Origin of the sequence: uncultured Methanobrevibacter sp., from assembly GCF_902769175.1 — an archaeon.
Taxonomy (GTDB): Archaea; Methanobacteriota; Methanobacteria; order Methanobacteriales; family Methanobacteriaceae; genus Methanobrevibacter.
In genome coordinates this window covers 1-81,109 of sequence record NZ_CACXNW010000009.1, presented here as the reverse complement: position 1 = coordinate 81,109, position 81,109 = coordinate 1, and the positions used below count along the sequence as shown (strand labels likewise).

Annotated in this window: 54 protein-coding genes and 4 pseudogenes; 23 read left to right on the top strand and 35 right to left on the bottom strand. The window is 31.3% G+C overall.

Annotated elements, in window-relative coordinates; translation table 11 throughout:
• Positions 1-158: 158 nt before the first annotated feature.
• The 9 genes from sstT (QZV12_RS04470) to priS all read right to left on the bottom strand — a co-directional run bounded on the left by sstT (QZV12_RS04470) (position 159) and on the right by priS (position 8,848).
• A complete protein-coding gene (gene sstT / locus QZV12_RS04470) occupies positions 159-1,415 on the bottom strand; it encodes a serine/threonine transporter SstT (RefSeq protein ID WP_295617845.1) in 1,257 nt (418 codons plus the stop codon).
• 155 nt (positions 1,416-1,570) lie between these two features.
• Positions 1,571-2,818, bottom strand: a complete 1,248-nt coding sequence (gene sstT, locus QZV12_RS04465) for a serine/threonine transporter SstT (RefSeq protein ID WP_295617841.1) — start codon at positions 2,816-2,818, stop codon at positions 1,571-1,573.
• 234 nt (positions 2,819-3,052) lie between these two features.
• A complete protein-coding gene (locus tag QZV12_RS04460) occupies positions 3,053-4,132 on the bottom strand; it encodes an ARPP-1 family domain-containing protein (RefSeq protein WP_295617838.1) in 1,080 nt (359 codons plus the stop codon).
• 142 nt (positions 4,133-4,274) lie between these two features.
• Positions 4,275-4,625, bottom strand: coding sequence for a hypothetical protein (locus tag QZV12_RS04455; RefSeq protein ID WP_295617835.1), 351 nt, complete (start codon positions 4,623-4,625; stop codon positions 4,275-4,277).
• A gap of 3 nt (positions 4,626-4,628) precedes the next feature.
• The gene (locus tag QZV12_RS04450) at positions 4,629-4,772 is read right to left on the bottom strand and encodes a hypothetical protein (RefSeq protein ID WP_295617832.1); all 144 of its coding nucleotides are present in this window, start codon (positions 4,770-4,772) and stop codon (positions 4,629-4,631) included.
• 210 nt (positions 4,773-4,982) lie between these two features.
• Positions 4,983-5,357 carry a hypothetical protein gene (locus QZV12_RS04445; RefSeq protein ID WP_295617829.1) on the bottom strand — a complete coding sequence of 125 codons (375 nt, stop codon included), beginning with the start codon at positions 5,355-5,357 and terminating at the stop codon, positions 4,983-4,985.
• Positions 5,299-5,721: a hypothetical protein gene (locus tag QZV12_RS04440; RefSeq protein ID WP_295617826.1), complete on the bottom strand. Its 423-nt coding sequence runs from the start codon at positions 5,719-5,721 to the stop codon at positions 5,299-5,301. Before QZV12_RS04440 ends, QZV12_RS04445 begins: the two co-directional genes overlap by 59 nt.
• A gap of 1,555 nt (positions 5,722-7,276) precedes the next feature.
• Positions 7,277-7,699: a hypothetical protein gene (locus QZV12_RS04435; RefSeq protein ID WP_295617823.1), complete on the bottom strand. Its 423-nt coding sequence runs from the start codon at positions 7,697-7,699 to the stop codon at positions 7,277-7,279.
• A 156-nt stretch (positions 7,700-7,855) separates the two neighbouring features.
• The gene (gene priS / locus QZV12_RS04430) at positions 7,856-8,848 is read right to left on the bottom strand and encodes a DNA primase catalytic subunit PriS (RefSeq protein WP_295617820.1); all 993 of its coding nucleotides are present in this window, start codon (positions 8,846-8,848) and stop codon (positions 7,856-7,858) included.
• Between the two features lie 185 nt (positions 8,849-9,033).
• Between priS and QZV12_RS04425 the strand changes: the two genes are divergently transcribed.
• On the top strand, positions 9,034-9,525 hold the full coding sequence (locus tag QZV12_RS04425; protein WP_295617817.1) for a hypothetical protein: 492 nt from the start codon (positions 9,034-9,036) through the stop codon (positions 9,523-9,525).
• A 117-nt stretch (positions 9,526-9,642) separates the two neighbouring features.
• Here the strand turns inward: QZV12_RS04425 and priL are convergent, their stop codons facing one another.
• On the bottom strand, positions 9,643-11,004 hold the full coding sequence (gene priL / locus QZV12_RS04420) for a DNA primase large subunit PriL (RefSeq protein ID WP_295617814.1): 1,362 nt from the start codon (positions 11,002-11,004) through the stop codon (positions 9,643-9,645).
• Between the two features lie 376 nt (positions 11,005-11,380).
• On the opposite strand from priL, the gene QZV12_RS04415 reads away from it, so the two are divergent.
• Together QZV12_RS04415 and QZV12_RS04410 are read left to right on the top strand one after the other, a co-directional pair.
• A complete protein-coding gene (locus QZV12_RS04415) occupies positions 11,381-11,761 on the top strand; it encodes a hypothetical protein (RefSeq protein WP_295617811.1) in 381 nt (126 codons plus the stop codon).
• 60 nt (positions 11,762-11,821) lie between these two features.
• A complete protein-coding gene (locus QZV12_RS04410; protein ID WP_295617808.1) occupies positions 11,822-12,325 on the top strand; it encodes a hypothetical protein in 504 nt (167 codons plus the stop codon).
• 275 nt (positions 12,326-12,600) lie between these two features.
• Here the strand turns inward: QZV12_RS04410 and QZV12_RS04405 are convergent, their stop codons facing one another.
• The 12 genes and pseudogenes from QZV12_RS04405 to QZV12_RS04350 all read right to left on the bottom strand — a co-directional run bounded on the left by QZV12_RS04405 (position 12,601) and on the right by QZV12_RS04350 (position 44,423).
• Positions 12,601-13,626, bottom strand: a complete 1,026-nt coding sequence (locus QZV12_RS04405) for a multidrug transporter (protein WP_295617805.1) — start codon at positions 13,624-13,626, stop codon at positions 12,601-12,603.
• Positions 13,627-14,429: 803 nt separating this feature from the next.
• Positions 14,430-17,786 (bottom strand): Ig-like domain-containing protein, encoded by a 3,357-nt coding sequence (locus QZV12_RS04400; RefSeq protein ID WP_295617801.1) that lies wholly within the window; start codon positions 17,784-17,786, stop codon positions 14,430-14,432.
• On the bottom strand, positions 17,783-31,432 hold the full coding sequence (locus QZV12_RS04395) for an Ig-like domain repeat protein (RefSeq protein ID WP_295617798.1): 13,650 nt from the start codon (positions 31,430-31,432) through the stop codon (positions 17,783-17,785). The genes QZV12_RS04400 and QZV12_RS04395 overlap by 4 nt, the downstream gene beginning before the upstream one ends.
• 2,081 nt (positions 31,433-33,513) lie before the next feature.
• The gene (locus QZV12_RS04390) at positions 33,514-34,191 is read right to left on the bottom strand and encodes a hypothetical protein (RefSeq protein WP_295617795.1); all 678 of its coding nucleotides are present in this window, start codon (positions 34,189-34,191) and stop codon (positions 33,514-33,516) included.
• Positions 34,192-34,252: 61 nt separating this feature from the next.
• Positions 34,253-35,836 carry a DUF530 domain-containing protein gene (locus QZV12_RS04385; RefSeq protein ID WP_295617792.1) on the bottom strand — a complete coding sequence of 528 codons (1,584 nt, stop codon included), beginning with the start codon at positions 35,834-35,836 and terminating at the stop codon, positions 34,253-34,255.
• Between the two features lie 348 nt (positions 35,837-36,184).
• Positions 36,185-38,234: pseudogene (gene metG, locus QZV12_RS04380) on the bottom strand (methionine--tRNA ligase).
• 323 nt (positions 38,235-38,557) lie between these two features.
• Positions 38,558-39,502, bottom strand: a complete 945-nt coding sequence (locus tag QZV12_RS04375; RefSeq protein WP_295617789.1) for a hypothetical protein — start codon at positions 39,500-39,502, stop codon at positions 38,558-38,560.
• Positions 39,503-39,903: 401 nt separating this feature from the next.
• A complete protein-coding gene (locus QZV12_RS04370) occupies positions 39,904-41,244 on the bottom strand; it encodes an FAD-dependent oxidoreductase (protein ID WP_295617786.1) in 1,341 nt (446 codons plus the stop codon).
• A gap of 486 nt (positions 41,245-41,730) precedes the next feature.
• A complete protein-coding gene (locus QZV12_RS04365) occupies positions 41,731-41,961 on the bottom strand; it encodes a hypothetical protein (protein WP_295617782.1) in 231 nt (76 codons plus the stop codon).
• Between the two features lie 39 nt (positions 41,962-42,000).
• On the bottom strand, positions 42,001-42,669 hold the full coding sequence (gene rpiA, locus QZV12_RS04360; protein ID WP_295617779.1) for a ribose-5-phosphate isomerase RpiA: 669 nt from the start codon (positions 42,667-42,669) through the stop codon (positions 42,001-42,003).
• A gap of 78 nt (positions 42,670-42,747) precedes the next feature.
• Positions 42,748-43,188, bottom strand: a complete 441-nt coding sequence (locus QZV12_RS04355; RefSeq protein ID WP_295617776.1) for a UPF0179 family protein — start codon at positions 43,186-43,188, stop codon at positions 42,748-42,750.
• 191 nt (positions 43,189-43,379) lie between these two features.
• The gene (locus tag QZV12_RS04350; protein ID WP_295617773.1) at positions 43,380-44,423 is read right to left on the bottom strand and encodes an NAD(P)-dependent glycerol-1-phosphate dehydrogenase; all 1,044 of its coding nucleotides are present in this window, start codon (positions 44,421-44,423) and stop codon (positions 43,380-43,382) included.
• Between the two features lie 464 nt (positions 44,424-44,887).
• Between QZV12_RS04350 and proS the strand changes: the two genes are divergently transcribed.
• From proS to thiD, 3 genes are all read left to right on the top strand, one after another.
• Positions 44,888-46,294, top strand: coding sequence for a proline--tRNA ligase (gene proS, locus QZV12_RS04345; RefSeq protein WP_295617771.1), 1,407 nt, complete (start codon positions 44,888-44,890; stop codon positions 46,292-46,294).
• Between the two features lie 150 nt (positions 46,295-46,444).
• Positions 46,445-47,152: a 2-phospho-L-lactate guanylyltransferase gene (cofC, locus tag QZV12_RS04340; RefSeq protein WP_295617768.1), complete on the top strand. Its 708-nt coding sequence runs from the start codon at positions 46,445-46,447 to the stop codon at positions 47,150-47,152.
• Positions 47,153-47,240: 88 nt separating this feature from the next.
• On the top strand, positions 47,241-48,032 hold the full coding sequence (thiD, locus tag QZV12_RS04335; RefSeq protein WP_295617765.1) for a bifunctional hydroxymethylpyrimidine kinase/phosphomethylpyrimidine kinase: 792 nt from the start codon (positions 47,241-47,243) through the stop codon (positions 48,030-48,032).
• A 272-nt stretch (positions 48,033-48,304) separates the two neighbouring features.
• On the opposite strand, the gene QZV12_RS04330 is transcribed toward thiD, so the two are convergent.
• The 4 genes from QZV12_RS04330 to QZV12_RS04315 form a co-directional block, all read right to left on the bottom strand.
• A complete protein-coding gene (locus QZV12_RS04330) occupies positions 48,305-49,057 on the bottom strand; it encodes an ABC transporter ATP-binding protein (protein WP_295617762.1) in 753 nt (250 codons plus the stop codon).
• 95 nt (positions 49,058-49,152) lie between these two features.
• Complete coding sequence (locus tag QZV12_RS04325; RefSeq protein ID WP_295617759.1) at positions 49,153-49,896, bottom strand: ABC transporter permease; 744 nt, start codon at positions 49,894-49,896, stop codon at positions 49,153-49,155.
• A gap of 431 nt (positions 49,897-50,327) precedes the next feature.
• Complete coding sequence (locus QZV12_RS04320; RefSeq protein WP_295617756.1) at positions 50,328-51,269, bottom strand: ABC transporter substrate-binding protein; 942 nt, start codon at positions 51,267-51,269, stop codon at positions 50,328-50,330.
• Positions 51,270-51,968: 699 nt separating this feature from the next.
• Positions 51,969-52,352, bottom strand: a complete 384-nt coding sequence (locus QZV12_RS04315) for a transposase (RefSeq protein WP_295617754.1) — start codon at positions 52,350-52,352, stop codon at positions 51,969-51,971.
• 218 nt (positions 52,353-52,570) lie between these two features.
• Between QZV12_RS04315 and QZV12_RS04310 the strand changes: the two genes are divergently transcribed.
• The 5 genes and pseudogenes from QZV12_RS04310 (at position 52,571) to QZV12_RS04290 (ending at position 56,319) form a co-directional block, all read left to right on the top strand.
• Positions 52,571-53,755 carry a coenzyme F420-0:L-glutamate ligase gene (locus QZV12_RS04310; RefSeq protein ID WP_295617751.1) on the top strand — a complete coding sequence of 395 codons (1,185 nt, stop codon included), beginning with the start codon at positions 52,571-52,573 and terminating at the stop codon, positions 53,753-53,755.
• 631 nt (positions 53,756-54,386) lie between these two features.
• Positions 54,387-55,319 (top strand): annotated as a pseudogene (gene pyk / locus QZV12_RS04305) (pyruvate kinase); the annotation flags it as partial.
• A gap of 39 nt (positions 55,320-55,358) precedes the next feature.
• Positions 55,359-55,769 carry a pyruvate kinase alpha/beta domain-containing protein gene (locus QZV12_RS04300; protein WP_295617848.1) on the top strand — a complete coding sequence of 137 codons (411 nt, stop codon included), beginning with the start codon at positions 55,359-55,361 and terminating at the stop codon, positions 55,767-55,769.
• Positions 55,770-55,904: 135 nt separating this feature from the next.
• A complete protein-coding gene (locus QZV12_RS04295) occupies positions 55,905-56,120 on the top strand; it encodes a hypothetical protein (protein WP_295617748.1) in 216 nt (71 codons plus the stop codon).
• A complete protein-coding gene (locus QZV12_RS04290) occupies positions 56,101-56,319 on the top strand; it encodes a hypothetical protein (protein ID WP_295617745.1) in 219 nt (72 codons plus the stop codon). Before QZV12_RS04295 ends, QZV12_RS04290 begins: the two co-directional genes overlap by 20 nt.
• Positions 56,320-56,580: 261 nt before the next feature.
• On the opposite strand, the gene QZV12_RS04285 is transcribed toward QZV12_RS04290, so the two are convergent.
• The 6 genes from QZV12_RS04285 to QZV12_RS04260 form a co-directional block, all read right to left on the bottom strand.
• The gene (locus tag QZV12_RS04285; RefSeq protein ID WP_295617742.1) at positions 56,581-57,600 is read right to left on the bottom strand and encodes an adenylosuccinate synthetase; all 1,020 of its coding nucleotides are present in this window, start codon (positions 57,598-57,600) and stop codon (positions 56,581-56,583) included.
• A 489-nt stretch (positions 57,601-58,089) separates the two neighbouring features.
• The gene (locus QZV12_RS04280) at positions 58,090-58,632 is read right to left on the bottom strand and encodes a hypothetical protein (protein WP_295617739.1); all 543 of its coding nucleotides are present in this window, start codon (positions 58,630-58,632) and stop codon (positions 58,090-58,092) included.
• Between the two features lie 94 nt (positions 58,633-58,726).
• Complete coding sequence (locus QZV12_RS04275; RefSeq protein ID WP_295617736.1) at positions 58,727-59,413, bottom strand: hypothetical protein; 687 nt, start codon at positions 59,411-59,413, stop codon at positions 58,727-58,729.
• Positions 59,414-59,592: 179 nt separating this feature from the next.
• Positions 59,593-60,213 (bottom strand): DUF6891 domain-containing protein, encoded by a 621-nt coding sequence (locus QZV12_RS04270; protein ID WP_295617733.1) that lies wholly within the window; start codon positions 60,211-60,213, stop codon positions 59,593-59,595.
• A gap of 113 nt (positions 60,214-60,326) precedes the next feature.
• A complete protein-coding gene (locus QZV12_RS04265; RefSeq protein ID WP_295617730.1) occupies positions 60,327-61,007 on the bottom strand; it encodes a DUF6882 domain-containing protein in 681 nt (226 codons plus the stop codon).
• A gap of 97 nt (positions 61,008-61,104) precedes the next feature.
• Positions 61,105-62,337 (bottom strand): LL-diaminopimelate aminotransferase, encoded by a 1,233-nt coding sequence (locus QZV12_RS04260; protein ID WP_295617727.1) that lies wholly within the window; start codon positions 62,335-62,337, stop codon positions 61,105-61,107.
• Between the two features lie 523 nt (positions 62,338-62,860).
• On the opposite strand from QZV12_RS04260, the gene QZV12_RS04255 reads away from it, so the two are divergent.
• The 4 genes from QZV12_RS04255 (at position 62,861) to QZV12_RS04240 (ending at position 71,434) form a co-directional block, all read left to right on the top strand.
• Positions 62,861-65,161 (top strand): hypothetical protein, encoded by a 2,301-nt coding sequence (locus QZV12_RS04255; protein ID WP_295617724.1) that lies wholly within the window; start codon positions 62,861-62,863, stop codon positions 65,159-65,161.
• Positions 65,162-66,350: 1,189 nt separating this feature from the next.
• Positions 66,351-66,956: a CPBP family intramembrane glutamic endopeptidase gene (locus tag QZV12_RS04250; RefSeq protein ID WP_295617721.1), complete on the top strand. Its 606-nt coding sequence runs from the start codon at positions 66,351-66,353 to the stop codon at positions 66,954-66,956.
• Between the two features lie 653 nt (positions 66,957-67,609).
• On the top strand, positions 67,610-71,263 hold the full coding sequence (locus QZV12_RS04245; RefSeq protein ID WP_295617718.1) for a hypothetical protein: 3,654 nt from the start codon (positions 67,610-67,612) through the stop codon (positions 71,261-71,263).
• 12 nt (positions 71,264-71,275) lie between these two features.
• Complete coding sequence (locus QZV12_RS04240; protein ID WP_295617715.1) at positions 71,276-71,434, top strand: Ig-like domain repeat protein; 159 nt, start codon at positions 71,276-71,278, stop codon at positions 71,432-71,434.
• A gap of 455 nt (positions 71,435-71,889) precedes the next feature.
• Here the strand turns inward: QZV12_RS04240 and QZV12_RS04235 are convergent, their stop codons facing one another.
• Positions 71,890-73,560, bottom strand: a complete 1,671-nt coding sequence (locus tag QZV12_RS04235) for a glutamate--tRNA ligase (protein ID WP_295617712.1) — start codon at positions 73,558-73,560, stop codon at positions 71,890-71,892.
• Positions 73,561-75,242: 1,682 nt separating this feature from the next.
• Here QZV12_RS04235 and QZV12_RS04230 point away from each other — a divergent pair.
• The 5 genes from QZV12_RS04230 to QZV12_RS04210 are packed head-to-tail and all read left to right on the top strand — an operon-like array spanning position 75,243 to position 79,722.
• The gene (locus tag QZV12_RS04230) at positions 75,243-76,166 is read left to right on the top strand and encodes a hypothetical protein (RefSeq protein WP_295617709.1); all 924 of its coding nucleotides are present in this window, start codon (positions 75,243-75,245) and stop codon (positions 76,164-76,166) included.
• Positions 76,127-76,726 carry a hypothetical protein gene (locus tag QZV12_RS04225; protein WP_295617706.1) on the top strand — a complete coding sequence of 200 codons (600 nt, stop codon included), beginning with the start codon at positions 76,127-76,129 and terminating at the stop codon, positions 76,724-76,726. The genes QZV12_RS04230 and QZV12_RS04225 overlap by 40 nt, the downstream gene beginning before the upstream one ends.
• Positions 76,648-76,923 (top strand): hypothetical protein, encoded by a 276-nt coding sequence (locus QZV12_RS04220; protein WP_295617703.1) that lies wholly within the window; start codon positions 76,648-76,650, stop codon positions 76,921-76,923. The genes QZV12_RS04225 and QZV12_RS04220 overlap by 79 nt, the downstream gene beginning before the upstream one ends.
• Positions 76,899-79,622: an Ig-like domain-containing protein gene (locus QZV12_RS04215; RefSeq protein ID WP_295617700.1), complete on the top strand. Its 2,724-nt coding sequence runs from the start codon at positions 76,899-76,901 to the stop codon at positions 79,620-79,622. The genes QZV12_RS04220 and QZV12_RS04215 overlap by 25 nt, the downstream gene beginning before the upstream one ends.
• Positions 79,588-79,722, top strand: a complete 135-nt coding sequence (locus tag QZV12_RS04210) for a hypothetical protein (RefSeq protein WP_295617697.1) — start codon at positions 79,588-79,590, stop codon at positions 79,720-79,722. Before QZV12_RS04215 ends, QZV12_RS04210 begins: the two co-directional genes overlap by 35 nt.
• Here QZV12_RS04210 and QZV12_RS04205 read toward each other — a convergent pair.
• Entirely contained in the window at positions 79,678-79,857 is a 180-nt protein-coding gene (locus QZV12_RS04205) for a hypothetical protein (RefSeq protein WP_295617694.1), read from the bottom strand. The genes QZV12_RS04210 and QZV12_RS04205 overlap by 45 nt on opposite strands.
• Between QZV12_RS04205 and QZV12_RS13660 the strand changes: the two are divergent.
• Positions 79,769-79,984: pseudogene (locus QZV12_RS13660) on the top strand (hypothetical protein); the annotation flags it as partial. The gene QZV12_RS04205 and the pseudogene QZV12_RS13660 sit on opposite strands and share 89 nt — an antisense overlap.
• Positions 79,985-80,035: 51 nt before the next feature.
• Here QZV12_RS13660 and QZV12_RS04200 read toward each other — a convergent pair.
• Entirely contained in the window at positions 80,036-80,209 is a 174-nt protein-coding gene (locus QZV12_RS04200) for a hypothetical protein (RefSeq protein WP_295617691.1), read from the bottom strand.
• On the opposite strand from QZV12_RS04200, the pseudogene QZV12_RS13785 reads away from it, so the two are divergent.
• Positions 80,132-80,326, top strand: a pseudogene (locus tag QZV12_RS13785) (hypothetical protein); the annotation flags it as partial. The gene QZV12_RS04200 and the pseudogene QZV12_RS13785 overlap by 78 nt on opposite strands.
• Positions 80,327-80,464: 138 nt before the next feature.
• Entirely contained in the window at positions 80,465-81,040 is a 576-nt protein-coding gene (locus QZV12_RS04195; RefSeq protein WP_295617687.1) for a hypothetical protein, read from the top strand.
• Positions 81,041-81,109 lie beyond the last annotated feature (69 nt).

Here is an 81,109-nt window from a genome sequence, read left to right as displayed (position 1 = left end):
TTTCTATAATAATAGATTGTACTTCATTGTATATAAATTTAAAGGAAAATAAGTTAAGAAAAAAAGTGACTGATGGTCATAATCGTGACACACCCTCAAGAATAAAAAAATAACTAAAACTAAGAGAGGTATGAGAAAATTGAAAAAAGGATTGAACTTTATTGGTCATCCTTTTCTTTTGCAAATTCTCCTAAATAATTAACTGGCTTGCCTTTTTTTGCTCTGTCTGAATATTCAACAGTTGCTGCAAATAAAGGGTCACCACTTGAGTTAAGAGCTGTTTCAAATGAGTCTTGAATCACTCCAATAATGAACCCTATTGAAATTGCCTGCATTGAAATGTCTGAAGGTATTCCAAATAATGAGCATGCCATCGGAATAAGCAATAGAGAACCTCCAACTACACCAGAAGCTCCAAAAGCAGCAAAAGATGATATGATAGACAATACAATAGTTGAAGGTACATCTACAGGAATGCCTAATGTATGACAAACAGCTAAAGTCATAACAGTAATGGTGATTGCTGCTCCTCCAGTATTAATTGTAGCACCTAAAGGAATGCTTATTGAATATAGATCCTCATCAAGGCCAAGCTTTTCACAAAGCATCATATTGATTGGAATGTTTGCAGCAGAACTTCTTGTAAAGAATGCAGTTATACCACTTTCCTTAAGACAGATAAATATAAGGGGGAAAGGATTCCTTTTTAACATAGACCCTACGATAATCGGATAAACGACAAATTCAACAATAAGCATTGATCCGACAAGCAATAAGATCAATTCCCCATATTGGACAAAAATGCTTAAACCATTTTGAGAAAGTGCAGTGAATACAAGGGACATGATACCAATCGGTGCAAATTGAATAAATATCTTTACAACCATTGTTAATACATCTGCAAAGTCGGAAATGACTGTTTTTGTATTATCGCTTCCAACTTCCTTAAGACATATTCCAAATACAAAAGCCCAAAAGAGAATTCCTAAATAATTACCTTCTGACAATGAGTATAATGGATTTAGGAAGATATTCAACAAAAGATTTGAAAGAATTTGGTTCAATCCACCAGGTGCAGATACTGAACTGGCATTAGTAAGTGTAATGCTGATAGGGAATATGAAACTAACTACCACAGCAGTTACAGCAGCTATGAAAGTATCTAAAAAGTATAATAGAATTATTTTTCTAAATCTGCTTCCAACTCCTTCGTTTGCTTTTGACAAAGCAGAACTGACCAATAGAAATACAAGAAGTGGTGCAACAGATTTTAAAGCTGTTACAAAGAATTCCCCTGGAAGTCCAATGGTAGTAACTTTAGGAAAAGCGATTCCTAAAATCACACCAATAATTAGGCCAATGACAATCTTTAATATTAAACTAGATTCCGTCCATTTTTTAACAATATTAATCATAAAGTACCTCTCCAATCAATTAATAACATTGATTTTATTTTTCTTAAGAAATCCTCTAAATTTATTTATCCTTAGCATAATCACCTAAAAAATCATTAGCAATTAAATTCATTTTTCCTTAGCATAATCACCTAAAAAATCATTAGCAATTAAATTCATTTTTCCTTAGCATAATCACCTAAAAAATTCATTGGCTTACCATCTTTTGCTCTTTCATAATACTCTGATGTTGCAGTGAATAAAGCATCGGAACTTGAGTTTAAGGCAGTTTCTGCAGAGTCTTGAATTACACCAATGATAAATCCTATCGCAACAGCTTGCATTGAAATATCTGAAGGTATTCCAAATAAAGAGCATGCAAGGGGAATGAGCAATAAAGATCCTCCTGCAACTCCAGAAGTACCACAGGCAGTTATAGTGGAAATAGTGCATAATAAAAGTGCTGTAGGTAAATCCACAACTATTCCTAATGTATGGCATACAGCTAAAGTCATAACTGTAATTGTTACAGCAGCACCTGCAGTGTTTATTGTAGCACCTAAAGGAATGCTGATTGAATAAAAGTCTTCATCAAGACCAAGCTTTTTGCAAACCATAAGGTTAACTGGAATATTTGCAGCAGAACTTCTTGTAAAAAATGCAGTGATTCCACTTTCCCTTAAGCAAGTGATTACAAGAGGATATGGGTTATGTCTTAAAACAGCAGCTATGAGGATTGGATTTCCTATAAAGGCAACAACAGCAATACATCCTACAAGCAACAATATTAATTCACTGTATTGAACAAAAATAATCAAACCGCTTTGAGAAACTGCAGAAAATACAAGAGACATAATACCAATTGGTGCAAATTGAATTATTCCACCTACAACCATGCTTATTGCATCTGCAAGGTCACCAAGGACATTTTTTGTAGTTTCACTTCCAACTTTCCTTAAGCAAATACCAATCATAATTGCCCAAAATAGGATTCCTAAAAAATCACCTTGAGCTAATGCATATAATGGATTTTCGAAAATCTTAAGCAACATATTAACTATTATTTCATTAAATCCTGAAGGGACAGCCGCATGGCTAATATTCTTAAGCTGAACGCTTAGTGGGAATAAAAAACTTGCGGTTACTGCAACTATGGAAGACAATAATGTGGACCCCATATATAAAATAATCACAGTTTGAAATCTGTTTCCAATTCCATCATTTGCATCAAATAAGGCAAAGGAAACCAAAACAAAAACAAGAAGAGGTGCGATGGCTTTTAAAGAGCTTACAAAGGCTTCACCAATAATGGATATTGCAGTGAACTGAGGTACAGTAAGACCTAAAATAACTCCAATAATAAAACCAACAATTATTTTTAATATTAGGCTAGTTTCAGTCCATTTTTTTACAATATTCACCATCAAATACCCCTCTAATTATAGTATTCCAACAAAATCTCCATATAATAAACAATATATAATTAATATGTTTTTTTAAATTATATAAAATTATTGAAAAAATAGTAAAATAGAACAAAAAAATTAAAGAAAAAATAGAATTAAAAAATAAAAAAAATAACAGAATAAAACAAATAAAATTAAAGAAAAAAAGAATTGAAATATAAAAAATAATAGAAAAAAGAAATTTTCAATTATTTAGAAATTATCCACAAAGTCACTGAAAGAGCCATATCTTCTGGATCTACGACGATTTACTTTTGGATTTGAAGTATTGAAATAGTTGAGATGAACCAAATTTCTACCGTCCATCAATACAGAACCAGTTCCATACCTATTTGCAAAATTCATGTGTCTGCCTATTCCTTCATCTTTAGAGTTTCTGAATCTAGAATAACTGATTTCTCTTAAAAACGCTTCAATTTCATAAAAGCTAATATCAGAACAATAAGAAGAATAGTTTTTGGTTATTGCTTCCATAATATAGCTTCTAAAGATTTTTTCATGATATTCCTGATAAATTGAAGGATTGTGGAATAACTCTAAACCTTTGATTTCACCATTGATTATGAATATTGCACCGCATTGACCAAATTCCAATTTAAAGTTTTTTAAATATTCATTGTGTCTTGACCTGTGATTTTCAAAGTTATCATGCAAAGCGCTTGTTCTAGATCTAAAAGAAGTTCTGTCTTCAAGATTGCTTATTGAATTCCAAACTGTAGATTGACAATTCTTCTCTTCAAATAAATCATTAGACTTGGCTAGTCTTGTAGAAAAATCTGCTGCAAAATCGGAAGATTCAAAATGATTGTCTGGTTGATTGTTTTCAAATTCCCTTAATTCCTCAAAATTATCTTCTGAAGAATTTGAAAAATTTACCCTATTTAGGTATTCATCTCTGCCATAATGATTTCTTCTGGATCTTCCATAATGCCATCTTCCTTGCTCAGTGCAGCTGACTGATACTCGCAAGGTGGTTTTTGGAGGAATTATTAAAGACCGGTTCATAATACGGTTTTGTTTAGCACCAACAATTTCATCCCCATCAATTAAGACTAATGGGATATTTGCATTGTTTCTTGCTAAAACAGTTCCGACAGTTGATACTTCACATTCAGTGATTTCAACGAAGCCTGCACTTATTCCTCTTTTAAGAGTCAAATAGTCATTATTTGAAGAGGAATTTATTTTAACAGGAATTACCTCCATATTCCTATATTTTTGAGCATTCAATAACTCTAAAGACACATTTGTGCCATCAATTTCAACGTTCATATTATATCACCCCAATTTTTAAGAATTTTATTGAAAAAGAAAAAAAAAAAACAAAAAAGCAAACAATGATTTAAACCAGCATCTTTCAAATCAAATCTGATGATTGAAAATCATCATCCCCTTAATTTTATAGCTGACAATATCATAAATCATCATCTGCTTCCTTAATTTTATAGCTGACAATATCATAAAATGGAATCTTTGCTACAATATCATTGTTATCATATAAAAGAACTAATGTAGCGCCATCGACTTCCTCAACATCAATTTTAGAAACTGGCTGAAAATTAATGCCGTCTACTTCAACGCAGCTGCCTTCTTTTATGCATTCGTTTTTGACTTCATCTGCAAAGTTTCCACTAACGATACCATCCAAATAATCAAGAATATCATCAAAGCAAAGAATGGAAGGATTTTCATCACCATATTTCTTTTCATACTCTTCATTATCATCCAAATATAATCTGGATAATTTAGCGTATTTTGCAATCATGTATTAGCAAAAGTCATCTTCAAATGTAAGCTCTTCCAATTTTGCAAACTCATCAAAGCATTTATCGCCTTTGAGATATTCTTCCTTAACTTCTGAAACCTTATTCTTAATAGATAAAGCTTCTTTTCTATTAGTTATTTTAGCCAAGATATCACCTTTTTCTTAAAGAAATTAAAAAAAATTAATTAAATTTGAAAATCATACAAAAGAAAAATTCTTCATATAACTAATTTGATCATAAGAAAAAATAAATTTTCTTTAATAAATTTATAAGGATAAAGAAAAAAATTAATTTTCTTTAGTAAATTTATAAGGATAAAGAAAAAAATAAATTTTCTTTATAAATTTAGAAAAGAATTAATCAAGTTTTTCTTTCCAACTATTATTTTTCACAAGACCAAGTTTTTGTTCCTTACAGAACATTGTAGCTAGTTGATCTACTGAATCATACAGGTCCCCAATCCCTTGGGAAGTTTTGCTGTAATTGGCAACATGACTTCTATTGATTCCAATTTTTGAAGCTTCAGCATATGAGTCAATGTCAGCTCCAATGAAAATGAATTCAAAACCACTGTTTTCAACCATATCTTTTATTTGACCTCTGGAGAATTCCCTGGAAGCATTTTCCAATCCATCAGTGTTAATAATGAACATTCCCTTATTTACTTTCCTATCAAAGGAAGTTACAGTTTTTCCAATTGCATCCAATAAGGCAGTAGAGCCTCTGACCATAGTAATCTTCAGAAGTTAATGGCTTTACTTCGTCAATAGGTTTTCTACTGTATAAGACTTCATAATTACTATCAAAAAGAACAGTGGTGACTTTAATGTTGTGGTTTTTAGCCATTTGTTTTTCTATGAATGCATTGAATCCGTTGATGGTGTCTGTTTCAGATCCGTACATGCTTCCAGAGCGGTCTAAAATAAAGAATATGTCAGCTTCCTCATTTTCAAACCTAAGGTTTTCAAGTTTTTCATTTCCAAAATCATTTACAACGGTTTTGTTTTCGCTTTCCATATCATTTTCCCCCTTTACTTCAGTGTTTTCAATTTTTTCTTCATTTTCGATTTCAATTTTAATAGAATCGTCTTTCATATACACCCTCCTTTACATAAAATTTTATGACATTGGAATATCAATCAATGAGTGATGATCCAAATATCATTCAGGAATTAGAAATTATTAAGCAGCTATAATTTAAAGTGGTGATGTATGGTATTTTTAATTTTAAAATTGCTGCTTAAATTGATCCACCCCCTAAATCAATTTTTTCTAATTCCTATTAATACATTGAACTTCGTAGTATATAAATGTTTAGTTCTAAATTTTAATGACACATCATAAAATTTTAGAACATATACATTTTTCACAATGACTACCCATACGTATTAGATAATCACAGAAAAATATCACTACCCCATCCATAAATAATGTACAAGAGAAATACAAAGATCATATAAATTCAAAGCAAATATTGATAAATGCTTTAAATTTAAAATAAACATAATTTTTATATTTTAATTGTAATTCTCTAATAATATTTTTGATTTAATAGCATATAAAGGTTTGTAATTGCTTATTTTTTAATTTAAAATAATTTATTTGATATTTTCACTATATATGAAAACTATAGAAATATCAAATTTTAAATATGTACCTTTTATTTAATTAAATTTATAACTAATTATATTAAAATTATATGAATAACATATAATTTAATTAATCGTTTTTTCAATTTAATTGATTTGTATATATAGTTGACATATCGATTAAAACTAATTTTGTTTCATCATATAAAAATGAAATTGCAAAATTCAATCAAAAGCATTAAAATTTAAAATAAATTAATTTAAATCTAATATAGAATAAAATAATAAAATATAGAAATTTATATGAAAAATAAAGAAAAATCAACAAAAAAAGAAATTTTCTTAAAAATTTAAAAAAATAAATAAAATAATTAATAAAATTTAAAAGGGCTTTTGATGTAATAATGTTAAAACATCATTACAACAAAAGTTTTCCGATAGCTAATATGCTATTCAATTACAATTCATCCCTTTACATCACCCATTGTACATATGTAACCAAGTTTTAAATTTTCATTTAAGACTTATTTTATAGTTTAGTAATAATTATATATAAAGTTTTCTATATGATTTATTACAAATAATAGTAAATTTAAAAATAAAAAATATTAAAAATAAATCACATTAATTAAATATAAGTAAAAATAATAAATAATAGAATTATTAATAAAATAATGATTATATATTAATTAATAGTAAAAATAATTTAAATTATTTAGTAAAATAAAAAATTAATAATTATAAATAAATATTACATTATAAAAATAGCATCTTGAAAAATATTACAATAAATCTCTTAATAAAATACGGAATTATTGAATGAAAAAAATCTAATTAAAAATACGAAAGAATAAAAAAAGTTAAAAATAGCCATGAAATAAAATTTTCTAAAATAAAAAAAAAAAGTATTAAAATAAAATAAAGAAAATTTTCTAAAATAAAAAAAAAAAGTATTAAAATAAAATAAAGAAAATTATTAAATTAAAAAAAGTATTAAAATAAAAATAAAATTATAAAATAAATTTCTAAAAAAAATAAATAAAATAGCCAAATTAATAAATTTAAGCTATCTTTTCAATTTTTATAACACCATCGTTTTCTGTGTAATAAATGATATAAGTTCCTGGTTCCATTCCTTGATATTGACCAGTTTGATTACCTGTAATGATTATAGATTGCTTATGTAAAACATCCCCAGTATCTGCAACAGCAGGATTGGATCCATTCATATCTGCAGTAGCATTAGCAGTGACATTAGCAAGAGTCTCATTTAAAGCAGTCACATTTGAAACAGTCTCATTAATGGTATTATTTATTTGTGTTTCTACAGTGCTTTGTGAAACATTTAAAGAAGTATTTTCTGTAGCATTTCCTTGTACATCATTAGCAATACCATTTGTAGGAACGAAATGCAAAGCAACAAAACCAACTAAAATAATAGCAAGTAATGCTATAAGTAAACCGATAATAACTTTCTTATCCATATTTTACCTCCTTAACAAATTTTAGAATATATTTTTATTAATAATAGTTATACTGATATGAATATTTAAATATTTCTTTAAAAAATAGTTTTATCATTTCTTGAATATAAAAAAAAAAAAAAAAAAAAAAAAAAAAAAAAAAAAAAAAAAAAAAAATTACTCATCAGCAACTTCTTCATCTTTTCTTTCATAAACGAACTTAGGTACAGCATATTTAAAAGGATCAAAAGTTTCAGGATTTTTAACTTCCACACATTTCATGCTCACTTTTGAGTGAAGAGAGCTTGGAAGCCTTAATATTCTCTTTAAATCTATAGTTACCTTTGCATCTAAAGTGGCTAAATTAACTCTTGCCATTGCATTAACCAAATCCTTATATCTTCTTGGACCGATATTCTGTTTAAATGAACCCCAATCATCTTCATAAAGGTAATCCCTATGCTTTATCAAATCCTTTAGGAGACGATCATTGATTCCATCCAGCTTTTCATCCCCCTTCAAATGAAGAATGTTATACTTTACCTTTTCTGTAAAGACAGCAGGATAAGCTATTGGAATGGAAAAGTGCTCAAAATTATAAGGCTTTCCCCCAGGAACCATATTTGGATATTGTGACTTTGGAACATCAGCACCAGCTACATACTTCAATACCTCACCTCTTAAGTCGCTGTTTGCCTCCATCATTATAGGATCCAATATTCGAATATGGAATCCCCTACCTGAATAAATCAAATGAATATTCTTAAGGCCTAAATCCCCTTTTAATGTATCCAACATCATATTCACTCTTTCAAGAGCTTCTCCAAGGCATATTTCACAAACACCATCACAGTTGCAGGAGCGTATAGGCAAGTCCTTTGCATCAATATCAAAAATGAATTCTGCCTTTTCCCATCCTCCACGCTTTCTAGGATTTGCATAAAATGCTACAGAAATATATGCTGCAAATGGAGTCTTGGTTCTCAAGAATTTCTTAAGTGGGTCTGTACCGAAAAAAACCTTATACCTATCATTAGGTCCTTGACCGAAATGATCAAAACCAAATTCCCTTTTAGTGATTCCATCTGAGATAAAGTCAGGTATGTCCTTTGGAGACCATTCCTCCCTGTAATATCTCCGCCTTTCCTTAATGCTTGATGGACCAAACATAAAATCACCAAAAATATGCAATGCAAAAGAATTTTTTAAAAAATTATTTGATAATAAAGTTTTTTATAAGTTTAAATAAATAGTATTATAATAATATAAGTAAAAATATTTATGATTTATGTAATACTTAAAACTTATTATAATCAAAAAAACAGCAAAATTAAAAATAAAAAAGAGGGTAAAAGATGCTAAGTGAAGAAGAACTTAGAAGACTGATTGAGAGCTTGACAATAAGGGAAATCATAGAGCCTGCATTAGATAATTGGAGCCCCTACGAATCAACTGGAAAAACAGTCATTGACTTAAAGACAGGAAAAGTTCAAGGAATCAGTTTAAAATATAATGAATTGATTGAAATCAGACATGATGATGAGCACATTGAACTTTATAGAATTGAATCTGAAGAGGACCTATTTGATGAGGAAGAACTATTAGATGAAGAGGAATATGAAAAATTTCTTAATTTCAAATTAAAAAAAGAAGAGGAAGATGAGCATTACGACGATTATGACCCTAAACTATTGGAAGAATTCTGTGAAATAGAATCAATTGACAAAAAGGAAAGGCAAATAAAAATTTTAATTGATAGCTATGAAGAATATCATTTCAACAACTATCAGGACTTTGAACATGCCATAATCTTAAAATACTATGATGAGGATGATTATACCTACTGAATCTGAATCATAAGTTAAAAAATGATTTAAATAAAAATTATTATAATAATAATTCTAAAAAAATCAAAAAAAAGATAAAAAAAAGTATAAAAATAAAAAATTTAAAGACTAAAGAACTTATTGATTGGAAGAGGATTCTTCTATAGAATCATTATTTAACTCACCATTCTTACTCATTATCCATTTTTTCCTTGAATAATAGCTTAATGGATTATTGATTTTTGCACAATCCTTATTTTCCTTACAAAGTTGAGGCAAATGCATTTTTATCTTTTCACAACTCATAGGAGTGTACCATTTGGTTTCTCCCTCATTTTCAAGACTTACCTCTTCATGCATACCGAATCCAAGTTTTGAAATGATGTTTATCTTTTCTTGAGGCTGATCTTCAAATAGAGGAGGAGTACAATTGTCTGCAGCCTCAAAAATAAGAGGCAAAATCTCATTTAAGGTTATGTTTAAATTAGTGTCAATATCTGAAACCTTTACAGTCCTATCTGAGCCAAAAATACCTGGATATAGTCTTGCATAAGATACAAAAGATGTTAATAATAGCACAATAGCATCATTCCTACCACCAGATGAAACACCTGCAACAGTATTTGCTATGCATGGAGGAAATGCTTCCCTAATAAGCTTTCCAATTTCCATATTTCCATAGGAACCACCACTTGCATAATATGTGCTATACTCAGATAATGTTTCATCAATAGCTTCATCAAGCATTTCACCTAATTCCACAATGGAAGGATGCATTTCTACAATAGCCAACTTATCCTGAATGGATTTAATGTAATCTTCAGTCTTTTGCATCAGCAGTTTAGTTAAGATAAGCTCTCTTAAATTGTCTCCGATTAAGATGTCATAAACTCTTTCTGGAACCCTGCCACTAAACTTATCGCCGAATGAGTAGACAAACTCTTCCTTATCCAATACTATTTCACCATTCTGCAATACCAAATCAGTTAATGATAGCTTTTTAGTGGCTACCAAGTCTTTTAGGAATGACCATTCAATGCCATCTTGAATAAGAAAATCATTCAATATTTCATCTACAATCTCCTTTTTCTCACTGAGTTGCATCTTAATTAATCTGTCTTCAATCATCAATCCTTGAGATTCAACAAAAAGCTTAACCTCACGAGAGCCTGGCCTAAATTTGCTTGCAATAGCTTGAGCCAATATATGATAGGCTATAGTATCAAATTCAACAATTCTCTCATTGAAAAAGTAGTTATAATCATTTGGATTGAACTCCTTATTATTCTTACGTTCAATATACCATTTAATTCTGTTAATGGCCAAATCAACAAGAGTATCAGGAACAACCTCTTGATTGGAAATAGTCTGGCGATTTGTATGAATAACAATATCCATTAAGGCATCATTATGGTTGAATATTTCCTCAAGACCTCCTAATCCCCTAACAATATTTCGTCCTTCCTCTGATAAGGGATTTATATATGAAACTAAAGCCATCGTATTCCTCTAAACTCTTTTTAAAAAAATTAAAACAAAATGAATTAAAACAGATTCATTCATTGAATCTTATTATATAATAGTATAATTCAATACTTTAAATAATTTTTTATAATTGGTTATCAAGAATTTTTAAAGATAAAAAATAGTTAAATGATAATTAAATAATTATGACTTAATAAAATTATAAAAAAACTGTTAAATTATATTTAAATTAAGAAATAACAATTAAACGAAGAAATTTACTTTAAATATTACCAAATAATTAAATACTATTAAAATAAAAAGAATATCTATGGATTCAAAAGGAATAATAAACATTGAACTTTTATTTTGCACATTAATTATAATTTTATTGCTTATTATAATTTTTCCAATGATAAACCAAAATATTAATTCAAATCTAGAAATTGATGAGGATAGCCAAGGAAGATTTTTATTAGGCCATATCTCAAATTCAATTAATGAAGTGAATTCAAAAGAAAATGGATTCAATAAACAGATTCAAATGCCTGAATCAATCAATGGAAATTATTACTCGATTCTTGTAAAAAGCAATGAATTGATTATTGAATTTAACGGCAAAAAAGGAAAATCCAATATAAATCCAATAAAGATTGTAGATGCAAATAATAAAACCATAGAAAATGTGCAATTATTCAATGGAAGATCATACCTAATTAAAAAAACATTGATAAACGATAATAAAACCCATACAATTAATCAAAGCCCAATTGAAATAAGGCAGATAGAATGAGAATAGCTGAAAACTTCCAAATAAACAAAATATGGATAAATGAAATTGAAAAGGGATATTATGAAAATAGACAATAAAGGACAAATGACAGTAGAATTGATATTATTAATCAGTTTTACACTAATTGCAACAGTAATATTAGCCAATGCAATAATAGACAGCAGTGAATTGAGCATAGCAATGGCTTCAGCAAGAAATGGAGCATATGAAGGAATATCTTCAAGCGGATTGGCAATTTATCCAAAGCAATCCTATGACAATTATTCAAGTGATTATAAAAAACAATCTCTAATGAAAACAAAAAACATCAAGATCATTAAAATTACTGAGTCAATGAAAGGAAAAGACAGTTTCAATCGAACTAGAATCCAATTAAAGGTTTATGCTTCATCTCCAAATATAAAAACAAAGGAAGAAAAGGAATCAATAGGAGACAGAATTAATTATAATGTTAGAAAAAGCATAACCAATTCATTTAAAACTGAAAATATTACAAATAAACTCTTTAATCCTGCCTTTTCAAACAAATATAGTTTTACAACTGCAAATGTAGATTGGATTTAAACAATCTTTTTGAGCCTTCGGTTTAAAAATATTGACCAAAATATTTTCAATGTTTAATTTTTTATAATAAATGACAGATACTTCTAAATTACCTAAGTTTAAAAATAAAATAAAAACTAAAAATCTTTGAAAGAATTAAAAAAAAGATTACAAAATAGCTGAAAAAAATAGTTAAAAATATTTAAAAATAGTTAAAAATAGTTAAAAATAGTATAAAATACTTAAAAATAGTAAAAAATAGTAAAAAAAGTAAAAAAAGATTAAAAGAAAAAAATTTAGCCTAAATAATAGAAATAATCCTTTAAATGTATGAATTGGGCAAATGTTTGGTTATGGGTTACAGATGGCATAAGCAATGCAACAATTATTCCAAGTATTCCAAATATGATGCCTATTCCCCAAATCATCCTTACAGCGGTTTTTTCATCAACAGGCTTTCTTAAAACAAATCTGATTAAGGATTTAAATCCTTGTTCAGGCCTTACTAATTTTCCATCCTCATTAAGTTGAGTAGGCTTGTGCTGTTGTCTTTCCATAACACCTGCACTATAAAACTTAAGTGCAGCATCAATGATATTAGGAAGAAGAACAATAAATGCAATCAATTTAACCCTACCGATAAATGCAATAGCTGCAATGGTTGCTCCTATGATAAGGGTACCTGTATCTCCTGGAAAAACCTTTGCAGGGCACTTATTATAATATAGGAAAGCAATCAATGTTCCTAACATGCTCATGATTATAATAACTACATCGTATTTACCAAGAATAATACATGCAATTGTAAGGGAAGTCATGGAAATAACTCCAAGACCTGATTCAATACCATTTAAACCTGCAAGCATATTGGTTAAATTGGAACAGATGGAAACTGCTATTGGAATTAAGATCATATATAAGAGGCCAACATTAGGAGGTGCAAACCACCATAATGGAATACCTGCAAGGAAAAGCAGGAATAATTTTTCTTTAGATGAGAGAATAATTAAGTCATCTACCATACCAATCATTCCAACAAGAAGAACTACAAGAAGAACAACGGTTAGCTGGAATGTTAATGTTGGGAAAAGTATGGTTCCAACAAAAATACCTATAAAAAATCCAAATATAATTCCCATACCACCCATTTCGGCTACAATAGGGCGAGAAGATTTGTGAATATCCTTTCCTATAATTTCAGCCTGCTCAAGCTTTCGAATAAGCCAAGGCATAACTAAACGAGTACTGATAAATGAAACTATCCCACAAATTAATGCAATTACAACAAGGGGCATTGTAGGAATTGAAATTAAACTTGACATTTTAACACCAAAAATTATTAATCTATTTTTATTAATTAATTTAGTTTATATTATTTATATTAAATAAACTTTTTATAAAATCTGCCATTTTAACTGCAATTAAGATTAAAACTGAAATAAAAAAATTATAAGAAAAGCAAATAAACACATATGAAAATTTAAAAAATTTAATGAAAATCATAAAAGACTATATGAAAAATAATATAAAATATGTGAAAATTATGTGAAAATTATATGAAAATTCTTATATTAAAATAATATAAAATATGTGAAAATTATATGAAAATTATATGAAACTTATAAAAAAATACTATGCTATGTAGATGAGAAATATTATAAAAATACAATTGCTATTGTAAGTTAATTATATTAAATAAATAGTAAATTAAAATAGGTTAAAATATAATAAGTATTAAAAATATTAATCAATATTTTAATAATTCCAATATGAATTTTTTGTTAAAAATTCATGATAAAAACTATGATATTTTGATTGGTTTTTTCAATCAAAATATATTTATAAAAATTTATTTCTAAAAAAATTAAAAATTTCTAAAAGGGAATATTGGAAAAAAATATTTTATTAAAAATGATTGAAATAAATTATAAAAATTATGAAACCAATTATGTTGATAAAATGAAAATAAAAATGAAAAAATTAGTGAAAAACATTAAAAATAGAATAAAAATATAGAAATAAGAATTTTAAAAAAATAAAATAGAATAATGAAAAAATAAACTAAGAATATTAAAAAAATAAAATAAGATTTTAAAAAAAAAATTTTAAAAAAAAAATAAGAAGATTAGGAATCATCCTCATCTTCATCTTCATCATATTTTCTTTTTAATGGTATGAAACCTAATAATGCAAAGACCATCAATAGGATTGCAATTGGATTACCAGTGGCTTTGCTTTCTAAATCAATGCCATTTCCATTTGCATGAGCTTTCTGTTTAGATGGGCTGGTTTGGTTTTCACCAATTACATCAAGATCTCCGCCATCAACATCAGCAGATTCATACTTATCGTCACCACTATAATGAACCTTAATATGATGTTTGCCTGCTTTCAATCCAGGGATTGTAAATACAGCTTTACCATCTTTTACAGGAGCAGTGTACTTCTTGCCATCAATTTCTACAGTGACATTTCCTGTTGCATCTTTAGGAACAGTAACTGTTACTTTTCCATCTTGTCCTTCCTTGATTGTAGGTGCAATAACATTTACATCTGGCTTTACCTTAGATACAGTGAATTTTCCAGTTGATTCACTTGGCAAGTACTTATCGTCACCACTGTATTTGGCTTTTACAGTGTAATTGCCTGCTTTCAAGCCAGGAACAGTGAATACAGCCTTACCATCTTTTACAGGAGCAGTGTACTTCTTGCCTCCAACATCAATGGTTACAGTTCCGGTAGCATCCTTAGGAACAGTGACAGTTATCTTCTCATCATCTCCAACTTTAATGTCTTTAGGAGTGACCTTTGTAGATGAATTATGCTTAATTACATTGAATGTAGTACTGTCTGAACTGTTTGTGTAATTATGGCTTCCAGGATATACTGCTTCAACTGTATGTTCTCCTGCTTTCAAGCCAGGAACAATCAATTTGCCTTTTCCATCAATAAGCTCAACAGTGTATTCCTTGCCATCAACAGTAACGGTTATATTTGCATTGATCTTTTCAGTTCCTCTATCATGAGTGACTTCCACATCAATCACTGCATCCTCTCCAACTTTAATATCCTCAACAGATACATTGGTTGTGGTGTTAGCAGGAATTACATGGAATACATCATCGTCATCAGCTTCATTGTGATTCTTATCACCGTTATAATGTACGCTAGCAGGATATGTTCCAACAGCCAAGTTTTCTAAATCCCATTGAGCATTGCCGGAGTAAGCGTTAAGTCCGCTTGCAAATACAATATGAGCATATCCGTTTTCAAGAGGCAATGTAACCTCTTCACCATTTACATAGATGGTTACAGTACCTGGAGCATTACAGGTTACGGTAAGCTCTTCAATATCTCCATAGATAATGTCATAAACATGAATCTCAACTGTTGCATTGGCTTTAGCCACTTCAAATTTACCATCAGTGCTATTTGGCATATAGTTATTGTCTCCAGAGTAATCAACATGAACTGTGTAATTATCTGCATCCAAATCAGAAATGACAAGTTCAGCAGTGCCATCGCTAATAGGAACAGTCACATTCTTAACTACATTGCCATCCTTATCCTTAACAGTTATTGTTACATTGCCTGTAGCATCTTCCGGAACAGAGACAGTAATTGTCTCATCATCACCATAAGTGACATTTTGAGTCTCTAATTCCACTGGAGTGTCTATTTTTCCAACTGTGAAACTGCTTGTTCCAGTTGCTGGATCATAGTTAGCATCACCAGAGTAATCTACAGTAACGTCATAATCACCGGCAGGCAAGTCATTCACATCAACTGAAGCTTTGCCCTCATTAATAGGCACATCAGTGAATGTTCTGTTATTTCCATCATTATCTGTTACAGTAATATTTACTGTACCGGTAGCATCATCTGGAACAGTTACTTCAATAGTTTCAGTGTCATGATAATCAATATCCCTTGCATCTACATCAACAGTAGGATCAATCTTATTAACAGTGAATGAACCTGTTCCTGTAGCAGGAACATAATTCTTATCACCAGAGTATTTGACTGTTACATCATAATTTCCAGCAGGAAGATCATCAACAGGAATGCTTACAGTTCCATCCTCACCAACAGGAACATCATTAAATGTCTTGGAAACGCCATTATCACCAACAACAGTAACATTAACAGTACCTGTAGCATCTTCTGGAAGAGTGACATTTATAGTTTCAGTGTCATGATAATCAATATCTGCAGTATCTACATCAACATCAGGGACGATTTTTCCAACTGAGAATTGACTGGTTCCTTCAGCATCAGTGTAATTCTCATCTCCAGAGTATTTTACAGTAACATCATAAGTGCCAACTGGCAGGTCTTCTATAGGGATGCTTACTGTGCCGTCTTCGCCAACAGGAACATCATTAAATGTCTTGGTAACGCCATTATCACCAACAACAGTAACATTAACAGTGCCTGTAGGAGTGACCCCTCCTTCAACACCAGTAATTCCTATTTCAATTTTCTCAGTTTCACCATAATCAATGTTAGAGGTATTGATTTCCATAGCCGGTTTTGCTTTAGATACTGTGAAATTATCTTCAGCTTCACTGCCAATATGGTTGTCATCACCGCTGTATACCACTTTTACAGTGTGATTTCCAGCAGATAAGCCAGGGACATTCAACACAGCACGTCCACCAGTATCAGTTTGAGTTAATTCAACAGTCTCTTCTCCATCAATGAAGACAGTTACAGTACCAGTAACGTTCTTGCCATCAACAATAGCTGTAATTTGCTCATCATCACCATAGGTGATATTAGTGCCAACAGCATAAGCATTAGGCTTAGCCTTATCCACATTAAATGTGCTGGATGCATTTTCAGCATTGTAATTATTATCACCACTATAAGCCACATTTACTTCATAATTGCCAGCAGGCAAGTTTTCCAATGGAATGCTTACAGTTCCATCCTCACCAACAGGAACATCAATGAATGTTTCGCTTACACCGTTATCGCCGGTTACAGTAACATTAACAGTACTTGTAGCATCTTCAGGAAGAGTGATTTCTATAGTTTCATCATCTCCATAGCTAATGTCTTCAGTATCTACATCAAGGATAGAGTCAATCTTATCAACAGTGAATGAACCTGATCCGGTAGTTGGACTATAGTTATCATCACCGGAGTAATCTACAGTTACATCATAATCACCAGCAGGCAAGTCTTCAACAGGGATTCTTACAGTACCGTCTTCACCAACAGGAACATCATTAAATGTCTTGGTAATGCCATTATCACCTGTTACAGTTACATTCACAGTACCTGTAGCATCTTCAGGAAGAGCAATCTCAATATTTTCTGTATCGTGATAATCAATGTCAGTGACGTTAATATCCATAGAAGGTTTATCTTGGCTTACAGTGAAGTTATCTTCAGCTTCACTTACATTATGGTTGTCATCACCGTTGTAAATCACTTTAACAGTATGATTTCCTGCAGATAAACCAGGAACATTCAATACAGCACGTCCGCCTCTTCTCCATCAATGAAGACAGTTACAGTACCAGTAACGTTCTTGCCATCAACAATAGCTGTAATTTGCTCATCATCACCATAGGTGATATTAGTGCCGATTGCATAAACAGTTGGCTTAGCCTTATCTACAGTGAATTCGGCATTTGCAGAGGTAGCATTGTAATTGTCATCACCGCTATAGGAAACTTCAACTTCATAATCCCCAGCAAGAAGGCCAGGAACATTAAATGTTGTTGAACCATCTTTAAGTTCTTGTGGACCGTATTCAGTTCCATTTACTTTAATGGTTATGCTTCCGGTAGCGTTATTGTCTCCAATAGAAACTGTAATGGTTTCATTATCACCATAAGTGATATTGGTTGGAGTTACATTAATGTCTGTAATATTAGCCTTATCTACATGGAATAAGGCAGATGCTTCACTATCATTGTAATTAGGATCATCATGATAGTTGGCAGTTACATTATACTCGCCAACAACAAGGCCAGGAACAGTGAAGGTAGCCTTGCCATCACCATCAACAGACTCAGTCAACTCAACATCAGTGCCATTGATTGTAATGGTAACTTTACCAGTAGCATTATTTGCATCAACTGTAACAACTATTGTCTCATCATCAAGATAAGTGATATTTGTAGGAACTACAGTCATATCAGTAACATTAGCCTTGGAAACTGTGAATAATGCACTATTCTCACTATCATTGTAATTAGCATCATCACTATACTTGGCAGTTACATTATAATCGCCGACAACAAGGCCTGGAACAGTGAAAGTGACTGTGTTAGATCCCTCTTCTGTAATATTTTTGCTTAATTCAATATCAGTGCCATTAATGCTTATTGTAACTTTTCCTGTAGCATTTTCAACAGGAACAGTAACAGTAATGGTCTCATCATCACCATAAGTTATGTCAACTGGAACCTCATCTACACTTGATGCAGCTGGACTAACTGTAAAGATTGCACTTGCATCATAATCATTGTAATTTGCATCATCAGTGTATTCAACAGTTACATTATAATCTCCAACAACAAGGCCTGGAACAGTGAATGTAACAGTTTGACTACCTTCTTCAGTGATGTTTTTGCTTAATTCCACATCTGTGCCATTAATCTTAATGGTAACCTTACCGGTTGCATTAGGAACATCCAAAGTAACTGTTATAGTCTCATCATCAAGATAAGTTATGTTTGTTGGAATAACAACAAGTCCTTCAGTATCAGGAACATCAGGAATATTAGCCTTATCAACATGGAACAAGGCAGATGCTTCACTGTCATTGTAATTAGGATCATTGCTGTATTCAACAGTTACATTATACTCTCCAACAGCTAATCCTTCAATGCTTATAGCATATGACGGATTGTCTCCACTGACAGTTCTTTCATCCACTACAGTTCCATTTAGTTTTACAACTACAGTACCGCTTGCATTGGCAATAGGTACAGTTACAGTGATTGTTTCATCATCAAGATAAGTTATATTGACTGGTTCAACTGTTACAGTTGAATTTGCAGGATTTACTAGAAATGGAGCGCTGGTCTCAGCATCTTCATAATTTGCATCAGAATCATATTTCACTTCTACAGTGTAATCTCCTACAGCAAGTCCTGGAACAGTGAATGTTACAGATTGTGAGCCTTCTTCGGTAATGTTCTTGCTTACAACTACAGAATCATCAAGAACAACCACATTTCCATCCTTATCCTTAAGGGTTATAGTCACTCTTCCAGTTGCATTGTTTACTCCAACACTTACCACAATGGTTTCATTGTCAAGATAAGTGATATTGCTTGGAACAACTATCAATGAGGATTCATTTTCAGGACCAACTGGAATGGTAGCTTTAGTTACATTAAACTCAATATGTGCTATGGAATTATTGTAGTTAACATCATCGAAGTATTCTACATCAATAGTGTGAGTTCCTACATCTAAACCTTCTAATTCAAGTTTTACTGGAGTGTTACTGTCTATTGGCAAGACATCATATAATTTTCCATCAACTTTAATTATTACCCTACCAGTTGCATTATAATTAGGTATGGTAATGTTTGCATACTCTATTTCACCATAGATGATGTCTTCTGCATCAACAGTGACATTTGATGCTACCTTATCAACTCTAAATGGAGCTGAAGCACTTTGGCTTGTGTAATTTGCATCTCCAGAGTAGTTGGCTTCAACTGTGTAATGGCCTACAACAAGACCAGTGACATTGAATTTTGCCTGTCCATTTTCATCCAATTCAACAGTATCTGTGTAATCGCCAATGGTTATGCTTACACTGCCAGTGGCATTTGCATCTCCAACAGTGACTACAATTATTTCATCTTCAGTGTATGTTATATTTTGAGCTTCAACAGTTATTTGGCTTGGAGCAGCCTTAATCACTTCGAATAATGCAGAAGCTTCACTGTCGTTATAGTTTCTGTCATCAGTGTATTTTACAGTGACATTGTAGGTTCCAACAGCAAGTCCGCTTACATTAGTCAATACAATTGTGTCTCCATCTTCTGCAGTTAAATGCTTGATGAATTCATAGTCAGTGCCATTGATTGTAAGGGTAATTGTACCTGTGTGGTTTCTGATTGGAACAGTGACAGTGATTGTTTCATTATTGCCATAGACAACAGTTGGAGCAGGAACTACTGTAACAGTTGAATTAGCTTTAGATACTGTGAAGCTGGTTGTAATTCCTTCTTTAGGATTATAATTAGAATCTCCACTATAATTTGCTACAACAGCATAATCATTTACCTCCAAGTCTTTGACAGTAAATGAAACTTTGCCATTTTCCAAATCTTTGGTTTCAATTTCCTCACCATTTATAGTGATTGTCACTTTACCTGTGATGTTGTTTTCACTGAATTCAAGTGTGATTGTTTCATCTTCACCATAAGTGATGTTTACTGCAGTGATATTATTGTCTGATGTTTCATTAAAGTCAGCAACATCTGCTTTAATCACATTAAATCCACTATTTCCAGTGCTATTTAAGTAATTCCTATCACTATGGTATCTTGCTTCAACTAGATAATCATCAGCAGCAGACAAGCCTTCAACATTGAATACTGCTTTTCCATCAGAGCCAATAGCTTTGGTTTCCACTTCTCTGCCATTGATATAAATAGTTACACTGCCAGTTAGGTTAAACTTATCTGCTATTGTGTTGTCAACAAATACAGTGATGTTTTCAATTTCACCATAAGTGATGTTAATAGGCTCTACACTAACTACAGTTGGAGCTTGTTTGACTTCAAAGGTTGCATTTGCATCTACACTATCATCATTTGCAGTGAATACTGCTCTAACTGTGTAATTAGCCACTTCTAAGTTTTCAATTGGGCTTAAAGTGATTTTATCCTTATCAATCACTTCAGCATTGTAGATTTCAGTATTATTCAAGTAGACAACAAGGTTTCCATTAAGAACTTCACCAAGATCAATTTCAATGTTTTCGCTTTCAATGTGATAAGTGATATTTTGAACATTAACCTGCATGTTTTCCGGAAGGGCATTATCTACATTAAAGTCTTTTGCATCACTATTGTCATTGTAGTTTCTATCATCATGATAAACAGCTGTTACATTATGTTTGCCTACAGCTAATCCTTCAACATCAAAGTGTAAAATACCGTTTTCATCAATCTCAGAAATGTCTTTTGTTTGATTTTCAACTCCATCAATGTAAATGGTTACCTTACCGCTTAAGTTGTATTTTGCAACAACATCACTTGCTTCGCCATCAATTAAAACACCAGTAACAGTTACATTGATTTTCTCAGTTTCTTTGTAAATGATATCTATAGGATCAACTTCTACAGTTACATTAGCCTTATCTACCTTAAATCCTGTAGTCAATCCATCTTCAATAGATATTGGGTTATAATTGGAATCACCAGAGTAGTTAGCAACTACAGTGTAATCATTTGCCTCTAAATGAGCTATTGTAAAGACTGCTTTGCCATTGTCCAATGGCTTTGTGTCTGTGTAATCACCAATAGTGATGGTCACATTTCCAGTGATGTTTGTTTCATTCAAGACTACAGTTATGGTCTCATCATCACCATAGGTGATATTGATTGCACTGATGTTTCTGTTTTCCTCTTTCACATCAGCTTTAGTTACATTGAATAATGCATTGCTATTGCTGTCATTATAGTTTTGAGTGCTAGACTCATATTTAGCTGTTACATTGTACTCGCCAACCACCAATCCACTTATATTGAAGCTTGCTTTTCCTTCAGAGTCTAAGCGTTTAGTCAATTCTATATCAGTGCCGTTAATTGTGATTGTTACAAATCCGGCAGGAATTGCAGCTCCTTCAATGCCAGTGACAGTTATATTGATGATTTCATCATTTCCATAAGGAATATTGTTAGCTTCAATATTCACTGTAGTGTTTGCTGGGTCTACATGGAATGGAGCATTTGCAACTACAGATTCATAATTGCTGTCACCAGAGTAGTTTGCAAAGACAATGTAGTTTTCATTTGCATTTAACAGGTCATCTCCAGTTTCTTTAGGTATGTTGAAGATAATTTCACTGATTCCATCAGTGATTTCCTTAGTGTCAGTGTAAGTGCCTACAGTAATACTTACAGTTCCAGTAGCTCCATCAGGTACAGTTACAGTAATGTTTTCAATTTGGCCATAGCTAATGTTGGTTGGCACTACTGTAATTTCATTGGAAGCCTTAGTCACTTCAAATTCACCTGTGATGGTTAGAGGATTATAATTGCTGTCTCCACTGTAGACAACAGTCACATTATGCTTAGGATCAGCTAAAGGTTTGATTACAATGTATTCTAAATCATCACCAATTGTAATGGTGTCAACAATTACACCGTCAACAATTACTTCAATGGTTCCAGTAGGACTTAATCCACCTTCAACACCAGTGATGCTGACAGTGATATTCTCATCTTCACCATAAGTTATGTCAGGACTGTTTTCAGTTAAAGTTGGGTCTCCTTTGCGAACTTCAAAGTCAGCAGTGTATTCGCTGTCCTTATAGTTGTGGTCATTGATGTATTCAGCTTTTACAGTGTAATTGCCTGGAAGCAATCCTTCAAAGGAGTAGACGATTCCTTCAGTTGCATTAAACTCATCGATTTCCAAAGTTCTGATAATCTGTGTGCTGTCTGATTTATTGGTAATTGTAATGATTAGTTTTCCACTTGCATTATAGTCTGGAAGGCTTACATTGATATTTTCCACTTGAGTATAATCTATATCTTCTGGAATAGCCTTAATGTGAGAATCAATTTTAGTTACTTCAAATACTATAGATATATCCTTGCTTACATAGTCTACACCATAGAAATAATCGGCAGTGATATTATAAGTACCTACTTCAAAATTGCTAACATTAAATCTTACTCTTCCGTATTGCAACATTTTAGAGTCATATACAATCATTGAATCATTGATGATTAAATGAATCCAACCAGGTATTGCAGGAGATACTGTTACTACCACATCTGCAACATTCAAGTATTCTCCACCTGGAGCACTAATACTTAATTCGAAATCTCCAAATGGCTCTACAGCAAATTGGAAAGTTCCAGTACTGCCAATATGTTTGTCATCTCCAGAGTAAACTGCAGTGACATTGTATGAATAGACATCGAAGATTTCTCCATCAATATTCCATTCGATAACATTGCTGTCTCCAATTTCAAATACTTTAATAATGTTTACATCACCAAAATCATCATAAACATATAAAGTAAGAGTGCCTGTAACATCAGTTTCATTTATGGTTATTGTAAGGTTTTCTATAGAACCATAAGTGATTGGAGTTTGGCCAGTGACAATTGTTGTAGTGTTTTTCTTAGTTACATTATAAGCTGCAGAAGCCATTGTAGCATTATAATTGCTATCTCCATTATAGAAGACAACTACAGAAATGTCAGTTCCTTCCACTTCATTTTCAAGGCTTAAGCTTGCTTGACCGCCATTAAGGACTTTAGTTTCATTTAATGATTTGACTAATATGCTTAGATTTCCAGTTGGTATTTCAAGACCATCTAATCCTATTACAGTAATGTTTATGACTTCATCATCACCAACAAATATAGTATTAACCTCTATCTCAATGCTTGGGACAAGCTTATCAACAGCAAATTCACCTATAATAGTTACAGGGTCATAATTGCTGTCTCCACTATAGATAAGAGTTATATTATGCTTAGAATCTGCAAGAGGTTTGGAAATTGTAAATGTCAAGTCATCAGTGCCTATTGTTTTTACACCAATGGATACACCATCAACTAATACATCAATGGTTCCTGAAGCATCTGTTGGAACAGTTACAGTAATTGTTTCATCATTTCCATATGTGATATCAGGGCTGTCTTCACTGATTTCAGGAACAGACTTTCTGACTTCAAAGTCATATGCATCTTCACTATTCTCATAGTTATGGTCATCAGTGAATTCCACTTTTACAGTGTAATTGCCTGCTTCTAATCCTTCAAAGGAGTAAACAATTCCTTCAGTAGTGACAAATTCATCAATATCTTGAGTCTTAATTGTTTCGCCACTTGTTTTATTAATAATGCTTATGACAATTTTACCGCTAGCATTGACATCAGCTAAGCTGACTGTGATGTTTTCAGTTTGCCTGTAATCAATATCCTCAGCAATTACTTCAATATGTGAAGGTGCTTTAGTTACATTGAATAAGTCATCTCCAGTGTTTCCAGCCTTATAATTGGAATCTCCATTATAGATTGCAGTTACATTATAGTCATTATGGACTTCAAGGCCAGTAATATTAAAGATTGCCTTACCTCCAGAGACTTCCTTAGTTTCAATTTCATTTCCATCAATGCTGATGGTTACAGTGCCTTCTGCATCTTCTGGAACAGTTACAATAATAATCTCATCATCACCATAGAGAGTGTCATTAGCTTCTACAGTGATTTCATATTCCTCATTTTGTTCTACAACGATTAATGTGATTTGAGAAGTGCTGTTGTTATACTTATCATTTCCAGAGTAAACAGCAGTTACATCATAAGTGCCAACAGGCAATACTAAACCATTGATATCCCAGTTGACTTTACCTTCATCAGTTTCAGCAAGAGTGAATACCTTTGTAATATTATTAAATCCATCTGCAGTGCTGTTAATGTATAAGGTTATAGTGCCTGTAGCATCAGTGAAATTAACGGTTATGTTAAGATCTTCAAGAGTTCCATATTTGATTGGACTTAAGGCATCAACAGTTGTAGTTGTGTTCTGTTTAGTTACATTATAAGTAGTGGAGTTTTTGGATTCATTAAAGTTATTGTCTCCATTGTATATTGCAATTACAGATATGTCAGTGCTTTCTACTTCATCAGCAAGAGTGTAACTGGCTTGTCCGTTTTCATTTAATTGAAGGGTTACTTCCTTATCTCTGACATATAATGTAATATTGCAGGTCACTCCACCTTCACCATTTGGATGAACAGTGACATTTATTACTTCATCTTCACCAACAAAAATATTATTGACTTCAATTTCAATCCAAGTAGCCACTTTAGATACTGTGAACCTTTCAGTTCTGTTTGTTGGCTTGTAATTATTGGAACCTGCATAAACCGCTTCAACTATATATTCACCAGCAGGTAAAATCACATTATCTAAGTTCCAAATTGCCTTGCCATCAGTACCAATGTCATAGTCTTCAATGAAAATTCTAATACTTTCATTATTTGTGCTATTTACATATAGGTCAAGTGCATCATTTTGACCAATTTCGTTCAATTTTGGAATCTCAACGGTAATGTTTTCAATTTCCCCATAACTAATGTTCTGTGGAATAACCATCATTTCAACATCAGCCTTAAACACTTCAAAACCAAAAATGCTGCTGTTGCTTAAGAAGTCATCATCACCTTCATAATACACATTGATGCTGTAATTTCCGACATTGAAGAAGGTTTCTAAAGTGGAAGTGTCAATATGGACTATGCCGTTTTCATCAATGGAATATCCTAAGTTAGCAATGGTATTGTTTCCAATAACAGATTCATCATTTTCAATCCATTTTACTTCAACCCATAACTTTTCAGAGTTTGCATCTTTTGGAACTGTAATGTTAACGGTTTCATTTTCACCATATGTTAAATCAATTGCTTCAATGTCAATTGGGAATAAGTCATTAGTGACATAGAAAATTGTATCATTGTCAGACTCATTATGGTTTTTGTCTCCACCATAATGAACAGTGACATTGCACCTGCCTTTTGGAAGAACTGGTAAAGTGATTGAAGTTTTAGAATCAAGCAATCCAAGATCTTCATATTCAGCAACAACATTTCCATTAGCATCAGTAACAGTCACATTTACATTTTGAGTTGCAACTTTAGGATCAACATGAATATCAACTATAGACCTTTCACCACCACTTACATTATTTGCGCTTACATCAATAATTGAAACTGCCTTGAATACTGTGAAATTAGTGGTATTGTCACTTGGGAAGTAATTGTTGTTTCCATAGAACAATGCATCAACAGTATAATTTCCAGCATCCAATATAGGAAGTTCAATTTTAATTTCTTCAGTTCCTTCATCAACATAAACAGTGTAGGATTGTGTGTATCCTTCATCATTTCTTACAATAACAGATATTCTGCCTGACTCAATATATGGAACTGTGATTGTAATGTTTCCAGTTTCATTGTAAGTGTAATTCTGTACCTCTATGACAATAAATGATTCAGCCATATTTACATGGAATATGGAAGTTTCATTATCAGGCAAGTAAATCTCATCACCATTATACTTTGCATAAATGTAATATTCAGTTGCATTCAATCTTGGAAGAGTTAAGATTGCTTGTGAACTTTCATTAATAAATATTGTATCATTATATATTATATTGCCAAATGTGTCATTGATGAATACAGTTATATTTCCAATAGGATTTTGACCTGCAACTCCAGTTACTTCAAAACTTATGTTTTCATCTTCAGGATGAGTAATGTTTTGAGGTATAATGATAAGTTCAGATAATGCTCTTCCTATAGTGTACTCAGCACCAGTGTAATAATTGTCTTCTGGATGGATTATCTTATATGCATACTCATTGGCATCATTAGCTAAATCCACCTCAAAGTTGAATTTACCATTGGCATCAGTGAATGTGGTTAAGGTATCAACCAAATTATTTTCAGTGTCATAGATTTCCAATATGATTATTTGATGAATTTCATTTGTGGATTTGGCAGCAGTTACGCTATTAGTATTGGTTGTTGTCTCTTCATATAATCCGCCACCATCTACACCACAATATGTCACATTGCTTAATATGGCTGAAGTTGTATTAATTGCATTCAATAGATTATCATTACCTACAAATGTAGCATTTATGGAAGCATGATTTCCTATACGTGAATCCCTTTGATTAGACCATTGATTGAATAATGCCTGATTTTGAAGTAAAGATACATCAGTGAGATAGACATTGCTTGCACTGATAGCAGAACCGGTTTCTGCCTTATTATACATGAATACAGATGAGCCATTAACATATACATTACCTACACGGGATACAGCTCCACCTACTTTAGCAGTGTTATTGAAGAAGCTTGAATTGCTTATCCTTAAATTACCACTATAAACCCGGATAGCACCACCATTATTATCAGCATGGTTATTTTCGAAATAGGAATTGTTAACAGTTAAAGCACCAGATGAGTAAACAGCACCACCATTATTTAAAGCAGTGTTATTGATGAATGTAGAGTTGTCAATGACAGTGTTGGCAACTACAGCAACTGCTCCACCACTGGAACTCTGGACAACAATGCTATTGTTAATAAATGTATTGTTTTTAAATGAAGTGACTAAATTAGCGAATGCTGCAGCACCACCATCCTTTTGACCGGAGTTATTGATAAATGTGTTGTTTTCAAAGATTTGGAATCCTTTAGCACCAGAATAAATACCTCCACCAGCATTGGTACTGTGGCAATCAATAAATGTATTGTTTGCTACAGTGATATTTTCACCTGCAAGCACTCTTACACCACTTCCTTGACGATTACCGCTACAGTTAATGAATGTGTTGTTAAGTATCAATGCACCAAGACCATTTTCAATTTCCAATGCACGGAAACCATCAGTGTCACCACCAACACCAGTGATATTAATGAATGTATTGTTTACTACAGTTAAGTTAATACCAAGAAGGTTAATGGCTCCCCTATTACCTTGAGTACAATTAATTATAAGACAATTTGAAATCACTGGATTGACTGCAAAGTTAGAACTTGGATTTGTACCCATATAAACAGCACCACCATTCTTAGTGGTTCTTGCAATGGAATTTACAAAAGTACAATTGTCTATAGTACCATTTTGATTTTTCTCCCAGTGGATACATGCACCATGCTGACCACTTGACATATTTTCAAAGTAACAGTCCTTGATTAATCCACCTACACCATTGGCAGTCCAAGCAATACCACCAGCATTAGTATTTGCCCAGCCATTAGTGAAGTTACATCTAAGAATTGAATCTCCCTGTTTACCATTAAAGTAAATTGATCCTCCTTTTTGAGTTTTAGCAGTGTTTTTATCAAAGACTGAATCACTTAATGTAATTCCACGACCTTCGTAGAATAATCCTCCACCAGATTGATTTGCTGTATTGTTGATGAAAAATGTCCTTTTTATTTCAGTTTGGTCACCAGAAACATATATACCTGATCCATTAGTAGCAGTGTTGTTTTCAAGGCGAGCTCCATCGATTACAGTTCTAAAACCTGCAATATAAAAACCACCATAACTTGCAGCATCAGAATTTGTAAGGTTGGTATTGCTTACTTGAGTCCTGTTACCTAAGATGTATAAACCGGAACCATTTTTATTTGCTTTAGAATTGTTAATTGAAGTATCATAAAGATTAATGAAATTACCTAAAACATATATTCCTCCACCATTTTCCTTAACAGTATTATTGTTCATATAACAGTTTCCAATAGTAGCGTATCCACCACGGATATATACAGTACCGCTGGTATTGGAAGAACAATGGGTAAAGTTAGAGTAATATACATTATCATTTTCACCTAAAATGTAAAGTGCAGAACCTTCTTTAGTGGATTGGGAATCATTGAAGACACATTCACGAATGGTACCTCTGTCTCCTAGCCAAATGACAGATCCTCCTCTACCAGTATTTGGATCAGATACTGCACCTAATGCTCTGCTTCCTGTAAAGTTAGAGTATTCTACAATACCACGGGTACCTTCCCAGTAGACAGATCCACCAGCACCCCAAACGCTGTTGTCTATAAATTCACAGCTGGATACAAGACCGTCTTCAGCACCGGCATAGAAGTTAATGGCTCCACCATTCAATAATGCAACATTGGTTTTAAAGGTTGAACCATTGATTTGTGAGTTCTTGTTGTCTATGAGGAAAATTGCTCCACCCGATTCAGAAGCAAAGTTTTCAATGAAATTTGAATCGATTACAGCTACATCAGAACCGCTGACATATATTGCTCCACCATCCTTGTGAGCTACATTTCCAGTGAAATTACAGTTTTCGACTTTTGAGTTGTTACCTAAAATGTATAATGCTCCACCAGAAGCATTTTCACCGCTATAATCTATATGACAATCTTCAAATACTGAATTTGTAATATTGGTGTTATTACCGGTTAAGAATATTGCTCCACCTTGAACATTCCTTGCAGAGGAGTCTCCATCAACATAACTGTTGGTGATTTTAAGACCATCCATAATCATATTTGAACCTGTAACAACGAGGGTACCACCTTTAGAGCTACCATGAGCACTGTCAGCTGAATTGTTGTCTGCAGTCATATTATATATCTTACCATTGTTACCATTCCATTCAATTGCACCACCGTCATTATGAGCGATGTTATTAAGGAACACAGTGTTGTTTAAGCTACAGTCATGACCTTCGATGAAAATTGCACCACAGTCTTCAGTAGCAGAGTTGTTGGTGAAATTACAGTTGATTATATTTGTAAAGTTTCCCCAAATGTATAATGCTCCACCTGAAGCATCATCCCCATCAAAGTCAACGGAACAATTGGTGAATACAGAATTAGTTATGTTACAGTTATTACCTGATAAGCTGATAGCACCACCTTGAAGAGCTTTGTCACCGGTATAATGTTCACCGGAAACCTTACTTCCTGAAATATTAGCCTTATCAATTACTGCATTGTCACCAGTTATAAGGAGAGTACCACCTTTAGAACTACCATGTTCACTGTCTGCACAATTATCTATAGCTGTTAAATTATAGATTCTACCGTTATCACCATTCCATTCGATTGCACCACCATCATTATGGACAGTGTTGTTAATGAAAACAGTGTGGTTCAAGGTACAGTTTTCACCATCTATAAATATTGCACCACCATCTTCAGTAGCAGAATTGTCAGTGAAATTACATTTGACTACATTAGTGTTGTTACCAAGGATGTATAATGCTCCACCTGAAGCATAGTCACCGTCAAACTCTACAGAACAATTGACAAATGTAGAGTTGGTAATGTTACAGTTGTTACCGGTTAGGAATATTGCTCCACCTTGGATTTCGTCGTGACCTTCACTTTCACCTTTTGCACGACTTCCTGTAACATTGATTCTATCCATAGCTATATTTGAACCTGTTACAATAAGGGTACCTCCTTTTGAACTGGAGTCACCATAACTGATTGCACTGTTATTGATTGCAGTCAAATTGTAGATTCTACCGTAATCACCTGCCCAATCAATGGCACCACCATCATCACCTGCGGTGTTATTGATGAAAGATGAATTGTCTAAAGTGAAATAGTCTCCTCTAACATAAAGTGCTCCACCATCCTTAAGTGAATAACAATTGATGAAAGTGGAATTGGATATTCCTCCATGGTTGGTGATGGTTCCTTCAGCCTGAACATAGACTGCTCCACCATTTGCACCAAAGCTAGCTTCAGAACTTGCATTTGCATTTTTAAAGGTAATTCCATTTAAGTATACATTGTTTGAGTTAATTACGAAAATTCTAGCTAAGTTGCTTCCATCAATAGTATGTGAACCACCAATTATAGTTATAGGAGAATTGATTGTGATACCGTTTATTAATGAATCATCACCACCTGAAGTGAATGTGAAATCACGAGGCAATGTGAAACTGGTAGCACCTTCAGAGATAGCTTTATTAATTAAATATTCTAAATCGGTGAAAGTGTTTCCATCACCGACAGCAGTAAGTGCATTTGCACCTAAAATGTTTTTATCATTAGAATTTTTATTACCTAAATTGATATCAGTAATCTTATCATTGTCATCATCATTATTTGAACCAATATCAATTTCGGTATTGTTATCATTAAGCCCTTCAATAATGTCTCCATTGTTTGCATTATCATGAGCATTAATGTTTGAATCAATATTAGAATTAATGTCATCAATATTGCTTTCTAAACCATTTGCATCAGATGTTGCAATAGCTTGTGAATTGATATTTGATCCAATTACTGAATTATCAATTAAATCGGAATCAGCACTGACCTCAGCAGCTGAAACCATAGGTATGGTAAATAAAAGACATAAGATCAATCCAATGATAATAAATGCCTTATTATTCATTAAATTTACCTCCTTAATAAAAAATTTAATTAATAAAATTTGTCCAACCAAATAATAAACATTTAGAAATATTAAAGAATTAAGCATTTGAGCTAATGGAATTTCATTATTCTTTTCTCATTTTTTATTTAATAAATTTCCTTCATATTTCTTTAAGTTAAAACACCTAATTTTTTAATAGATTAATTTATTATTTCCTTTATACACACAAAAACCATAATGTCCTATTTTTCAGATATGCCAAGTCTTACAATAATTTCAATAAAATTCCATTTTTATATTTTGCATAGAAAATAGAACATATGAAGTTTTTAATTTAAATTTAACCCTTAAATACAATATTCAAACATATAATCTGATTTATCTCCTTTAATAATAATTTAAATCATATAATTCGAACCATTATATGATTGCTTTTAAGATAATTTATTTTTAATAATTATCCTTTGATTGATTTGAGAATAAGAGAATCTGTTTATTCCATGAACCAATCATTTAAATTTGAATAATGCAAAAACAACCATATAATTATTTTTTGATATTCAAATTATACTCATTCAAACAACTAAAATATTTTTCAAACCAAATTATATGAATATTCCATTATTGAGTAAATTTAAATAATGCAATAGCTTATTTTGAATATAAAAATCTTTTTAGAGTAAATTCAAATAATGCAATAGCCTTTTTTGAAGTATAAAGGTGAATCAAATTTATTTAATTAAATTTGCGATAATCATATAATTTATGAAAAATATCATTCAACAAACTTTGTACAAAAATCATATACTCTTTAAAATCATATTTTGACCAAGCTTATAAAAACAGCCTATTTTTCCATCAACAGTTAGCTAATAAATATTCTGTAAGACTAAATATCAATTAACCACCTATTAATTTGAAATAAGCAATTTCCTGCAGCTAATACATTTTAAAGCCCATATGACTTATTAATTTTCAACATCCTTAATTATATAATAAATATAAATACATATTTTTTATAGTAAATTTTTTTTAAAATTTTGTAATAATATCTTCTTTATAACTTAATCATTATCTATTATCCTCTAAAAATCTTCATTTGTTGATTTCTAAATAAGCTCTTAATCCTCACTAACCAGACTCCCAAAAGGCCAGTGAAATATTCAATAGGTATTCAAAGCAAAATCACTCCCAAAAATTTAGCAATGAATGAATATTAAATATTGGACTTTGACAATTATTTAAACAAATCACCGAAATTACAATATTATAAATGATAAATTTAATATTCAATACAAACTTTTCAATAAGTTCCAAAAGAAAAAAATAATAGCTGATTAATTATAAGAAAAGCAAAAAAAGAAAGATAAGAACATTTATCATAAAATGAAAATAATCAATAGACTTAAAAAAAATGAAAATACAATTAATATCCTAAAACAAAGAATGACTCCCAAACAATCCTTATTCTATTCATTAACAATAATGTCACTTGTTTTGAAAAACCTATAAATCATATCATTACAATAATAAAAAACCATAACTTTTTTTAATCCCTTAACCTATCCTTAACCTAGTTATGTATTTTTTATTCGATGGAAAATTATCAAAAATTGTCCATATTACAGTATATATTTATTTAATATAATATATATAAATTATGAAATGATTTTTCTGAGCCTTAAATAGCAAAATAAGTAAAAATTAACTAAATTTCGGAATTTAAATAAATAATACACCATACAAATAAATAAGGGATTTTAGGAATTTAAATATAAAATTTTTAAAGAAATTTATCATTAAAATTATACTTAATGAGATAAAGTATCAAATAAATAATCATATTTTCAATATAATGATAAGTATGTAAAAAACGATATATCGATTTAAAATTCAAGGACAAATAATTGGTAAATTTCATAAAAAAAATAGAGAAAAAACAACCAATGTATTAAAGAATATTATTAAAAAATTAATCAAAGATTACTAAAAAAATATTAATTAATTAATAATAAAAAAATATTAATTAAAAATATTATTAATAAATAATAAAAAAAATATTAATTAAAAATATTATTAATAAATAATAAAAAAAGAGATTATTTCTTATTTAAGATGTAATAAATAGACCTGACAGGTATATTAAGTTCCTTAGAAATCTCTTTAGGTTTCAATCCTGCCTCTTTCATATATTTGACTTTTGCTCTACATTCATCATCATATTTTCTATTGTAATTCTTTACATTGATCTTATCAAAATACTTTGATTTGATATACTTGACATTTGAAGCAGGCATGTCTAAAATAGCTGAAATCTCTTCAGTTTGCTTTCCTTCATTGAATAAGTCAACAACCTGATTGATTTGAATCATTGAATATTTTTTCTTTCCCCAGTTATATTTCACTTCAATTGAAATTCCCACTTCATCTAAAGCTTTGATATATTTAGGGGAAATCCTATTATAAATGCTTTTAGGACAGGTAATTCTTTTTAAGGAACGATAAGTATCCATAAGTTCAATGATTTTTTGTGATGTAAGTTGTGTGGATATGTGAATTTCCACAGCATTGATATCATATTCAGAATCAGTTTCCAAAGGCCTTTCATCAAAGATATCCAATTCCTCTTTTGACTCTGGATCTAAATTGTCATAATCGATTCCATCATCAAAATCGTCAAAATCATCCTCCTCATCGTCAAAGTCTTCATAGTAATCGTCATCAAAATCATCGAAATCTTCGAAATCATCATCAAAATCATCAAAGTCTTCAACCATGAAAAACACCTTACTTTATGAAAAAATTCTTCAGAACCCTTTGCCAAATGGGACTTAAGATTTAGGATTTGTTCTTTACCAAATCAATGAAATCTCTGGAACGTTTAGTATTAGGTTTTCTAATACTTTTCATATTATTTATCTCACGTTTAATGCTCTTTTCCCCTACTTTAAATGCTTGAGAAACTTCTTTAATGTTATAATTAGAATTGGTGAAGACTATAGCAGGGCCAACAGCTGCATAATTAAGCTTAATGTGCAAATTCTTTATCCTCTTTTCAAACTTAAACTTCTTGTGCAACAATAAGTCCATTTCATCAACAGAGATAATATGTTCCCTTTCCTTATCCTGCAATAGCTTAACCACTTGACTATGTGGATTTGAAAATACCTTACGTTGCTGTCTGTCAATATCTCCACGAATGTAAGGGAAAGGTGAACCGTAACGTTTTCGCCTATCTTGAGAAGTGCATAAGTAATATTTGGAAATGTCCCATAATATCAAGGTAGGAGCAATGTCTGCAAAGATTTTAGTCTTGATCTTATCTCTTTCCTTTAAATCCTTTTTTAGCTTCCTATCCAAGTTGCCATACTTATCCATCAAGCCTAACTCTTCAAGGCTCTTATTGATCTTATCAGCTCTCCAATCTTCAAGATCGCTTGCTTCAATAAACTCAGGCTTTTCCAAATTAACTGAATAAATGATTTCATCATAGATTTTAAGATTGTTTAAATCCTTGATTTTATCTTGGAAAATATCTTCTCCATGACGTTCTATAATATCTTCAGCATGTTTTACATAGGCCAAAGCCAAATTAGTGCATGTGTGCTTATCATTTATGATTGTTGGCTTAGTTCTGTGGAATTCCAACCTTTCAATACGAACTCCCTTACCAAATCTTCTCCTAAGCTCCTCTTCATAACTGTCTGCAAATTCACTGTCAAGAGGCACTCTTTTAGTAATGGTTCTGCCATTTTCCTTATATTTAACAATAGGAGTGACAGTTTTAACCACACCTCTCCTTTGTTGCTTTAAGATGTTTAAAACCCGTTTAAAGGATTCTCTGCCCCAACTGGATAATCCAGACATTAATACCATATAATTACCGGATAAAGGAAGATATGGAATTATTTCAAGCCTATGAACGCCAGAATGATTAATCTTAAATTCAAAATCCTTAGAACCGCATTTGCATGTCTTTGACTGTTCTAAAAAGCTGCTTACACTATAAGACTTTTTGCATTCATTGCATCTGATTTTAGCATATTCCTCTAAATTGCCTAATGCAATCCTATGAGCTGAAATAGCATACTTTACCCTATCAAAACTGTTCTTTTTAGCAGATGCCCTATTTCTAAAGATTTGATTGTGGCGACTGATTTCTCCTAATTCCTCAACTTCAACATCATCATTAACACGGGAACCATAACGATTTAAAGATCTGAATGGAGCAGTGTAACCGCTTTCATCCATACTCTCTTTCATCTCTTGAAGCTTATCTAAATTACTCTTAAGAAGTTGATAGATTTCTAAAAAGGACTCTAAATCTTTAAAATCCTTTTTTAGATTAGTTAAATCTAATCTCTCCTTCTCTATTTCATTTAGAAATTTTTCAGATTCCGTTATCATTAATGATTCATCCATAATATCACCGTGAGGACTTTATAAATTCGCCGCCAAGAATTTATATTTTTAGGATATTATAAATTAAGCTCAGTTAATTTTTATCCAATGTTTTTTTCTATGGACAATATAATTAAACTTCGCTTAATATAAATCTTTTGATATGCATTTGAATTTCTTAATATGTTTTTTTAAAAAAATAAAATGAAAAAAAGCAAATAGAAATAATTTACCTTTTCATAAATTATAAAATGAAAAAAGCAAAATTACATAAGCAATCGCCAATTTCAACTAATTAAAAAATGAAAAAAGCAAAATTACATAAACAATTCGCCAATTTCAACTAATTAAAAAATGAAAAAAGCAAAATTACATAAGCAATTCGCCAATTTCACATTCATCAGGAGTTAAAATAGCTGCACTTTCAGTAGCCATAATCATTCCTTCAGACTTTTCACCCATTAATTTAGCTGGTTTTAAATTGGTTACAACAGGTACTTTTTTACCTACTAAATCTTCAGGAGCATATCTTTTACCTAAACCTGCAACTACTTGAATGGTTTTATCTCCAATGTCAATTTGAGTCTTTAATAATTTGTTAGATTTTTCAATCTTTTCACATTCTAAAATCTTGCCTATTTTAATTTCCACTTTAGCAAAATCATCAATACTAATTAAATCCATTTTTTTCACCTTCATCTTCTTTTTTAGAGTCTTTGCTCTTCTTGTCTTTAGAGTCTTTATCCTTAGACTCTTTCTTATCAGATTCGGAATCTTCCAAATTCTTGTATAATTTTCCTTTTTGCTCTTCAATCACTTTATCTTCAATCTTTTTGAATAATGGTTTGGCCTTGTTGATTTCATGGCCAGTTTCTAAAAAGACTTTAGCATCATCCCACTCATTTTCAGTTGGGATATTGATTATATTGCAAATGGCATCAGCCTTGTTTGGAATATAAGGCTTTAACAATACAGCCATTGCCTTACATAATTGATTAGATAAATATAAGCAATTTGAAGCTTTTTCCATGTCTTCTTTTACAGCTTTCCATGGCTCTTGATCATTAAAGTACTTGTTACCCTTTTTGGCAGTCAAAATGATCTCAACTAATCCTTCTCTGAATTTCATGTCTGAAATCAAGTCACCTACCTTATCAGGCAATTCTTTAATGGATTGCTCAAATTCCAAGTCTGCTTCGCTTGGATTTTTATATTCAGGTACTTTTCCATCAAAGAACTTTTTAGTGAATGTAAATGTTCTGTGGAGGAAGTTTCCTATTACATCAGCCAATTCATCATTGATTCTTCTTTGGAATTCATCCCAAGAGAAGTCAGTATCCTTATTTAAAGGAGCATTTATTGTAAGGTAGTATCTAAGCAAGTCAGAATCAAAGTCCTTTACGAAGTCAGCTACCCAAACAACCCAGTTTTTACTGGTAGACATTTTTCTGCCTTCAAGGGATAGGAATTCACCTGCAAAAATGTCATCAGGTAATTTACAGTCACGTCCAAGCAACATTGCAGGCCAGAATAATGAGTGATGATAAATAATATCCTTTCCAATGAAATGAACTACATGACCATTCCAATAGTCTTCCCATGGAATTCCAGTTCTTCTAGACCAAGCTGCAGCAGAGGAAATGTAACCGATAAATGCTTCTCCCCATACATAAATCACTTTGCCTTCTGCACCTTCTAAAGGCACTGGAATACCCCATTTCATATCACGGGTCATGATCCAATCCTGAAGGCCTTCCTTTAACCAGTTTTCAGCATAGTTCCTTACATTTGGAGGCAAGTATTCATTTGTGCTTATGTACTCTTCAAGAGGTTTTTGGAAATGACTTAATTTAAAGAAGTATTGTGTACTGTCACGAATGACTGGAGTGTTTCCGCAAGTTAGACATTTTGGTTCAACAAGCTCAATAGGGTCTAATGCCCTTCCACAAACTTCACAGTGGTCTCCTCTTGCTTCAGCACCACAGACAGGACAGATTCCTTCAACATATCTGTCTGGCAAGAATTTTCCACAGTTTTCACAGTAAAGCTGTTGGATTGTTTCTTCATAAATCAATCCCTTATCATAAAGATACTTGAAAAAGTCCTGTGAAATCTTATAGTGTATCTCATCAGTGGTTCTTGCAAAGTTATCAAAAGAAATGTCACAGCTATTTATATCTTCTACAATCATATCATGGTAACGTTTTGCAACTTCTATAGGCGCTTTGCCTTCAGCATCAGCCTTAACTGCAATAGGAGTACCATGCTCATCAGTAGCACATACCATCAATACCTCATTTCCAGCCATACGATTATATCTTGCATAGATATCTGCTGGAATATAGGTGGATCTTAAATGTCCTAAATGACATGGTCCATTTGCATATGGAAGTGCACATGAAATAAATATTTTAGTCATTAAATCCTCTCCAAAGCGTAAATTGTTTTATTGTATTTTATTTATAATTTCTAAATAATCGTTAATTTCCTAAATGAAGCAAAATTATATAAATATAATTTATATGATTATCATTTATCATTATAATATATATACTCTGTTATATAAATAAGTAATGATTAAAAAGAAAAAATTACAAAAATAAAAAATAGATATTGCAATGATAGTTTAAAAAAGTTTTTAAACTAAAAATTATTAAAAAATAAAAAAGAAAAAAGAATTGAAAAAATCAATATGGGAAAAAGGAATATTGAAAAAGAAAATTAAAAAAGAAATAAAATAAGTTATTTACTCCTTTTCACATATTTTAAAACTCTTTCTAAAGGAATATCATAATCTTTAGAAATCTCTTCAGGACTTTTAAATTCTAAAAGAGCGGGAATAAACTTTTCTTCAGACTCATCAACCCCTTGCCTCTTACCAATATCAATACCCTGCTTCTTACCAATATCAATACCTTGCTTTTTGCCAATATCAATACCTCTTCTAAACCTATTGTCCATCATTGCATCTCTAAACTGCTCTTCAAACGGCCTAAGTTTTAATTCAGACATAGTAAAACAATTCCTTGCTTTCTCTAACTTCTTTTCATCAAGTACAGATTTTCCCAACCACAAAAAATATGATCTCTCTACGATTAATCTTAATTTATAATCCATGGGAATATCTTTCAACAAACTTATACACTTTAATACACACTCATCAAATTCCATATTAATGTTAAATTTTGGAAGCCAAATCAAATCAAAACAATCAAAAACATTCAATTTAATATTTTCATTGATCTTATAAAGAATATTGTTTAATCGAATATTGCCTTCAACTTCTCTTGTAATGAACCAATTTGGATTGAAAAACATCACCTCATTTAAGTAATCTACTTTTTCAATAGGTAAAGCTCCAGTATAAAAAATGAAGGGATGAACATATCTTCCAGAATTCAAATGCAGAATTACAGAATATTGATAATCCCTCTGCATTAATCTGGAATTAATGGAGGAATGATGTTCAATATTTATCAAATCACCATTTATCCTTTGTCTAACTGAATCTAAGTTTAAATTCTTATAATCCAAAGATATTAATCTATTGTCATATCTGCCGACTATATCGTTGAAATTAGTAATATATTGTGGAAATTCTTCAGTTTCAGACATGCATATAATAAATATCTCATCCTCAGTATCAAATCTAAATGGAACTTGAGAGTAATTTGAATTAGTTTCCATAATTACCCTCCAAACTTATTATTTACTCTTTATTTTATTTTTAAACCTATATAAATCTTTCTTTTTTGATAAAATTACATTTTAATTAGAATTTTTAGTTTACCATATAATATAATAAGTAAATCGTAAAATTAATATTTATTTGGAAAATTAAAGTTAAAAGAAGAAATTATATTCAATTTAAAAAAAAAAAGCATACAAAAAAATAAGAAAAATAATTAGCAAAAAAACAATACTGCAAAATTACTAAAATAAGAAAAAATAAGAAAACAAATTAGGAAAAAAAACAATATTGCAAAATTACTTAAATAAGAAAAAATAAGAAAAGAAATAGCAAAAATAAAAAATAAATATTGCAAAAATAGGAAAAAAGTAAAATAAAAAATAAATAAAAAGTTTATTTAATTATCAAACTTCTTACTTACCTCTTCTACAGCCATTACCAAGGGGTCAATAACCATAGATACTGGAGGTGCATATGCAAACTCCATATTACTTAATTCAAAGCAGGTTAGTTCTTCAGTAATGGCTAAAGTCATAGTATCAATTCTTTCAGCCACTCTCTCCTCTGCAATGATTTGGCATCCAATAATAGTTCCATCTGCATCACAAATAACCTTTACATTCATTGGCTTTGCATTTGGATAGTATCTTGCCCTTGTCAATGCTTCTACTTTTGCTACAACTGCCTTGATGCTGTTTTGTTGAGCAAAGCTACGGGTTAGACCTACTGCTCCAAACTCCAAATTACCTACTTTTGTAACCATTGAATTTAAAACAGGGTTGAATCTGGAACGTTTGCCAGCAAGAGTTTGTGCTAAAGTTTTTGCTTGCCTTACTGCAGTTGTACCTAATTGGGAAACTGTATTTGATCTGAGTATTGCACTGTATGATTCTACACAGTCACCTACTGCATAAACATCAGGTACGCTTGTTGCCATTCTGTCATTTACAAGAACAGCCCATCTGCCGCAGTCACAACCGGCCATTTTAGCTAAATCCAATTCTGCCCTTACACCGGTAGCCAAGATGACCATATCTGCATCTGCTTCACTTCCATCTTCAAACACTGCAGTCTTTACTTTGCCGTCTTCACCTTTAAGCTCAGTGATAGGCTGGCCGAGAACCACATCAATGCCTTCTTCAATTAAATAATCAGTGATTATTCCTGCCATATCAGGGTCAAGGGAACGTGGAACAATTTGTGGCAACATTTCACATAATGTTACCTTAAGACCCATTTTCTTGAATGCATAAGCTATTTCAATACCAATTAAACCTGCACCTGTAACTAAAGCGCTTTTACAGTTTTGAGACCATTCCTTAACTCTTTTACCATCATCTAAAGTTCTTATCTTAAACACTCCATCTAAATCCACACCTTTCATAGGAGGTACAAATGGACTTCCACCAGTAGCCAATACCAATTTGTCATAGCTCATGGTTTTCTCTGATTCACCTTTAGTGGAGTATGTAATTGTCTTTTTAGCTGAGTCAACTGCAGTGACTTCAGTCTCAATTAGGACATCAATGTTCTTTGCCTTATAATCATCAACAGTTCTCATTACAATATCATCAAATGAGTGAATATTATCTGACAATACGTAAGGAATGGCACAAGGAGAATAGGATACGTGATTATCTCTTGTGAGTACAATAATTTCTACATTTTTATCTAATCTTCTAAGGTTTGAAGCTGTGGATATTCCTCCAGCTCCTCCACCTACAATAACAACTTTCATTTCCTCAAGTCCTTAAGATATTTTTTATAGTTAGTTGATCTTTTGTAGCCCATTAGTTTAGTTAACTAATTTATAGTTAGTTAAATTATAGTTAGTTAATTTATAGTTAGTTGATTTATAGTTAGTTGATTTATAGTTAGTTGATTTATAGTTAGTTGATTTATAGTTAGTTAAATAATAAATATGAACATTCCAATAAATTAATCAATGAATTAAATTGAAATTAATAGAATTTAATAAAATATAATATTATTAGAATATTATTATAAGTTATCTAAATTATATTATATATAGTTTCTTTATTTAAGTAAACTTAAAAAAATATTGAATTTATTAAAAAATATGTTTTAAAAATAGAGAATAAACAATCGCTTTTAAATTAAAATAATTTAAAAAATAGAAAAAAACAATACATTGTTAAATTAAAATAATTTAAAAAATAGAAAAAAGTTAAAAATAATAAAAAGAAAAAAGAAAAGAAATAAATTAATAGAGATTTCTGCGGCTATAAGCTTGATAGAAAATAAATATTCCAATAAGCAGCAATACAAATTGAGGGAATAAAGCATAGATAATAACTGGAATTAACTTTAATTCAGCCAATATCCAAAGAACTGCATAAATAATTATGACAATGCCTACAAGCATTAAAACCTTATTTAAAGTCTCCTTATAATCATATGGAAAAGGTCTCCCTCCTCCAGGACCAAATGGCATTTTATCACCAAAATCTAAAATAAATTCTAAAAAGATGAATTATAAATATTTTACACCATCTTTAGAACCTATGATAACTTTATCAACCATTTCAGTGAATAAACCGTTCTCTACAACTCCAGGAATAGTGTTTAACTCTTTTTCCATAGGAATAGGGTTTTCAATTTGACCAAATGCCACATCCAAGATAAAGTTTCCATTATCAGTTATGACAGGACCGTCTTTAGCTTGACCCATCCTTACTTCAACTTTACCTCCCATAACCTCTAAAGCTTTTGTAACAGGATTTAAGGATTCTGGAATAATTTCAATTGGAAGTGGGAAAGCTCCTAAAACATCAACAAGTTTAGATTCATCAGCAATGATAACCAATTCATCTGCAGAATAATCAACAATCTTTTCTAAAGTATGTGCTGCTCCTCCACCTTTAATTAAATTGAAGTCAGGATCAATCTCATCAGCACCATCTACAGCCAAATCAATTTCATGTTCGCTAAGGTCAGTTAATGGAATATTCCATTGACGAGCAAGCAATCTGGATTGGAAAGAAGTAGGAATTCCAATCACTTCAATTCCTTCATCTCTAACTCTCATACCTACTTTTTCAATAAAGTAAAGAGTTGTTGAACCAGTTCCAAGCCCTAAGACTTGACCATCTTTTACCAAATCAGCTGCGGCATAACCGCAATCTTTTTTCATTTGACTCATAATTAACACCAAATAACAATTATTTACCTAATGATTAGATTTTAAAACTCAATATTAACTTTTAAACATCTATAACCTTTATTTATCATATATTTTTACTATGCATTTTTGCAAGGACTTTTCACGTGGACAGTCTTTGAATTTACCTAAATCCTTAACATAAATTCCTTTTTCATCTTTAGAGATTCCTTCTGGGAAACACATATGCCTATAATCGCAGTCCTTATTTGAACATCCGTTACGACCAAAATCAAATGTTGAACCTTCAAAAACTCCTTTTTTATCAGTTAAAATAGTGAATTCAGCATCTTCAACAACTACCACATTAACCTTTTCACCTTCATGAATAGGACATTTCTGTTCAACATCCCGAACTTCTGTAATTACATACCTATGCCCTTCCTCTAATGAATCTATACAAGATGCCTTGAACCTGCAATTAGTACATTCTTCCATGGGCTCATGAAATACAAAACTCACTCCTTCCTTTGCTAATTCCTTTCCAATCAATGTAATCATATAATCATCCTAATTTAAATTTTTTAAGACACTCCAAATTATTTTTCAAGCAATAACACACTAAAAATTTAAAGAAGAATAATTTTAAAGAGAATTTAATATGAAAAATTATAAACAAAAATTTTCAAAAAAAATTAATGAAATTCAAGAGACAAATAAAATGCTTATTTTTCCATACTATATCAAATCAATTAAATAACTTCAGTCTTTTTAGCTAACTTAATAGCTGCATCTCTTGTAAGGCCATTATCTCCCAAGATTGTATATCTTTCAGGTCTAATTGTATGAGCTATTGTCAATGCCTCAATAATCTCATCATCATCAATACCTAATTCTGAAGCAGTTGTTGCAGCACCAATGGTTTTTAATATATTTTGAATGGATTTCCAATTTCCACCATGCAAATGCATCATCATAATGGCACCTACACCACATTGCTCACCATGCAATGCAGGATTTTTAGCTATCTTATCCAATGCATGACTGAATAAGTGTTCAGAACCGCTTGCAGGTCTACTGGAACCTGCAATGCTTATTGCCATACCACTGCTGAATAATGATTTAACTACAATGCGTGCACTTTCTTCAAGACCTTCTTTAATGCTTCCAGAAGAGTTTATAATGAGCTTTGCAGTCATTTCAGATAAGGCAGATGCAGATTCACTGTAAGATTCATTTCTTAATCTGTAAGCCAATTTCCAATCTTTTATCGCAGTATAATTAGAGACAATATCTGCACAGCCAGAGGCAATTAATCTAAAAGGAGATGAATTGATAATGCCGGTATCTGCTACAACAGCCATTGGAGAATTTGCATTTTTAGAAACGGACCCTTCTTTATTTTTTATTGATGCCATTGGAGATGCAATACCATCGTGAGAAGCAGTTGTTGGAACTGAAATGAAGTAATTGTGTGCATTGGTTGAAGCAAGCTTTGCAACATCAATAATTGTACCTCCCCCAACACCTAAGACTACAGAAGCATTAGCTATCTTCTCCTGTACAAGTTCAACAGATGCCATTGAAGCATCCTTGATCTTTACTACATCAACTCCAAAATCTGATTTTTCCAAAGCTTCCACAGTTTGCTTCCCTGCCACATCAAATGTATGGGAACCAGATACAACAAGAGCTTCATCAAATAAACGTAAATTTTTACATATTTCTCCTATGTCATCAAGAACATTAGGTCCAATATGCACTTCTCTTGGCATTTGAATTGTTTTAGAATCCATATTATCTCCTTAAAAATTAAATTTGACATATAATTTGAATCTGTAATATTCTTTAAATTCTTTAGCATGTTAATTAAATATTAATTTAATATATGTTTTCTATAAATTAAATAAGTTTTGATTTATAAATCTTTAAAAAGAAATTGATAGACTTATTTATATTTGATTTAAAATTCTTCAAAAGCAAATTGATAAGACACTATTTGATTTAAAAAAAGAATTTAGAAAAATAAAATCATGCAAATAAGAGCAAATTCAAATTCAAAAGATAAAAAAGGGATTTTATAAAAATGTTTAAACTAAAAAACTATATAATTAATTAAAAACATATTAATAATATTATTAACTAATATATGAGTTAATAATTAAATTTATCTAAAATTTATAAATTTATATTAAATTAAATTATTGAATATTAGTTATTTTTCAAAATTAGACTTATTATTTTATTATTAGGTGATAATGTGGAAAATTTTAGTGAATGGTTCCATGATATTTTAGAAAATGCAGAGATAACAGACTCAAGATATCCTATAAAAGGAATGGCAGTATGGCTTCCTTACGGATTTCAAATAAGAAGAGCTACTTTAAACATATTTAGAGACTTGATGGATAAGGAACATGATGAAACCCTATATCCTTTGCTTATCCCTGAAGCTGAACTTGCAAAAGAGGGAATTCATGTAAAAGGATTTGAAGATGAGGTATACTGGGTAACTCATGGTGGACAAACTGAGCTAAATGAAAAGTTAGCTATCAGGCCAACCAGTGAAACCGCTATGTATCCAATGTTTTCCTTATGGGTAAGATCACATATTGACTTGCCAATCAAGCAGTACCAAGTAGTGAATACATTCAGATACGAAACCAAACATACAAGACCTCTCATCAGAGTAAGGGAGATCACAACTTTTGCAGAGGCACACACTGTCCATTCAAGCGCTGAAGAGGTAGCTGCACAAGTTGAAACTGGAATTGAACTTTATAAAAAGTTCTTTGATGGACTTGGAATAGCTTACTTACTTAGCAAAAGGCCTGTTTGGGACAAATTCCCTGGAGCTGAATACACAATGGCATTTGATACAATCATGCCAGATGGAAAAACCCTCCAAATAGGAACAGTTCATAACTTAGGCCAAACCTTTGCAAAAACCTTTGAAATCACTTTTGAAAACAAGGAAGGAAATCACGAATATGCTTATCAGACATGTTATGGAATTTCCGACAGGGTAATTGCAGCAGCAATTGCAGCTCATGGAGATGAAAAAGGTCTCCAATTGCCTCCAGAAATCTCACCAAAACAAATCACAATAATCCCTATCATATTTAAGGATGGGGGAGAAGAAGTGATGGCTAAATGTAATGAGATCAAGGATGCATTGGAAGCTAAAGGAATAAGAGTCCAAATGGATACCAGAGACATTAGGCCAGGAAAGAAATTCTTTGATTGGGAATTGAAAGGAACCCCACTTAGATTTGAATTAGGACCAAGAGACTTGAATAACAATGTAGCAATCCTTGGAAGAAGAGACACAGGTGAAAAGATTGAAATCAGCTTAGATGATGATGTAGCTGAAAAAGTGGACTCATTATTGATTGAAGTTGAAGAAAACCTAAAAGCCAATGCCTGGAAAAAACAAGAGGAAAAAATAGTTACTGTAGAAAGTCTTGACAATGTTTCTGAACTTGTTGATGAAGGAAAAGTTATCAAATTCTACTGGTGTGGAGAAGAAGACTGTGGGAAGGCAATCGAAGAGGAAACCGAGGTAGATATCCTTGGTATCAATGAAGAAGACATTGAAACCGACGAGGTCTGCCCACATTGTGGCAAGCCAGCTAAACATCTTGCACTAATGGCAAAAACTTATTAACAAGCTTTTTGAGCCTATGGCTCAAAAACCTTGACCAAAATCTTTTCACTCTCCGTTTAGGTTCAAAAACAAATAAACAAATTTTAGAAAAATTAAGAATTTAAACATAAAAATCAATCATAACTTTATAAAATTTTAAGAGGAATGTAAATGGATAAAATATATGCAATAATTCCTGTAAACCAATTTGCACATGCTAAAACCAGATTATCTCCTTTTTTATCACCTGAAGAAAGAGAAAATCTCCTAAAAGCCATGTTAAAAGATATAACAGACACATTAAAGCCTATTGTAGATAAAATAGTTATAATAAGTAAAGATGATGATGTTTTAGCATATGCTGAAGAATTAGGACTTACTACAATTATTGAGGAAGACCACAAGCTTTCTAAAGTTTCAAAGGATGGCAATGAAAATGCATTAAACAAAGCATTGAAACAAGCTATGAAATGGTCAAGAAAGAAAACCAGAAAAGTCATCATTTTACCATCTGACATTCCATTAATAGGCAAAACCAATGTTAAGCTTCTCATTGATCAAGCTAAAAATCTTGATTTCATCATTGTCCCTTCAAAAGGAGGAGGAACAAATACATTGATTATAAAACCATTGTCAATTGATATGAAATTCGGAGGATTCAGCTTTAAAAAGCATATTGAAGACGCTGAAAGGAAGAAATTAGCTCCATTGGTTCATGATTCATTCTATATGGCATTGGATGTCAATACAACTGAAGACCTTGGAGAAATCATGCTTCATGGAAATGGAACTGAAACTAAAAAATATTTGGAATCACTTGGAATCAAAGTGGAATCCTGCCATGGCCATGAAAGGCTTAAGGTTACAAGAGATGAATAAACTGTTTGATTATAGATTATAGAATTTGAAGAAGAATAATCCTTTTTCACAAATAAATAAAAAAAAAAAAGATAATTAATGTGATATTATGATAGGACTATCAATTGCAGGTTTTGACCCTTCAGGAGGAGCGGGAATAAGCACTGACATCAAGACAATGGCTGCACATGGAGTTCATGCATGTGCTGCAGTTACTGCACTTACTGCACAAAATCCTAAAAAAGTGTTTTCCGTTGAACCTGTAAGCACTACCTATATCTCAGAGCAGATTGATTCTATTTTTGATGAGTACACCATCAAATACTCAAAGACAGGACTATTATACTCAAAGAAAATCATCCAACTTGTAAGCAAAAAGGTGGAAGAATATGATTTAAGCATAGTTGTTGATCCAGTGATGGTAGCTAGTGCAGGGGATGCACTTGCAAAGATGGAAATAGCTGATGCATTGAAAAAATATCTTCTTAAGAAAACACTTCTTGTTACTCCAAACGTTTCAGAAGCTGAAAAGCTATCTGGATTAACAATCAATGATGCCGATGATGCAAAGGAAGCAGCTTATGAGATTGGTAAATACTGTAATGTGATGATTACAGGAGGGCATCTCAACGGAACAAACATCATTTACAATAAGGAAAAGGATGAACTTATTACATTGCATCAAGATTTAATCAAAACAGACAATTTGCATGGAACCGGTTGCAGCTTATCTGCTGCAATTTGTGCAAATCTTATTTTGCTAAAGAATGAAAATAAAAACAGTAAAGATGAGGACAATTTAAAAATAGCTATTGAAAAGTCTACCAAATTCATTTATGAATCCGTTAAAAATGGTAGATACGGCACTTTAAATCCTAATTTCAATTCAAAAACATTATAAAATTAAAAATAGCAATCTCTTTTTTTAGAATTAAATAGCTTAAACTTTTTTTAAAAAATAATGACACAAATCTTTTAAAGAATAAATAGTTTAAACTTTTTTTAAAAAATAATAACTAAAATCTTTTTTAAAGAATTAAAGAAAAATAAAAAAAGAATTATCACTATAAAAGTGATAAGTTTTGTATCAAGATTCAAACTAAAGTTTAAAAACCAATTATAATTAAGATTCCCAAACTCCTAAAAGTTTTTCAACTAAAAAACCAATTATAATTAAGGTTCCCAAACTCCTAAAAGTTTTTCAACCTCATCTTGGAAATTTAAAAACTCTCTTGATTCCCTTTGTCTTGGACGTTCAAGAGGAACTTCCACAACATCTTTTATTCTGCCTGGCCTTTTATCCATCACTACAATCTTATCAGCTAAATAAACAGCTTCGTCAACATCGTGAGTGACAAAAAGAATTGTTGTGTTAAACCTTTTCCAAACACCAATCAATTGCTCTTGCAAGCTATGCCTATTTAACATGTCAACTGCAGAAAATGGCTCATCCATTAGCAAAACAGGAGTGTGGTTTAATAAGGAACGAATAATAGCCACTCTTTGTTTCATACCACCGGAAAGCTCATGAGGATAACTGTATTTGAAATCAGCTAATCCCACTCTTTCCAAATATCTTTCTGCAGCAGCAAGATTTTCCTCTTTACTGTTCTCTCCAGATAAATTCAAACCAAACATTACATTATCCAAAACATTTAGCCAAGGGAATAGGGAATATTGCTGGAAAATAAATCCTCTTTCTCTTGAAGGGCCTTCTACAAGTTCGCCTCTATCATAAATCTCACCGCTGTCAGCAGTTTCCAAACCAGCAACCATTCTTAAAAGGGTTGTCTTTCCACAACCAGATGGCCCTAAAAGACAAATCAATTCACCATCGTCAACATGGAGATTTACATCCTTTAATGCGGTAAATTCCTTATCTTTTGTTGTAAATGATTTAGATATGTTCTTAATATCAATTGCCAATATAACACCTTCGATATATAAAATTAATCGAATAATACATTCATAATATAAACATTATCTTGAATATCTAACTTAATTAAATATTCTTTTCCAAATTACCAGAAAATCTTAGACTGTACCTTTCTAAATGCTACGTCAAATAAGATTCCAATAATACCTATGATTACCATACCAACTACCATAGTACCTGGATCGAATAGTTGACTTGCAGTCAAGATCATGTATCCTAAACCTTTGCTTGAAGCAATCATTTCAGCAGATACAGTACACATCAATGCAATACTTACACCTACCTTAAGACCAGATACAATATATGGAAGAGCTGATGGCAATACGACTTTATATAAAATGTCCCAATTATTTGCACCTAAAGTATGGGCTGCTTCAATCAAGACCTTATCAGTTCTTTTTACACCATCAATGGTGTAAACCAATACTGAGAATACACAACCGATAAAGATTACGAATACAGCTGAAGGCAATCCTATACCAAACCATAAAATGGAGAATGGAATCCAAGCGATAGGTGGAATAGGTCTTAAAATACTGATTACCAATGAAGTGAATTCATCTAAGGTTTCATACCAACCTAAAATGATACCTAAAGGAATAGCTACAACAGCTGCTAAAATGATACCGGAGAATACTTTAGTTAAGGTACTGATGGTGTGATCCAATAATTTTCCATTTGCCACCAATTTTAATGCAGCATTGCATACATCCAATGGACTAGGCAAGATATAATAAGGAACTAAATTCAAGCCATCAGTAATTAAATACCATACTATAATAAGTAAAATAGGTAAAATAAATGGTAAAACTCTTCTATCTATATTCACATTATCACTAGCTATAATTATTTAATTTTTAATGAAATTTAACTGTATTTTTAAAACTATTGATTAAAATACTCTTAAATCCCTAAACTATATAATATTATTATATTATTAAAACATAATATATAAACTTTCTAATTATATTCATTTTAAGCAAAGTAGGGTAAAATATTAAATCGCTTAAACAATGAATAAAGAAAATTGATGCTAAAATAAGCAAAAAACAATAAAAATACAATAAACTAATAAAATTTATAAAATTTATGAAATTATGAAATATATGAAATTATGAAATTTATGAAATTAATACAAATTAATGATTAATAAAATTTAATGATTAATAAAATAATAAATAATAAAAATGAATAAAAAAATAAAAAATAGGATTAGTAGTTTAAAACTACTAATTGAAATTTAACATAATTTAAGACTGCTTAAACTTTAGCAAAAATCTTATCTTCACTAATAGGTTCTTTCAATAATCCTAAATCTACACCAAGTTGCATGAAGTCCATTACATTTTGTTTGTAGTCTGCATCTAATCCAGAAACAAATTCAGTGTCTTCAATGATACTTGCTTGCAAGTCCTTATCTGGTACAATGTCTTCAGGTAATAAAGCTGCTGCTTCTTTAGGGTTTTCATTAGTGAATTTTGTAGCATTTTCGTGAATTGCTAAGATCTTCTTAAGGTCTTCAGGATGTTTGTCAATGAAGTCTTGTCTTGCTGCAACTACACAACATGGGTGTCCTGGGATGATTTCAGAAGTGTTTTCGAGCAATTTTCCATATCCCTTTTTAACAGCAATAGAGGAGAATGGTTCCCAACAAATCATAGCATCAATTTGACCAGCTTTTAATGCGTCAGTCATTTGAGCTGCTTTCATTGAAACAAGCTCTACATCTTTTACATCTACACCAGATTGGTTAAGGCCATAGGTAATGATCATGTTTTGAATGGTAGCTGCACCAGGGGTACCTACTTTTTTGCCTTTTAAGTCTGCAAGTGAGTTAATTCCAGAGTTGGTTCCAACAACCACTCCACTACCTTCAATTTGAGCACCAGATACTACTTTTACTGGAACTCCTTTTTCAATGGAAGACAATACAGGAGTAATTCCTACATAACCAACATCTACATCTCCACTTGCCATAGCAGTCATTAAGTCTCCACCATTGTTAAATTGAACAGTTTCAACTTTAAGTCCTTGAGCCTCATACTGTTTTTGAGCTTCTGCAACATACATTGCAGTGTCGTGATCAGATGGCAAGTGACCGATAGTTATGGTGTCATCACTTGAACCTAATGCAAAGTAAGCTCCAACAGCAACAATAGCTACAATAATAATAGCAATAATCGCAAGAATTTTTTTATCCATAAAAATCACTTTAATTTTTCAAATTAAACTAAAAGTATCTTTCATATATTCTAAAAGCGTAGCTTTAGTTTTTTATGTCTCCTTAAAGCTTTGATTTTAGTTTATATAATTAAATCTTTAAGAAATAAGTTGTTTTTTTTTATAAACTATTTTTTAATAATTTAGAAAAAACTAATAAGAAAAAATAAAGGTTTAATTCTTTAAATTAAAAAGGTATTTATCAATAAAAATAAAGGTTTAATTCTTAAATTAAAAATGTATTTATCAATTAGTCTTTATGGATTAATAAAATATAATTTAAAAACTTATTACTTATATTAAAGATTGTGAAACAACATATATAATGTTTTTCATTAAATAAAGGAATGATAGATTAATAGTACAAAAATCAACTATAAAATTAGAAAATTGATATTATTTAAAGGATTTTAAACGAGTTAAATTAAATAATCAAGACAGAAAATCATTTAAATTTAAAATTAGATTTATTCAATTAAAATCAGAACAATATAAAAGATTTAACCTAGTTAAAACTAAAAATATAACAATTGTTAAAACACCAATATGATTACATGAATGTACCATCAAGGTTACAAAAACAAGAAAATAAGCAACAATAAACTAACAAATTCAAAAATTGAAAAATTCAAAAATTAATAAAATCGTTTATAAAAAGAACAAAAATCCAATATGAAAAAATTATTCTTCTATATCAAAGAATTCAGCATTGTTTAATAGCTTATCCCTAAACAGTTTAGATATTCTTGAAATACATTGCCTGCTGTAATTAAGCTCTTCAGATAATTGGGTTGTGGTTTTCTTATCCAAATTAAATAGAATATACAACATCACATTAAGAGAAATTTTGCTTTTATGGAAGATTGTTCCTGAAAAGTTATTGAAATTGGTTCCACAATCTTTGCAAGCATATCTGCGAGTTCTGCCTTGACTTCCCCTATTATTGATATTATATGACTTGCATTTGGGACAATAAACCCCATTGACCCAACGCATGCTTCTAAAGAATGCCATAGCTACCTGATCATCAGGAATTTCAATGTTGGGATCAATAATACCTTTCATGGATAAGTGTATAATTTACTAAATATATAAAATTTTTCAATAAAAATCATTTTCTAAAAGAACTAATAAAAAACTTAACCTGTATAAATGATTTATTGGAATTCCATTCACTTAAAACCCTAAAAATCTTAACATATAAATAATGGAATAAATATAAATTATATAGGTTGTTGGATTAATGGTCCAACAAATTTATCTGTTTATCAGGAGTTATAAAAATGAGATGTGTTGGTACAGTAGTACGTGGAATAAGAACACCGATTATTAAAGAAAATGATGACTTGGCTACCATAGTTGTAGATGCATTAATGGCAGCAAAAGAAAGTGAAGGATTTGAATTTAAAGATAAGGATATCGTTGCAATTACCGAAGCAGTTGTAGGTATTTCAGAAGGAAACTATGTAACTGTAGATGATGTGGCACAAGATGTGCAAAACAAATTCCCATCTAAAAACATTGGAGTTACAAACCCTATTTTAAGTAGAAACAGATTCTCCATTATCTTAAAAGGTATTGCAAGAGGAATGGACAAAATCACTCTTTTAACCTCTTTCCCTGCAGACGAAGTTGGAAACGGTATTTTAGATGAAGAGCTTTTAGAAAAAAGCGAATACAATTTAGGAAGCGTAATCTCTGAAGAAGAGTACAAAGAGACTTTCGGCTCATGGAAACATCCATTCACCGGAATAAATATGATTGACTTTTACAGAGAATTGATTGAAAGCGAAGACTGTGAAGTTGAATTTGTCTTCTCCAATGAAGTAAAAACAATTCTCGATTACAATACGGATGTTTTAACCTGTGATATCCATACAAGAGAAAAAACCACAAAATTCCTTAAGGAAGAAGGTGCAAATGTATATGGATTACACCAAATTTTAACAGAACCTATTGGAGATTCTGGATGCAACCCTGATTTCGGATTACTTGGTTCCAATAAAGCAACCGAAGAAAGATTAAAATTATTCCCAAAAACCGGCGATGCTTTAGTTCACGAAGTTCAAAAAAGATTGATTGACCTTACCGGAAAACAAATTGAAGTTATGGTTTACGGTGACGGTGCATTCAAAGACCCTGTCGGAAAGATTTGGGAATTAGCTGATCCTGTTGTTTCACCAGCACATACTGAAGGATTAGTAGGATATCCAAACGAAATCAAATTAAAATATGTTTCTGACAATAAATTCGCTGACTTAAAAGGAGACGAATTAAAAGAAGCTATTAAAGAAGAAATCAGACAAAAAGATGCTGATTTAACTGGACAAATGATTACTGAAGGAACCACTCCAAGAGTATTGACTGACTTAATCGGTTCATTATGTGACTTAACCAGTGGTTCTGGGGACAAAGGTACTCCTGTAGTCTTTATCCAAGGATACTTCGATAATTTAGCAAACGAGTAAATATCGAACCCCTTTTTCTTTTTTTATTTTTTTAGAATTTAAAACTTGCAAACTATTTTTTCTTTTTTGAATAATAAAACAATATTTAATGCAAAACTATTATTTTTCTTTTTTGAATAATAAAACAATATTTAATGCAAAACTATTATTTTCTTTTTTGAATAATAAAACAATATTTAATGCAAAACTATTATTTTTCTTTTTTGAATAATAAAACAATATTTAATGCAAATCTACTATTTTCCTTTTTTTGAATAATAAAACAATATTTAATGCAAATCTACTATTTTTCTTTTTTGATTATTAAAACAATATTTAATGCAAATCTATTTTTATATTTAATTATTTAGTCACAATCCCCCCTTGAAAATAATAAAAAGCAGAGCCTTTTTTAAAAAAAAAATATTAAATCTAATTTTATTTGATTTAAATTTCCTTAGGAAAATATCATTTTATTAAAAATTAAATCAACAAATTTATAATATTAAATACCATACCTATAATTATATCAACCCATTATATTCAATTATTAATCAATTTTAAATCAATTATTAATCAGAGTATAAACAAACAGCAAAACAATTTTATTCTATTACTTTTGGAGATTTAATATGAAAAAAACAAAGATTATTGCAACATTGGTCCAGCATCCAATTCTGTTGAAGTAATGACTGAAATGGTTAATAATGGCATGGATTGTGCACGAATTAATCTAAGCCATGCTACAGAAAAGGACATATTAAAAACAATAGAAGTTATCAGAAAGGTCCGCAAAATATGCAATCGACCTATAGCAATCATGTATGACACTAAAGGCCCAGAATTTAGAACATTGGAATTCGAATCTGGAGGAGTATCTCTCAGTAAGGGAAATACAATTAAGATGAGCAAGACTTGCATTCATGGCAATGAAAAGGAATTCGGAGTAAACCACAGCGAAGCGATAGACTTTATAGAAGTGGGAAGCAAGGTGCTTATAGACAATGCATTGTTTGAATTGGAAGTCACTGAAAAACAGGAGGATTATGTTACATTAAATGCTTTAGGTGATGGGAAGATTCAAAACCATAAGACAATTAACGTTCCTGGAGTTGACTTGAACTTAGACTTTATAAGTGAAGTGGATGAAAAGGACATCTCCTTTGCAGCAATGCATTCATGTGACTATTTGGCATTATCCTTTGTAACTTCAAAGGAAGATGTGATTGCCGCTCGCAAAATAATCGAGGAATCTGGTGGAGATGCATAAATCATTTCAAAAATCGAAAGCCAAAAGGGGATTGAAAACATAGATGAGATAATCGATGTCTCAGATGGAATTATGGTGGCTCGAGGAGACTTGGGAGTGGAAGTTCCTATGGAAAAATTGCCAATGCTTCAAAAGGGAATAATCAAAAAATGCCGTGAAAAGGGCAAATTTGCAATTGTTTCTACAGAAATGCTTGCTTCAATGTATGAAAATCCAAGGCCAACAAGAGCTGAAGTTTCAGATGTTGCAAATGCAATATTAGATGGAACCGATTGCGTTATGCTATCTGGAGAAACAACTGTTGGAAAGCACCCTATAGAATCAGTTGAAATAATTAGCAGAATATGCAAATATGTGGAATCAACAATTGACTATACAAAGCATACTGCATATAAGGGAACAATAGGAATCAGCGACACTATTGCCCGACTGGTTATAGCTGCAGTTGAATACTCTGACATTAAACTGATAGTCGCACCTACCATGACCGGATTTACAGCCCGTAAGATCAGTAACTTTAGGCCTAATCCAATCATATTGGCTTGCTGTCCTTCAAAGCATATTGCAGAGAAGGTCGTTTTAAACTTTGGAGTGAAGGCAGTAATAACAGAAACATTCAAGAGCATGGATGAAATGGGAGAAAACATTAAAAAAATAGTTCTAAAAGAATTTGATTTGAATAAGGGCGATTTAATAGTGATTACTGGAGGATTTCCATTAGGGGAAACAACATCCACCAATTCCATAAGAATTGTAGAAATATGATTTTAAATAAACAATGCATAAAAAAACATCTAAAATTATGAAAAAAATTGATTTTATAAAAAAAATATTAAAAAAACTAAACAATTTATATATTTTAAAAAAAAAATAATATTAGAAAATAAAGGAGGTGAAAATATGGATAAAGTATTTAAGATAATGATTGGAGCAATGTTTGTCATTATCGTCATAGGATGCCTTGGAATGCTTTACGCTCAACCAACACCTACATTCAATGATAATTGTACATATAATCTAATAAAGGAAAAAATTAGTGATTATAATAATGGAGATAGCCTAGACGTTAGCAATAAACAAAGCAATTCCACAACTGTTGCAAGTTCATCCAAATAAAGGTTTTGATTCTAATGATCCTAACATTGAGATAATCGAAAAAGAATACATTCGTGGAGACAGGGATTTACCATTTTACAAAGTCACTTATAGAGATGGGGAATTCCGTCAATTCGATGCTAAAAGTGGTGAACTTATTGGATCTTCATATCAAAGTGACCAAGAAAAATTTGGCATCTATAATGGACAACTAGAATAAAATAATTATTTTTTTACTTAATTTTTTTTAAAATGCTTATATTATTAATTAACTTAACTATTTTTATACATATCTATTTAATTATTTAAATTAAAGGCTTTTTTGAAATCCTATAAAATTTTTTAAAAATCTCTAAAAATAATAATTTTAAAACTATGAAATAAAGTTTAAAAATAGGTTTTCAATAGACCTAAATTAAAAAAATATTAAAAACTAATTTTTAAAAAATGATAAAAAATAATAAAAAAAGGTAAGAAAAGATTATAATAACTCTTTTCTTAAGTCAATAGTGTCCTTTAAGTCAGGACCAGTTGAAATGATAGTTACTGGAACACCAGTTTCCTGTTCTATTTCTGAAATGAAGTCTTTGGTTTCCTGAGACAATTCAGAATAGTCTTGCACAGATGCACAATCAAATAATCTGTCTACACATGTTAAAGCGATTTGAGTGGCTCCATTGATTCTACAGGACTCCTTTGCAAGTTCCATATCAAAGTAGCCTATTCTTCTTCGTCTTCCAGTCACTACACCATACTCTTCAAGACCTTTGCTTTCAACTTCCTCTTGAGTCATTTCTGTTGGGAAAGGACCTTCTCCAACACGGGAAATGTATGATTTGAATACATTGATGACTTCATCCACTTTAGTTGGTCCTACACCAACATCAGCAGCAAATGTAGAAGCTGTAGTGTCTTTGCTTGTTACATATGGATAAGATCCATAATAAAGTGAAAGTGAGAATCCTTGGGAACCTTCAATGAAAATGTCTTCTCCATTCTCAATTGCTTCATTACATGCAAGAGAGACATCACCAATATAATCTTCAATTTCTGGAACATCTTTTGCAAGGCCAACACTTCTTAATACACGGTCAGAATTAGCAGGTCCACATCCAGAACCTGTACTTCCAATCTTTTTAGCCAAATATTCAGAATTCTTATCTCTTGAGATATGTTCTTCAGTAATGATTGCACATCTTGGGTCTACAGTCATTCTGCCTTTAATGTCATATTTTTTCAAGTTTTCAAATTCAGTGAATAAAACGTCAGGATTGACTAAAACTCCTGCACCAATCATGAGCTTAGCGTCCTTATGAACAAAACCAGATGGAGTTAATCTTAAACCATATTTTTCTCCATTGAACTCAACAGAGTGTCCTGCATTTGGTCCAACTCCTGCACGAGCAATGATTTCTGGCTTGTCAGCATCACAAAGGTAGGTAATACATTTTCCTTTACCTTCATCTCCCCAAGCTCCTCCGACTAATATACTACAAGTCATTTAAATCTCCTTTTAAATATTATACATTGTCTTATAGTTAGTTAATAGTTAGTTTAAAGATTTATTTCGATTTTTTTAGTTTTTTTAGTTAGTTGTTAGTTAGTTTTTAAAAATAAAAATGATTTATTTAGGAATTAGTATGAATTAAAGCTTTTAAACTATTTAAAATTTAAATTCATACTTCATTAACCATATATATTTTATTTTTCAACCTTTAAAAATATTATCCTAAAGTGAACATTTTAAAAAATAGGCTAAAAAAGTATAGCAATAGTCCAATGAAGAAAAGAAAAGTGAATAAAAAATTGAATATTATTAAATCAATCCAATAATCATAAAATAGAATAGAAAATAATAGAAATAGAATATTAATAGAATAATAATAGAATATAAATGAAATATAAATGGTATATAAATAGAATTCAAATAGAATACCTATGAATACGAATAGAAATCAAATAGAAATCAAATAGAATCAAAAATGGATTATTAAGCTTCTTCCAATATCTCTAAAAGCTTTTGAAGATAGAGATATCTTTCATATTTGCACGGTTCATTCATTCCTAAAAAGGCATCCAAAACATGTGAATTCATTTGACGCAAAATAGACAATTGAATAATGTTTTTAACATCATCATCTATTTTTCCTTCAATGATAAGCTGTCCAAATCCTGTGGCTATTACAGTATAATCCAAGCTCATCAATTCATCATAAAAGTCCATATCCTGAATGATTTTCAATATATTCTCCATTTCAATTATATCATCATTGAAATCCTCAATTTCAAGATCCCAAGATTCTAAAATCCATAAAAAGCATTCAATAATTGGTGTGTTTGGATTTTCCTCTATCCATCCAGAAAGTTCACAGAATGCAATATATGACTCTTCACATCCAAAAGGAGCTAAATCATCAGAAGTATCCCAAAAGAACTTATAATCAGCTATTTCAACAGCTCTTTTATGAGGTATCTCTCCAAAGAAATAGCTGTTCTTTGTGAAATAGTCATATCCTTTTTCCAATTGTTCCATAAATACACCAATACTCATCAATTCAATTCAATATAATTTAAAAAATCTTAAAAAAAATAATATAATATATTACCCATGAAAAAAAAACATTCATTTATTTTAAAGGAAACTCTTCGCAAAGCATATTCTTATCATACTCTTTATCAGTTCCTTTCTTGTTCCAGTAATCTAAATAATACAATATCCAATTATTGGAAACTCGCTTAATCTCATCATCATCCAATGATTCAAAATCATTGAAGCAGTTGATAAAGTCTCCTCCAACAACAATAGCTATGTCTTCATATTCAAAAGTCAATAAAAAGTCATAACCTTCATTCTTAGTTTGATTATCAATCAAATCATTTTGAGTCTCATCTTCAACCTTTTTATTTCTATTGTCAACCAAAACCAAATTATTGGAGTATTTGTCTTTTATTTCCTTTAAATAGTCAAAATCCTGAAATTTGAATTTAGTAACTCTTTTAGAAAATTCCTGATAGAAATAAGGAAACTTTTCAGTGATATAACTATTGGAATTGATTAAATCATTAAGATAATCTTCATTGAATCTTAAAAAGATTAAATCTTCCTTTTTGTTGTAAAATAGGGATAAATAAATATTTTGACCAAAACGAATAGCTAATTCTCCCCTATATGAATTATCATATATCGGTTGAGAGGACATCTTAAGGTTTTCAAATTCCAAATACAATGAATTTGAATTATTATCCACTTCCAGCCAAGTCCACTTTCCCTGTGAAATCGCTTCTTCAATTATTTCCTTAGATCTATTATTCATAAAATCACTAATTTAATGGCAAATATTAATTGCTTATATTAAAAATAGATTAATCATTTAATAGTTTAAACCTTTAAAATATTTAAATTATTAAAATAATTTAATCCTTTTAAAATAGTTCAATCCTTTTTAAAATAGTTCAATCCTTTAAATAATTTATTAATCCCTTTTTAAAATAGCTAATCACTTTTGTTTAATTCAATATAATCTTCAAGGGCTCCATCCATTGAATACTCATTTCCATCAAAGCTCTTTTTCCAATCAAAGTTTTTGATTTCAATTCTTTCATCAACAGATTCATTCCAATTGATTTCAAAATCATATCCTTTAAGTACTTCAACCACTTCTTTAGCTATCTCAAGCCCTTTTTTCTCATCATATTCAAAATCCCCAAAGGCAATTGGCAATATATTTTCTTCTATTGCAACTTCAATGTCTTCATAGCTGTAAAAGCAGAATCCCTTTGGAGAGTGCTTATTGTTTCTTAAATGTGTAAAGAGTTCAAATGAATCCTGAATTCCCTCTTCTATATCATATCCTGCATTATGAATTGATATGATCTTCCCTTTAGTCAAATCTAAAAAGGCATTCCTTAAACGAGTGAAATCTTGAGAATCTTCATTGATTTCCCCTATCTTTTCCTTATTCTCCAAAAAGAGCTCCAATACCAAATCTTCACTGATATTCTCTTCAATGAATTCATCTTCAATTATCTCTATCATCTCATCCTCATCATAAAAGCCTGATTTGATCAATAACTGAATTTCATAATTGATTTCATCAATTAGTTCCTGATTCATAATTACACCTTTAAAAGATTGAAAACACCAAATCAACTATCATCTACAATAAAAAACTTATTTGATTGAATTAAACAAAAATAAAAAAAGTTAAAGAATAAAAAATTTAAGCATTAAGCTCTGATTACCTTAATACTATGAATGTTTTTTCTTTCAGTCAAACTAACGACTACCTTATCATCACCGATTTTTACAAGTGAAAACTCATCTCTTTCCTTAAATTCATATCCCTTTAAAGCAGCATATGAGCTTAAGGCTTTTCTGTGATTTACTTCAAATCTGCGATGGAAATCATTTAAGATTGTTGCAAATACATCAGGATCATCACTTAAACTAATCTCATCAGATTCAATTGTCACAAAGAAGACGAATCCTCCATAATTAACAGCACAATATGCATCATTGCTGAATAGAGATGATATAGTCATGCTTATGATATGGGCTTCAGTTAAGCTTGCTCTAAATACGTTTTCATAAAACTGTAGAACATTTTGCTTTTCTCCAAATTCCTTAACTGCCTTTGCCTCTTCAATCAATTCTTCAGGAAAACCGATTTCATCATTGTCCCAAGCCCAGGACCATGTATCCTCATCAGGGTCGAGGAATCCAATAAGCTGAATAGGAAATTCCTTTTCATTAAATTTTACAATTCCTTTTTCAATATCCAATTCAGGTTCAGAAATTCCTACAAGGGCGGATAAAGCTTCCTGTTTTTCTAATGCCAATGCACCATATTTTGAGAATAAATCCTGTAAATCATCATTTTCTTCAATTAAAAGAGAATTAACTTCCATTTTCTCACCATAATATAAAATCAAAATAAAATAAAAAAATAATTAAAATATTTAGAAAACGAATAAAAATAATTAATTATCCCTAGATTTTAAAAATCTAGAAGGATAATTTGGAAATTCTGCTCATAGCTTCTTTAGTGTTTTCTAAAGTGTTGAATGCAGTGAGTCTTAAGTAACCTTCACCGCTTGGACCAAATCCAGAACCTGGAGTTCCTACAATGTTTGCTTCTTCTAAAAGAAGGTCAAAGAAGTCCCAAGATTCCATATCATTAGGTGTCTTTACCCAAATGTAAGGAGAGTTGACTCCACCGTAAACATTTAATCCAATATCAGATAAGCTTTCACGAATGATTCTTGCATTTTCCAAGTAATATTCAATGTTTTCCATGATTTCCTTTTGTCCTTCAGGTGAATAAACCGCTTCAGCAGCTTTTTGAACAGGATAGGAAACACCATTGAATTTAGTGGTTTGTCTTCTGTTCCATAATGGGTTGACAGCTTGTTCATTGCCTTGGCTGTCCTTGATTTTAATTTCCTTAGGAACAACAGTGTAAGCGCAACGGGTACCAGTAAATCCTGCAGTTTTTGAAAAGCTTCTAAATTCAATAGCAACTTCTTTAGCACCTTCAATCTCATAGATTGTATGAGGAACATCATCTTCAGTAATGAAAACTTCATAAGCTGCATCGAATAATATGAGAGCATCGTTTTCTTTTGCATATTCAACGAATTTAGCTAATTGGTCTTTGGTTAATGTGGTTCCAGTAGGGTTGTTTGGGAAACAGAGATAAATCAAGTCAACATGTTCAGTTGGAAGCTCTGGAACAAAGTTGTTTTCTTCAGTGCATGGAAGATATACGATGTTTTCATACATTCCATCATCTTTGATATTACCTGATCTTCCAGCCATAACATTTGTGTCAACATATACTGGGTAAACAGGGTCAGTTACTGCAATGACATTGTCTAAAGCAAAGATTTCTTGAATATTACCTGTGTCACATTTTGCACCGTCTGAAATGAACACTTCATCAAGGTCTAAGTCTATGCCATATTTATTGAAGTCATTTTTGATGATTGCTTCTGCCAAGAAATAGTATCCTTGTTCAGGACCGTATCCCATAAATGAGTCAGCTTCAGCCATTTCATCTACAGCATCTTTAAAAGCGTTTATAACTGTAGGGACTAAAGGTTTTGTTACATCACCAATACCCATTTTAATAACATTTTTGTCTGGGTTTTCTGCCATATATTTTTCTGAACGTCTGTTTACTTCTACAAAAAGATAGCTATTTTGCAATAAAAGATAGTTTTCATTAATTTTTACCATGTTTATACCTCAGAAATATTAAATATTGAAATCATTAGTTAAATAAATCTTAAAAAATGGGAATTGATTCCCCATAAGAAACTTAAAATATTAAATATTATTCAGCTTCTTAAATTCATCTTAACAAGGAAAACAATTAATTTAATAATTTATTAATAATTTCTAAACATCTAACACTTAAATATTTATTAGATATATTATATAAAATTGTGGATTTATAATAGAATGATATTTGAAAAAGGAAAAATTTTTTTAAAAAAAATCCATAATGGACTAGTCAAAAACTAATGTATAAATAAAATAAAAAAGATATACATATAATACTATAAGATAATCTTTCATTAACTTAGGTTTGTTTTATAATTGAAAAACAATATTTAAATGCTTCAATGATTGTCTTAAAGTGATTTTTAAGTTTAAATTAATGAATAGGGATTGAAAATCATTTAATCAAAGTTTTATTAAATTATACTTATTATTTCAAAAAACCAATACTAAAATAAAGATTAATTCGGTGAAAAAAATGAAAGAGGTAACATTAATATTACTCTTAATCATAGCAATTATTGGAATAATTTCCATAGTAATTGTTAAGCTATATTACAGAGACAAAGAAAAAGATGACGAAAGAGAGAAATTAGAAGAATTTATCAACAGCACAAAAGCTGATTACGATAATGAAAGACGTAAAAGAACTAGAAGAACAAGCAAAAAACGTCCAGATTACACTCAAGCACAAAATTATGCAAATACTATTGACAGCCAATACAACACTGCAAAAAAAGAAGCTAAAAAAGCCAGAAGCGCTTTAGCTGATGATCTTGTTGAAACTGAAAACGTTGGTGGAACTACTGCATTGCTCAGACAAAGAGCACAAGCTATGGAAAATGCTCCTAAAAGACAAGTAAGAAAAGTCAGAAGAGCTCCAGCTGAAGCAGTTACAACTAAAAAGGTACAAAGAACTCCAGAAAGAGTTAAGACCCAAATGGTTAAAGAGGAAGAGGTTAAGCCATTCCAAGAACCTATTAAACCTGTTCATACTGCAACAATCAACAGTGCAAGAGCTAAAGAGGAACAACCTATAGCTAAACAAGTGCCAATGACTGAAAAGCAAAAGGAATTCATCTCAAAAGATGCAAATAAATTAGTTGTTGAAGATACTGATGGTGGAGTGAAAGTCGTTAAATCAGTGCAACCTTCAGACAGCATTGAAGAATTAAAAGAATCTGCAAAAATCGAAGATTCTACTCCAAAGGTTGAAGAGCAAAGCGAAGTAGTTGAAAAAGCAGAAAAAGAAACTGCTGAATTGATTAAAAAGATTGAAGAAGCTAAAGAAGAAGTGGAAGAAACCATTTCTGCAGATAAAGAAGTTAAAGTAGAAGAAGCTGAAGAAACTGCAGAAGCGGAAGCAGAAGAAACCCCTGCAAAAGAAACAGAAAAAACTGCAGAAGTCAAAGCAGAAGAAACTCCTGCAAAAGAAGCAGAAAAAACTGCAGAAGTCAAAGCAGAAGAAACTCCTGCAAAAGAAGCAGAAAAAACTGCAGAAGTCAAAACAGAAAAACCTAAAGCAGAACCTGCAGAAACTAAAGCCGAAGAAACCCCTGCAAAAGAAACAGAAAAAACTGCAGAAGTCAAAACAGAAAAACCTAAAGCAGAACCTGCAGAAACTAAAACCGAAGAAACTCCTGCAAAAGAAGCAGAAAAAACTGTAGAGGTTAAAGCTGAAGAACCTAAAGCAGAACCTGCAAAAGAGGAAAAATCTGAAACTCCAGATATAGAATCTACAATTGAAAAAATCAAAAAAGCAAGTGCAGAAAAAGAAGAAGCTGCAGAAGAAGAATCTGCAATCATTCCTGAAGTGAAAGCAGAAACTGAATCCAAAGTGGATGAAGCTAAATCAGCTATTGTTGAAGGAGCTTCAAAAGTAAGCGATAAAGTTTCTCAAGTTGCTGAAAAGGTTTACAACGATGACTTGCATTTAATTCTCAACAAAGATAAAAAAGTGGAAGTTGACAACACTCCTGAAAATGACTTTGTCACAATCAATGCAGATACTGAAACCCAATCTACAAGTAATGAACTAATCAACAGCGCTATTAATTCCATCAGAAACTTCAGAAAATCCAATGTTCCTGAAAAGCCGGTTGTTGTGGAAGAAGTTGATGATATAGTTCCTGAAGATTATGCTCAAGAATTAGGAGATGGAATCGAGTATATTGGAGACACAATCACTATAACTCCAATCCACGAAGAAGAAGAACGTGACATGGCATACAATAGGCCAAATAAAGATGTAGACAAAATATACAAGGAAATCAATAAGGAATCCTACAATAAAACAGATGATGAAGAGTTATCTAAAAGCTTTGAAGATGTGACTGATGAAACATCTGAAAAAGATGCAAATGTCTACACCAAAGAGGATTATGAAAAGATTGAGAAAAAAGAGAAAGATAAACAACGCAGAGCTGAAAACACCAAAAAGATTTTAGGATCCAAAGGCATCAGCGAAGAGGAACTCCATAAAAGAGCTGAAGCTAAAGAAAGATCCAAACGTACAAGAAAAGCTGCTGTTGCAGAAAAAGAACCTGTTGAAGAAGGCCAAAAAACACTTATGATGCATAAGGCAAGAAATGATGTTGAAGAAGTTTACATCAATGGAACCTTATTTGAACTTAAAGTTGGCCAAGTTGTAATGTTTGACATTAAAAGTGAAACCTATTCAAGTCAAATATTAAAACTCAAACCAGGTTATATTGGTGTTAAATACAGATCCAAAAAGATTTGGGTTAAATCCAATACTGTTAAAAAGATTTTAAAATAAATTATCAATTAAAATAGTTTTAAACTATTTTAATTTCTTTATTTTTAATTTCTTTTAAAATAAAAGACTGAATAAATTTATTTAATAAAAAAAAATCCGAATTAATCTTTAAATAAATTTATAATCTTTTTCTTTTCTTTTTTTATTTTTTTTATTTCAAAATATCTCTTTTTTTAATATTATATTCTATAGATTTCCTATACTCTCTTTTTTTTTAGTATTTTTTTATTCTTTTAATTTTATCAATCCTAAAATTTTCTTTAATAAACCCTTTTAATCCATCATCATTCTTCAAAAATACAAATAAATAGTTTTTTACATATTATCGATATTTTTAAGCAAATATATCAGATTTAATGATGCAAGCAAGCGCTTACATTCGATTAAGTTTATATACTAACTATTTAATAAATTAAATTAACAGGAAATTTGAAAATTAATTGAAGCTACTTAAAAATGAGGAGGAAAAACATATGATTCCATATGATGTAGTTAACAATGACCCAAAACCATGCTATTAAATTTTCTTATTTTTTTATATTTTTTTATTTTTCAAGCAAAAAACTATTTTTTAATTTTTAAATTATCATAATTTTTATTTTACAAGCAAATAACCATTTTTTTAATTTTTAAATTATCATAATTTTTATTTTACAAGCAAATAACCATTTTTTTAATTTTTTAATTATTATCCTTTAATTTTACATAAAACATGCTTATTTAATTCAACAAACACAAAAAACATTTAATAACTCATAAACATCTATTTCTTTATTCTAAACATATAAACGATAATTTTACACATCTCTTCATTCAAAATGTTTTAATTTATAAAAAAACTTATAAAGATTATTTTCTAAAATTAAGTATTAATAGTATTAAAAAATAATAATATTAGAATTAACTTAAAGAGGAGAAGTATGTTTTCAATTATAGAAAGTTATGCAGACAAATCAGAAACGATTAAGGAAGCACGTAAAAATGTTCGAAAATGTCTTTTTCTAAGGAAATAGGACGTTTCATCATATTATTTTTTATATTGATACTTGTCATATCAATAGTTCAATATATGTTTTTTGATCCGAATGCACAAATACAAACTCCATTAAACTTTTTATTAGTCCATTTATCCTTTATTTTCTCACCAATACTAATCTATTTATTTATTACCAAAATAGAAAAGCGCAGTTTGAGAAGTATTGGATTTAGTAAGGGAAATGTAATATCATCAACATTAAAAGGATTATTGATTGGATTAGTATTGATTTTTGCTATTATAATCATAGGAGTTCTATTTGGACAATTCAAATATAATGGCATTGATTTTTCAAGCTGCATTCTTCTTATCTTATATTTCATAGGATATGGAGTGCAATCATTTGGTGAAGAGATATATTGCAGAGGATGGGCATTAACCTACTTTGCTAGAAGACATAGCATTCTATTTGCAATATTGGCATCAAATATAGTATTCATTCTTCCACACTTAGGAAATAACGGATTTGATATACTGTCAATTGTGAATATTTTCCTAATTGGAACCCTTTTTGCTATAATCTTTTTAAAATATGATAACATTTGGATCTGCGGTGGTATCCATACAGCATGGAATTTCCTATTAGGACCTGTTTTCGGGTTAAATGTTAGTGGCTCCACTACCTATTCATTATTAAAATTCAGTGCAATTAGTCCAAATATTTTAAATGGAAGAACTTTTGGACCAGAATCCAGTCTTATCGTAAGTTTTGTAGTGATTGTAGCAATAGTCATATCAGTATATGTCTTAAAAAAGTGAAAATAAATAGTTAAACCATGAAAATTGATAGTATAAAAACTATTGATTTTCAAATCCTATTTTTTAAATTAAATTCTAAATATTAATAAATTCTCTATTTTTAATTATTCACCAAATTATATTAAATTCAAAAATTTTTGTTAGATTGATTTTCAAATCCTATTTTTTAAATTAAATTCTAAATATTAATAAATTCTCTATTTTAATTATTCACCAAATTATATTAAATTCAAAAATATTAGTTAAATCACTATTTTTAATTATTTTTCATCTTTTTTTATAAAAAGAATCTTTTTTAATGTTCAAATAAAAATAAAAAAAAAATTGGCAGATGATTTGCTAAAATACTATTTTTTTCATATAAAAAAAGAATAGACACATATTTTTGTTAAAAAACTATTTTTTCTTATAAAAATACCCAATTTAATCAAACATATCATAAGCAACTGATTTAAAAAAAATATAAAAACTTAATATATTTAATTAATAAAGTTAGTAATATATGATTAAAAACTATAATTATAGGGGGTGCAAAGGATATTAGCAGTATAAATGAAAATCAAGAACTTATTTTAGAGAAAACTCCTAATGAAGAGAATTTAGGGGCGGAAAATGATAATAATCCATTAACTGCAACAGGAACATTCAAATCTTTGAATAGCCTCATCAATAACAATGATGATTTAGAAATAAATCTAACTCGAGACTACAATTATTCTGATGAAGATGATTTTCCTAACGGCATTACAATTAACCGTACAGTAACCATCAATGGAAATGGATACACAATCGATGCAAATGGCAAAGCACGGATATTCCATGTAACCAATAGCACTGTTGTATTTAAAAACATCACTTTTGCAAATGGAAAGCCATATTATACAGAGAATGGTGGAGCAATATTAGGAGCATCCACAGCAATAAACTGTACATTCTATAATAACAAAGCATATGATGGTGGAGCAATGTATGAAGGAACTGCAATAAACTCCACATTCATAGACAACAATGCAAAAAGTGGAGGGGGAGGTGCAATATATCATGGAAAAGCAATAAACTCCACATTCATAAGGAACATTGCATGTTACGGTGGAGCAATGGAAGAAAGAATCGCAATAAACTGTACATTCCAAGAAAACCAAGCAGTTCAAGGAGGAGCAGGATATGAATTTAATGCAATAAACTGTAACTTTACAAATAATCATGCTTCCTACCTAGCAGCATTATTCCTAGGTTTTGCAATAAATTCTAATTTTAAAGATAACTACATAGATAGCTATGGAGAGAATATCGCAGTTGGAGATGCTGTTGTGATAAATTGTACCTTTACCAATAACATATATGAAGATTGTGAATTTTGCCAAAACATCACTATCAATATTGATAATTACACAGGCAAAAGCTATGAAGTAAACGGGATAGGTGTAAATGTAAAGACAGATTCCGGCAAGGATTTTAATAATATTGTTGTTTCCATAAATGTTTATAAAGATGGGGAACTGGTAGATACTGCAATGGTTGAAAGTGGAGAATATTGGAGATTTCAGTTACCTGAAGGAGAGTATATCGCTACTGCAAGCATTGAAGGTGCCTCTGAAATTGAAATTCATAATTTTACAATAAAATTAACTAAAGATCCTGTTGTTATTGATGTGAATGACACAACTATGATCCATAATACCATTTCAAAATTAACTGCCACATTCTATGATGCAGGTCCAAATCCAGGTCCTATAGCTAATACCATGGTAATTGTTAGCTTAGATAACAAATTAATGTATCCAGTTACAGAGGAGAATTGTTCTGTCTCAATAACCCTTAAGGATTTAAGTTTAGGCATCCACAATGCAAGCTTTTTATTCTTAGGGGACGATACACGTGAAAGAACACGTAAGGATGTAAATATATTCGTTGTAAAGATCATAGCAAAAATAAATTGTGAAAATCCATTTATTATTAAATACAACACAAGCTACTCCTATCTAATTGAAGTGACAGAAGCAGATGGATATCCTATAAGCGGAGAACAAATATACATTGACCTTTTTGAAGGGGAAACTTTCATAACCAGCAAATCAGGAACCCTATTTGTGGATGCATCACTATTCCAAAAATTGGCAGCAGGCAATTACACAGCAACAATAAGCTTTGGGAAAGATTCAGGTTATGGCCCATCTAAAAAAATAAACATTATTGTAGAAAAACAAAATACAAGCTTGTCTTCAAATGATATAATAGCAGAATTCGGTTCAGATGAGAAAATAGTTGCAACCCTAACAAATGAACAGGGAAATCCTATAATAGGAGTCGACTTGACAGTTAACATATCTGAAAATAATGAAACATTCACTACCGATGAAAATGGTCAGATAAAAATACCAATCAACAAATTAGCTCTAGGAGAATATGAAGCACAGATTGGCTTTGCTGGAAATGAAAACTACACAGCATCAAATAATACAGCCCATATAACAATCAAAAAAGCAAATACTGTATTGTCTGCAGAAAATATAACCGCATACATAGGTTCAGATGAAAATCTCACCATCAGCTTAAAAGATAGTGAAAATCATCCAATTTCCAATGCAAAAGTAATCATAGTCTTAAATGGAGTTGAAGAAAAAACAACCAATGAAAATGGAGAAATAAAAGTATCCCTAAAAGACTTAAGCACAAAGACTTACATTGCAGGTGCTTTATTCCTTGGAGATGAAAACTATACTGCCTCAAACATAACAGCAAGCATTGACATCATTATGACCAATGCTAAACTAACTATAGACAATAGCTGCACAGTGGCTTGGGGAGAAACTGCAAAGATTAACATCACATTAATGGATGAAAATGAAAATCCAATTTCAGGCCTTGTAAAAGTATATCTCGACGGATTCGAAGATGAAGGCTATGTAGATTATGTAACAACCGATGAAAATGGAAAAGGACAAGCTAAATTCAAGGCAAACCTTAATCAAGATACCATTAACATTATGGCAAGATTCTTAGGTAACGATGAATACCATGCAGTTGACAGTTCAAACACTGCACAACTAAACATTAATGAAACCAAGCAAGCAAATGTGGAAATAAAAGCAAATGACGTTGACTATGGCGAAGACACAATCATTACAATTACTGCACAAACCATTAGCGGAAAATCCATCAATCTGGAAAAAGTAATGGTTAGCATTGACAATGAAGAAGCTAAAGAATATGATGTCATAAGCAATATTGTAAACCTTGGCAAATTAGCTGCAGGATCTAAACTCATTACCGTAAGCCCATCAAATGAAGATGAGTATACTTTCAACCCAATCAGCCTTACAACAAATGTCAATCCTGGAACTCCAGAGCTCACAGTAAGTCCTGGAGAAGCAAGCGTAAGCATTGAAGTGAAAGATAAAGGAAATCCAATCGCTGGAACTGCAAACATTTGCATCGATGGAAACACTGAAAACCCAATAACAGTCACCATCAATGAAACAGGTACAGTGACAGTCCCATTAAACAACTTAAGTCCTGGAAACCATGCAGTGGAAGTGATATTCACTAATGAAAACTATACAACTGCAAGAAAAACTGTCGCAGTGAATGTGCCAAAAATTGACAGCAAAGATTCAATCATTACAATCAAAGCAAATAACATCACATATGGTGAGAAAACAGTGATTGAATTTACTTTAAAAGACCATGAAAACAAAGGTTTAACCGCTGATATCACAGTATTGTTCAATGATGCAAACCAAACCGTTAAAGTAACTGAAGGTATTGGAAAACTGGAAATAAACAACACTTTAACTGCAGATACCTACCCAATAGTAGCAAATTATGCAGGAAACGAAGTTTATAACCCATCTATGGCAACAGATTACTTTAAAGTAGCAAAATTAGGTACACAAATCATATTCGAGAATATGAACACAACAGCAATTGCTCAAAGTGATGTAAACACTGGAGAATGGTTCTACTTCACATTAAAAGACTCTAACGGAAAAATTATGCCAAATGTCCCTATGCAAATAGGATTCAATGGAGTAGTATACACCTATGAAAAAGATGGAATCATCACAGATGAAAACAGAACAGCAAAACTCCAAATCAACCTTGGATACAAAGGAGTATACACATTTGCTATCTGTTTCTTAGGTGATGAAAACTACAACGCATCATTTGCAGTTGCAAAAATCACTGTTGATACACAAACCCCTACACTGACCGTTCCTAACAAGTCATATAAGGTAAGTGCAAAAACCAAGATATTAACAGCAACTTTCAAAACAGCAAAAGGAACAGCAATTGCAGACAAATGAGTTAGCTTCACAGTGAATGGAAAAACCTACAAAGCAAAAACCAATGCAAATGGTGTTGCAAGCGTAAACGTAAGCATTTCTAAAGCAGGATCTTATGCAGTAACTGCTAAATATGCAGGAGACAGCACATTTGCAGCAACAACTGCAAAAGCAACACTAAACATAAGCTAAAAATAAAAACTATTTTATGAAAATCTATAGTGAAAAACTATTGATTTTCAACTTCTATTTTTTTAATATTTATTAAACTTTAATTAATTTAAATCTCTTTAAAGGAATTATTTTTAAATTATTTTTAAAAATAAATTGTTTTAAAACTTTTTTTAAAAAATAAGAATTAAATTAATAATTCAATAAAGTAAAAATTTACAAAACAATAATATTACTCTTAAAGAAGTAAAATAAAAAAAGAACAATAATACGCATAAAGAAGCAAAATTAACAAAACAATAAAATTGCTCTTAAAGAAGTAAAATAAAAAAAGAACAATAATACGCATAAAGAAGCAAAATTTACAAAACAATAATATTACTCTTAAAGAAGTAAAATAAAAAAAGAACAATAATACACATTAAGAAGTAAATAAAAAAATATTATTAAAAAAGAATTAAAAAAAAAGATTATGCTCATTTATGAGCATAATAGAAAATCAATTCATCGTCTTTGATTTCATCAAGTCTTGCAAAGCCGAATCTTTCAAATTGGACTATGTCTCCAACTTTTAAGTCTTTGCAGTCAACTTCACAAAGACCTTCAGTGATTGAAGCATCATCCATAACTACTTTTGCCTTAATTGCATCAGTTGGAACCCATTGAATGATTCTTGCTTTAGCTTCTCTTGCATCTTCAAATGATTTGCTGTGGAATGAAACATTTTCATCCTTGATTTCAACATTTACTGCATCCATCAAACGACTGATTCCATCAGTTAAATCTGCTTTTGGAATGTATACTTCCTTGTCAAATACAAGGGTTCTGTTTCCTCTTTCCTCAAAGTTAGGATGCAAAGGCCTTTCGATAGATAATCCTAAATCTTCTTCTGGAACATCACTTATGTCTATTTTTACTGGGTCTGGCACGAAGAAATATCTGTTTACCTTTTCTTCAATGATATTTCTGTTTAAACCATAGATCTTTTTCCAGCTGATTGCTGAATCAGACATTTTAATACCTATCTCAACCATTAACTGAGTGATTGTTTCCGGTTGGATTCCTCTTCTTGCAATTGCCTTTAATGTTCCAAGCCTTGGATCATCCCAACCGCTGTAGGTTCCATCTTCAATACCTTCCATTGCCTTGGAGGTACTTAAGGCTATATCTTCCATCTTCAACCTACCGTAATGGATAAATTCAGGAATTTCCCAACCCATATGATTGTAAAGGTATTTTTGCTTTTCACTGTTTGCAAGATGGTCTTTTCCCCTTAGGACATGAGTCATTCCAAGCAAGTGGTCATCTACAGATACTGAGAAGTTCATCATAGGATAAACCCTATATTTAGTACCCATTCTTGGATGTTCCTCTTCAACAATTCTCATTGCCACCCAATCACGGATTGCAGGATTTTTATGATTTATATCAGTTTTAACTCTAAGAACCGCTTCACCAACTTCCATTTCAGGGAACTTTTTCCAAAGTTCCATATTTTCCTCTACAGTATTATCTCGGCATGGACAAGCTTGACAGTTATCCTTAAGTTCCTTAAAGTCAGCACCATCACATGTACACATATATGCTGCTCCACGTTTAATTAATTCTTCAGCATATTGGTAATAGATTTCAAAACGGTCACTTTGATAGTATACTTCATCAGGCTCAATGCCTAACCATTTCAAATCCTCTTGAATCAATTCATAAGCAGGTTCATAAACACGTTTTGGATCTGTATCCTCTATTCTTAAAATGAATTTTCCGCCACATTTTTTAACGTATTCTCCATTAGGAATAGCAGCTCTTGCATGTCCAATATGCAAAGGACCACTTGGATTTGGAGCAAAACGCATTACAACATCTTTATTGCTACCTGGAAGTTTTGGCAATCCTTCTTCTTTCTTCTGTTTTTTCTCTTCAACAGCTACACCTAATTCTTCCATTTTAGCTTTTTGTTCTTCTGGTGAGAGTGCATTTACTTGAGCTACGATTTTACCAGATAAAGGACCGATTTCCTTTGCTCTTGGTCTAAGTTCAGGTTCGCTGCTCATTATAGAACCCATTACTGCTCCAGGATTTGCACTTCCCTTATGTTTAGCTGCATTCAATAATGCATGTTTAAATACAATTTCTTCTAATTCATCCATAAAATCACGAAATAAATAAATTTAAAAAAAGTTTTTAAAAGATTTTCATAATTAATAATCTTAAATTTTTAAATTAGTTTAATTAATAATTGATTAATTAATAATGATTATTAAAATTATGTTATAATTTATGAAACTAAACTTATATAAATATAATTAATAATAAGACTAAAATTTGATATTTTTCTAAAAATTATTATAAAAATTAGGATGAAAAACATTAAAATAATGTGAAAAACATGGAAAATAGGATAATGGATAAAATAATCCTAAAAAACAAAAAAATAGGTATAAAATCTAATATGTCCGTAATAAAAATCGCAAACATATTAGATATGGCAAATCTAATAAATAGGTTTAGCAACAATATTCATTAGACAATATTATTTTTAAACATTTTAATATTTAAATTCTTTGATTAAATTAGTTTTTTTAGAAAATAAAGAACATAAATTTAGTTATAGATAATTTAAATATAAGAAAATTTAGTTATGCCTAAATAATTGATTAAACATGATTTAAATCTAATACAATTACTCATTGAAAATAAATCAAATAATAACCAAATAAAAAAAAACATTAAAATTGCATAAAAAATAAGAAATAAAAAAAAATAAAAAAACTAGAAAGCTTAAACCTACATAAAAAAATAAGAAATAAAAAAAAATAAAAAAACTAGAAAGCTTAAACCTACATAAAAAAATAAGAAATAAAAAAATAAAAGAAAAAAAAGAAAAAAACTAAAAAAAAAACAAAAAAACTTTTACACACCATTAAAGAACGACAAGTACTGAAAGACAATAGTGTGATAAATATTTATTATGGTTTTTAAAATGGATAAATTATAACCGAGGGAAATTTATTATTAGCTGACTAAATAATTTAATTTTTTTAGAAAAATTAAAATTGACTGGACAAAATTTACTTATTTTTTTATTTTTCTTGTCTTTAAAGTACTTGTATCCTTTAACAGCCAATGCATTCAATATCCCACATTGAATATTCTTTAAAAATGGCCATATGACCATAACCTCATGATCGGATAAAACTTCACATGAGATTCAACCCCAAATTTTAAATTAACAATAATTTTTTTATCCTCAATGGATATGTTACTTTATATTATTAGTAGTATATAAATTATTCGGTTTAAAATTGCTTTATTTCAAAAATAAAGACCAAATATTTAGTTATACCTAATTTAAATTTAGTACAGCCTAAAAAAAATTTTGTTGTACCTAAAGAATTTTATTAAAACCATAATATTAAAATTAATATAAGCCACCATCATACACCCCACAATAAACCACCCCATACAAACCCAAAATAAACGATTTCATACACATCACAAAAAGAACCACACCATACAAACCCAAAATAAGCGATTTCATACACATCACAAAAAGAACCACACCATACAAACCCAAAAAAAACCAAATTCAGTCAACCACCATAAACTCATATAGTAATATATTAATACAAGTTTTAAAATATATATTAATTATATTCAAATATATTTGATATTATCTAATTTAATAAAAATTATTCAAGAAATTATTAAATTATTTTTATAATTTATAAAATTAATTTTAAAAATTCTAATTTTTAAAAAATCTAGTTTAATTTTATCCTGTGTATTTGAATATAGAAAACTGGAAAATTGAACGACGAAAGGTGATAACTTGAAGCTAAATAAAATAGCGATAATTAGTCTACTTTTATTGGCTATTATTACATTCGGAGCAGTTAGCGCTGCCGAAGATGTGACTGCAGATGACTCTGCAGTTTTAGACAATGTAAATTTAAATGCTGATGGTGACATTGCCATTAATGACGCAGTTACAGATGTGAATTTAGATGGGGATGTTGGCGATGATGCTATTGGCGATATGGATAACTCAAATATTATTAATGATTCAAAGGATCTGCTTAGCTCATCAAAACTTGGTGATGATGCACAAGTAGTGACTAGCGAAAACTTTTTTGATTATTTTGATACAAATGGAAATTTAAAATCCACTGTTAGTGGAGATTTAACCTTCAAAAATGAATTCTCTTCTATTGTCCCATCAATTACCATTAATAAGGGAATTACTATCAACAGCGATCAAGCAATATTAAAAAATATGGGAATTAAGATTACCGCTGCTAATGTTGTTTTAGATGGGCTTACATTTATCAGTGACACTTCAGTGGGAGACCTGATTTATGTTGGAGCAAGTGATGCAACTTTAACCAATTTAGACATTAGTTATAGTGTAGGGGATGAAGACGCCATCGCCATCAACATTGATGGTGCAGACAATGTAGAAATAACTGACAGCACAATATTCTTTGAAAGTACTGTAAGCGATGATTCAAAAGATGCTATTGCAATCAATGTTTTTGATGCAATAGACATTTTAATCGACGGAAACAACATCACTACAAGACTACCTGGATTATATGCTCAAAATTATGATGGGGACTATATGCTAATGGGATTGACTACCGTAAACCCTATTAAATTTAAGGAAGTTGATGGCCTTGTGTATAGTAACAACATTCAAGATTCAAGCATTAACAAATGTACTGCAAGTTACCTACAGCACAATCCATGTTCATAGTTGGATGTAATGATATCAATATCCTCAACAATGATTTCTCAATGATTGATACAGTTACTCCTGTAGGAACTAACATTTATTTATACGCATTTACAGTAGGATTCACAACCGCATCAAATATTAAAGGAAACAACTTCAATATCTTTACAAACGGAGGCGGTGCCGAAGCAGGAACTGCATATGCAATCCAAGTGGTAAAGGCTGACTTAAATATCACAGGAAATGAAATCATTTCAAAATCCAATGGACCTAACTTAGGAATCTATGCAGCAAGTATGATGGGAGAAGATTCCAATCTTTATATCAGTGATAATTTCATTAATGTAACTGGTTTAGCTACTAGTGCCTCCACTGGATGGGGATTAGTTTCCGGTATTGAGATACAAAACGGAATAGGTCAAATCTACAACAATACAATCTACACTTACAATACTGCAGACTACGATGAAAATAACTACCTATATGGTGTAAGTTATGCACAATGGATGACCGGTCAACGTTCATTAGATGTAAGAGACAATGTAATTGTACAGAAGGTAAGTATGCAGTATCAGTCTTAGATGCAGATAGTTTAAATGTAACTGGAAATACATTAATTGCACATGACTTAAGCGGTGATGAAGCTGTAAACCCAGGTTCCTGTGAAGAAACAGATATTTCAGACAATACTGATGAAATTCCAGAACCTGAAGAAAAAATCCAACCAAATATTGAAATCACTGCTGACAATGTATGGAATGGATACTCAATGACATAATCGTAAATGTTACTGGTCTTAAAGATACTGAAACTGTAATTGCAACTGGTAGCGTTACCATAAAAGTAAACGGAAAAGAAGAAACAATTGAATTAGTCGAAGGAAAAGCAACATACACAATCGCTGCAACAGATATTATTAGCGGTGAAAATACCGTAACTGTCTCATACAGTGGATCTGATGAATTTGAAGCAGGAACTGCTACTGCAAGCTTCAAAACTTTAGATGGTGTTGTAACCAATGAAACATTCTTTGATTATTTCAACAGAGCAGAAAATGGAAGATTATATAATTATATACCAGATGGAGTCACCCTTGACTTCCAAGGTGCATTCTACAGCACTCCTGAAAGAAACTTCACCATGAACATAAACAAACCTGTAAATATAATCACTTCAACCCATGATGCATTCATAGACTTGAACACAACTGCAGGCAGTTTATTCGGTGAAGACCCTGGAGACAGTTTTGCAATCACCTACGGAGGTTCAGGCACCAATGTAACTGACATTGTATTCCATAACAGCCAAATATGGGTGTTCAATGCACATAACGTTACTTTAGACCATATCAACAACACCATTGAAGACCAAAGAGTTGGATCTGGTAATGGTGCAACTTCCATTAGAGCTAATTCCACTTATGTAACTGTTAAAAACAGCTATTTCTACACAAGAAACAATGGAGGTTCAAGTTCATTGGTAATGGCTTGGGCAGACCACTGTACTTTTGACAACAACACTATAGTTGTTGAAGGAAATGTAGGAAATATGATTTATTTAACCACCTACAATGTAGAAGTTCCTACAGGTGTTTTAGCTAACCAATACAACACTATTACAAACAACAAAATCTACGGATTTAAAGAACCTGCATCAATTTGCGGGGGTTTAGTAATTAGTGGAGCTAATAACCTAATTGAAGGAAACTTTATTGATTATGGTGGTACAGGTATTAATGCTCAATGGGGTCAAGGAGACTTCGTTAACAATACCTATAGAAACAATGTTTTAATCAACGGATCCTCATTTAATGCTCCAGATGGTTCAACCATGTACAACAATAGTGTTACCGGCGCAATGAATACCGGTAAAAACAGTATTGCATACAATAACACCGTAGGAAAGAATTTGACTGTAGGAATTGGAGCTACCGCTTACGATAACACAGCAAATGGATTAATCGTAAATGAAAACGGTACTGCATATGACAATATAATCAATGGTCTCACCCAAGTAAACGGTAAGAACGCTCTTGTAAGAGATTCAGAGTTAAATGGTGCAGTTACCTTAAAAGGAGACAATTCAAAAGTTCTTGAATCTATAATTGTAGGAGATGTAACACTTAGTGGAAACAATACATTGCTCCAAGGTTCAGATGTTGACGGCAATATTAGTTTCGGTACTAAATCTGCTGGAACTGCTACCGTAAATGAAAATAACATCAATGGTCAAATTACCACTAAAGCAAGTAACAACAACCTTGTAATTACCAACAATGTAATCCATACTGATGAGGAATATGCAATTGTATTGAAATCCAGAAATAATATTGTAGAATGCAATCAATTGTATGCCGCTGAGAAAAAAGGTGAGGAAGCTGTAAGCTTTGACGAAACCAAAAACAATACTGTACAAAAAAACTACCCACCTTACATGCCAAAAATAGAAATTGAAACTCCTGTAATCTGGATAGGAAACAGTGCAGATATTGTCATAACTGTAAGCAACCTTGAAGGTGCAGAAACCATATTGGCTACTGGAAATGTAACTGTAAAAATCAATGGAAAAGAAGAAACCATCGAATTAAGTGAAGGAAAAGCGACCTACACAATCCCTGCAGAAGACATCACCGCTGGTGAAAACACTGTAACTGTTACCTACAATGGTGCAGATGACTTCGCAACTGGAGAGGAAAGTGCTACTTTCGCCCCATTAGATGGTGTTGTAACCAAAGACACCTTCCAATACTACTTCGATGAAGAAAATAATGGTGCATTGTTCTATTATGTCCCTGAAGGAGCAACCCTTGACTTCCAAGGAGACTTCATCGGTGCATACACAACCAATATCAACAAACCGGTAAACATTGTAAGTACAACTGGTGATGCATTCATTGAAACCAACAAAACAGGAAGCTTCAACATTCTTGAAGGAGGTTCAGGAACCAATGTAAGTGGATTAAGCTTCTTGAACACTGCATTCTACATTACAACTGCACATAATGTTGTGATTGATGGAATCAGCATGGTTGCTAACATGTCTGGCGTAGGTTCAGGTACAGGATTCTTATCTATCAGATCCAACTCTTCATATGTAACTGTCAAAAACAGCTACTTCGAAAACGGAGGAACCGGATCAAGCTGTGTAGTAATAGGAACCTCCAACTACTGTACAATAGACAACAACGTATTGAATGCAACCAAAAACAGCGGTAACATCCTATACATAACAACATATGTAGGAACAGGAGACACTCCAAGCTACAACAACATTACAAACAACATAATCGAAAGCCAAGTAAACAGTGGATTCTGTTACGCAATCAATCAACCACCCTGGTGCAGGTATTGTACAACAATCCACTTGGGGCGCAGCACCGCAACCAAACGGTTTCAACACTTACATAAACAACACATTAACCGGCGGATGCGGATTAACCGCTATGGTAAACAGTACAGTACTCGACAACACTGTTGAAGGTGCAATGACCCTTAATGGAGACTCAATAGCATCTGGAAACACTGTAAACAGCTTAACTGTAAACGGTGCAAACTGTATAGTCAAAGACAACACATAGAAAATCCTCATCATTATCCAAAATAACAATATTCAGTGCAAACGCTATAATCACGATATCTCCATGTTGCATATCAAGAATATCCAAAATAACAATATTCAGTGCAAACGGTATAGTCAAAGACAACACAGTCAATGGTGCAGTAACAGTAGCTAAAGCTGCTCAAAGTACTGAAATAAGTGAAAACACTATCAATGGCATTGTAACCGTAAACTCAGATGACAACACAATTATCGGAAATGAAGTCAGAACCAGCACTGAATATGCAATCGACCTTAAGACAAGTGCAAACAATATTGTAACCAACAATGTATTATATGCAAGTGAAAAAGCTGGTGATGATGCAGTTAACTATGATGCAAGCAAAGAAAACACCGTTAGAAACAACTATCCTCCATATAGACCAGACATCCAAATTGAAGTAGATGCTGGTTGGGCCGGAACTGAAGCAACTGTTGCAATTACTGTAACAAATGAAAATGGTCAAGAAACTATCTTTGCAAGCGGAACTGTAACTGTAAAAATCAATGGTAAAGAAGAAACCATCGAATTAGAAGAAGGAAAAGCAAGCTACACAATCCCTGGAGAATATATTACAGCAGGAGAAAATACTGTAACTGTTACCTACAATGGAGCAGAAGACTTCTTAACAGGAGAAAAATCTGCAACTTTCATCCCATTAGATGGTGTTGTAACTAAAGATACCTTCAAATACTACTTCGATGTTGAAAATAATGGTGTCTTGTACCCTTATGTTCCTGAAGGAGCAACCCTTGACTTCCAAGGAGACTTCCTCGGTGCATACACAGTAAACATCAACAAGCCAGTTAATATTGTAAGTACTACTGAGGATGCTTTCATTGAAACCAACAAAACAGGAAGCTTCAACATCCTTGAAGGCGGTTCTGGAACCAATGTAAGCGGACTTAAATTCCTCAACACTGCATTCTACATTACAACTGCACACGATGTTGTGATTGATGGAATCAGCATGGTCGCTAATATGTCTGGTGTAGGTTCAGGTACAGGATTCTTATCTATCAGATCCAACTCTTCCCATGTAACTGTCAAAAACAGCTACACCAGTCTATCAATGGCAAGTCAAATGTTGTATCATTCTTCCCATGTAACTGTCAAAAACAGCTACTTCGAAAACGGAGGAACCGGATCAAGCTGTGTAGTAATAGGAACCTCCAGCTACTGTACAATAGACAACAACGTATTGAATGCAACTAAAAACAGCGGTAACATCCTATACATAACAACATATGTAGGAACAGGAGACACCCCATCTTACAACAACATTCAAACAACGTAATCGAAAGCCAAGTAAATAGTGGATTCTGTTATGCAATTGCTGTTATCGGTGGATACAACAATATTGAAA

Excerpts from the sequence above, each read along its gene's own strand:
- sstT (WP_295617845.1), bottom strand. The coding sequence starts at position 1,415 with ATGATTAATATTGTTAAAAAATGGACGGAATCTAGTTTAATATTAAAG.
- sstT (WP_295617841.1), bottom strand. The coding sequence starts at position 2,818 with ATGGTGAATATTGTAAAAAAATGGACTGAAACTAGCCTAATATTAAAA.
- QZV12_RS04460 (WP_295617838.1), bottom strand. The coding sequence starts at position 4,132 with ATGAACGTTGAAATTGATGGCACAAATGTGTCTTTAGAGTTATTGAAT.
- QZV12_RS04455 (WP_295617835.1), bottom strand. The coding sequence starts at position 4,625 with ATGATTGCAAAATACGCTAAATTATCCAGATTATATTTGGATGATAAT.
- QZV12_RS04445 (WP_295617829.1), bottom strand. The coding sequence starts at position 5,357 with ATGGTCAGAGGCTCTACTGCCTTATTGGATGCAATTGGAAAAACTGTA.
- QZV12_RS04440 (WP_295617826.1), bottom strand. The coding sequence starts at position 5,721 with ATGAAAGACGATTCTATTAAAATTGAAATCGAAAATGAAGAAAAAATT.
- QZV12_RS04435 (WP_295617823.1), bottom strand. The coding sequence starts at position 7,699 with ATGGATAAGAAAGTTATTATCGGTTTACTTATAGCATTACTTGCTATT.
- priS (WP_295617820.1), bottom strand. The coding sequence starts at position 8,848 with ATGTTTGGTCCATCAAGCATTAAGGAAAGGCGGAGATATTACAGGGAG.
- QZV12_RS04425 (WP_295617817.1), top strand. The coding sequence starts at position 9,034 with ATGCTAAGTGAAGAAGAACTTAGAAGACTGATTGAGAGCTTGACAATA.
- priL (WP_295617814.1), bottom strand. The coding sequence starts at position 11,004 with ATGGCTTTAGTTTCATATATAAATCCCTTATCAGAGGAAGGACGAAAT.
- QZV12_RS04415 (WP_295617811.1), top strand. The coding sequence starts at position 11,381 with ATGATAAACCAAAATATTAATTCAAATCTAGAAATTGATGAGGATAGC.
- QZV12_RS04410 (WP_295617808.1), top strand. The coding sequence starts at position 11,822 with ATGAAAATAGACAATAAAGGACAAATGACAGTAGAATTGATATTATTA.
- QZV12_RS04405 (WP_295617805.1), bottom strand. The coding sequence starts at position 13,626 with ATGTCAAGTTTAATTTCAATTCCTACAATGCCCCTTGTTGTAATTGCA.
- QZV12_RS04395 (WP_295617798.1), bottom strand. The coding sequence starts at position 31,432 with ATGAATAATAAGGCATTTATTATCATTGGATTGATCTTATGTCTTTTA.
- QZV12_RS04390 (WP_295617795.1), bottom strand. The coding sequence starts at position 34,191 with ATGGTTGAAGACTTTGATGATTTTGATGATGATTTCGAAGATTTCGAT.
- QZV12_RS04385 (WP_295617792.1), bottom strand. The coding sequence starts at position 35,836 with ATGGATGAATCATTAATGATAACGGAATCTGAAAAATTTCTAAATGAA.
- QZV12_RS04375 (WP_295617789.1), bottom strand. The coding sequence starts at position 39,502 with ATGGAAACTAATTCAAATTACTCTCAAGTTCCATTTAGATTTGATACT.
- QZV12_RS04370 (WP_295617786.1), bottom strand. The coding sequence starts at position 41,244 with ATGAAAGTTGTTATTGTAGGTGGAGGAGCTGGAGGAATATCCACAGCT.
- QZV12_RS04365 (WP_295617782.1), bottom strand. The coding sequence starts at position 41,961 with ATGCCATTTGGTCCTGGAGGAGGGAGACCTTTTCCATATGATTATAAG.
- rpiA (WP_295617779.1), bottom strand. The coding sequence starts at position 42,669 with ATGAGTCAAATGAAAAAAGATTGCGGTTATGCCGCAGCTGATTTGGTA.
- QZV12_RS04355 (WP_295617776.1), bottom strand. The coding sequence starts at position 43,188 with ATGATTACATTGATTGGAAAGGAATTAGCAAAGGAAGGAGTGAGTTTT.
- QZV12_RS04350 (WP_295617773.1), bottom strand. The coding sequence starts at position 44,423 with ATGGATTCTAAAACAATTCAAATGCCAAGAGAAGTGCATATTGGACCT.
- cofC (WP_295617768.1), top strand. The coding sequence starts at position 46,445 with ATGGATAAAATATATGCAATAATTCCTGTAAACCAATTTGCACATGCT.
- thiD (WP_295617765.1), top strand. The coding sequence starts at position 47,241 with ATGATAGGACTATCAATTGCAGGTTTTGACCCTTCAGGAGGAGCGGGA.
- QZV12_RS04320 (WP_295617756.1), bottom strand. The coding sequence starts at position 51,269 with ATGGATAAAAAAATTCTTGCGATTATTGCTATTATTATTGTAGCTATT.
- QZV12_RS04315 (WP_295617754.1), bottom strand. The coding sequence starts at position 52,352 with ATGAAAGGTATTATTGATCCCAACATTGAAATTCCTGATGATCAGGTA.
- QZV12_RS04310 (WP_295617751.1), top strand. The coding sequence starts at position 52,571 with ATGAGATGTGTTGGTACAGTAGTACGTGGAATAAGAACACCGATTATT.
- QZV12_RS04295 (WP_295617748.1), top strand. The coding sequence starts at position 55,905 with ATGGATAAAGTATTTAAGATAATGATTGGAGCAATGTTTGTCATTATC.
- QZV12_RS04285 (WP_295617742.1), bottom strand. The coding sequence starts at position 57,600 with ATGACTTGTAGTATATTAGTCGGAGGAGCTTGGGGAGATGAAGGTAAA.
- QZV12_RS04280 (WP_295617739.1), bottom strand. The coding sequence starts at position 58,632 with ATGGAACAATTGGAAAAAGGATATGACTATTTCACAAAGAACAGCTAT.
- QZV12_RS04275 (WP_295617736.1), bottom strand. The coding sequence starts at position 59,413 with ATGAATAATAGATCTAAGGAAATAATTGAAGAAGCGATTTCACAGGGA.
- QZV12_RS04270 (WP_295617733.1), bottom strand. The coding sequence starts at position 60,213 with ATGAATCAGGAACTAATTGATGAAATCAATTATGAAATTCAGTTATTG.
- QZV12_RS04265 (WP_295617730.1), bottom strand. The coding sequence starts at position 61,007 with ATGGAAGTTAATTCTCTTTTAATTGAAGAAAATGATGATTTACAGGAT.
- QZV12_RS04260 (WP_295617727.1), bottom strand. The coding sequence starts at position 62,337 with ATGGTAAAAATTAATGAAAACTATCTTTTATTGCAAAATAGCTATCTT.
- QZV12_RS04255 (WP_295617724.1), top strand. The coding sequence starts at position 62,861 with ATGAAAGAGGTAACATTAATATTACTCTTAATCATAGCAATTATTGGA.
- QZV12_RS04235 (WP_295617712.1), bottom strand. The coding sequence starts at position 73,560 with ATGGATGAATTAGAAGAAATTGTATTTAAACATGCATTATTGAATGCA.
- QZV12_RS04225 (WP_295617706.1), top strand. The coding sequence starts at position 76,127 with ATGTACTGCAAGTTACCTACAGCACAATCCATGTTCATAGTTGGATGT.
- QZV12_RS04220 (WP_295617703.1), top strand. The coding sequence starts at position 76,648 with ATGGATGACCGGTCAACGTTCATTAGATGTAAGAGACAATGTAATTGT.
- QZV12_RS04215 (WP_295617700.1), top strand. The coding sequence starts at position 76,899 with ATGGAATGGATACTCAATGACATAATCGTAAATGTTACTGGTCTTAAA.
- QZV12_RS04210 (WP_295617697.1), top strand. The coding sequence starts at position 79,588 with ATGGTAAACAGTACAGTACTCGACAACACTGTTGAAGGTGCAATGACC.